This window comes from Aquimarina sp. 2-A2, assembly GCF_045505135.1.
GTDB classification, from domain to species: Bacteria; Bacteroidota; Bacteroidia; order Flavobacteriales; family Flavobacteriaceae; genus Aquimarina; species Aquimarina intermedia.
Map to the genome: position 1 here is coordinate 392,895 of NZ_JBJKFI010000003.1, position 98,742 is coordinate 491,636.

90 protein-coding genes (1 of these 90 cut by a window edge) are annotated in these 98,742 nt (G+C 35.0%); 31 read left to right on the top strand and 59 right to left on the bottom strand.

Translation table 11 applies throughout. The annotated features are described in order from the left end of the window. Positions 1 to 200, bottom strand: the 5' portion of a protein-coding gene (locus tag ACJRPK_RS10175; protein ID WP_407139799.1) for a hypothetical protein. 202 nt of this gene lie to the left of the window's left edge; only the first 200 of its 402 coding nucleotides appear in the window; its start codon is at positions 198 to 200; its stop codon lies off the left edge, out of view. A 348-nt stretch (positions 201 to 548) separates the two neighbouring features. Between ACJRPK_RS10175 and rpmB the strand changes: the two genes are divergently transcribed. From rpmB to ftsY, 4 genes are all read left to right on the top strand, one after another. Continuing rightward, positions 549 to 785, top strand: a complete 237-nt coding sequence (gene rpmB, locus ACJRPK_RS10180; RefSeq protein ID WP_148783550.1) for a 50S ribosomal protein L28 — start codon at positions 549 to 551, stop codon at positions 783 to 785. A 28-nt stretch (positions 786 to 813) separates the two neighbouring features. Beyond that, positions 814 to 996: a 50S ribosomal protein L33 gene (gene rpmG, locus ACJRPK_RS10185; RefSeq protein ID WP_027395522.1), complete on the top strand. Its 183-nt coding sequence runs from the start codon at positions 814 to 816 to the stop codon at positions 994 to 996. 7 nt (positions 997 to 1,003) lie between these two features. After that, a complete protein-coding gene (locus ACJRPK_RS10190; RefSeq protein ID WP_148783549.1) occupies positions 1,004 to 1,156 on the top strand; it encodes a DUF4295 domain-containing protein in 153 nt (50 codons plus the stop codon). A gap of 207 nt (positions 1,157 to 1,363) precedes the next feature. Continuing rightward, positions 1,364 to 2,317: a signal recognition particle-docking protein FtsY gene (gene ftsY / locus ACJRPK_RS10195; RefSeq protein ID WP_407139800.1), complete on the top strand. Its 954-nt coding sequence runs from the start codon at positions 1,364 to 1,366 to the stop codon at positions 2,315 to 2,317. 583 nt (positions 2,318 to 2,900) lie between these two features. On the opposite strand, the gene ACJRPK_RS10200 is transcribed toward ftsY, so the two are convergent. Continuing rightward, positions 2,901 to 4,037 carry a hypothetical protein gene (locus ACJRPK_RS10200; RefSeq protein ID WP_407139801.1) on the bottom strand — a complete coding sequence of 379 codons (1,137 nt, stop codon included), beginning with the start codon at positions 4,035 to 4,037 and terminating at the stop codon, positions 2,901 to 2,903. Positions 4,038 to 4,142: 105 nt separating this feature from the next. Between ACJRPK_RS10200 and ACJRPK_RS10205 the strand changes: the two genes are divergently transcribed. From ACJRPK_RS10205 to ACJRPK_RS10225, 5 genes are all read left to right on the top strand, one after another. Then, positions 4,143 to 4,685, top strand: a complete 543-nt coding sequence (locus ACJRPK_RS10205) for an RNA polymerase sigma factor (protein ID WP_407139802.1) — start codon at positions 4,143 to 4,145, stop codon at positions 4,683 to 4,685. 27 nt (positions 4,686 to 4,712) lie between these two features. Continuing rightward, positions 4,713 to 5,624 carry a FecR family protein gene (locus tag ACJRPK_RS10210; RefSeq protein WP_407139803.1) on the top strand — a complete coding sequence of 304 codons (912 nt, stop codon included), beginning with the start codon at positions 4,713 to 4,715 and terminating at the stop codon, positions 5,622 to 5,624. A 76-nt stretch (positions 5,625 to 5,700) separates the two neighbouring features. Then, entirely contained in the window at positions 5,701 to 8,124 is a 2,424-nt protein-coding gene (locus ACJRPK_RS10215; RefSeq protein WP_407139804.1) for a carboxypeptidase-like regulatory domain-containing protein, read from the top strand. A gap of 69 nt (positions 8,125 to 8,193) precedes the next feature. Next, positions 8,194 to 9,495: a 30S ribosomal protein S12 methylthiotransferase RimO gene (gene rimO, locus ACJRPK_RS10220; RefSeq protein WP_407139805.1), complete on the top strand. Its 1,302-nt coding sequence runs from the start codon at positions 8,194 to 8,196 to the stop codon at positions 9,493 to 9,495. Between the two features lie 356 nt (positions 9,496 to 9,851). Next, entirely contained in the window at positions 9,852 to 10,553 is a 702-nt protein-coding gene (locus ACJRPK_RS10225; protein ID WP_407139806.1) for a hypothetical protein, read from the top strand. Between the two features lie 20 nt (positions 10,554 to 10,573). Here the strand turns inward: ACJRPK_RS10225 and ACJRPK_RS10230 are convergent, their stop codons facing one another. The 11 genes from ACJRPK_RS10230 to ACJRPK_RS10280 all read right to left on the bottom strand — a co-directional run bounded on the left by ACJRPK_RS10230 (position 10,574) and on the right by ACJRPK_RS10280 (position 19,812). Beyond that, positions 10,574 to 11,041, bottom strand: coding sequence for a hypothetical protein (locus ACJRPK_RS10230; RefSeq protein ID WP_407139807.1), 468 nt, complete (start codon positions 11,039 to 11,041; stop codon positions 10,574 to 10,576). 483 nt (positions 11,042 to 11,524) lie between these two features. Continuing rightward, positions 11,525 to 12,238 (bottom strand): pirin family protein, encoded by a 714-nt coding sequence (locus ACJRPK_RS10235; protein ID WP_407139808.1) that lies wholly within the window; start codon positions 12,236 to 12,238, stop codon positions 11,525 to 11,527. A gap of 101 nt (positions 12,239 to 12,339) precedes the next feature. Beyond that, positions 12,340 to 12,750 (bottom strand): hypothetical protein, encoded by a 411-nt coding sequence (locus ACJRPK_RS10240; protein WP_407139809.1) that lies wholly within the window; start codon positions 12,748 to 12,750, stop codon positions 12,340 to 12,342. A gap of 790 nt (positions 12,751 to 13,540) precedes the next feature. Continuing rightward, a complete protein-coding gene (locus ACJRPK_RS10245) occupies positions 13,541 to 14,209 on the bottom strand; it encodes a VOC family protein (RefSeq protein ID WP_407139810.1) in 669 nt (222 codons plus the stop codon). 49 nt (positions 14,210 to 14,258) lie between these two features. Continuing rightward, the gene (locus tag ACJRPK_RS10250; protein WP_407139811.1) at positions 14,259 to 14,630 is read right to left on the bottom strand and encodes a VOC family protein; all 372 of its coding nucleotides are present in this window, start codon (positions 14,628 to 14,630) and stop codon (positions 14,259 to 14,261) included. A 118-nt stretch (positions 14,631 to 14,748) separates the two neighbouring features. Continuing rightward, positions 14,749 to 15,279, bottom strand: a complete 531-nt coding sequence (locus ACJRPK_RS10255) for a DUF3124 domain-containing protein (protein WP_407139812.1) — start codon at positions 15,277 to 15,279, stop codon at positions 14,749 to 14,751. A gap of 59 nt (positions 15,280 to 15,338) precedes the next feature. Then, positions 15,339 to 16,382: an L-dopachrome tautomerase-related protein gene (locus ACJRPK_RS10260; protein WP_407139813.1), complete on the bottom strand. Its 1,044-nt coding sequence runs from the start codon at positions 16,380 to 16,382 to the stop codon at positions 15,339 to 15,341. 9 nt (positions 16,383 to 16,391) lie between these two features. Further along, the gene (locus ACJRPK_RS10265; RefSeq protein ID WP_407139814.1) at positions 16,392 to 16,937 is read right to left on the bottom strand and encodes a GNAT family N-acetyltransferase; all 546 of its coding nucleotides are present in this window, start codon (positions 16,935 to 16,937) and stop codon (positions 16,392 to 16,394) included. 128 nt (positions 16,938 to 17,065) lie between these two features. Then, positions 17,066 to 18,259 (bottom strand): ATP-binding protein, encoded by a 1,194-nt coding sequence (locus ACJRPK_RS10270; RefSeq protein ID WP_407139815.1) that lies wholly within the window; start codon positions 18,257 to 18,259, stop codon positions 17,066 to 17,068. A gap of 99 nt (positions 18,260 to 18,358) precedes the next feature. Beyond that, on the bottom strand, positions 18,359 to 19,231 hold the full coding sequence (locus tag ACJRPK_RS10275) for a cation diffusion facilitator family transporter (protein WP_407139816.1): 873 nt from the start codon (positions 19,229 to 19,231) through the stop codon (positions 18,359 to 18,361). Continuing rightward, positions 19,228 to 19,812, bottom strand: coding sequence for a Crp/Fnr family transcriptional regulator (locus ACJRPK_RS10280; RefSeq protein WP_407139817.1), 585 nt, complete (start codon positions 19,810 to 19,812; stop codon positions 19,228 to 19,230). The genes ACJRPK_RS10275 and ACJRPK_RS10280 overlap by 4 nt, the downstream gene beginning before the upstream one ends. 85 nt (positions 19,813 to 19,897) lie before the next feature. On the opposite strand from ACJRPK_RS10280, the gene ACJRPK_RS10285 reads away from it, so the two are divergent. Then, positions 19,898 to 20,482, top strand: coding sequence for an HD family hydrolase (locus tag ACJRPK_RS10285; protein WP_407139818.1), 585 nt, complete (start codon positions 19,898 to 19,900; stop codon positions 20,480 to 20,482). 37 nt (positions 20,483 to 20,519) lie between these two features. Here ACJRPK_RS10285 and ACJRPK_RS10290 read toward each other — a convergent pair whose 3' ends face one another. The 4 genes from ACJRPK_RS10290 to ACJRPK_RS10305 form a co-directional block, all read right to left on the bottom strand. Continuing rightward, positions 20,520 to 21,608, bottom strand: a complete 1,089-nt coding sequence (locus tag ACJRPK_RS10290; RefSeq protein WP_407139819.1) for a serine hydrolase domain-containing protein — start codon at positions 21,606 to 21,608, stop codon at positions 20,520 to 20,522. Between the two features lie 50 nt (positions 21,609 to 21,658). Continuing rightward, entirely contained in the window at positions 21,659 to 22,471 is an 813-nt protein-coding gene (locus ACJRPK_RS10295; RefSeq protein ID WP_407139820.1) for a helix-turn-helix domain-containing protein, read from the bottom strand. Between the two features lie 223 nt (positions 22,472 to 22,694). Next, positions 22,695 to 24,860: a M3 family metallopeptidase gene (locus tag ACJRPK_RS10300; protein ID WP_407139821.1), complete on the bottom strand. Its 2,166-nt coding sequence runs from the start codon at positions 24,858 to 24,860 to the stop codon at positions 22,695 to 22,697. Positions 24,861 to 24,870: 10 nt separating this feature from the next. Continuing rightward, on the bottom strand, positions 24,871 to 27,354 hold the full coding sequence (locus tag ACJRPK_RS10305) for a M14 family metallopeptidase (RefSeq protein ID WP_407139822.1): 2,484 nt from the start codon (positions 27,352 to 27,354) through the stop codon (positions 24,871 to 24,873). Positions 27,355 to 27,549: 195 nt separating this feature from the next. Between ACJRPK_RS10305 and bshC the strand changes: the two genes are divergently transcribed. Continuing rightward, positions 27,550 to 29,148 carry a bacillithiol biosynthesis cysteine-adding enzyme BshC gene (bshC, locus tag ACJRPK_RS10310; protein WP_407139823.1) on the top strand — a complete coding sequence of 533 codons (1,599 nt, stop codon included), beginning with the start codon at positions 27,550 to 27,552 and terminating at the stop codon, positions 29,146 to 29,148. 14 nt (positions 29,149 to 29,162) lie between these two features. On the opposite strand, the gene ACJRPK_RS10315 is transcribed toward bshC, so the two are convergent. Beyond that, complete coding sequence (locus ACJRPK_RS10315) at positions 29,163 to 29,708, bottom strand: pyridoxamine 5'-phosphate oxidase family protein (RefSeq protein WP_407139824.1); 546 nt, start codon at positions 29,706 to 29,708, stop codon at positions 29,163 to 29,165. 63 nt (positions 29,709 to 29,771) lie between these two features. Further along, positions 29,772 to 30,545: a dienelactone hydrolase family protein gene (locus ACJRPK_RS10320; RefSeq protein WP_407139825.1), complete on the bottom strand. Its 774-nt coding sequence runs from the start codon at positions 30,543 to 30,545 to the stop codon at positions 29,772 to 29,774. Positions 30,546 to 30,677: 132 nt separating this feature from the next. On the opposite strand from ACJRPK_RS10320, the gene guaA reads away from it, so the two are divergent. From guaA to ACJRPK_RS10340, 4 genes are all read left to right on the top strand, one after another. Continuing rightward, a complete protein-coding gene (guaA, locus tag ACJRPK_RS10325) occupies positions 30,678 to 32,207 on the top strand; it encodes a glutamine-hydrolyzing GMP synthase (RefSeq protein WP_407139826.1) in 1,530 nt (509 codons plus the stop codon). 70 nt (positions 32,208 to 32,277) lie between these two features. Further along, positions 32,278 to 34,425: a LysM peptidoglycan-binding domain-containing protein gene (locus ACJRPK_RS10330; protein ID WP_407139827.1), complete on the top strand. Its 2,148-nt coding sequence runs from the start codon at positions 32,278 to 32,280 to the stop codon at positions 34,423 to 34,425. A gap of 347 nt (positions 34,426 to 34,772) precedes the next feature. Then, on the top strand, positions 34,773 to 35,306 hold the full coding sequence (locus tag ACJRPK_RS10335) for a hypothetical protein (RefSeq protein WP_407139828.1): 534 nt from the start codon (positions 34,773 to 34,775) through the stop codon (positions 35,304 to 35,306). 15 nt (positions 35,307 to 35,321) lie between these two features. Continuing rightward, complete coding sequence (locus tag ACJRPK_RS10340; RefSeq protein ID WP_148783657.1) at positions 35,322 to 35,546, top strand: DUF3820 family protein; 225 nt, start codon at positions 35,322 to 35,324, stop codon at positions 35,544 to 35,546. Positions 35,547 to 35,644: 98 nt separating this feature from the next. Here the strand turns inward: ACJRPK_RS10340 and lysA are convergent, their stop codons facing one another. Continuing rightward, positions 35,645 to 36,874, bottom strand: coding sequence for a diaminopimelate decarboxylase (lysA, locus tag ACJRPK_RS10345; protein ID WP_407139829.1), 1,230 nt, complete (start codon positions 36,872 to 36,874; stop codon positions 35,645 to 35,647). 164 nt (positions 36,875 to 37,038) lie between these two features. Here lysA and ACJRPK_RS10350 point away from each other — a divergent pair, with 164 nt between their 5' ends. Then, complete coding sequence (locus ACJRPK_RS10350) at positions 37,039 to 37,677, top strand: LON peptidase substrate-binding domain-containing protein (protein WP_407139830.1); 639 nt, start codon at positions 37,039 to 37,041, stop codon at positions 37,675 to 37,677. 181 nt (positions 37,678 to 37,858) lie between these two features. Further along, complete coding sequence (gene sucC / locus ACJRPK_RS10355; protein ID WP_148783660.1) at positions 37,859 to 39,052, top strand: ADP-forming succinate--CoA ligase subunit beta; 1,194 nt, start codon at positions 37,859 to 37,861, stop codon at positions 39,050 to 39,052. An 80-nt stretch (positions 39,053 to 39,132) separates the two neighbouring features. Here sucC and ACJRPK_RS10360 read toward each other — a convergent pair whose 3' ends face one another. Continuing rightward, a complete protein-coding gene (locus ACJRPK_RS10360; protein ID WP_148783661.1) occupies positions 39,133 to 39,411 on the bottom strand; it encodes a DUF1456 family protein in 279 nt (92 codons plus the stop codon). A gap of 88 nt (positions 39,412 to 39,499) precedes the next feature. Between ACJRPK_RS10360 and ACJRPK_RS10365 the strand changes: the two genes are divergently transcribed. Then, on the top strand, positions 39,500 to 39,901 hold the full coding sequence (locus tag ACJRPK_RS10365) for a TerB family tellurite resistance protein (RefSeq protein WP_407139831.1): 402 nt from the start codon (positions 39,500 to 39,502) through the stop codon (positions 39,899 to 39,901). A 14-nt stretch (positions 39,902 to 39,915) separates the two neighbouring features. Here ACJRPK_RS10365 and ACJRPK_RS10370 read toward each other — a convergent pair whose 3' ends face one another. Further along, positions 39,916 to 40,965 (bottom strand): PAS domain S-box protein, encoded by a 1,050-nt coding sequence (locus ACJRPK_RS10370; protein ID WP_407139832.1) that lies wholly within the window; start codon positions 40,963 to 40,965, stop codon positions 39,916 to 39,918. A 271-nt stretch (positions 40,966 to 41,236) separates the two neighbouring features. On the opposite strand from ACJRPK_RS10370, the gene ACJRPK_RS10375 reads away from it, so the two are divergent. Beyond that, complete coding sequence (locus tag ACJRPK_RS10375) at positions 41,237 to 41,674, top strand: Hsp20/alpha crystallin family protein (protein ID WP_407139833.1); 438 nt, start codon at positions 41,237 to 41,239, stop codon at positions 41,672 to 41,674. A gap of 64 nt (positions 41,675 to 41,738) precedes the next feature. Here the strand turns inward: ACJRPK_RS10375 and ACJRPK_RS10380 are convergent, their stop codons facing one another. The 6 genes from ACJRPK_RS10380 to ACJRPK_RS10405 form a co-directional block, all read right to left on the bottom strand. Then, on the bottom strand, positions 41,739 to 42,140 hold the full coding sequence (locus tag ACJRPK_RS10380) for a response regulator (protein WP_407139834.1): 402 nt from the start codon (positions 42,138 to 42,140) through the stop codon (positions 41,739 to 41,741). Positions 42,141 to 42,145: 5 nt separating this feature from the next. Further along, the gene (locus tag ACJRPK_RS10385; protein WP_407139835.1) at positions 42,146 to 43,594 is read right to left on the bottom strand and encodes a PAS domain S-box protein; all 1,449 of its coding nucleotides are present in this window, start codon (positions 43,592 to 43,594) and stop codon (positions 42,146 to 42,148) included. 212 nt (positions 43,595 to 43,806) lie between these two features. Beyond that, entirely contained in the window at positions 43,807 to 45,807 is a 2,001-nt protein-coding gene (uvrB, locus tag ACJRPK_RS10390) for an excinuclease ABC subunit UvrB (RefSeq protein WP_407139836.1), read from the bottom strand. 49 nt (positions 45,808 to 45,856) lie between these two features. After that, complete coding sequence (locus ACJRPK_RS10395) at positions 45,857 to 46,939, bottom strand: T9SS type B sorting domain-containing protein (protein WP_407139837.1); 1,083 nt, start codon at positions 46,937 to 46,939, stop codon at positions 45,857 to 45,859. 26 nt (positions 46,940 to 46,965) lie between these two features. Continuing rightward, positions 46,966 to 47,802 (bottom strand): ABC transporter permease, encoded by an 837-nt coding sequence (locus ACJRPK_RS10400; RefSeq protein WP_148783669.1) that lies wholly within the window; start codon positions 47,800 to 47,802, stop codon positions 46,966 to 46,968. 3 nt (positions 47,803 to 47,805) lie between these two features. Further along, positions 47,806 to 48,705 carry an ABC transporter ATP-binding protein gene (locus tag ACJRPK_RS10405; protein WP_407139838.1) on the bottom strand — a complete coding sequence of 300 codons (900 nt, stop codon included), beginning with the start codon at positions 48,703 to 48,705 and terminating at the stop codon, positions 47,806 to 47,808. Between the two features lie 169 nt (positions 48,706 to 48,874). Between ACJRPK_RS10405 and ACJRPK_RS10410 the strand changes: the two genes are divergently transcribed. Next, positions 48,875 to 49,942, top strand: a complete 1,068-nt coding sequence (locus ACJRPK_RS10410; protein WP_407139839.1) for a hypothetical protein — start codon at positions 48,875 to 48,877, stop codon at positions 49,940 to 49,942. A 73-nt stretch (positions 49,943 to 50,015) separates the two neighbouring features. On the opposite strand, the gene ACJRPK_RS10415 is transcribed toward ACJRPK_RS10410, so the two are convergent. The 7 genes from ACJRPK_RS10415 to ACJRPK_RS10445 all read right to left on the bottom strand — a co-directional run bounded on the left by ACJRPK_RS10415 (position 50,016) and on the right by ACJRPK_RS10445 (position 57,128). After that, positions 50,016 to 51,074, bottom strand: a complete 1,059-nt coding sequence (locus ACJRPK_RS10415; RefSeq protein ID WP_407139840.1) for a nucleoid-associated protein — start codon at positions 51,072 to 51,074, stop codon at positions 50,016 to 50,018. Between the two features lie 71 nt (positions 51,075 to 51,145). After that, entirely contained in the window at positions 51,146 to 51,664 is a 519-nt protein-coding gene (locus ACJRPK_RS10420; RefSeq protein ID WP_407139841.1) for an IS1096 element passenger TnpR family protein, read from the bottom strand. A 67-nt stretch (positions 51,665 to 51,731) separates the two neighbouring features. Further along, complete coding sequence (locus tag ACJRPK_RS10425) at positions 51,732 to 52,802, bottom strand: COX15/CtaA family protein (RefSeq protein ID WP_407139842.1); 1,071 nt, start codon at positions 52,800 to 52,802, stop codon at positions 51,732 to 51,734. Positions 52,803 to 52,854: 52 nt separating this feature from the next. Beyond that, positions 52,855 to 54,294 (bottom strand): CCA tRNA nucleotidyltransferase, encoded by a 1,440-nt coding sequence (locus ACJRPK_RS10430; RefSeq protein WP_407139843.1) that lies wholly within the window; start codon positions 54,292 to 54,294, stop codon positions 52,855 to 52,857. 8 nt (positions 54,295 to 54,302) lie between these two features. Further along, positions 54,303 to 54,872 (bottom strand): L-threonylcarbamoyladenylate synthase, encoded by a 570-nt coding sequence (locus tag ACJRPK_RS10435; protein ID WP_407139844.1) that lies wholly within the window; start codon positions 54,870 to 54,872, stop codon positions 54,303 to 54,305. A 146-nt stretch (positions 54,873 to 55,018) separates the two neighbouring features. Next, a complete protein-coding gene (locus ACJRPK_RS10440; protein WP_407139845.1) occupies positions 55,019 to 55,936 on the bottom strand; it encodes a hypothetical protein in 918 nt (305 codons plus the stop codon). A 202-nt stretch (positions 55,937 to 56,138) separates the two neighbouring features. Continuing rightward, complete coding sequence (locus ACJRPK_RS10445) at positions 56,139 to 57,128, bottom strand: glycosyltransferase (protein WP_407139846.1); 990 nt, start codon at positions 57,126 to 57,128, stop codon at positions 56,139 to 56,141. Between the two features lie 67 nt (positions 57,129 to 57,195). Here ACJRPK_RS10445 and ACJRPK_RS10450 point away from each other — a divergent pair, with 67 nt between their 5' ends. Beyond that, positions 57,196 to 58,311: a glycosyltransferase family 4 protein gene (locus ACJRPK_RS10450; protein WP_407139847.1), complete on the top strand. Its 1,116-nt coding sequence runs from the start codon at positions 57,196 to 57,198 to the stop codon at positions 58,309 to 58,311. A gap of 12 nt (positions 58,312 to 58,323) precedes the next feature. Here ACJRPK_RS10450 and ACJRPK_RS10455 read toward each other — a convergent pair whose 3' ends face one another. Continuing rightward, positions 58,324 to 59,121: a glycosyltransferase family 2 protein gene (locus tag ACJRPK_RS10455; protein ID WP_407139848.1), complete on the bottom strand. Its 798-nt coding sequence runs from the start codon at positions 59,119 to 59,121 to the stop codon at positions 58,324 to 58,326. 124 nt (positions 59,122 to 59,245) lie between these two features. Here ACJRPK_RS10455 and ACJRPK_RS10460 point away from each other — a divergent pair, with 124 nt between their 5' ends. Then, positions 59,246 to 60,016: a lipopolysaccharide kinase InaA family protein gene (locus tag ACJRPK_RS10460; protein ID WP_407139849.1), complete on the top strand. Its 771-nt coding sequence runs from the start codon at positions 59,246 to 59,248 to the stop codon at positions 60,014 to 60,016. Here ACJRPK_RS10460 and ACJRPK_RS10465 read toward each other — a convergent pair. The 4 genes from ACJRPK_RS10465 to ACJRPK_RS10480 form a co-directional block, all read right to left on the bottom strand. After that, positions 60,013 to 60,792 (bottom strand): glycosyltransferase family 2 protein, encoded by a 780-nt coding sequence (locus ACJRPK_RS10465; RefSeq protein WP_407139850.1) that lies wholly within the window; start codon positions 60,790 to 60,792, stop codon positions 60,013 to 60,015. The genes ACJRPK_RS10460 and ACJRPK_RS10465 overlap by 4 nt on opposite strands. 89 nt (positions 60,793 to 60,881) lie before the next feature. Continuing rightward, on the bottom strand, positions 60,882 to 61,952 hold the full coding sequence (locus tag ACJRPK_RS10470) for a glycosyltransferase family 9 protein (RefSeq protein ID WP_407139851.1): 1,071 nt from the start codon (positions 61,950 to 61,952) through the stop codon (positions 60,882 to 60,884). After that, positions 61,952 to 63,532 (bottom strand): LTA synthase family protein, encoded by a 1,581-nt coding sequence (locus ACJRPK_RS10475; RefSeq protein WP_407139852.1) that lies wholly within the window; start codon positions 63,530 to 63,532, stop codon positions 61,952 to 61,954. Before ACJRPK_RS10475 ends, ACJRPK_RS10470 begins: the two co-directional genes overlap by 1 nt. Positions 63,533 to 63,965: 433 nt before the next feature. Beyond that, the gene (locus ACJRPK_RS10480; RefSeq protein WP_407139853.1) at positions 63,966 to 64,781 is read right to left on the bottom strand and encodes a 2,3,4,5-tetrahydropyridine-2,6-dicarboxylate N-succinyltransferase; all 816 of its coding nucleotides are present in this window, start codon (positions 64,779 to 64,781) and stop codon (positions 63,966 to 63,968) included. 126 nt (positions 64,782 to 64,907) lie between these two features. On the opposite strand from ACJRPK_RS10480, the gene ruvX reads away from it, so the two are divergent. The 5 genes from ruvX (at position 64,908) to yidC (ending at position 70,301) form a co-directional block, all read left to right on the top strand. Continuing rightward, on the top strand, positions 64,908 to 65,318 hold the full coding sequence (gene ruvX / locus ACJRPK_RS10485) for a Holliday junction resolvase RuvX (protein ID WP_148783684.1): 411 nt from the start codon (positions 64,908 to 64,910) through the stop codon (positions 65,316 to 65,318). 35 nt (positions 65,319 to 65,353) lie between these two features. Continuing rightward, positions 65,354 to 65,944, top strand: a complete 591-nt coding sequence (gene def / locus ACJRPK_RS10490; protein ID WP_407139854.1) for a peptide deformylase — start codon at positions 65,354 to 65,356, stop codon at positions 65,942 to 65,944. 109 nt (positions 65,945 to 66,053) lie between these two features. Beyond that, positions 66,054 to 66,473, top strand: a complete 420-nt coding sequence (locus ACJRPK_RS10495) for a DUF5606 domain-containing protein (RefSeq protein ID WP_148783686.1) — start codon at positions 66,054 to 66,056, stop codon at positions 66,471 to 66,473. Between the two features lie 218 nt (positions 66,474 to 66,691). Further along, complete coding sequence (locus ACJRPK_RS10500; RefSeq protein ID WP_407139855.1) at positions 66,692 to 68,332, top strand: CTP synthase; 1,641 nt, start codon at positions 66,692 to 66,694, stop codon at positions 68,330 to 68,332. Positions 68,333 to 68,420: 88 nt separating this feature from the next. Next, a complete protein-coding gene (gene yidC, locus ACJRPK_RS10505; protein ID WP_407139856.1) occupies positions 68,421 to 70,301 on the top strand; it encodes a membrane protein insertase YidC in 1,881 nt (626 codons plus the stop codon). A 90-nt stretch (positions 70,302 to 70,391) separates the two neighbouring features. Here the strand turns inward: yidC and ACJRPK_RS10510 are convergent, their stop codons facing one another. Continuing rightward, positions 70,392 to 71,354 carry a fasciclin domain-containing protein gene (locus ACJRPK_RS10510; protein WP_407139857.1) on the bottom strand — a complete coding sequence of 321 codons (963 nt, stop codon included), beginning with the start codon at positions 71,352 to 71,354 and terminating at the stop codon, positions 70,392 to 70,394. Positions 71,355 to 71,587: 233 nt separating this feature from the next. Between ACJRPK_RS10510 and ACJRPK_RS10515 the strand changes: the two genes are divergently transcribed. The 4 genes from ACJRPK_RS10515 (at position 71,588) to mazG (ending at position 75,366) form a co-directional block, all read left to right on the top strand. Next, positions 71,588 to 72,268 carry a toxin-antitoxin system YwqK family antitoxin gene (locus ACJRPK_RS10515; RefSeq protein ID WP_407139858.1) on the top strand — a complete coding sequence of 227 codons (681 nt, stop codon included), beginning with the start codon at positions 71,588 to 71,590 and terminating at the stop codon, positions 72,266 to 72,268. Positions 72,269 to 72,364: 96 nt separating this feature from the next. Next, positions 72,365 to 73,552, top strand: coding sequence for a tRNA 2-thiouridine(34) synthase MnmA (mnmA, locus tag ACJRPK_RS10520; protein ID WP_407139859.1), 1,188 nt, complete (start codon positions 72,365 to 72,367; stop codon positions 73,550 to 73,552). Between the two features lie 88 nt (positions 73,553 to 73,640). Beyond that, the gene (locus tag ACJRPK_RS10525; protein ID WP_407139860.1) at positions 73,641 to 74,585 is read left to right on the top strand and encodes an NAD(P)H-dependent flavin oxidoreductase; all 945 of its coding nucleotides are present in this window, start codon (positions 73,641 to 73,643) and stop codon (positions 74,583 to 74,585) included. Between the two features lie 7 nt (positions 74,586 to 74,592). Next, a complete protein-coding gene (gene mazG, locus ACJRPK_RS10530; RefSeq protein WP_407139861.1) occupies positions 74,593 to 75,366 on the top strand; it encodes a nucleoside triphosphate pyrophosphohydrolase in 774 nt (257 codons plus the stop codon). Here mazG and ACJRPK_RS10535 read toward each other — a convergent pair whose 3' ends face one another. The 18 genes from ACJRPK_RS10535 to thrS all read right to left on the bottom strand — a co-directional run bounded on the left by ACJRPK_RS10535 (position 75,367) and on the right by thrS (position 98,580). Then, positions 75,367 to 75,993 carry a class I SAM-dependent methyltransferase gene (locus tag ACJRPK_RS10535; protein WP_407139862.1) on the bottom strand — a complete coding sequence of 209 codons (627 nt, stop codon included), beginning with the start codon at positions 75,991 to 75,993 and terminating at the stop codon, positions 75,367 to 75,369. Between the two features lie 62 nt (positions 75,994 to 76,055). Continuing rightward, the gene (locus tag ACJRPK_RS10540; RefSeq protein ID WP_407139863.1) at positions 76,056 to 78,047 is read right to left on the bottom strand and encodes a DUF349 domain-containing protein; all 1,992 of its coding nucleotides are present in this window, start codon (positions 78,045 to 78,047) and stop codon (positions 76,056 to 76,058) included. Positions 78,048 to 78,176: 129 nt separating this feature from the next. Next, positions 78,177 to 78,911, bottom strand: a complete 735-nt coding sequence (locus ACJRPK_RS10545; protein WP_407139864.1) for a shikimate dehydrogenase family protein — start codon at positions 78,909 to 78,911, stop codon at positions 78,177 to 78,179. Positions 78,912 to 78,915: 4 nt separating this feature from the next. Then, positions 78,916 to 79,938, bottom strand: a complete 1,023-nt coding sequence (locus ACJRPK_RS10550; protein ID WP_407139865.1) for a DUF368 domain-containing protein — start codon at positions 79,936 to 79,938, stop codon at positions 78,916 to 78,918. 3 nt (positions 79,939 to 79,941) lie between these two features. Further along, positions 79,942 to 80,907, bottom strand: a complete 966-nt coding sequence (locus ACJRPK_RS10555; RefSeq protein WP_407139866.1) for a DUF368 domain-containing protein — start codon at positions 80,905 to 80,907, stop codon at positions 79,942 to 79,944. A gap of 155 nt (positions 80,908 to 81,062) precedes the next feature. After that, positions 81,063 to 82,460: a tetratricopeptide repeat protein gene (locus ACJRPK_RS10560; protein ID WP_407139867.1), complete on the bottom strand. Its 1,398-nt coding sequence runs from the start codon at positions 82,458 to 82,460 to the stop codon at positions 81,063 to 81,065. A gap of 317 nt (positions 82,461 to 82,777) precedes the next feature. Further along, complete coding sequence (locus ACJRPK_RS10565) at positions 82,778 to 83,974, bottom strand: aspartate aminotransferase family protein (RefSeq protein WP_407139868.1); 1,197 nt, start codon at positions 83,972 to 83,974, stop codon at positions 82,778 to 82,780. Between the two features lie 50 nt (positions 83,975 to 84,024). Beyond that, positions 84,025 to 85,854 (bottom strand): OstA-like protein, encoded by a 1,830-nt coding sequence (locus ACJRPK_RS10570; RefSeq protein WP_407139869.1) that lies wholly within the window; start codon positions 85,852 to 85,854, stop codon positions 84,025 to 84,027. 130 nt (positions 85,855 to 85,984) lie between these two features. Further along, positions 85,985 to 87,256 (bottom strand): adenylosuccinate synthase, encoded by a 1,272-nt coding sequence (locus ACJRPK_RS10575; RefSeq protein ID WP_407139870.1) that lies wholly within the window; start codon positions 87,254 to 87,256, stop codon positions 85,985 to 85,987. Between the two features lie 8 nt (positions 87,257 to 87,264). Continuing rightward, positions 87,265 to 87,723, bottom strand: a complete 459-nt coding sequence (locus tag ACJRPK_RS10580) for a Fur family transcriptional regulator (RefSeq protein ID WP_148783703.1) — start codon at positions 87,721 to 87,723, stop codon at positions 87,265 to 87,267. A gap of 29 nt (positions 87,724 to 87,752) precedes the next feature. Then, positions 87,753 to 89,957: a RelA/SpoT family protein gene (locus ACJRPK_RS10585; RefSeq protein ID WP_407139871.1), complete on the bottom strand. Its 2,205-nt coding sequence runs from the start codon at positions 89,955 to 89,957 to the stop codon at positions 87,753 to 87,755. Positions 89,958 to 90,126: 169 nt separating this feature from the next. Next, entirely contained in the window at positions 90,127 to 91,365 is a 1,239-nt protein-coding gene (locus ACJRPK_RS10590; RefSeq protein ID WP_407139872.1) for a M48 family metallopeptidase, read from the bottom strand. 54 nt (positions 91,366 to 91,419) lie between these two features. After that, a complete protein-coding gene (locus ACJRPK_RS10595; RefSeq protein ID WP_407139873.1) occupies positions 91,420 to 92,223 on the bottom strand; it encodes a TrmH family RNA methyltransferase in 804 nt (267 codons plus the stop codon). A gap of 32 nt (positions 92,224 to 92,255) precedes the next feature. After that, entirely contained in the window at positions 92,256 to 95,054 is a 2,799-nt protein-coding gene (locus tag ACJRPK_RS10600) for an ATP-binding protein (RefSeq protein ID WP_407139874.1), read from the bottom strand. 274 nt (positions 95,055 to 95,328) lie between these two features. Further along, positions 95,329 to 95,673, bottom strand: coding sequence for a 50S ribosomal protein L20 (rplT, locus tag ACJRPK_RS10605; RefSeq protein WP_148783708.1), 345 nt, complete (start codon positions 95,671 to 95,673; stop codon positions 95,329 to 95,331). Positions 95,674 to 95,783: 110 nt separating this feature from the next. Beyond that, the gene (rpmI, locus tag ACJRPK_RS10610) at positions 95,784 to 95,981 is read right to left on the bottom strand and encodes a 50S ribosomal protein L35 (RefSeq protein WP_148783709.1); all 198 of its coding nucleotides are present in this window, start codon (positions 95,979 to 95,981) and stop codon (positions 95,784 to 95,786) included. Positions 95,982 to 96,044: 63 nt separating this feature from the next. Continuing rightward, positions 96,045 to 96,596, bottom strand: a complete 552-nt coding sequence (gene infC, locus ACJRPK_RS10615; protein ID WP_148783710.1) for a translation initiation factor IF-3 — start codon at positions 96,594 to 96,596, stop codon at positions 96,045 to 96,047. A gap of 37 nt (positions 96,597 to 96,633) precedes the next feature. Further along, positions 96,634 to 98,580: a threonine--tRNA ligase gene (gene thrS, locus ACJRPK_RS10620; protein ID WP_407139875.1), complete on the bottom strand. Its 1,947-nt coding sequence runs from the start codon at positions 98,578 to 98,580 to the stop codon at positions 96,634 to 96,636. Positions 98,581 to 98,742 lie beyond the last annotated feature (162 nt).

Genomic DNA, 98,742 nt, shown 5'->3' on the forward strand with positions numbered 1-98,742 from the left:
TTAATTCGATGAGCCAAATAGACAAAAGGAGTTTTCTTACCATAATAGCAATTACAAAGCTCAAATAATTTTTCTGCTTTAGCAAAATTAAAAACTACACCCTCGTTAATTTCTGAGACTACAAAATTCTTGTAGAAATAAAATGTCCCAACTTCCAAATTACAAGTGTGTATCAAGGTCTTATCAGCTGCGGTAATCATTATTTAAATGTGTTTTAATGGACTAGTATAGTAATTTACAATTTTAGAAACTGACATTCAAAGAATTTGCAATACTTTGTGTTTTTCAAGAAGAATTAGAAACCATTTGTTAATGTTATTTTGGAATTCTATCTTTGCAGTCGAATTAAATTATGGGAATTTGTTCAATAAGAAATGTACTTAAAACCTTGAGATATTAATCGTTATAAAGTTTGACGAATTTCATTTTGAGAGATAATTGAAAAATTTCGAAAAAATCTAAAAAAATAACAAAACTATAATTGGTGGTTACGTAATAAATTCGTTAATTTGCACCCTGTTTTGAAATAACACCAAAATTAAGAAAAGATGTCAAGAGTTTGCGAGCTTACAGGAAAAAAAGCGATGGTGGGGAATAACGTTTCTCACGCAATGAATAAAACAAAGCGTAAATTCAACGCGAATTTAATCAAAAAGCGCTTTTTTATACCAGAAGAAGATCGTTGGGTAACACTTAAGGTGTCTACAGCAGCATTAAAAAATATCAATAAAAAAGGAATCTCTGCAGTTCTTAAAGAAGCAAGAGCTAAAGGTTTTTTTAACTAAATAATTCCCTTTTTAAAAAGAAACTACCATGGCGAAGAAAGGTAATAGAGTCCAAGTAATTTTAGAATGTACAGAGCATAAAGCTTCTGGAAAACCAGGTACATCAAGATATATTACTACAAAGAACAAAAAGAACACACCTGATAGAATGGAGATTAAGAAATTTAATCCGATTCTTAAGAAAATGACTGTTCATAAAGAAATAAAATAAGTACAAAATGGCAAAGAAATCAGTAGCATCGTTACAGACAAAATCGAATCGATTAACAAAAGCCATCAAGATGGTGAAGTCTGAAAAATCAGGAGCTTATACTTTTGTAGAGTCTATTATGGCTCCGGAAGCTGTAAATGACTTTTTTAGCAAAAAGTAATTGCGAACAGAACGTATATAAGAAGCCATTTCAATTGTATTGAAATGGCTCTTTTATTTTTTATATCCGATAGGATAGTATAATTTTATAGTAACACTTTTAGTTTGTTTGTTTTTATAGATTGTTGGATACATCTAATAGTGATGATGGGTAATATGAGTATCGAACATTCGAGGTTTTATTTATTCTGATTGTTAATCTCTTGATATGAGTTTGTTTAAAAAAATTTTTTCGTCTGATAAAAAAGAAACGTTAGATAAAGGATTAGAGAAATCCAAAAGCAGTTTTTTTTCAAAATTAGGTAAAGCAGTCGCCGGGAAGTCAAAAGTCGATGATCAAGTACTTGACGATTTAGAAGAAGTACTCGTAACTAGCGATGTAGGCGTAAAGACGACCATTAAGATAATTGAGCGCATTGAGAATCGTGTGTCCAAGGATAAATACTTGGGAACAGACGAACTCAATCATATTCTAAGAGAAGAAATTGCAGCATTACTATCAGAAACTAATACCGGAGAAGCTACTGACTTTGTGCTTCCAAAAGATAAAAAACCTTATGTCTTGATGGTTGTTGGAGTAAATGGTGTGGGTAAAACCACAACTATTGGAAAGCTAGCGTATCAATTTAAAAAGAAAGGTTTTAAGGTTGTTCTTGGTGCTGCAGATACCTTTAGAGCTGCAGCGATAGATCAATTGCAAGTATGGGCAGATCGGGTAGATGTTCCTATTGTGAAGCAAGAAATGGGAAGTGATCCTGCTTCTGTAGCTTACGATACACTACAATCTGCAGTTTCACAAGATGCGGATATTATTATAATTGATACCGCCGGGAGACTTCATAATAAGATAAACTTAATGAATGAACTTACCAAGGTTAAGCGTGTTATGCAAAAGGTTATTCCCGATGCACCTCATGATGTACTTTTAGTGCTTGATGGTTCTACAGGGCAGAATGCATTTGAACAAGCTAAGCAATTTACAGCAGCTACAGAAGTTACTTCTCTCGCAGTTACCAAATTAGACGGTACGGCAAAAGGCGGAGTGGTGATAGGTATAAGTGATCAGTTCAAAGTGCCGGTTAAATATATCGGCGTTGGTGAGGGGATTGAAGATTTACAGGTTTTTAACAAGTATGAGTTTGTAGATTCATTCTTCAAATAATAAAACATAATACTTCATTTAAAAGGCAGGGTATTGCGCGTAATACCCTGCCTTTTTTATGTCTTTTAGTTTGATAACATTTCTACTTTTATGAAGATTATATGACATACAAAAGAAACCTAAGTACTGTGAAGTAAATCCGGAATTTAAAAAAAAAACAAAAGAACCTTCTATGAGAGAAGGTCCTTTACAAAATAAAACATGTAATTAAAAAATATAGCTATTATGCTATAAGCGAAAAGATTTTGATAATCAGCACATACTAAAATCTAATCTACCAAATTCACAATTTTCCCCATTGTGTACTTTGAATTTTGTTAAGCCCTAAAAATTAAATAAATGATAAAAAAACAATAAATGATAGCGAAAGCTCCACTTATCAATATTTTATGCTTTTGCATGTACAGAATATGTTTTAAAATTGATCATGCTATTGAATACAAATACAAATATTCAGTTTTTTACAATGATTAAAATGTAATCAATAAGGATACAATAAAAGTTAATAATGATACTATAAATAAAACGCTCAAGATATTAGTAAATACATTTTTCATAGGTCATTTGGGGTTAGGGGTTGGGGTTATTTTTTTATTCTAAAGTTAAGTTCATTTTTACTATTTTGATTATCTGTGTAATTTCTAAGCATAATCTTCTTTTCATCTAATTTTTTCAATATCCAGGTTTGGTTTAAATTAGAAAGTGGTTTGTCAGAACCAAAATTTAAACGAATTGCAAGTTCTCCTTTGGTTGTTTCAAAAACGAACCATTCTCCATTAAAAGTTCTTTTTGTAGACGATTTATCATCATCATCATCATCGTCGTCATCATCGTCATCATCGTCATCGTCGTCATCATCATCATCGTCGTCTTCTTCAGTAATTAAAACCGCACCATTTTCGTTGAAATTGAATGAGTAATCTTCAAAATCAGAAGTTTGATTTGACTCATCATCTTTGTATTTTGAAATTTCAAAGATTTCATTTATCATATATTCTTTTATCTCTTCAACACCTATAGCCATAGCGCTTTCACAAGTCATGGCAACATTATTTAGTACATCTTCAAGGCTTTCTAAGGTGTTGATTGTAAATACTTCTCCATTAGTCAGGGCAAGAGTGATAGGAAAACTAATACTTACTATTTCATTGTCGTTCAAACCTTCAACAAATTTAAAGAGCTGCTGGTCATTTGCTATTTTAAGAGTGCTTAAATTTTCTGTAGCTTTGTTATATATCTTTAAATTAAAAGGATACTCAAAATCTGTACAATTGATCACTTCGTCAGTGTCTGTGCAACTTTTTTTGTAATCCTGTAATGTTGCATCATTCGTTATGTCAACTACAGTAAAATCATTGAGAATAATCTGAATTGGAAATTGAAAAGAGATTTCATCTCGAATGTCATCATTAGTATCGTCTGTATAATATGCTTCGACCAATTCATAATCATCTTTTGTCGATATTAGAATTTGCTCATTTTCTAAGAGAACAGTAGTAGGTAATTGTATGCTGAAACAGTCACATTTATCTAGAATATTATCCACTGAACCATCGTTCATAGACGTTCTTAGAATTAAATTAGCAACATTAGAATTAAGTTTAAGGGTGTTGTCTTCTTGAGTATCCACAAATTCATCGAGCTCGGTTCTGCAAGAAGAAATAAGTAGAACACTTAAAAGTATGTAAGTAAGTGTAAAATTTATATTTTTAATTTTCATACCGGTCATGAATTTATTGGGGTCGTTTATTACTAAAACAACTAACTTACCAAAAGTCCTTTGGATTTCGTGTTTTTTTCTACTTTTACTGAAAATTTTTATTACATGCCAAATAAACTTTTTGAAAATGTTTGTGATGAGGCTGTCTTTTCAGAAATTTATAACAAGTACTCCAAGGATCTAAAAACCTACTTGTATTATAAATTTGGAGAGGCCCTTAACCCAAATGATAAAATGCAAGATGCATTCATTAAGTTGTTGGCGAATTGTAAAAAGATTACTCCGGATAAAGCGAAAGCTTTTTTGTATAAGGTTGCTAACAATATGATGCTAAATGAAATTAAGCATCAAAAAGTTGTTTTGCGCCATAAGACTGTATCAGCTAAAGGGTATACCGATGAGTCTCCGGAATTCATTATGGAGCAACAAGAGTTTTTGGAGAAATATCAGAACGCTTTGGAGCAATTACCTCATGATCATCGTGTAGCTTTTTTAATGAATAAAGTAGAGGGTAAAAGTCAGGCAGAAATTGCTGATACATTGGGGATTACAAAAAAGGCAGTAGAGAACAGAGTTTATATGGCATATAAAAAATTAAAAGAAAATGTGGAGGAGTTAAAATATTTAAAAGGGAAATCCAAGCGTTAGTTGTTATATAGATAGAAGCATTATATTATGAAGAAAGAAGACTTACTAAAAAAATGGCTGTCAGACGATTTAACGTCTTCTGAACGTAAGAAGTTTGAAGCTTCTGATGATTTTCTTATGCATAATATTATAGTTGATACCGCAAAGTTTTTTAAAAACGACCAAACAGTACCTGAACTTGATATGAGCAAAATGCAGGAGCAGTTATCAAAGGAAAACAACATCTCTTCAAACACAACAATTTGGCAATCCTCTTGGCTTAAAATAGCTGCAATGGTTGTTATATTATTAGGAGTTGGTTCATTTTTCTTCTTCTCAAACGATACTACAATCTATACCGATATAGGCGAAAATATGAGTATTGAACTACCGGATCATTCACAGGTAGTACTTAATTCTAAATCGACAGTTTCTTTTGATCAAAAAGGATGGAGCACGAATCGTGAGGTAGAGCTGAAAGGAGAAGCATATTTTGAAGTAGCCAAAGGAAAAGATTTTGAAGTGCTGACCAATGCCGGGACAGTAAGTGTTTTAGGTACAAAATTCAATGTCAAGAATAGAGAGAATTTCTTTGAGGTGCACTGCTTTGAAGGCTTAGTTAAGGTGAAATATAAGAATGGTTATACAGAGAATCTTTCGGCTGGTAATTCTCTTAGGATAATTAACGGGACTGTTACTTTTGAAACTACTCCGGATTCCTCCCCCCATTGGGTAAACAAAATCAGTAGTTTCAAGAGTGTCCCTTTTGAAGAGGTTATAAAAGAGTTCCAAAGGCAATATAAAGTGGAGCTGATACTACAAAATATTGACAAAAAAAGAGTTTTTACCGGAGGTTTTGTACATAAAGACCTTGAAGATGGGTTAAAATCTATAACTTTGCCATTAGATCTAACTTATAGCATTGACGATAAAAAGAGAATCATTATCGCAAAGAAGTAACGCTAAGCTATATGCTGTAGCTCTTTTTTTTGTGCTTTATTTTTTAAATGGTTTCTCAGTTTATGCTCAAGAAAAAATGCATATTAAGCTTGTTCTAGAGCAGTTAGAACAGACATATCAGGTAAAATTCACATATGCCGATGATGTTCTTGATCAAGTTTTTGTGGTACCGACAAATGAACTTTCTACAATTGATCAGTATCTGGAATTTTTAGAGGCACAAACACTAGTACGTTTTTCAAAAACAACTCCTCCATTTATAGCAATACAGCAGCGTAACGATCTCATAAAATTATGCGGTTTTATCAAGGATTACTCTGACGATGGTTTCTTGCAAGGTGCTACAATCCAAATACATAATCAAGCGACGATAACAAATCAAGATGGTTACTTCGAGCTATATCTAAAGCCGGAAAATCAAAAGACTCTGAAAATAGACTTTTTGGGATATGATACCTTAACCGTTGCTCCTGATATCAATGAAAATAGTGCATGTAGTACTTTTTATCTCAATCAGAAGGAAGAAATCTTAGAAGCAATTTTCCTGCAAAATTATTTAACCAAAGGGATCGAGAAGTCAGTGGATGGTAGTTTTGAAATAGATTTTTCTGATTTCGGGCTTGTACCCGGTCAAATAGAGTCTGATGTATTACAAACTATTCAAGCCTTACCGGGAATACAAAGTGTAGATGAGACAGTGTCCAATATTAATATTAGAGGAGGAACACATGATCAAAATTTAATAACTTGGGATGGTATTAAAATGTATCAATCAGGACATTTTTTTGGATTGATTTCTATTTTTAATCCCAATATTACAGATCATGCACAATTAATCAAAAACGGAACACATGCACGTCACGGTGACGGTATCTCTGGTTCTATCCTAATGAGGAGTCAAGAGAAAATAACCAAGGAGTTTAGGTTAAGTGCAGGATTAAATCTAATTAACGCCGATGTTTTTACTGATATCCCATTGGGGCAACGTTCATCTCTTCAGATTTCCGGCCGAAAATCTTTAAGCCAATTTATAGAAACAACACCCACCTATACAGAGTATTATCAAAGAATTGCGCAGGATACTGAACTAGAGAGTGATCAACAATCACGCACATCAGACGTTTCTTTTGATTTTTATGACACTAATTTGAGGTGGAATTATATTATAAGTGATAAGGATCGGTTACGAGCTAATTTCTTATTAATAGCCAATGAACTAATATTCACAGAAAATGCGACAACAATCTCTAGAAAAAGCAGCATAAATCAAAATAGTATTGCAGGAGGCGTTTGGTATCAAAGAAACTGGAACGATAATCTAACTACTGAGGTTCAGGTGTATGAAACAGATTATAGCTTACGATCGATTAATTCTAATTTATTACAAAGGTTTCGATTTTTGCAAAAAAATATAGTGTCAGAGACCGGAATTAAGATTTCAGGAGTTAAAACACTCTCTAAAAAGCTACAATTAACTAGTGGATACGATTTTATCGAAACAGGAATAACAAACCTTAATGACATCGATGATCCATTATATAGAGACAAAAAAAGAAGAGTGCTACGCAATCATGCTGTATATTCTCAGGTTGGATATACTTCCGGCAACGGAAAAACTTCAGCTAATTTAGGTGCTCGCTATACCTATATACCAAGATTATCTTTTCATCGAGTAGAACCGAGATTAAGTGTCAATCATAAATTGAATAAACAATTTACCTTAGAAGTTCTAGGAGAGTTTAAACATCAAAGTACCTCTCAAATCATCAATCTTCAGGATGATTTCTTAGGAATTGAAAAAAGAAGATGGATATTGTCAAACGAAACAGATGTACCGATCATAAGGAGTAGGCAGGTTTCGTTAGGTTTGCAGTATGATGATAAAGGTTGGTTAGTAAGTGGAGAGGGCTATAGTAAGAAAGTTACGGATATTACAGCCAGAAGTCAGAATTTTAAAAATCAATACAAAGGCTTTTTAGCCACGGGCGCCTACACAGTCAATGGCTTGGATTTTTTAATAAATAAACGGTTTAGAAAGTTAAGTAGCTGGATGAGTTATTCGTTAGCCAAAAATACCTATGATTTTGATAGTTTTGAAATAGGTGATTTTTCAAACAATATCGATATACGTCATACAGTAACCTTGGGTACTTCCTATAGTTTTAAAGCGCTTAAGGTTTCTGGTGGGATTAAATATAACTCCGGGCTTCCGACAACTATTATTAATTCAGATAATATCGATGAAAATAATAGCATCGATTTTTCTAGCCCTAATGCTGAGCGTCTAAAAAACTATTTGAGACTCGATTTATCTGCGACCTATGATGTTATGCTTGGTAAAAGAACCAAATTGCATACAGGAATCGCCCTGATCAACCTTTCGAATACCCAAAATGAAATTGACAGGTATTATGAGCTAAATTCGGATCAGCGGCCGATGCCAACGTCAAAATATGCACTGGGTTTTACTCCTAATGCTGTAGTACGTATCATATTTTAGAATAGTAAGCGTAATTCTCGGTAATCTTAAGTTATTCCTTGTATCTTTGCACACTTTTATTAGATAGTTATGAGGACGAAGACGTTAAAGAAGAATAAAATCAATGTTGTTACATTAGGATGTAGTAAGAATGTATATGACAGCGAAGTGTTAATGGGACAACTAAAGGCAAATGATAAGGATGTTGTTCATGAGGAAGAGGGAAATATTGTCGTCATTAATACTTGTGGTTTTATAGCAAACGCTAAGGAAGAATCTGTTAATACGATTTTGGAGTATGTACAGAAGAAGGAAGAAGGAGCGGTTGATAAAGTATTTGTAACAGGATGCCTTTCAGAGCGATATAAACCTGATCTCGAAGTGGAAATTCCTGATGTGGATCAATACTTTGGTACCACTGAACTCCCCGGCCTACTAAAAGCTCTGGGAGCCGATTATAAGCATGAATTAATTGGAGAACGCCTCACGACTACACCAAAAAATTATGCCTATCTCAAAATAGCTGAAGGATGTGACAGACCCTGTTCTTTTTGTGCAATACCAATCATGCGAGGTAAGCATAAATCAACTCCGATTGAATCACTTGTTACTGAAGCAGAAAAATTAGCAGCAAACGGTGTAAAAGAATTGATTCTAATCGCTCAAGACCTTACATATTATGGTTTGGATCTTTACAAAGAGAGAAAGTTAGCAGATCTTTTAAGAGGCTTAGTAGCCGTAGAAGGTATAGAATGGATACGACTTCATTATGCTTTTCCTACAGGTTTCCCAATGGAGGTATTAGAGGTGATGCGTAATGAGCCTAAAATTTGCAATTATATAGATATTCCTTTACAGCATATTGCAGATCCAATTCTAAAATCGATGCGTCGTGGTACGACAAAAGCTAAGACAACCAAGTTGCTTCAAGAGTTTAGAACAGCTGTACCGGAGATGGCTATACGAACAACGCTTATTGTAGGATATCCAGGAGAAACTCAGGAAGACTTTGTGACCTTAAGAGATTGGGTTAAAGAAATGCGATTTGAGCGTATGGGATGTTTTACCTATTCCCACGAAGAGAACACACATGCTTATAATCTCGAAGACGATGTCCCCGAAGATGTAAAAATGGACCGAGCTAACGAAATTATGGAGATACAATCTCAAATTTCATGGGAGTTAAATCAGCAGAAGATAGGAAAAGAATTTAAGGTGATTATTGATCGTAAAGAAGGAAATTATTTTATTGGTCGTACAGAATTTGATTCTCCGGATGTTGATAATGAAGTGCTTATAGATGCCTCAAAATTTTATTTAAAAACGGGAGATTTTGCAAGCGTTAAAGTTGTGGAAGCTGAGGATTTTGATTTATATGCTGATGTGATCTAACTTGATACCATACATATTGGAACTATCAAAAAAACCGACCTATTGTGTCGGTTTTTTTTAATTCTAGAACCTATTCTTTATATTTTAACAAAATTTTAAGTATTTGATGAAAGTTTCATTCGTTATAGGGTAAAGAGCGAATATTGATAGGGTTATGAGGTTCTTAAAGTACGGATTTACAATATTATATATGTGTTTTTAACGTAAATTTTAAAAATTAACATACATTTGTAATATACTAGTATTTTTTTTTGAATAATCTAAAACATTGTTTTTAGGTCTGATTAAGTCGAAAAATTTTTTGTAGTAGAATCATGAATATTCATTTTTAAAACCCAATTACCCTTACACACCTCATGAATTTTAGAATAGGCTTATTTTTATTGTTTTTTCTTATTACTAATCATATCATAGCTCAACTAGACGCCAATTCTGTAATGGGATTGCCTGCAGGAACTACCGCAGAGATTAATGCAATTACAACGGCACAAGAAGGTGCTATTGCGTACGATACAACTATAAAACGGATGCTTCAGTATAATAATGGTAGTTGGCAAGAAATTCTTACTGCTGGCAATGTCTATGTTGGCGCGCTGCAAATTTCATCTGCCGGAACGATAAATGTTACAGGAATTCCTTTTCAGCCTTCCTCGGTTACCTTTAGAGCGCATGCTAATGTGGAAACATTTAATTTGGATTCAGATAATCTAACAAATAATGACCGTGGAATCCGTAATTCTTATGGATCCATGGATGGATTTGCCAGGAATAACGGCGGCTCCATTTCCCAACAGGTAATCTATGTGGGTGGTAGCGGAAACTCAATCAATGATATTTCTCGATTTGCCTCAAATTCAAATGCTATAGGATTGCGTTACGGAGATCAAAATGGGGACTTACTTGGTAAAATTACGGGGACGGTTACAAGTTTTACGGCAAACGGTTTTCAGATAGCTGTAAACTATACCAACGGAGTCATTACCAACACCGCCAATAATGTGCGACCAACAGATATACATAATGAAGGCATTATTGTGCTATATACCGCTTATAGGTAAGGCATAGACAAAGCTTACTGTTAAAACTGTGTCTGGCGATACCTGCCGTCAAAAATCACAATCCAGGTTTTACCATTATCATTACTTTGTGTCCATCGTTGTCGCACCTCTCCATGATCCAATGGTTGCCAAGTGATTCGATTGAGTAACATACCTTCTGCCATAACCACTTGATTCATTAAGGACATTGTATTTTCTTTAAAACCACCATACAGGTGTAGCACCAATCCCGTGATATCAATATAATACTGTTCCCACCGTTCTCGTTTTGAATTATAGGTATTTAAACTGGTTCCTTGATAGCTTTTATCAAATGATGTGTATTCTTCTTTGATTCCCTTACCATTAAGAATAGAAGTGATCTTGCTTTTACCCACTAAGCTATCTGTTTGAAAAGTATACACATCCCAATCTCCAATCCAAAAGTCAAACTGGCGTTCTTTTTGTATACTTGTCTCTTGTGAAAAGGATGCGTTAATATATAACATAAAAACTAAGTATGCGGTGAACCGAAGCATAAGGAGGAGATTTAATACTAAGATACGTAAATTTTATGAGGACTGTTTAACCCATGAAATCAAAAAAGGAACTCTTTTTAAGAGCTCCTTTTAATTGTGTTATTTTTTTAATGGAATTTTGGCTAATTCATTATAAAAGAGAACACTATATTTTTTTATCACCTAATTCGAGCGCAAAAGTAGCTAAAATTAACCTTGTAAAAACATAGTTTATATATCTCTTTTGGTTTATGTTTTTAACGCCATATATGACACATTATTTTGTTTTTATATAAAAGAATTGCTTCTTAAGAATTTGAGTGGTTTAATCTTTGCATCCTTAGATCTTCATAAGTTTTTAGTGGATATGTTGCGAAAATAGAAATGCAAAAAATTGTCTATATTTTAAATAATTAACATTAATTTAATCTTTTGAGATACGCGTAGTTTCTGTTAAACCAAATTTTTTATCTCCTAAAAACTCATGGGTACTTCGATCAGTAATATTTTTGATTGTTTGACGGTTTCTATGGTAACCTGGTCCGTGTTCCATAGGCCAATGGCATCTCGGCGATGTAGCGCGCGATCATTGCACATAATATCGCCTTCTAAAATAAATAGATATACACCATTTTTTGAATCATGTAACCTATAGTCTTTTTCTAATCCGGGATCGAACTCTGCGATTGAAAACCAAGCATCTTGGTGAATCCAAACACCTTGATCATTTTTATTTGGTGATACAATTTGATACCAGTTATTTTTTAAAACCCCCTTTGGTAACGTAGATTGGTCGTAACGAGGTGTTACGCCGCGTTCTTTAGGAAGTATCCAGATCTGCAAAAATTGGACTTCGCTGTTTTTACTTTTGTTGTATTCACTATGGTACACGCCGCTACCGGCACTCATGACCTGAATATCACCTTCTTTTATAACAGTGGTGTTGTTCATACTATCCTTGTGCTCAAGATCACCAAATAACGGGATGGATATAATTTCCATGTCCTCATGTCGATGTTTTCCAAAACCCATACCGGCAGCAACGGTGTCATCATTCAAAACTCGTAATGCACCAAAATTCATGCGGGATGGATCGTGAAAATTAGCAAAACTAAAAGAATGAAATGATTGTAGCCAACCGTGGTTAGCAGTTCCTCTCGCGTCTGCCTTATGCACTACTGTGTCCATAAAATACTTTTTTCTCGAAGATACAGAATCTCTAAAAGTATTTTGTAAAGGAAAGATTAAAGTTCAGCCTTTTGCTCAATCAAAAAATAATGCAAATCCCCTTAACCTACTTTTCGCAAAACATGTTCGTTAGGATCAAGTTGTAATTGTTTGAAAAAATCCTGCAATACCAATTCTGAGTTGTGGTGAATAGAACTTTTATACAATGTGATTGTTTTTTCTGGAGAATCTATACGATAGCTGTCTTTAAACATCCTAACTTTCTGTATATCTTTTACATTAATCTGCTTAAAGAATCCTGTGTTTTTGGTGAAAACGCCATCTACAATACTAATATAACCTTTTGATTTCATCACCGCGTATACGATGATATAGATAACGCCCATAGCAACTAGGTATGATGAGAACAGGTTACTGGTATGTAGTACGAATCCAATGATGCCCAATAGTGTAAAAAAAACACCTGTTATAAGATTATTACGCAACAAGCGACTTTTATATAAAATTTTCATTGTATGTGTAATTTTAGCGTTGGTTATGAATGCTAAAGTAAGATATATTTTATAAATATCACTTTTACAACTTTTCACCAACAAAGATTACGCTTGTGGTAATAGTGAGATAGCATGGTTATTTATAAAATTTGAGATCTACTTTTCACTCGGTTTATAGTATGTCCACTATAAATTAATAAAACAATTAAAATACATTGAGCTATAATCGAAAATACCACCAGCATGAAGGAAACCTCGGTTAAGTAGTAAGTGCTGGTCATTCTCTCAAAAGAAAAATTGATTAAGGGAAGAATAAGTTTTAATATAAATAAGAGTGCTAAGAAAAATAAAAAATTGAATACTAAGAATAATCGATTGACCATATTGTTTGCAAAGTTATAGTAAAGCATCTTAAGCAAATACACTGTAAAAAAAATAAAAGAGCAGGATAAAGCGAAAACATAGAATGACGGTAGCATAAAATATGTATCATAAATATTTATATTTACAGTAGTATTCCATTGGAGTTGATCAAATCCTTTAACGCCATAAGAAAGTAATAACGTAATTATACTGATTGAGAATAGCCATAGTATTTCTTTCTTGAGCATGTTTGATTAGGTTTAAGAGGTTACAAGATAAAAAATTCAAATAAATAGTCAGTTTAGTGATGTCTGAAAATTAAACACGGTCGAATCATAGTTTTGATTAGAGACTTTGATCAGCTAAAAATGATTCAAGCCATGTAGATGTTTATTAAAGAGTAGTAAGGCAATAGATTTTTGTAACATATCAAGATATTTATTTCCTATATTGTTTGCAGCCTCATGTTTTTATATGCTAGGTTATACATTATTTCTTTTTCTTTGAAGCAAATTTCAAAATCTGAGGCATACGCTTTGTCACCTGTAGGGAACCAGTTTTTAGAGTCTTTATCGATGCAAATAAAAAGTCCGTGATCATCGCCTATAGCACAAAAATGGTCAAAATTACCATCAAAAATTTTTATTGCGCAAAGTTCGTTAAGAAAATTATGTTGAGTTTTAATGTGATTTGATGGTACTCCGATTTCAGAAATTTCTAGCAGTGATGCTGCACTAAATGTTTGCTGTGCATGATTGGATAGATTTTTTCTGGCGATCAGTTCAACAATGTTGTGATCCTTATCGTAAAAATACATTGCTTCGGCATTCCAGTTGCTAAAATCCTGTATTTTTTTTCCATCTTCGTCACTTAATATCTTCACTTTTGATTGTAGCCAATGCAATGCTTCGTTTGTTTTATTCGCTGGAATGTTGATAGCAAAATGATACGGAGTGCTTTTTTGAGCAAATTGAAAGATTAAATGAGAATTCCCGATGTTGAAAGTTACTGAAGTTGTAGATTTCTGTACGATCTCCACGCCGATAACTTTAGAATAAAATTCGGTTTGCTCTTTGAGTTGGCTAGTATATAATTTTAATGATTTGATTATCATAATAAGTAGCTACTTCTAATAAAATACAATATAAAACTTGCGGAGCTAATTATACGTGCTGATCTATCAGAATCGGATTCCCATCCGGATCGACAATAACGATACTACCCGGTCCTGTTGTGTCTTCATCAACATCCCTTTCTAATTTGATATCCTTAGCTTTTAAGTGCTTTTGAATTTTTCGAACATCGTCAAAGGCTTCTAATGCATTAGCATCTTCATCCCAACCAGGATTGAAGGTGAGAATATTATCTTCAAACATTCCTTGAAAGAGTCCGATTAATGAATTTCCGTTTTTCATGATGAGGTAATTATTGGCAGGGTCTCCGGCAAAAACAGTGAAACCCAACTTTTCATAAAAGGATTTTGAAACTGTAAGATCCTTTACGCTTAGACTAATAGAAAATGCTCCTAAATTCATACTATTGTAATTTTAGTGATTACTAATTCTGTAGTAGAAAGTTACGGATAATTGCGGTATCCAGGGAGTATAGAACCTTGAATTTTTTTAAAACTGGATACTTTTGAAACACCTCACTTTACTTAATCCTTCTGCCTTGGGTAGTAAAAGATAATCCTTGCTGGCCCGAAGTTGAAATCATAACACCTTCAAAAAGCGGATCGGTACTTTCTTTTTTGGTAGTCCATTCAAAAATAAAGTTAGCACCTGTACCTCCGGCTTTATCTATCTCATCAATTACAATCTCAACAGTCTCTAAAGGGGAAATAAATATAGAGGAAGTGACATAAGATCGTATGAGTTTACCATGTGTATCGTAGTATGTGGCTTTATTAATATACAGGGTGTCAGAGATACTTGTATTGCGTAAACTTATTGTCGCAGTCAGGTCATGCTTGCGATGTTGCGTAAGGCTATAAATTTGAGAATATACAGAAAGATAGGTGGTACCTGTTCGTAAAGAATCGTTTGGAAAACTAGTAACCAAACGATGTTGCCAATCTATAGGTGTTATATCACTCTCCTCATAATTATCATTACACGAAGATATAATAATTAGCAGCATAGATACCAGCAAGAAGATACTAACTAATGTTACTCTTTGTATCATATCTCTCAAAGGTAGGTATTAAAAATGTATGTATGAAATATACCTATTTGTACTGCCAATTATTTTTCAATTTGAATTTTATAAATACTAAACTCAAGAGATGCTATATCGCCTTGTGCTTCATGAATTCTGGAATTTGTATAGTATAGGTATCCGTCATAAATACTGAAGGTATCGGGCCAGTTGATCTGATCTCCTTGATGTAGTGTGTGCTGGGTACCTTCTTTGTCCAAGTAATTGATTTTGTGATGTTCTAGATCCCCATAATATAGCGTGCCATAACTATCCATAATCATACCATCGGGGGCTGAAGTTTTGGCTATCGTACGAACCGCGGCAATTGCTTCATCATTTGTACCATTACGTAAGATGTTTGTAGGGATTGCATACAATGTATAACCTGTTAGACTGTGATAATACAATAGGTTATTTTGTAGATCTAAAGCAATACCATCAGAGTGTACTGTATTTTCCCAGCGTTTATTATCAATGGTTAAGTGATCGGTTTCTGCAGTCGTCGAAACATGATCGTCCAACATACGTCTGCTTGTTCCGGTTTGTGTATCTAAAATAACCAAACCACCTTTACCAGAATCAGTCATATAAATTGTATGATTAGGAGCATCGACTCTTAAATCATTAATATATGAATTAGGATAGTAGGTCGTACTGTCCAGAGTAAAAATATTGGAAAGCGCATTAGTAGTTAAATCAAAAACGAAAAGTCTTGGGGCATCAACTACTCCTTTAAACAATGGATTACGGGTATCCAAAACATATAAAGAATTCTCGTGAGCGATCACGGATTGTACACCGATAAAAACAGAATCCTTTACCTCCTGACCGACCTCCCAACTGTTCCAGGTAGTATCAGGGTAGGGGGATGGTTCTCCATTTTTATTTAGAGTAACCACGGAGTTTGCTACACCTTTACGCCAACGTGGAAAATTAGCGAAAACACGGCCCATGGTGGATACTGTCACACCAGTTACTTGTTGCCCCGTAAATGTTGCTACGGGTTCTATAATAACTTTTTCTTCCTCTTTCTTGTTTTGACATCCCAATAAGAATATAGTTGTAAGGGCAAAAATGATGTTTTTCATAAAGCGTATTTATTTAAGGTGAAGTCTAAATCCATATACAGGAAGTTCTTCTTGTAAAAAATCAAGATCATTGGCTCGTATAAATCCCATACGTTCGTACATGGTCCAAGCCAATTGCATTGCCTTGGTCGAGTGAATGACTAAAGTGTTATGACCTTGTTTTTTTGCTTTGTCGATACACGCTTGTGTCAATAATTTTCCTAACCCATAACCTCTATGAGATGGGTGCACAGCTAACAACCGAAAACCTGCTGCATTTTTCTCATGTGTAGCGGTTCCACCAGATCCGTAATCAGCCATATTTTTAAAATATACAACAGCTCCGGCGATTTTATCGTCTTGAGATACAGCGGTTAGTAAGGTAACATTGGGCTTATGGGTGAGTTCACCGATATTACGAAGCATTGAATAGTATTGTGGTTGTTCGGTTACAGAGGGAAATCCTTCCAGTTGATCATACACCATAACCAGTAAATCCCCAATAGTATTATATTCGTTAGGGTTTGCTTCTCTTATTGTATAGGTATTGGTGGCTCTTAAGTCGGTAGTTATCATCAAACACTGTTATTTTTTTAGCTAGTTTCTAAAGGTAGCTATTAAATAGAAAGTAGTGAACAACAATAATATTTTCTTAACTTTTTATTCCTTTTAAAAGTAAAGCTATATACAACTCAATTCGTTCATTATTTTTTGAGAGGGATGGAGAAAGTAAAGCAGGTCTGCTCATTTGAAGATGTAGCTTTTAGCTTACCATTATGTGCCTTTGCAATTTCTGAGGCAATATACAGCCCTAAACCAAGGCCGGATTTATTGACATCCGTATTTTCAGAATAAAATGGTTTAAAGAGACTTTGCATAGCGCTATCCGAAATCTTCTTTCCGCCGTTTGCTACCATAATATGAAAAGACTTGTTTTCTAATTTGGTTTCAATTTTAATAGGGTGATCAGCCGAACCATGAGCGATAGCATTTCCTAATAGGTTTGAGAACAATTGTGCAACCCGATCAGCGTCACAAGAGATATTTTCAGGAATTTGCAACTTAATATCAAATGAACGCTCAGGCGCCATAGCCTTAATCTCTGCGATTACTTGTTCTATTGAGTTGTGTAAAACTTTGGGATCTGTAGTTAGGTTCAATTTGATTCCGTCACCCAGATGTCCCTTAGCAAAATCCAGTAAATTATCAATAAGCCCCTGCATACGATAGGAGGTAGCTTTGATAATATTGGCGTTTTTAATACTTGCTTTCGGAGTTGGATTCAATAAGATCATATCTGCGCACATACGTGTGGTCCCTACAGGATTGCGTAGATCATGACCTAAAATTGCAATAAAAGTTTCTCGTAGTTCTGCTATTTTACGTTCCTCTTCGAGTAGTTGGGTGGTGGTTTTTAGTTGTTCAATGGTTTGGAGGTGAAATGCGATCAGGTCCGTGTATAACTCAAACATACCACGTATTTTTGGATTGTCTAGCTTTGCAGGCTCGGGATCTATAGCACAAAGCGTCCCAAAGAATTCACCGGTTTTTCTAAAAATAGGAAAGGAAATATAACTTTGAAATCCATATTGTGACGGAGTATGATGGTTACAATAATTTGGATCTTCTGTAACGTGATCTATAACAACAGCCGTATGATGTTGTCGAATTTCATCACATATAGTAGTTCCTAATTCTAATTCATCTCCTGGTGCGAGTCCAAAATTTATGTCATCTCGGCTGCTACAAGTTATCCATTGTGTATCGGTAACACGAGCGATGGCTGCAAATCGCATATTAGTGGTTCGGCAAATAACATCTAGCATCTTAGAAACTATTGGGATATTTCCGATAGCTTCAATATCTGTCTGTATAGCAGGAGAAGCAGAATTTAACATTAGACTTGTGTGAATTAAGAAAACGTTAGTGGTAAATATACAGTATTTATAAAAAAAAGAAGAATAAAAAAATTGCTACAGTGATAATGGGTGATAAAGTTATGCAGTATACGGTTCAATATGAATAAGTACATGGCCTATTCCCGAAACCTTTTGCTTTAACCTGTCTTGTAGTTGATGAGCCAAGTCGTGGCCTTCGGTTACCGATATATTTCCGTCTACTCGCGCGTGCAGATCAATATGGTAATACATTCCTGCCTTCCGAATATAACATTTCTCGGTGCCTTTAATACCTTCAACTTCAAGAGAGATCTTTCTAATTTGAAGCATTAAATCATCATAGCGATGTTCGTCCATTATTTCGCCCAAAGCAGGTCTAAAAATCAGATAACTGTTATATAAAATAAACCCTGACGCAAATAAAGCCGCCCAATCATCGGCGGTTTCAAATCCTTTTCCTAAAAATAAAGCAATACTGATTCCTATAAATGCCGTAATTGAGGTAATAGCATCACTGCGATGGTGCCAGGCTTCTGCTTTTAAAACGGAACTATGAGTTTGCTTGCTTTTTTTGATAACAATACGATACGAGAGCTCTTTCCACATAATAATAGCTCCTAATACAAAAAGTGTCCATGGCTGTGGGAGTTTATGTGGCGTTTGGATGTTTTGAATACTCTCGTAGGCTATGACGGTAGCAGAAGTGACTAAGAATGCAACGACTATAAAGGTGATTAAAGGTTCAATTTTACCATGTCCATAGGGGTGATTTTTGTCAGCAGGTCGTTTGGCATAGGTTAAACCGAACAATACAAGCAGGGATGAAAAGACATCGGTTGTAGATTCGATGGCATCAGCAATTAAAGCGTATGAATTACCAAAGAAACCGGCAAGTCCTTTGATTACTGCTAGGACAAGGTTAGTGGCTAAGCTGTAATAGGTTGTTCTTATCGCCGTTCGGGTACGATTCATGAGTTACTTATGGTATAATTTGTATCAAGCATATTCAACGCGCGATTTAAACTCCGCATAGTAATACCTAGATAATTTGCGATATCTTTTTTCTGAAGTTTATCAAATAATAAGGGATATTCTTTTTTGAGTCTCAACACTTTGTCCTCGATACGATGTGATTGATTATAGGCATGCCGAATCGCTTTGTATTTTACTTTCATGGCCAAAGCCTGCATAACTAAAGAATTAAATTGACGATCGGTATCTAAGAGTAACTTGAAGAGGTTATTTTCAAATTTAAAAACTTCTGTTTCACTTACTGTGACTACCGAACAAAAATTTGTGGATTGGGTGAAAAACTCTATTTCTCCAAAAAGTTCACCGGCGCCAAAAAACTCCTGAATGAAATCAATGCCGGTATCCTCGGTCAAAAAGCATTTTGTCATACCTCTTTTAATAATATATACCGAATTGGATCTGGATTGTTGATCTATAATCACGGCTGATGGTTCGTGTCGCGTTTGCGTGATGGTACGCCACTTTTTTAGAAAAGTCGGTTTACTGATATACTCGAGAAGCGTCGCATTGGATCGAATCATATAACAAAGATAATGACCTGTCGGACAAATGTCCTATAGATATGCATTTCTTATATCTTTTTTTGTGGTCTAAAATTTATAAAAAATGTCCTATCAAAGACTTCATCAACAACTACACTTTATTTTTGAAATTGATAAACTGAAAACTATCGTACGACAATCCTCTTTATTCAAAAGTGATCGACGCGAAAACGATGCAGAGCACAGCTGGCATTTGGCTATGATGGCGTTGATTTTGACTGAACATGCGGATCACTCAGTAAATGTTACACGGGTTTTAAAAATGGTATTAATACATGATTTGGTAGAAATTGATGCCGGTGATATCTTTCTTTTTGATACACAGAAAGATCACAACAATACAGAAAAAGAAATGCTGGCGGCGCAACGTATTTTCAGTTTATTACCAGAAGATCAGGCTACCGAATTTATCAATCTATGGCTAGAATTTGAGCAAGGAAAAACCAACGATGCTCGATTTGCAAAAGCGATCGATAGGTTACACCCTGCGTTACAAAATCTAAGTAATAATGGTGGTACCTGGGCAAAGTTTGAAATTGATCTAGCTACGGTATTAGATAAGTTGCAGCCAATTAAAAAGAGTTCTGCCACATTATGGGAGTATGTTGATCAAGAGATTCACACCTTATCTCAACGAAAATGTATATAATGCTTGTAACTATTAAAAAAAGAAGATTAAATAGTGGCTATTTTATTCCTTTAATCGCGGGAACTATGTAGTCACTTAATAGCTTCTCAGTTTGATTATGAGATTCCATACCTCCATTAAAATAGCTGCTAGTCAAAACAACGACCAGTTCAAGATCAGGAAATACAGCAATTTTATTGCCTCCAGTGCCGGTCATGTAAAAAGCTTTTTCATCATTAAAGGAACTTATCCACCATAGGTACCCGTAGTCAAAACCATTTCCCATTGTTATTCTGGACTTAGGAGTAGTTGACTTCGTAATCCAGTCCGTCGAAATAATTTGATTTCCATTCCATTGACCATCTCTCAGGTATAATTTACCGATTTTAATAAGATCTCGACTTTTTAAGCCCAATCCACCACCGGTCATGGGTAAGCCTGTCGGAGTTATTTGCCAATGATAATCAGTGATATCTAGAGGTCTAAATAAATTTTCTTCAGCAAAAGTTTTTAAAGATCCAGTCACATTATTTATAATATCTCCTAAGGCAACTGTTCCCGCGGTACAATAACTAAAACTTCTTCCATAAGGTGAATTCTCTGGCCTAGGAACCCATTCAGGGAAGCCTCTCACAGGTAAATCCCAGAAAAATTGTACCCAATCTTCAATAAGATACATTCTTTCTTCATTTCCTCTGGACCATTGATTCCAATCATCACACTCTACAATCGAGCTCATCGTCAGCAGATCTTCAATTGTGATACTATCTTTAAGTGTATGAGGGTTTCTATAGTTTTGAATAGAACTATATTTTTTGGCGAAATCTTTTTCAGACGTTATTTTGTTTTGTTGGATCAGGCATCCTATCAACGTTCCCGTTATTGATTTTGTGGCTGATCGCGTGTTATGTTTTGTTTCTTTATTAGCATCATTATAATAATTTTCAAAAACTATTTTGTTATTATATGATATCACAACACTGGTAATTTTTTTAAATGTATTGTCTTTTATAAGACTATCCATTGTGATAAGTAGTGGAGCGTAATTATCTTTTACTTTTTTTTCTGCCTTTGAATATTGGGATGCTGTTTGTGCCGTTATAGTTGCAGATAAAAAGAGGAATAGGAGTGTGAAATGATAGTTCATATGTTATTTTTTGACAAAGTTGCCAGACCTTTGGATTTTAAAATAGGAAATTAGTAACCTGATTCAATTTTTTTAAGAAATTGTAGAGGAGTTGTATGATAATATTTTTTGAAGCATCCAATAAAGTGACTCTGATCATAGAAGCCACTTAAATAAGCAATTTCTGTCATCGAATGTTTTGAGGTAAGCATGAGAATTATAGCACGGTTTAATTTTAAAAGTCTGGTGTAATGTCCAAAAGACATTCCGAAATGTTTATGAAAAGCTCTGGATAAATATACAGGGTGAATTCCAAGTTCAGTACTTAAGCTATTAACTGTATGATCCATGGTTGTAGCGTCCAAAAGAATTTCTGTTAGCTTATCAATCCAAACAGGAGACGAGGTGATTGCCTTCTTCTCGCTACTTTTTAATTCTAGTATGTCGATTAGTAAAAGATCTATACTTGTTTTACTTAAGGTGTCATTAATTCTGGATTCTATTAAAATTGCACACATTTTTTGTATGATCTCGGGATTATGAATATGCAGGCTGCCTTGCAATGGCATTAAATCAATTTCATGATCTTTTAACCAGGCTTGTGATAGCTCGATATGAAAACCTTTTGTAAAGTCTTTTGATTTCTGGTTATAATGTGCGTCATCCCAATTATGAAACAAAAGATTACCGGCAACAAGATTATATGATTTCTTTTTATTAGCTTCAAATAGTTTTCCTTCTAACAAAAAAGTAAAATAAGGATTTTCATGATAATGCCAATCCACGTAAGAATGCGTATAGGTTGTTTCCGTTATGATATAAGTATCATAATTTAGCTTCCGATAATTCTCGCCATAATATTGCCCCTTTTTCAATGAAATCATAGAATAGATTTATTGGTCGTAATACCTAAAGTTAAGGTTTTTATTGATACTGTTCTCGAAAGTATTTGTCTCAGAGCAAACAAAAACGTTACGATTAAAAAAAGTCATTTAATTCTTAGTTAATTAAAATTTGATTTTCAATGGTGTTTACATAGTCAAGTAAAATAAAAAAACTCCCGAAAGATTTAACTTAGGGGAGTTGCAATGATTATTTAAAAATTAATTATTTCTTAGGTATCGGGAAACCTCGATCGCGCATTAAAGCTTCGATGTTAGCATCACGACCTCTAAATTTTCGATACGCCTCTGCCGGATCCATGGCATTACGGGGTGCGAATAAATAGTTTACCAATTTTGCAGCTACTTCTTTATCATAAAATCCATCTGGAGCCTCAGCAAAAGCCTCAGCAGCATCGGCAGTTAAAACATCTGCCCACATATAGCCGTAATAAGCAGTAGCATAGCCTTCACCTGAAAATACGTGACCAAAATGTGGTGTACGATGACGCATAACCAATTCTTTAGGCATCTTCATTGCGGCTAATGTTTCTCTTTCAAACGCATCCACATCAATGTTTTCAGGATCTGCCAGATGTAGTTTCATATCGATTAAAGCAGAGGCCAGATACTCTGTGGTACCGAATCCCTGATTAAAGGTTGAAGCGTTTTTAATTTTTTGAACCAATTCTTTTGGCATAGGCTCTCCGGTTTCTTGATGAACAAGGTAAGTGTTGATCACCTTATCAGTAGATAACCATCGTTCTAATAATTGTGATTGAAATTCTGTATAATCACGTACGCCGCTATTGAGTGTTGGATATTTTACATTGGATGCAAAAAAGTGTAGCGCATGACCAAATTCATGGAAAAAAGTGGTGGCGTCATCCCAGGATACAAGTAACGGTTCTCCCGGAGCAGGTTTCACAAAGTTTGAATTGTTGGATGCGAGTACCGTTTTTTCGCCTTCAAAACTGGTATAACTTCTATACGTAGTTGCCCAGGCTCCAGAACGTTTGCCTGGTCGGGCATAGGGGTCTAAATACCATAAACCGATTACTTTGCCGCTGGTTTTGTCAGTAACCTCCCAAACATTTACATCTTCGTGAAATACAGGTACTTTACCTTTCTCCAGAGGAGCAAAATTAAAGTTGAACAACTCGCCCGCTACAAAAAACATAGCCTCTGTTAATTTATCAAGTTGTAGGTATTGTTTTACTTCATCAGAGTCCAGATCATATTTCTTTTTTCTAACTTTCTCTGCATAGTAGCGGTAATCCCAAGGTTCGATAGTAATATTATCTTTACTTGAATTGGCAACAGTCTGCATGTCCTTAACCTCTTCTTTAACCCTTGCTATGGCAGCAGGCCAAACTGCATTCATTAATTCCATGGCGTTTTCCGGTGTTTTTGCCATACGATTTTGTAATCTCCACTGTGCATAGTTATCATAGCCAAGTAACCCAACACGTTCTTTACGAAGTTTTAGAATTTTTGCTATAATTTCATTATTATCATGATCATCCCCATTATCTCCTCTTGAGTAATAGGTTTTCCAAACTTTTTCACGTAAATCCCGTTCCGTAGAATACGTTAAAAAAGGATCCATAGAAGAACGGGTGTTGGTAATTGCATATTTACCTGTGTGGCCGCGGTCTTCAGCAGCTTTTGCATAGGCCTTTATCAATCCATCGGATAATCCGCCTAATTGATCTTTTTCTAATAAAGTAACATATCCTTCTTCATCAGCTAACACATTATTGGAAAATTCTGTATATAACTTTGATAGTTCTTTATTGATCGCTGCATAGCGTTTCTTTTTTTCTTCATCGAGTGCAGCACCTTCCATCGCAAAATTCTCATATACTAGTTGTACAACTCTTTGTTGGTCGGCGGGAAGTGAATCTTTTAAAGAGGCTTCGTATACAGTTTTAACACGTTCGAATAATTGCTCGTTTTGAGATACTTTTGAGCGAAATTCAGAGATTTTAGGAGCCAGATCTTGCTGAATCTCTCTAAATTCAGGCGAAGACATATTGCTACTCCATATTCCATAATACGTAAAAGCACGATCTAGTGTTTTACCCGATTTCTCCATAGCTTCGATAGTATTCTCAAAAGTCGGTGGGGCTGGATTAGAGGCGATTGCATCAATTTCCACGAGGCTTTGCTCCATCCCTTTTTCTATAGCCGCTTGTGCATCAGCTATGCGCATCTTGTCAAAGGCAGGGACACCGCCGTAAGGTCCGGTCCACTCTTGCAACAACACATTGGATGTTTCGTTTTTCGTTTCGGTTTCCACGTTTTCATTTTTTTCGGCACAACTGCTTATGGTCAATGCTACGATTAACCCGAAGGTTGCTTTTTTGGTTATTTTTTTTTTGATATTCATGATTGAAAAATTAGATTCTAAATTTATTTGAGTTGGTAAAAAATATAGCATTTACCAGAAATAGTTTACCATTTTCCCAAAAGGATCTAAACATAGGATTATCGACCATATAAATGATATTACCTTTACCTATACGTGCTTCTCCGATAACCAATGAGTTTTGTAAACCATCAAGAGCATCTTCTCCGGCAAAACCTGAGATTGCTTCTGGAGTATCTATATACGCTATATTGTACCCCTTTTGTAACAATTTGTATGAGTCAGCACCAAGTTTTAAACTGAAATAATGATCACCATAACCAAAGGCCATTGGATGGGAAGCATCAACCTTGGTTTTAAAAACTGTTCCTGTTACAAAGTTTTTAACACTTTCTCGTTCTCTTTGGTCATAAGCAATTAGATTTCCCAGAGAGTCTTTGTCTTTTTCATCCGGTTTATTTTTCTTCAGATCAAAACCTTCTTTATCAACAAAGGAAGCAACGGCATTACCAATAGCTATAACTTTACCACCAGCTGCAATCCAAGATTTTAACTTATCTAAAGCTTTTGTATTCAAATAGCTTGAATAATAACCGTTAGGAAGAATTAAAACATCATAGGTGCTCAAGTCGATATTTTTAAAATAGTCTGTATCTATTGATGTGATAGGAAACTTAAGCGTCTGTTCAAAGAAATGCCATAATTCACCATAACTAAGAGAGGAGGTATAGTCTCCTTTCAAAATAGCAATTTTTTGATTATTGATTAACTTTACTTCTGGAGAGCCAAAATCAACCCCTGTTTTTGCAAAACCTGAAGCTGCAGGATAAATTTTTCTACCATGCGTATTGGCTATTCGAACAAGGATGTCATCATAATTAGTAATCGTACGATTATCACTTTTACTAATGATCAAACTTCCCTTTTTAAAATTCTCGGTACTATTTGTAAAATCCTTTTCGCTAAATCGCACTTTAATGCCTTGCTTTAATAAATCGGCCATAAACGCAGCATCCTTAAGACTGTTCCATTTGGCGATATATCCGGCTCCATCAGGACTTGTAGTATTCGTTATTTGGCTTTTGTTTTGATCGGCATCTGGTGTGATAAGTGTTTTTGAAGCAATAGCGTCTAATCCATAAGCATATGGAATCCCCCAAGCCGTGATATCGTATGTTAAGGGGTCACTAACTTTAGTTTTTGGTTCAAATAACACAGTGACCATAGCCCCTTTTGGCTGGTTGGTGCTTACAATTAGCGCATTTGATGCTTTGAAATTAGTCATTTTAGTTGTCGTAAAATCAAATCCTTTGATAGATGAATCCGAGGTAAATCCATAGCGAATATCATGCATTTCTAAAAGTTCAATAAGCGAATTAATTTTGTCTTGATTACCTTGTAACACATAGCTTTTATAGGTGCTAGCTGAGGGAGTAAAAAAGTTTCTGAACTCCTCATTAAGTTTTGCTGCATTTTGAGAGGCGATCTCTATTGTTGATAAGCCTGTAGTTGTGTGATGCGTAGCTCTGTCCTTAAGGGTTAATACGTAACCCTCGTCCGTTTGGATTCCTAGACCGGCACGTCCGTGTCCGGCTTGCTCATAAGTCATACCAATAGCACCCATAAACGTCGGGTAGGTATCACCATAACTGGGATACAATAAATCAAAGCGTTCTCTGGTAAAATAAAGCCAGCCTTCCTTATCAAAGTAATTAGCGTGGTTCTTTCCTATTTGTGTCTGAAAATCGCGTTGCCACGGAGTGATAATTTCATGAAAAGGTTCTGCCGCTGGAGCAAAATAATAAGGTTCATTAATGCCTTGTTCATGAAAATCTACATGGATATGAGGCATCCATTGATTATATATCTTAAGTCGTTGTTGGGTTTCAACCTGTGTTGCCCATGCCCAGTCTCTGTTTAAATCAAATAAGTAATGATTAGGTCGTCCTCCCGGCCAAGGCTCATTATGTTCTGTAGCATTTTGATCAATATTATAGGGAGTTGCCTTGGTTTGATTATACCAATTTACATATCTGTCACGACCATCAGGATTGACACAAGGGTCCATGATAATAACTGTATTTTGCAGCCAATCTTTTTTTTCAGTGATTAAGGTGTACAATGTTTGCATGGCAGCTTCGGTACTCGAAGCCTCGTTCCCATGAACGTTATAGCTCAGCCAAACTATTGCAACCTCTGGAGCAGGAGAATCCTTAGCTACATCAATATTTTTTAGATTATTATGGCGAATGGATTCAATATTTTTTAAGTTTTCTTCGGAAGAAATAACAGCGTAAGTTAGAGGTCTTCGTTCATTGGTTTTACCATAAGTCGAGTATGTTACCATGTCTGAAGCATCTGCGACTGTCTCAAAATAGCGTACAACATCAGCATGTCGTGTAAATTGTTCACCAATTTGGTAGCCAAGAAACTTCTCTGGGGATGGAATGATAGTTTGTGCAGATGTTAAGCCTGCTGAGGTTATAAGAAGTAAGATGAAAAATGTTTGCTTCATTGATTTAAAAGATTAATTTCTTGATTAAAGCCCTAAATTTATGGATAATTTTTACACTTCATAGTATGTTTACGTGTTTGCTAGAGGAATTATACAGTGTATCACCCGTGAAGAGGGTCTTCTGATTTATGGTATTAACGTAAAATTAAGATTTGAGTTAACAATCTGATGTATCTTAGCATCAAAAAAATATGTATGCCTAGTGACTGTATTCCATTTAGTGATACGGGTTATTTTTCTTCCCTAATTCAGGATTATTTGGATCAAAAAAGTGAGTTGAAATCATTTTATAATCGGTATCCTGAAATCAATCAGTTTTCTGAGCAAATTGACGAGAAGCAACAAAGTTTTTCAAAATCTACAAGAGCGACCTTAGTTACAGCGTTGGAGAAACAGTACACAAGGACTCAAATATCAAAGGTTACAGAACACAACATCCAGCTTTTACTCAAGGACACAACTTTTACAGTTACCACAGGACATCAACTCAACCTTTTTACCGGACCCTTATATTTCTTATATAAAATTGTCTCGGCGATTAATTTGGCAAAACAATTAAAAGCAGCGTATCCACATCAGGATTTTATTCCGGTGTATTGGATGGCCACAGAAGATCATGATTTTGACGAAATTAATTTTTTCAATTTTAAAGGTAAAAAATTACGGTGGAATAAGCAGTCTGGGGGAGCCGTTGGGAAGTTAGACACAAAAGGGCTTGATAAGGTTTTGGAAATATTCTCAGCTGAGGTAGGACTGGGTGACAACGCAGAAAAATTAAAATCCTTGTTTGCTGAAGCGTATTTGGAACATAGTACCTTAACAGATGCTACACGTTATTTGGCTAATGCTTTATTCGGAGATTCGGGTCTAGTAATAGTTGATGGTGATGATAAAAGTTTAAAACAACTTTTTGTTCCGTTTGTTAAAGAGGAACTTCTCAATCAAATAAGTCACAAAACAATTCTGCCTTCGGCAAATGCATTGGAAGATTTAGGGTATCCTGTACAAGTAAACCCCAGAGAAATTAATCTTTTCTATCTGGATCAAGGATTAAGGGAACGTATCATCAAAAGGGAAGGGAGATATTTTGTCAATGATACAGCTATAGAATGGAGCGAGAGCGAAATTTTAGAAGAGCTAACTGAGTATCCTGAACGTTTTAGTCCGAATGTTATGATGCGTCCGTTATATCAGGAAGTAATTTTACCTAACCTATCTTATATCGGTGGAGGAGGAGAATTAGCCTATTGGTTGGAGTTGAAAGCTTATTTTAAGGCAGTAGATATTCCATTTCCAATACTTTTGTTAAGAAATTCCGTACTGCTAAAAAATCAAAAACAAGCGGATAAACAAGCTAAACTGAATATTTCAGATAAAGATTTGTTTTTGAAATCTCATGAATTAATTAATAAAAAAGTCCGACAGGTATCAAATATCGAAATTGACTTCACATCGCAACGAAATCATCTTAAGAATCAATTTTTGAATTTGTATGAATTAGCTGCGCAGACGGATGCTTCCTTCCTAAATGCTGTGAAAGCTCAGGAGGTGAAGCAATTAAAAGGTTTAGATACATTAGAAAGACGTTTACTAAAAGCACAGCGACTAAAATTAAAAGATCATGTAAAGCGTGTAACTAAGCTACAAAATGATCTTTTTCCGCAGCAAAGTTTACAAGAAAGAACCGCAAATTTTTCTGAATTTTATTTAGAATACGGAGAAGAACTTATTGACCTGCTTCTGCAAACGTTGGATCCTCTAAGTTTGAAATTTGATATCATTACTACAAAATAGTAGAATGTTTTCTATCAAGGGGTGATAAAGGTGCCCTTCCAGTTTTTATTACTTGACTGAAATTGAATACGAATATGATTTGGGCGTTTCAAACGTAAATATTCAATTTGTATTGGTGTAATTTTTAGAGCAGTAAAAAAATGTTTTCCTTCCAGATAATCGACATCATCAGGATTTGTTAGCGTATCTCCGGGAGCTTGTTGTGTAGTATAATCTTGTTTGGACCGATCGGGGATTTGTTTCCATATCCTATTAATCGTGTAAGGATCGGTTATCATTTGAGCAGACGCCACGACAGATAACTGTATCAAACGATTTTGATCAAGAAAAAGAAGACTTACTTTTTTATTTTTTTTAATATGATTTATTTTTTCAGAACGTTTATCCGTGTAGACGTAAAAATTCAAATCAGCATCGAGGTCGCGTAAAACCACGGTACGTAGATGCGGAATGTTTTGAGAGTCATTGGTAGCCAGGGTAAAGTACCGAAAAGGATGACCGTTCTGTTTTGTTGCCGTTTTTAAATCATTGTGTAGTGAGTGAAATATTAAATCTGTCATATTCTGAAGGCCTTTAATTAAGTCTAAAATAATTATAATTACATGATGGAACTATGAGATAAATCAATTCCATACCGATTCTTCCAGCCATTTTCCTGCTGATTTCAATTCTGTTACATAGTCACAAGCTTTTATATGAGTTTTATTTGGAGCTTTTTTTAACGTAAGATTGGAGCCTTCAAGTTTAGCTTTATGTATTCTCTTCTCTACTTTTTTAAATGAAAAAAAATGATCGTCCGTACCTTGAATCACATAGGTTGGTGTGGTAATGATTTGTTCGGATTTTCCGTCAGATCCCATAAGTATATAGGCAGAGAATGGTTGATTTAATTGTTGTGCGCGTTCCCAGCCTGCCATAGCGCCATTGCTGTAACCAATTAAAACAATTTTTTGCGGATCGATAGGCCAGTGCTTTTTGGCCAAGATGATAAAATCATCAATCCGTTTTTCTAAATATGACATACTCCAGGTTCTCCATGCTCCGGAAGGACTAAAAATAAAACCGTTCATGCTATTTAAAGCCGGAGCTACTAAACAATTGCTAAATTTTAAATAGTTCTTACTGGCAACTCCGCCATGTAATAATATAAATAACGGATATTGTTTATCAGGTTCCAGCAAAGGTGTTTTTAAATTAAATTTCCAGTCTGATCTACCATCATTGGTTTGTAGGACTCCGGTTGTATTAGTTGAGTCAATAGGTATGGAAAGAAAGGAGGTGGTATTTAAACTTTGTGGAATCACCCTGTTAAGAATATTCTTCTCACTTATACAGCTACCTAAAGTTAGCGTACACAAAGAAACAATAAGGAACTTTTTACTTTTTTTGAAAAGCATCTTTTTTATATAAAGGTAGTAAGCATAGCGGTTTTATAGGGCTATATAGGGTATGTTTATAAAAATATTAACGAACTGAAAAATTAAATCATTTAGGATTTCGAGGTTCTCAATTTAATTTTATTTTTGCCTATGCAAAACAACGTACTCATTTTAGATTTTGGATCACAGTATACTCAGTTAATCGCTAGACGAGTTAGAGAGTTAAATATCTATTGTGAAATCCACCCGTATCATAAGCTACCGGATAATGTTTCCGAGTTTAAAGCCGTAATTTTATCAGGATCTCCTTTCTCAGTACGAGCAGAAGATGCACCGCACCCTGAGTTGTCAAAAATAAGAGGTAAACTTCCTTTATTGGCAATTTGTTATGGAGCACAATATCTAGCCCATTTTCATGGAGGACAAGTAGCGCCATCGGCAACTAGAGAATATGGGAGAGCGAATCTTTCAATTCTGGCAAAAGATGATGTATTCTTTGAAGGTGTAAAAGATGGTTCACAAGTATGGATGAGTCATAGTGATACCATCAAGGATTTGCCCGAAAATGGAGTGCGTTTGGCATCAACTACCGATGTAGCAAATGCTGCTTATAAAATCGAAGGTGAACAGACTTATGCTATACAATTTCATCCAGAAGTTTACCACTCTACAGACGGAAAACAGTTTCTGGATAATTTTTTAATTAAAATTGCAGGTGTAACACCTGATTGGACACCTGATGCTTTTGTCGAAACTACGGTGGCAGAGTTAAAAGAAAAGATTGGAAACGAAAAAGTAGTGTTAGGTCTCAGCGGCGGAGTTGATTCTACGGTAGCGGCAATCTTACTTCATAAGGCAATAGGAAGTAATCTACATTGTATTTTTGTTAATAACGGACTACTCCGTAAAGATGAGTTCTCTTCAGTGCTTAAGCAATATGAAGGGATGGGTCTCAATGTAAAAGGAGTGGATGCTTCGGCACGCTTTTTGGATGCGTTAGCAGGAAAGAGTGATCCCGAAGAAAAAAGAAAGACGATCGGTAATTCGTTTATCGAAGTTTTTGATGATGAGTCACATCAAATTGAGGATGCAAAATGGTTAGGACAAGGGACAATTTATCCTGATGTAATAGAATCAGTATCTGTTAACGGACCCTCAGTTACCATTAAATCGCATCATAATGTCGGAGGGCTTCCTGATTTCATGAAACTGAAAGTAGTGGAACCGCTACGTATGTTATTTAAAGATGAAGTACGACGTGTTGGGGCTTCTATGGGGATTGATCCCTTGTTATTAGGGAGACACCCTTTCCCAGGACCAGGCTTGGCAATACGAATTCTGGGAGATATAACGCCAGAAAAAGTGCGTGTTTTACAGGAAGTAGATGCTATATTTATTAATGGTTTGAGAGCACATGGGCTGTATGATAAAGTCTGGCAAGCAGGTGCAATATTGTTACCTGTGAACACAGTGGGCGTTATGGGAGATGAACGGACTTATGAAAACTGTGTAGCTCTTAGAGCTGTAGAAAGTACGGATGGTATGACTGCAGATTGGGTTAATTTGCCATATGAATTTTTGCAAAAGACCTCAAATGAGATAATAAATAGAGTAAAAGGCGTTAATAGAGTAGTGTATGATATTAGCTCAAAACCACCTGCTACTATTGAATGGGAGTAAAAAGGCTAAATAGTATGATGTATGCTGGAGCTGGGGTAAGATTAAAAATGAATTAATACAACGTATGGGTATGAAAAAAATATTGTTTTTCTGTGCTTTTTTTTGCTTTATGTTTACGACATATGCACAGCAGTATAAAAGTCATAAAGTAGCTAAGGGGGAAAATGTTTTCAGGATTGCAAAGCGGTATAATACAACTTCTGAAGCTATTTACCGAATTAATCCTACTGCTAAGGATGGAATCAAAGAAGGTCAAATTCTGGCAATTCCTGTAACCAATGATCAAGAATTCAAAACTCATGTGGTTGGTGAAGGAGATACTGTATACAATATTGCAAAACGCTACGGTATCACTACTGCAGAGGTGTATATTTATAATCCCGAAGCGCGTAATGGTATTAATTTGGGTGAAATATTAAAAGTAGGTAAGCTAGCAAAAAAAGCAGCTACAGCAGTTGACGCTAAGGATCCCCAAGGAAAATTAGCTGTTTTGGATAGTTTAAAGGCTGTGCCGGAGCGTAAAATTGTGAGCTTCAAAACACATAAGGTTCAGCGTAAAGAAACTTTGTATGGTATTGCGAAAGCATATGATGTTACAGTTGACGAAATTAAAAAACATAACAAACGGTTATATTCCGAAGAAATAAGAAAACGTGATAAATTACGAATTCCTGTGTATGAGACAGGTGTGGCAATTTCTACCGCCAAAGATAGTATTAGTGCTAGAGTTTCAACCACTACTAATTATACTATACAACCAAAAGACACAAAATTCGGTATAGCACGCAAGCATGGAATAACTATCAGTGAATTAGAACGACTCAATCCTACTATGAATCCCGATTTTCCGATAGGGATGCAAATTGTAGTGCCTAGTACAGTGTTTGTTGGATATGAAGAGCTATTGGAATCTGGTTTTGAATTGTACGAAATCAAACCTAAAGAAACGATGTTTTCGCTGGTTCGAAGATTAGATATCTCTTCTGATTCTTTATTAGCAATTAATCCCTATATAAAGGAAGGATTAAAAGCAGGAATGGTTATTACTATTCCTAAGTCTAAGGTGAAGGACTCGCTTGCGTTTGATTTTGCAGAAGGAAAATCAATAAATTTGGAACGGAAGTTATATAATTTTACGCCTAAAAAAGTAGCCGTAATGTTGCCTTTTAGTCTTGACTCGCTCAATATGGAACAGCGTCAGGATACTGAAGACTTTTTAAGAGCAAAACGTGGAGCTAGGGTTGCCTTGGACTTTTATAGTGGTGTTTTGGTTGCTGTAGATTCTGCTAAGGAAAAAGGAATCACCATAGAACTTGATGTTTTTGATACAAAAATGAATAATAACCCTGTGCATCTCAAAAAGATTATTAGAGATAATAATTTCAATGAAATGAATGCGGTTATCGGACCTCTATATCAGGCCAATGTAGAGTTGGTAGCTCAAGAGTTAAAACAATACGATGTTCCTGTATTTTCTCCTATATCAAAAAAGGAATCCAAGCTGTATGGAAATTTTTTTCAGACACGTCCCTCAGACATAATGCTTCAGGAGAAGGTGATATCGTATGTGCAAAATGACTCAACGGAGAAGAATATTATTCTTGTGATTCAAGAAGGAAAACGTTTTGAAGCAGTTAAAGAAAAGTTGATAAAAGCCTTTCCACAAGCTAAAATTGCTAAAATTCAAGAAGGTAATTTTCTGCTACGACCAGATTTGGAAAAAGTTTTGGTTGAAGGGAAGCCTAACTGGGTGTTCTTAGAATCTGATGATATTGCGATGATTAGTAATGTAACCCCTCTACTTAATGCCAAAGCTGAGAGTCACGACGTTACTTTATTCACAACAGATAAAAATAATGCCTTTGAGAATGATAGTGTAAACAATATGCATTTATCAAACTTGCATTTGCATTTTCCTTCCATTGATAAAGAGTACGAGGATAGTTCAATTTCACGAATACCTTTTGTAGAGCGTTATAAGAAGAAGTATGGGGTTGCACCTAATAAGTATGCAGTACGCGGATATGATATTACCTACGATATTTTGATGCGATTAGGAACTGCCGATAATGTATATCAGGCTGCTACCTATGAAGGGACTACAGAGTATATTGAAAATAAGTTCAATTATGCTAAAAAAGTTTCTGGCGGATATTATAATAAAGCTTTATACTTGATTCGATTTGATGAAAATTTAAAATTAACTGCGGTTGATTAGAATGTAAAAGTTGAAGCATATATTTTTATATAGTTATTCAAAAAAATTATTTTAATAACTGAAATAAAAGTTACATTTTTGTGGTTCAACGATTTAATACGTAAGCGAACTAAATTTTAATCGGATTTAATTGTGATTTGAATAAATTTTGTTATTATGGTATGAAAATTGGTTTTGTTGAATTAAATTTAATTATTGTCATTTAATGAGTAAATTGTTGGAATATAGACAATAGTTTTTTACTAATTTAGATGTAAATTATCACAGTAACACGCAATACTTTGCCCCGTATTGTCCGATTGTTATTGATGGTATTGAATGATAATGAAGGGCATAATTTTATAATTATGAGTAAATTTTTTACTATACTTTTATCCTTATTTTTTTTTAATGATGGTTATGTTGAAAGATTTTCTTATACCGAAAAAAGCATTTTAGACTGGTCAGATTTTCGCGGAGACCCAAGACTTGATAATGATTTTGATGCGAGTGTAAATACAGGTATCACCTATCAATGGTCGTATAGTAAGGACAAAGAAGCGATAGAGCTTAAGTATGATGTTGACAGTTTTTGCTATCCCTTACTTTCCTGGGTAAAAAAAGGACAAATGACTGATTACCTATTAGCACATGAGCAACTTCATTTTGATATTTCTGAATTGCATGCACGAATTATGCGAAAACGTCTCAAAGAATATAAGCCAGGTAAGAATATTCGGCGTGACTTAAACAAGATGTATAAACTTGTTGAGCGTATGCGAACAAACATGCAGGAGCAATATGATATTGAAACCGATCACTCTCGCAATAAAGAGAGTCAGAAAAAATGGGAAGAGAAAGTGAATCGCTTGATTCAATACTATGATGGTTTTGCTAAATAAAAGTGCGTTTAAAGAATGAATACTGATGCGCAAAAAGCTTTTTTAGTAAAGTTGTCAACTGCCAAAATGCCTTTTGGCAAATTCAAGGATTATTATCTGATCGACTTACCTGAATACTACATCGTTTGGTACCATAATAAGGGGTTTCCTCAAGGAACTTTAGGGAAACAACTACAAACTATTTATGAATTAAAATTAAATGGTTTGGAGTATCTAGTAAGAAATATTAGAAAAATGTGAGTAATAGTTTCCGGTTTTCTGCTCGGAGATTTTTTAGTAAAAAAAAACTGTAACCACCTATTGAGCAGTTACAGTTTTTATTAATAGCGCTTTCTATTTTAATTTGCGGGAACTGCTTCAGAATTGATTTCTATTTCCACCTGATTATGCAATAGGTCTTCAAAATTTTCTCTTTTACGAATTAAATGCGCGCTACCTTCATGCCATAAAACTTCTGCCGGTCTATATCTAGAGTTATAGTTACTTGCCATAGAGAAACAATAGGCACCTGCATTTTTAAACGCCAAAATATCACCTTCTTTTATTTCAGAGATTCTTCGGTTAGTAGCAAATGTATCAGTCTCACAAATGTAGCCAACCACAGAGTAAAAGCGTTCTTTTCCCTCTGGATTGTTAATATTTATAATTTCGTGGTGTGAGTTATATAACATTGGTCTGATAAGGTGGTTAAAACCACTGTCAACACCGGCAAACACCGTAGAAGTTGTCTGTTTTACCACATTAACCTTTGTTAGGAAATTACCTGCTTCACTGACTAAAAACTTACCGGGTTCGAATCCTAGGGTTAAGTCTTTACCATATTCTTTGCAAAACGAATTAAAACGTTTTGTAAGCTTCTCGCCTAACTCTTCAATATTAGTTTCTATATCATTAGGCTTATAAGGTACTTTGAAACCACTACCAAAATCAATAAATTCAAGGTTCTTAAAATGTTTTGCAGTATCAAATAATATTTCGCTTGCATATAAGAATACTTCAATATCCAGAATATCACTTCCTGTATGCATATGAACTCCGTTAATATTCATTTCTGTATTCTCAACTATCCTCAAAACGTGGGGAATTTGATGTACTGAAATTCCAAATTTACTATCAATGTGACCAACAGATATGTTACTATTACCCCCGGCCATGACGTGTGGATTAATTCGGATACAAACAGGAACGTTTGGATATTTTGTACCGAATTGTTCTAATATTGAAAGATTATCAATATTTATTTGTACACCCATTTTTGAAACCCGTTCGATCTCTTCAAGCGATACACCATTAGGAGTATAGATGATGTTTTCCGGAGCGAAGCCTGCATGCAATCCCAATCGAACTTCTTGAACAGAAACTGTATCCAGACCTGCTCCCAAAGACTTCATTATCTTAAGAATCGAAACATTAGAAAGAGCCTTTACCGCATAATTGAATTTTACCTGTTTAACCTTCTTGAAGGCGCTTGATAATCTGTGGTACTGTGTAGAAATTTTTTCGGAATCATATACATAAACCGGACTCCCAAATTGTGCTGCGATTTCTAATAAATCTGAATTCTTCATTACATGATATTTTAAGGATACGAAAGTACTATTTTATATTAAAAAAAATTATTTTTTAAGTCTCAAATACATCATATTTCTATAAGGACATAAGGCCTTTTAATTTTATTTTAACGCTCGTTTATATACTTTAAGGACCGAGAATTAGTACTTTTAAAATAAAAATGAGATTACCTTTGTTTCCATTACCTCTTGTTGTTTTTCCCGGTGAACGCATACCACTTCATATTTTTGAACCAAGATATAAAGCGCTTATTCAGGATGTGCACAAGGATAAACTTACCTTTGGGATACCGGCATTTATTGATAAGGTTAGGGCTTACGGCACCGAGGTGGAACTAGAGTTGATTAAAACGACCTATGATGATGGTAAAATAGATATAGTCTGTATAGGACAACGTGTTTTTAAAATTGAAAAATTTTACAAAAAACTAACCGACAAAATGTACGCAGGCGGAGAGGTTAGTTTTCAGCAGGATAACGACAATACGACTCAGGACCTTCAGGAAGAAGTTCTTCAAAGTATTGCGAATCTATATTTTGAACTGACTATTGATAAGCCCCCGGTATTTAATTATCCCCTTGTCAGCTATCAAGTAGCGCATAAAGTCGGCTTATCTATTGAACAGGAATATCAATTATTAACGATCCGTAGTGAGATGGACCGTTTGCGGTATATTTTAAAGCATTTAAAGGTTACTATTCCTGTCATCAGAGAGATGAATAGAACGAAAGCTGTCATTCAGATGAATGGGCATTTTAAAAATTTTGATCCACTGGATTTTGAAGATTTCGAAATGTAAACTAGCTATGAATTGATTGGGATCTCGTAATGTATACTTTCAAATTGCGCGTTTTGGTTAGCTTTAAAACCTTTAAGCCTACGTCAGGTGTACTAGATCAGTTTTTTACTGTAAAAGATTGGCACAGTTACCTCACTTTTCATATTTTTGGACTCCTATTATAAAGGCAAAAAATAAAACTATGAATTTACACGAGTATCAGGGTAAACAAATATTAAGCAGCTTTGGTGTACGCATTCAGCGTGGTATAGTTGCACATAATGCAAAAGAAGCAGTTGATGCAGCAAAACAGCTAACAGAAGAAACCGGTACAGGATGGCACGTAATTAAGGCTCAAGTACATGCAGGTGGACGTGGTAAAGGTGGTGGTGTGAAACTAGCCAAAAACTTAAAAGAGGTAGAAGAGATTGCAGGACAGATTATTGGAATGAATCTGGTTACACCACAAACTTCGGCTGAAGGAAAAAAAGTACATCAGGTATTAGTTGCAGAAGATGTGTATTATCCTGGGGATAGTGAGCCTGATGAGTACTACATGTCAGTACTACTTAATAGAACTTCCGGACGTAATATGATCATGTATTCTACCGAAGGAGGTATGGATATAGAAACAGTTGCAGAAGAAACACCACATTTGATTTTTACTGAAGAAATCGATCCGACTGTTGGTTTATTGCCTTTTCAAGCGCGTCGTATAGCCTTCAATTTAGGGTTAAGCGGTACGGCTTTTAAAGAAATGACAAAATTTGTTGCCAATCTTTATAAAGCGTATGTAGAATCTGACTCTTCACTTTTTGAAATCAACCCGGTGTTGAAAACCAGTGATAGTAAAATTATGGCAGTAGATGCCAAAGTTACGTTGGATGAGAACGCACTTTACAGACATAAGGATTATGTTGAAATGCGTGATATACGTGAAGAGAATCCAATTGAAGTAGAGGCTAAAGAAGTTGGTCTTAATTATGTTGACCTTGACGGAAATGTCGGATGTATGGTGAATGGAGCAGGACTGGCAATGGCAACCATGGATTTAATTAAGCAGGCAGGTGGAGAACCGGCTAACTTCCTTGATGTTGGTGGTACAGCAGATGCTAAACGTGTGGAGGAAGCATTTAGATTGATCTTAAAAGATGAGAATGTAAAAGCTATTTTGATTAATATCTTTGGAGGTATTGTAAGATGTGACCGTGTTGCTCAGGGGGTTGTTGATGCCTATAAGAACATGGGGGATGCAATCAAAGTGCCTATCATTGTACGATTACAAGGAACAAACGCTGATATAGCTAAAGAATTAATTGATAATAGTGGGTTAGATGTGCAAAGTGCAGTAGAGTTTCAAGAAGCTGCTGACAAAGTACAAGCTGTTATTGGATAATTAGTGTATATTTCAACCGTATAAAAAAATCGTCTGGATTCTAGAATCCAGACGATTTTTTTATAAAATAATAGTATGTTTTACAATGTATTGGTTTTTTTAGATGGCTTTGTAGGGGTGTTGGCACCCTTTTCAGGCATAGGACCTCTTAAGTGTATAATAAGACCGTTTAAAAAATTGCGTAATATCTGATCTCCACACTCCATATACTTGGGATGATTCTCATTTCTGAAAAAAGCACCCAACTCACTTTTTGTCACTTTAAAATCTACCAAAGTGCAAATTTTTACTATATCATCGTCCCTCAGCTTATGAGCAACTCTTAATTTTTTAAAAATGTCGTTATTTGTTAATCCCATGTCACAAAGATAACTATTTTTAAACTTTAAAAAAGAGAATCACTTTGAGTAAGCAAGGGTGGGTCAAATTAAAATCAGAATAAAAAATATGTATAAAAAGGAGGAAAAACTAAGTTTGTTATCAGAAATGATACACTTTGCAAAAGTGGATGGAGAATTGAAACCTATTGAATATGATTTTATTTTGGCTGTAGCTTCTCAACTTGGTATTACCAAAGATGAAGTTGATCAAGTTTCATCTCAAAAAGTAGATAGCAAAGTGCTAACTCCGGAGTCTCAAAGAATACTGCAGTTTCATCGCCTAACCCTTCTTATGAATGTGGATAATACGGCTAGCAAAGAGGAGATTTATCGTATAAAACAAATCGGCTTTAAAATGGGCTTGCGCATGGAAGCCATGGATGCTGTCCTGAAAGAGATGCATAAGTACCCGAATAAGGTAATCCCTCCTCAAGAATTAATGGCTATTTTCACTAGATTTTATAACTAAAAATCGCCGACTGATTAAATATCTATTGTAAATGTTGTGCCTTTAAGTTCTTTGCTTTCGACAGTTATGGCGCCCCCCAAAGCATTTATTTGAGATTTTGTAATAAACAGCCCAAATCCTTTTGAGTCCGGGTGGTCATGAAAAGTGTTTTTAAGACCAAAGATTTTATGACCATAGCGTTCTAAATCAATGCCGAGACCATTATCGGTAAAATGCAGTTTAGTTTTAGCTCCCGTGCGTTCGGACGTTATAGTAATAACAGGATTAATGTCTGGCTTACGGTAACGAATAGCATTTGAAACCAAATTGTAAAAAATATTTTCCAGATAGGTTCTGCTGTATTTTATAGTTGGTACTTGAGTAAAATCAGCAATAATATGAGCATTATTATCAGTGATCATTTGATTGAGATGTCTCTTTGTACTTTCAAGTGTTTGACTTAGATCAACATGTTGTTTTTTAATATTTACTTTTCTGTTTATCTGAACAGTCCTAACTAATTGACGTAAGGTTTCATTAAGTGTTAATGAAGAATTTTCTAGTAAATCGATGTATTCTAACTGTGACGGAGCAGGATTATTTTGTTTTAAAAAATCAGAAAGCATCATGATATTGGATACTGGTGATCTTAGATTATGTGAAATGATATAGGCAAAATCCTCTAGCTGACGGTTACGCTTACTTAACTCTCTAACCAAAGTCTCTAATTCATTCTTGTCCTCTTTAAATTCAGTAATGTCTCGGGCAATTGCAAATAAATCGCCAGTTTTCTGAAAGAATGTAGCGCTCCATTCCAGCCAAATATAGGAACCATCGGCTTTGCGATATCTGTTTTCAAACAGGGTAGAGGGTTTTCCCTCTTTTAACTTGGTGACTTCATTAGCAGTTTTTTGTAGGTCGTCCTGATGTATAAAATTTGAAAAAGGTTGAGAAGTCAATGTTTCAACTGTATATCCGAGTTTTTTCGACCATTGTTTGTTAACTTTTTTAAAAAAGCCATTGACGTTTGCAATGCATAACAAATCCTGACTAATCTCAAATAAGGCTTTATATTCTTCTTCCATTTGGGGCGTGGGAATGGTTTTTCGTTAGCTCATAAAGCTACTAAAAATATTAACATAAGTTTAATAAAATATAGGCAATATATAAAGTTGTACGGAATGAGTTAATGGTTTATTTGATTTTGTTAATCCTAAAAATGCTGAATAGTACAAATATTGACATAAAGTCAGTATTAAAATATATAAATATGCCATTATGTCTTAATTTCTATTATGGAACTCAATTTGCTTAACACATATCAAAGTTTAAAATTAATTATTAAAAATATACGTTATGAGTTTAGTAAAGAGAACAGACAGAATGCCTTTGTTATTAGAAGATTTCTTTAACACTGATTGGCTAGGAGGAACAACGAATCAAAGTCGAATAGGTTTTAATGTTCCGGCGGTAAATGTAATCGAAAATGATGATGAATTTGTGGTGCAGCTTGCGGCTCCCGGTTTGAAAAAAGAAAATTTTAATATTGAATTGGATAATGATAAACTAACTATTTCTTCAAAAGCTGAAACCGAAAATGAAGAAAATGAGGGAAGTCCTAAGTTTACAAGAAGAGAATTTATGTATAGTGACTTTAAAAGATCCTTTAATTTACCGGATACGATCAATACGGGGGAAATTGCAGCAACTTATGAAGATGGTATTTTGCGAGCGGTACTCCCAAAAAGAGAAGAAGCAAAAGTGCAACCTAAGCGTTTAATTGAAATTAAGTAATTAATCGCACTATGTAATCACATTCATTACAATGTACGCCCTTGTTTATAAGGGCGTATTTTTTTTAAAAGGTTTCCAATAATTCTTTTAGTTGCTGTTCATTTATTGGTTTTATTAAATAATCAGAGATGCGCTCGTATTCTTTGGCGCGTTCTATATCATCAGGATTGTCGGAAGATGATAATATATAGATTTTAATATCCTTTTTAAGATCGGGAGCAATAGAATTAAATTCGTCCATAAATTGCCATCCATCCATGATAGGCATATTAAGGTCTAATAAAATAAGATCCGGTAGTCTGACTACGCCATTGCTAACAGATTTGATAAAATTGATTGCTTCTTCTCCGTTTGAAAAGATGAGTAGACGTTCTTGCTGATGCAACTGCTGCACAAGCTTTTTTATAATAAACTGATGAATAATATCATCATCTACAAGGCATAGTGATAAATTTTTTCCTTTCATGTTAGTTAAGAAGCTATTTTAATGATAAATTTTGTGCCTTTATTTGGCTCGCTAAGTACAGATATTTCTCCGTTCAAAGCTTCAACTTGTGATTTCGTAATGTACAGCCCAAAGCCTCTTGCTTCTGGATGGTTGTGAAACGTTTTTCTAAAACCGAAAATCTTTGATTGGTGCCGATTTAAATCAATTCCTATACCATTATCTTCAAAAGTCAATTCTACTGAACTTTCGTTCTTCTTAGATTTAATTTGTATAATCGGCGAACGATCTGGAGACCTGTATTTAATAGCATTTGAAATTAGATTTTGAAAAATACTATGCAAATACCCTTCAGAATATTCTATATCATCAACATCGTTAAAATCTGTAAAAACCTCTGCTTTATTTGAGAGTACTGAGCCTTGCAATTGTTTTAGTACGTTGTTGCATACTTCTTTCAATGATATTCGCTCTGTGGAGGCATCGGTGGTTTTATTTATCTGAACAACATGAAGTAAATCCTCAAGTGTATTATTAAGCGCCTCAGTCGAGTCGTGAATTAAATTTGCAAATTTGTATTGCTCTTTATCGAGATTACTATCAATAAGAAATTTGGCCAAAATAAAAATGTTTGCAACAGGAGACCTTAGATTATGCGAAGCTATATAAGCAAAATCTTGTAGCTGACTATTTTTGGCCGACAATTCTGTTATTGAGGCTGTTAACGCTTTTTTCTGATCGATTGATTCTGTTTGATCTCTTGCAATAGCAAATATTAAACCTGTTGCATCTACAGAGGTAGCATTCCATTCTAGATGTAAAGCATCACCATCTTTAGTTAGATACCTATTATGAAAATGCATAGCTGTTACTCCGTTGAGCTGCTCTTGTACCATGTGTGCTGTTTTAGATCGATCGTCGGGATGTATGAAATCTACAAAAGGAGTAGAAAGCACTTCATTTTCTGTAAACCCAAATTTTTCAATCCATTGCGGATTAACCTTTTTAAAGTACCCATCCGTATGGGCAATAACAATTAAATCCTGACTTAAGTTAAATAAATCTTGAAATTGCTGGTTCTTTAGTTTTAAAACTTTTTCAGCTTCCTGGAGTTTAAGCTCCTGTTCTTTTAATTCAGTTTGGTTCCTTGCTATTGCAAAAATATCTCCGGTTTCATCTACAATTGTAGCGTTCCATTCCAGATAAATTATATCGCCGTTTTTAGTCAAATATCGATTTTCGAATTTTGACACAGTAAGACCTTCTTTTTGTTTTTGAGCAACTTCATCGGTTTTTAAACGATCCTCTGGATGCACAAAATTAATGAAAGGTCTACCGAGCATCTCTTTTTCGGTATAGCCCAAGGTAGTCATCCACCGAGGATTCAATTTTTTGAAATAGCCATCAATATTTGCAATTACAATTAAATCCTGACTAACTTCAAATAGGGTTTTGTAGGGTAATTTTTCTGTCATAAGCAACACATAAATTATATTTATACGTGTATATAGGTTAAGTATAAAAATGGGAAAATATTACCTACCGCTAGGCGTAATAGAATATACAGCTGATAATAGGGGGCAACATATAGCTGGCTATTAACTTTTTTCTCGTGCTAAAAATACAAAATTATCAAGCTAGAGTAATGCGCAAAAAGCTCCATATAATTACGGTCATACCATATGAATTAAATACTTTCTATTTTCTCTTTCATCATTTTGATTTCATCCCGTAATCTGGCAGCAGTCATAAAGTCCAGTTCTTTGGCAGCCTTTTCCATTTCTTTGCGTACGTTTCGAATTCTTGTCTCTAGTTGCTCTTTACTATAATACGCAGTCTCTTCTTCGGCTGCTTGAAGTGTTGGTGCGTTTTCAAACTTATAGGGTTCCACCTTTTTACCGGCCAGCGCACTGTCAATATTCTTTTTAATGGCAGTTGGTGTCAAACCATGTTCGGTGTTATATTGTATCTGTTTAGCTCTTCTGTACTGAGTTTGATCAATTGTTTTCTGCATACTTTCTGTAATTTTGTCTGCATACATAATGGCTTTCCCATTGACGTGCCGGGCAGCACGACCAACAGTTTGTGTTAGAGATCTATTATTTCTCAAAAACCCTTCTTTGTCTGCATCTAGTATAGCTACTAGTGAAACTTCAGGCAAATCCAGCCCTTCTCTAAGTAAATTAACCCCAATCAATACATCAAATATTCCTTTTCTTAAGTCCTGCATAATTTCGACGCGCTCAAGAGTATCCACATCACTGTGGATGTAACGACATCGAATGTTGATTCGAGTAAGGTATTTGGTCAGCTCTTCAGCCATTCGCTTTGTCAAGGTTGTGACCAAGATACGCTCGTCCTTTTCAATGCGCTTATGCATTTCTTCGATCAAGTCATCTATTTGATTAAGACTGGGTCGTACCTCAATAATAGGATCTAGGAGTCCTGTAGGACGTATAACTTGTTCTACATAGGTGCCTTCACTCTTTTGTAGTTCATAGTCTGCCGGAGTAGCACTAATATAAATTATTTGATTCTGCAAAGCTTCAAACTCTTCGAACTTTAAAGGTCGATTGTCCATCGCTGCCGGTAATCTAAATCCGTATTCAACTAAATTCTCTTTTCGGGAGCGATCTCCTCCATACATCGCGTGTACTTGCGGAATGGTAACATGACTCTCATCAACAAGCATCAGGTAATCATCAGGAAAATAATCCAACAGGCAGAAAGGTCGTGTTCCGGGTAGTCTTCCATCCAGGTATCTTGAATAGTTTTCTATACCTGAACAATAACCAAGTTCACGTATCATTTCCAGGTCAAAATTAGTACGTTCTTCTAAACGTTTTGCTTCCAAGGGTTTTCCTATTTCTTTAAAGTATTCTACCTGTTTACCCAAATCTAGACTAATTTGCTTAATAGCACCGTTTAGAACATCAGGGGAGGTAACAAACATATTAGCGGGATAAATATTGAGGCGGTCATATTTTTCTAGAATTTCATTAGTCTGCGCATCAAAGGCTTCAATTTCTTCGATTTCATCTCCAAAAAAGTGTATTCTAAAAGGATCATCAGCATATCCTGGGAAAACATCTACAGTATCACCTTTTATTCTAAAGGTACCGTTTTTAAATTCTGCTTCAGTTCGGGAATATAAGCTTTGTACCAATCTATGAAGTAAGGCCGTTCTTGATACAAATTGCCCTTTTTGAATGGATATCACATTTTTCTGAAATTCTACCGGATTTCCGATCCCGTAAATACAAGATACAGACGCTACGACTAATACATCCCGTCTTCCTGATAATAGGGAGGAGGTGGTACTCAATCTAAGTTTTTCAATTTCCTCATTAATCGATAAATCCTTTTCTATAAAAGTTCCTGAAGTCGGTATGTAGGCTTCGGGTTGGTAGTAATCGTAGTACGAAACAAAATATTCCACCGCATTATTAGGAAAAAATTGTTTAAATTCTGAAAACAATTGTGCAGCCAAGGTTTTATTATGGGCCAGTACTAAAGTTGGTTTTTGTACAGTCTCAATTACATTAGCAGCAGTAAACGTTTTTCCTGAACCGGTAACTCCTAATAAGGTTTGATGCCTTTCACCTGCCAATAAGCCATCAGATAGTTGTTTTATTGCAGAAGGTTGGTCTCCGGTGGGTTCAAAATCTGATGCTATCTGAAATTTCATAAATGTTCTTTCTTTTTTGATACTAAGATAAGTAAAGCACAAGATACGGCTAGCGCAATAATGTGAAACTTCCTTTAATTTTTTTGTTACTAAATTCTATAAGGTACCAATATTGACTCTTTGGCAACGGGTTCCCATTATAGGTTCCGTCCCAACCACGGCCATCAATGACAACCTGTTTTATCAGTTTTCCGTATTTGTCAAAAATGTATATCAATGCATTTTTCATATCGTCAGCACCTAGTCCATCTACTTGCCAGCTATCATTAATGCCATCTCCATTAGGTGTAAAAAATTCCGGTATATCTATGATTAAAATTTCTTTAGTCCGTATTGGTAAACAACCATTGCTATCTTTTATATAGACAGTATGTGCGCCGGTTGATAATTTGGAAAAAACGTTGCTTTCCTGATAAGAACTTAAAATGCCGCCAGTTTCGATAGCAAATTCATAGACTCCTGCCCCCTCTACCGTTATTCTCACATTGCGAGTATCGATATCAACTTGAATTGTTTTGGCCGGACCCGAAGATACGACTTCAATTTCCCGATAGGCTGAACATCCTGTTGCTTTGTTTGTAACTAATACCGAGTATAGTCCCGGTGTTGTGACATGTATCTCTGAGGCTGTCGATTCTGTGGACCATAAAAAGTCATAATCGGAGTTGTTTATAACTGTATTAAATCCTGCATCTAATAGAAGCGTACCAATATTATCACAAAGAATCTCTATACTCTCACTGACAATGTCGGGAGGATAATTTACGTATAGCGCAATAGTATGATAATGAATCTCATGTGTGGTACGATTAGTAATACGTGCATATAGTTGTTCATTTCCCTGAGCTCCTTCAATGGTATTCTGATATGTTAGAATAGGCTGCTGGTTATTGATTGCATCCTCTTGTGTTCTATAATAGTTGATTGTAAAATTTCTACTATCTTCTTTAGGTACTAACAGCGTATCAGCTTTTGTGAGATCAAAGGTGGTGTAGCCGTCTGAATCACATTGTTCAAGGCGAATTTCATGCGTAGCATACTGATTTTCGTATAGATAACATGCGTCAGTCGTTACTGAAAAGGACACTAAAAAATCCGAGAAAATAATTGTAAATATGAGTGTTTTCAACATGTGTTAAGCCCTAACACTCAAAGATATTACAAATCTCTTTTCTTCAATATTAGGTAGGAGAGATTAACAAAAACTATAGACCAAATTAACACAATTAATATCTGAGACATATGAATGTCATAATCTTTTTGAAATCCAGCCCCTAATTGATCTGCTGCCGATTGTATGAAATTTAATCTGCTAAAAGGTTCCCGAATGAGGTTAGACATCGCCTCCAAAGGAAAAAATTGTACAATCTGCTCTGCGATATTGCTATCTCTAAAAATTTTGAACTTCAGCACAGCATAGCTAATATTTTCAATAATCCACCAGATAAATAAAAATCCAAGCGCGAATGCAGATCGTTTGACCAAAATTCCAAGAAACATACAAAAACTGAAAAAAGCTAAGAGTTTTACAAAATAGGCGGGAATATATATGAGGTCTCTGATGAGTATTGAAAACTCCGTATAATCCGAGAATGTTAAGCCAAGAATGAGGGATACAATGAAGACAAAAATGGTTGAAATTATTGCAAAAACTACCACCGTTAAAAACTTGGATGCTATGAATTCTTTTTTACTTAAGCCATCTATCAAATTTTGTTTTAAGGTCCGATGACTATATTCATTGGCCATCATGGAGACTATTATTATAGCCAAAAATAATTTTGCCCAAGAAGCAACATAGGTATTAAAATGCCAGATATAGGGGAAATTGAATATACCCTGATCAGCAATTCTAAAATGAATGGCTCCAAAGTCGAACTCAATGGATGCAATTAAAGCGATAAAAGTAATAAGCACAAAATATGTAATGGTAATAACTTTTGCAGCTTTGTTATACCGTAGTTTTTGAAATTCAATATGTAATAATCGTAGCATAGCTTAAGTAGTGGCGTTTGTTAATTGTAAAAACTGATCTTCCAGACTTTCCTTACGTTGTACGAGATGGGTAAGAATGATTCCATCAGCGAATAATTCCTGATTAAGTTGTTCAGAAGACATGGTTACTTTGAGTGTGGCAATTAGTTTGTCATTTTCCTCTTTTATCGCACTGAAAATGCCTTTTTTGACTAGCCACGATTTTAACATCTCGTGGTTGCTGCTTTTCAGTTCGAAATACCCAAAACTAACGTGTAGTTCATCTACCGGACCGGAATACAACTTCTTACCCTTGCGAATTATCACTACATGAGAACATACTTTTTCAACTTCATCTAACAGATGTGATGCTAGTAAAATTGTGGTTCCTCTAGCGGCTATACTTTTGATAATTTCTCGTATTTGATGAATACCTTGAGGATCTAACCCATTGGTTGGCTCATCGAGAATAAGAATTTCGGGATCATTCAACAGCGCTGAAGCTATAGCAAGTCGCTGTTTCATACCTAGTGAAAATGTATTGAATTTACTATCACGACGATCTAAAAGCCCAACAACCTTTAATTTTTCATCTATTTTACTTTTGTCAACTTCTTTTATGGAGCAAACCAGTGCCAGATTTTGAGCAGCAGTCATATAAGGATAAAAATTAGGGCGTTCTATAATGGCGCCAACTTTTTTTAATGCTTCATGGGTCGTAGCATTACCATCAAACCATGTAAAGGATCCTGAAGTTGGATTAACTACGTTCAATACAATTCCCAAAGTGGTAGATTTACCACTACCGTTGGGGCCTAAAATTCCATATACATTTCCTTTTTTTATGGTGAAGGACAAATCACTTACTGCAGTAATAGGACCAAATTTTTTGGTTAGGTTATGTATGGTGAGAATGGTTTCCAATAGATAAAATTTTGGTGGTTGTTTTAATTAGACGATTTACTTGGAATTTTGTTACATATTCCACTTAAATGAAATGCGCTGTAGCGTGTTTTGAGTATAATCTTGAGCTGCTCATTGTAGCTTTGTTAGAATAACTATATCTTGTACAATAAAACCGTGAACTAAGGATATGGAAGAAAAATTGATGTCAAACAAAAAGCCGACGTATCCAATCAGTGATCGACTGGAGGCTTATTTGAAGGATTGTAATCGTAAAATCAAAATTCCGGTATTTTATGATGACTTGTTGCGGTTTTCTGGTTCGATCGTGGTTTACGATGCACATGATGAAGATACATTATGGGTGCGGGTATATTATGAAGAACATGAGCGCACAGAAATGGAGTTAAGTCTAAAAAAGGTGTACACCATTTTACATTCAGATGGTAATGAGGATGCTATCGAGTTTTTGAATATTGATGCTATTGATTACTGTACGTTTGGAAATTCTAAGCCTTTTCGTATCAAAATTAGAAATATACTAAATGATAACTATACATATATCTACGTAAAAAAAGCCGATGCTTCTCGAATTTACGGTTTAGAATTAGAGCATATGTTTTCGCCAAATCGTATTAACTTTTTGGTGTATAAAAATACTTTGATCGAAGAGCATATTGCCGGTATACCTGGGGACGTTTTTATCAAAGATTTTTTGCCGGATCTTAGTGAACGTGCGAAGTCGCAAATAGCTAAAGAGTTTGTCAAATTCAATGAACGTTGTCAAATGCGTTTACTTGGAGATATGCGATCCTACAACTACGTCATTATACCAACACACGACTTTGACCATGTAGAATATAAAATCCGTGCTATTGATTTTGATCAACAGTGTTATGAGGGGAAGCTAAAAGTCTATCAACCTCAATTTTTTAAAGAGAATCTGGCTATGGTCGAGTTGGTGATGCAAAAACTTCAGAGTAGCTCTATTGAACAGTATAAAAAGGAGGAGCGATCTATTCTTGCTAAAAGATTACTAAACTCTAAGTCAAGATCAAATATCTTAATTGATTGCATGTGTAAAGATGAAATTAGTACTCAAGAAAATATCAGAGAGTTACGGGAGTTTCTTTATAATTTCACCTTAGACCTTAAATTTAGACGTTGTGACACTATGGGGGATATCTTAAAAGTTGCCTTAGATTTTGTAAGACGTAATTATGAAAACGTTAATATGAAGCGTCTGTTAGAGGGGTAGGGTGGATACGCTCAATATATAAACCTAATTGAGGAAGGTGATTCATATTATATAAATCACCTTCTTTTTTTATCTAATCCTTTTGTTCCTTATTGAAGTATACCAAATAATAATACATCTGTTTCTCCTCATCCCAGCCTTTTTCAACAAATTTTTCAGCAGATTCTGGGTTGATAAAATCCATTTTGATTTGAATATTAGTATCCAGATTAATTACATTCTTCATTTTCTTTCTTGCTGCAGTAACTGCGGTGTTTGCAATAGGAAAATTGGTAAGATCTTCTATCTGATATTTAGGTGCTTTTTCTGTTTTATAATGTTTGAATTCCGGAATTAAATCAGGATTGTCAATCACCTCATTTAAGAAAGCTGTCTCCTCAAAATTATCATTTTTTGCAAAATGATTAACTGCACGGTTCATGAACATTACTTGTTCCTTTTTATCTTCGGCAGGGAGCACTACATCTTTGGAGAAGTCCTCACAGAATTTCATGTATTTCTTTGTGAAAAAATTATTGTCGGCAAATGCTGTCACACCTAAAAAATGTTCTAACCAGTATTTGGTGTCATAGCGGTTGGAGTCAACAGATAATACTTTATATCCTTCTTCCTTTTTAAAATTGAAGATCAAGCAACCTTTATCAAGTTTATTGAGATTCACACCTTGCTGAAGTAATAATTCAAGGTGACTCCCTTTTTCTTCAAATTGAAGAAAATCATGTTTAAGCTCAGATTTGAAAATTCCGATAGCAGACACCTTTTCATTATCGATCGTTACATTCTCTAAATACGTTACGTACACCTCACCACTTTTAATATGAGGATGTTGTGATTGTTCATATAATAATGATGCAATTCTTTTGGATTTTTCATGAGCAGTAGAAGGAGTCTCAAAAATTTCGGTGACAATTTTATACAGTGGGTTAAATTCTACATCCACTTCATTAGCAAACTGAAAATAATTTTCTTCCTTGTCTCTAAAAGGTTTAAAGAAATATTCTTTAAGCAATGCTGTTAATTCATCATTCAGACCATAAGGTGCATCCGATAAAAAGATATTTTCATTTCTACTTTTGTTACCGATACGGTGAACAGAAAGTGATTCTATTTGCGTACTGTATAAGTTGATCATACTATCATTAAGTTAGGGTACTGCTAAGTTATAAAACTGAAAAAAATGAATTTTATGCGGGAAGCTTAGTATTAATTCCAATTTTCATTGAAATCCATCTCGTCATAATCATCAAGGTCAACAAAACCTTCATCATCATCATAGGCATCATAGTCATCTTCAGGATCTGCTTTGAATTCTTTGTCCGGCGCTTGATCAGGTAGTTGGCCATGTACAAACATAACGTTAGGATACTCACGGCCGTTTTCAAACTCAGCTACTTCGGCCAGTTCTACCATAAACGTCCACATGCTCAAAAAGTCGTAGATGTATAAAAGTCGGGGAGAAGATTCATAGACCACATCCTCTAATCTGGTTTCGGCCATTAGTCGTACGGGATTATTACCATCACTCATATCAAATAATGAGATTTCTTCACCTTGAGACCATTGCTCATCACTTGTATAAAACGAAGCCATCTCAGTTCCATCAAAGCTAAACGATTGCGTAATAACGTTGTGGAACTCCTCTAGGGTAGCTGTTTTTTCAATTTCGATGTCTCTAAACACATCCTCTTCGGTGTCCAGAATTATTCTAAAGCGATAAATCATTTAAGCTGTTTTTTGAAGTAACAAAGATACAAACTAGTTTTTAGACTAGAGAGAAGTTTTGAGTCCATTAAGAGGATGTTTGCAGCTTTTTTTGTCCAATAAAAATCTCCAGAAAAATATAAAATTGGATTCCGAAAAGTAACGAAGATAAAACCAAATGCAGAGGTTGAGATAAGAAAGGGAAATCAAAGTAATACATTAAAATTCCTGTAAATACTTCCAGTCCTATTACAACAAGCACCCAATTCAATTTTTGTAATCCAAGTTTTTTGATTCTATTCTGGAGAAGTAGCCAAACATTCAAAATAACTATAAGAATAGAAAAAGAACGGTGTACATAAAACATGACTGTCGGCGGATTAAGCCACTCAGCTTTTGCGTATTCTCCCAGACGATCTATTTGTTCGTCAACATATTGACGTACCTGAGTACCTAGTATTACCTGAATCAGCGTAAGAAATAACGAAAAAAGAAAAAGTAATTTGAACGTTTTAGAGATCTTCAGCTTTTTAAAGGAACTTTTGGTTTGGAATAAAAGAAAAAGTAAGACGGCAAGAATTAAAAATGCCATCACCATATGAATTGTTATTTTAAAAGGTAACAAGTTAGAATCTACTACAGTTTTTCCTAACCAGGATTGAAATAGCATAAAAAGGATCGTGATGGTTGCCAAAGCGGGAATCCATAAATTTTCTTTCCGGTAACGAAAAGAAAGGAAAAACATAAGTAAAATAGGTATTCCTGAAAGAACCGTGACAAGTCTGTTAATGTATTCGATCCAGGTGTGCCATACATTAAACTTGGCATAATCATGTTTAGTATAAGGTTGCCAGTTTGTAGGTTTATAGACATTACCGGAAGTGAAATCTTTATCAGCAATTCTTAATACATCGTTTTGTATAACAATCACACCTTTATTATACGCATGATTAGCTTTCCATTGAATTTGCTCTGCATCGGTGGGTGGAATGTAGTATCCAAAACATTTAGGCCAATCTGGACATCCCATTCCGGATCCTGTCATACGTACTACAGCTCCGGCTATTATTATTAGATAAATCAGAATGACAGACACGATTACCAGAGATCTGAATGTACGTTTACCACGAGTGGTACTATTCTTTTTACTATTTGGCATACCCTTATATTTTATGATCGATTCTATACAAGTACCTTTTAAGATGCAAGCGCTATTGTTTTTTGAGGTCCGATGGCTTTAAGCCAAGTTTTTCACCAGCTCTAAGCATAAACTCATACGCAGCTTCATATTCATTTGGAATTTCACCTTCGAGAATTGCTTCCTTTATTTTTTCTTTCAAAACCCCAATTTCTCTGGAAGGCTTAAGATTAAAAGTTTCCATAATTTCTTCACCAGAAATCGGCGGTTGAAAATTACGTACATGATCTCGCTCTTCTACCTCGATCATTTTTTGACGTACCACTTTAAAATTATTATGATATTTTTTGAAGCGTTTAGGGTTTTTGGTCGTAATGTCTGCTTCGCAAAGGGTCATCAAATCATCAATATATTCTCCTGCATCAAAAATCAGACGACGTACCGCAGAATCGGTAACATCACTAGCAATGACTATTGGACGAGAGCTCATTAATACCATTTTTTGGACAAATTTCATCTTGTCGTTCAGAGGCATTTTGAGTCTTTTAAAAAGTTTATAGACCATTTTTGAACCTACAAACTCATGTCCGTGAAATGTCCAGCCAGCTTTTTTTGTAAATCGTTTTGTGGGAGCCTTACCAATATCATGTAAGAGAGCAGCCCACCGTAACCAGAGGTTATCTGTATTTTCTGAAATATTATCAACAACCTCCAGGGTGTGATAAAAATTATCCTTATGACGCTGTCCTTCTACTTCGTCAATACCCTTTAGAGCCATAAGCTCCGGTAATATATAATCTAATAAGCCTGTTTGTTCAAGGAGCAAAAAACCTATTGAAGGCTTGGGGCTAAGCATAATTTTATGAAGCTCATCCACAATCCGTTCACGTGTTATAATTTCAATACGGTCTTTATTACTTTTGATAGCTTTAAGAGATGCTTCTTCAATCGTAAAGTTCAATTGACAAGCAAAACGTATTGCCCGCATCATACGCAGAGGATCATCAGAATAGGTAATTGTTGGATCGAGCGGCGTACGAATCAGTTTAGATTTTAGGTCTGCAAGTCCGTCAAAGGGATCTAGTAAAGCACCATAGTTTTTGCTGCTTAGGCTTAATGCCAGTGCATTGATTGTAAAGTCTCTGCGGTTTTGATCATCTTCAAGACTCCCATCTTCTACGACAGGATTTCGACTATCTGCCTGATAAGACTCCTTACGAGCTCCTACAAATTCTACTTCAATATCCTGTGCACGAAGCATAGCCGTGCCATACGTTTTGAAAATTTGAACTTTGGGAGAATTTGGTAAATTTTTGGAAACTTCTTTTGCTAAGGCGATACCGCTACCAATGGCTACAATGTCAATATCCTTAACATCTCCCCGTTTTAAAAAAAAATCTCTTACAAATCCGCCAATCACATAGCTATCTAAAGAAAGGTTTTGGGCGGCTTTTGAAACGGTTTCAAAAATGGGATGCGACAAGGCATCCGTATAGTGTTTAATTTGCGACATGAATCAATTTACTTCCTGATAATTTTTACCGTACTATCCCCGCCAATCTTAATAATAGCAGATGGTTTGGTATTTTTATTCTGAAGTGGCAAATTTACGATATAGTCTACGCCTTCCAAAATCTCTTTTGATATTTCTTCAAAACGCATGGGGGTAGCTTTTCCGCTAATATTTGCAGATGTCGATACTATAGGACGCTTAAATTTTTTAATTAATTTTCCACAAAAAGGATCTCTAACGACACGTATTCCCAAGGAATTATCATCACTAATCAAATTTTCAGCAACTCTTAACGGTCTGTCATAGATGATCGTAGTTGCCTTTTTTGCATATTTTAAAATATCATAGGCAACTTCTGGAACTTCTTCAACATATTGTTGTAACATCTTGAAGTCGCTTACTAAACAAATAAGTGCTTTACTCTCAATTCTGTTTTTAAGCGCAAATACTTTATCAACAGCCTCTGCATTGGTGGCGTCACATCCAATTCCCCAAACGGTGTCTGTAGGGTAGAGGATTAAACCTCCTTTTTTGAGCACAGTTAAGGCTTGTGCTGTTTCTTCTCGTTGCTTATCCATTAGTTTAATTTAGAAAGGCAAAAATACAAAAGAAGCCTCGGTTAGGAGGCTTCACTATAAAAGATTTTAATTTATAATTTAACAGTAGTTAGTAATATAAATTTATTTATTTCTCTTCGAGAACTATAGCAACTACTAGCTAAAAATTACCAAGAAACATAATGAGTCCATCTATTCGCTTCGCTCTCTCCAGTCATTTTTTGTTTAATTGTACCTTTCAAATCAACAATCCAATAAGGGTGATATGAAGGCCCTATGTCATAAGTCCATCTAAGTAGAAAAATTTGATGTGATGAGCAATGATTATTATAAACTAAATTATAAGTTGAAGGATTTCCACTCTGATCCGGTTGAGGTGGATTTGGTAAACGTGATCTATCAGTAACGTTGATTGATATTTCTCGTCTCTCTCCAGATAATCTCCAAGAACCACTTCTGTGATTGTATTCTAAATATAATCTTAGATATAGGCTATAATTGTATTGAGCACCTGTTACCAAATATTCAGCAAGCACTTGATGAAGATACCTGAAATATCTTGGAGCAGAGCCATGATTAGTTCCATTCCTGCAATCAATATAATTCTGTTGATAAAACAACCAATACTTATATAAAGTTCTGTTGTTCGTATTTAAATTTGTAGCTTTTTCATCTATTAAATTATCCGCTGGAATTGAGACTGTAGAAACCCTCCCAACATTTTCAAACTCCTGAACATTGTTATTATTTTTAGTTTTTTTAAAAATACCATTTTCCAGTTCTATGATTTCACCATTTATTTTAAACTGATTGTTTGCGTTAAGAATGGCTTGTAATGCCGGGGAATATTGGCTTGTGTCTTTTTCTATTCTATAAAAAGAAATTGCCTCTAACTCTTCTAAATCATTTATTTTTGAATATTTAGAATAGGTTTTGTGAAATTCATCCCAACTGTCGAAAGAATTAATTTCATTTTTCTCTGGTTGAGAGATTTCGTTTTCTACGAAAAAAGTGTCCGGATCTTTCTCACAAGATAGATTTAGAATTCCGAAAATTCCGATCAAATAAAAAAATTTTTTCATCATATTTAGGTTTTAAGATTACAATTAAATTTACAAAAAATAAGCCTAATTTATATAAGCGTAAACTTTCCAAATTTTACTGTGATACCAGAAATAAAAGGCTTAGTTAGTACTAAGATGAAAGTTAATTTTATTAGTATCTATTAACTTTTGAAGAATGAATCTTGAAACTCTTAAATTGATTCTTAATTTTTTAAAATCATAGTCAATTAAAAATAGCAATCTTGTTATTTTCTATATCATATTGAGGTACTTTCTGGTTTAAAGTATCCCCTGACAATATTTTTTTATATAATATGACGTAAGACTCAGCCATCCTATTTGAATTGAAGTACTTCGTAGCATATTCATGACATAGCTTTGGATTGTAATCAAATTCCTGTATTGCTTTAACGATTTCTGAGGAACAGTCTCCGATAAAACCTACTTCAGGAGTTATTAGCTCGGGTAAAGAACCATTTTTAGTTCCAAAGACTGCGCAGCCAGCGTATAAACTTTCTATTATTGCCAGTCCAAAAGGTTCATGCCAACTAACAGGGAATAACAACGCTTTAGAGTTTTTCATAATATCCATCTTGACATTATTATCTACCATGCCTCTAAAAATAATCTTTGGATTGAGTACATAACCGAATCCTCTTTTCAAATTCCGGAAGGTCCATCGTTTTCCTCCCATGATGTGAAGTTTATTATTCGATTCGAGTGCTATTTTGGCGGCACCAAAAACATTTTTCACTTTCCATGCTGCTTTACCTAAAAAGTGAAAGTAGGTTCTTTCTGTATCAAGATTGGGTGCTGGGTAATCACTCCAATCAAGTCCATTATGAACATACATGGAAGATTGGTAACGTTCGGCTTGGTTTTTTGATATGAAAACAGTGTTTATATCTATCAATTCTTCTTTAGAAGGATTTCCATGCATTGTAATCAAATAAGGTTTAGAGGTTATAGGTTGTTTGAGTCTAAAATTTAAATGAACTATATCAATATATTTTGGTATTTGACTTTCAATATTTATTTCATCCTTTAAGACAAGAATCTCAGCAAAATCGCAGGTTGAACCTTCTTTTACTAAATAGAAAACTTCGTGACCTAACAAGGTTAGTTCCTTTCCAAGCCCCCATATGACACGTTCGGTTCCCCCATAATTGATTGTAGGGATAATGCCTGATTTGTCCACGATTAATATTTTCATTTTTACCTTTGTTTAACATTAATTAAAAATCTAAATTACTATATATTTGTCTAAAATTAATTGACTAGTGAAAGTTTTACATATTTCATATGCCTCAACTTGGGGTGGGGGAGAACAACAAATGGTTAATCTTCTTGAGGGTGTCACCGGTTTAGGAGTAGAAAATCTATTAATTTGTATTAATAATTCAGCTTTAGAGAACTATTCATTAGCTAATAATATCAACTTCATTGGAATCGATAGAAAAAAAGGTTTTAATATTCGCTATCTAAAAGGAATAAATTCAATAATTAGAAACTATTCACCAGATATTTTACATATACATACGGGTAGTTTTTTAAAAGATTTCTTGATTATCAGTAAATTACAGGGGGTGAAGTGTAAGGTAGTGTTCACTATGAATGGTATGATTAGAAAAAAGAATTTATTGAGTAAAATAAAATATAATAATACCGAAATTGACAGGTATTACTGTATTTCTAAGTCTGTGGAGGATAATTTTAAAAAAAATGTTCTCTATCAAAAAAACCATAATAAGACTGGTGTCGTCTATGACGGTATTAATTTAGAAAAGGGGAGTGATGCAAAAAGTCCGAATATAGATTTAAGAAAACAACTGTCCTTAAAATCAGATATTCGAATCGTCGGTAATATTGCTAACCACACTGATGCAAAGGATTTATTGAGTTTTTTTAGTACTGCAAATTATTTGATCAACATCGAGAAAAATAAAAACTTAGTTTTTGTTCAAATTGGCAGAGAAAGTAAGAGAACCCGAGACTATAAAAACTTTATAGATGCAAATGGCCTTTCGGATCGGGTACATATATTGGGGTTCATGGAAAACGCAAGAGAATATTTAGAGTTTTTTGATTGTTTTTTAATGACTTCTAATAGAGAAGGGCTGTCCATGTCGATTTTAGAATCTTTCCTATATAAAACACCAGTAGTGTCTACAAGAGCAGGAGGTGTTCCTGAGGTTGTAATTCATGAAGAGACAGGTTTGTTGGCAGATATTGGAGATCATGAATCTCTTGGTAAGCAGGTTAAAAGAATATTTCTTGAAAAAGGTCTTAAAGAAAAATTAACTTTACAAGCGCATAAAAAGCTCTTAAGTAATTTTACTAAGGAAACTTTAGCTAAAAGCACATTTGATTTTTATAAAAAATTAATGTATACATAGTTACTCAAGAATTTATAGATATTTATCAATACCATCAATAGTTCGTATTACTTTGTTTGCAATGGTCTGCTGCTCAATTAAGTCATTATTTTTCAACCTGTTTTTACTTTGCTCTAGATGATAAAGATGATAAGCAAGTCCTGCGAATTTTAACCGTTTGCCTTTAATACCATTATTATGCATCCGCTCAATTAATTCACTATCTTCTCTTCCCCAACCTTTGAACGCTTCGTTGTAACCATTAACTTTTATAAAGTCTTCTTTCCAGAAAGATACATTGCAGCCTCTAAACTTTGACGATCTCTGGTCTACGGGTTTAAAAAATTTTGTTAGAAATGGAAAGTGGATAGTTCTTCCTCGCTTCTTAATACCTTTAGAAAAATAATTAAAAGTTATTTGTTTATTATGATATATTTTGTGCAGATGACTCTTTTTAAGAGTTACCCTACTTCCAAATAAATAATAGTTGGCTTCGGCAAATTTTAGATGATCCTTTATAAAATGTTTGTGCATTATAATATCTCCGTCAACTTCAACTATATATTCATATGAAGCCTGAGCTATTGCCTTATTCATGATCATAGCTTTTTGATTGCCATTATCTTCTTGCCATATGTGCTTTATTGGTATGGGAAATGTTTTTTGAAAATTATTAATGAGCACTTCAGTCTGATTCGTTGAACCATCATCAGCAATAATAACTTCGTCAGGTAAAACGGATTGTCTCAAAACGCTTTGTAAAACTAAGTCCAATGCTTCTGGCCAGTTATATGTTGAAATAATTAGTGAACATTTCGGGGAATATTTCATAGTAATGTTTTTATAACTAACAATTCTAATGCACTTATGGTCGTTGACAATAGATGTGCAATAGAGGGTTTAAAATTATGATAAAAATTGAAATTAAGTATCTTTGCTCCCAATATATTAATATATGGGAAAGGAATTAGTAGTTGATAAAAATTACAGCGCTCAAAGAACTGAAATAAGTACTTCTATTGAAGAGTTTACTATGTACTCTGAAACCTTAGGTGATGCTGAGCGGAATGTCATTAAAGTAGTGCCTTTTGAAAGAGAGAAGATTACTATTAAATCATTTAAGATTCCTAATGTAATTAATCAGATTGCTTATCGATTTTTTAGAAAATCAAAAGCAGAGAGATCTTATGCGTATGCTAAACAATTACTTGAATTAGGTATAGGTACGCCGAAACCAATAGCTTATCAAATAGAATTTACACCTCTTTTATTTAAAAAAAGTTACTATCTAAGTGAATTGGTGGTATGTGACTTGACATACAGGGAGCTAACGACCGATTTTAGTATTCCTGATTATGAAAATATCCTTCGAGCATTCACTCGATTTACGTATAAGCTTCATCAAAAGGGAGTTAATTTTCTTGATCATTCACCCGGTAATACTCTAATAGTTCGAAAAGAAGATGGTTATGAGTTTTATCTGGTAGACCTCAATAGAATGAAATTTGGTAAGATGGATTTTGAAACTCGTATTAAAAACTTTGCAAAACTCACGATTCACCGATCCATGATCGAGATTATGAGCAATGAATACGCTAAATGTACTGGTGAGAACGAGCAAGATATCCTGAATCTAATGTGGAAAAATACTGAAGATTTTCAACATAAGTTCTACCGGAAAAAACGACTAAAAAAGAGGCTTCTATTTTGGCAAAAAAGGGATTAGTTATCTAGTTTACCGTTGTTTTTATGAAGCTCTCTTAGTTTCAAATATTTTAGAAAAGTAAGATTAGCGGTTTGAGAGCAAATTACAAAACCGTTAATGCCGTCCAAAAAGCCTAACCTTAGAATATATGACTTGAAAAACGCCCATGAAGGATTGAAGAATAATTTTCTAAGTGATGATTTTTTTCCCAGTTTATAATACGAGTAAGCAGAAATAGTAGAGAACTTTTCAATTTGTTGATTAAACGCGCTATAGGTTGGATAGTTCCAATGCAGGATATCTCCCTTTAGCTTAGCGCTATTTTTTGGATTGTAGAGTTTGTAAGAATCATGGGGATTAATACCCTTCCATTCTCCTTTACCTTTTACAAAAGCCCTCAATTTTCTATCGGGATACCAATCAGAGTGATTAATCCATTGTCCACAAAAATTATTATAGCGATTCATGTAGTACCCGTCATGAACCCAATTTGACTTTAATGCAATTATCGTTTCTTGCAGTTCTTCAGAGAGCGCTTCATCACCATCCAAGGAGATGATATGATCGTAAGACGCTTGAGAGATGACAAAATTCTTTTGTTCTTTGTATCCTAGAAATTGTTGTTTAATAAATTTAACATCATATTGCTTACAAATTTCCTCAGTTCTATCGGTTGAAAAAGAGTCTACAACTACAATTTCATCTACAACTCCTTGTAGTGATTTGAGGCAGGTCTCAATCTTACGTTCTTCATTATATGTTATAATAACTCCTGAGAGTTTTACAGTGTTTTGCATAATTTTATTAGGTTGTAATGAGCAAATAAAAATTAATTGAAGCCTTCAACTTTTGAATAGACCAAAATTTAAAGCTTACTACATTATGTTTATTTTTGATTCGAAAATTGAGTTAGGTACAGATTCAGTTTTTCGATAATCAGATCTGGGGTAAATTCTTTGTATAATTCTAAAGACTCTTTTTTCATCTTTTTTGGGGATGTTGAGCCGTATAGCTCCGGTTTCACATCGATCAAGTGAATCGAGTCATGTATTTTTCCGTCTTCAAACATATTCCAGTCTTTTTTGATAATCCAAGGTGAAAATATTGTAAAAGTTGGTTTGTTAAGTGCTTTTGCAATATTAACAGCTCCACCTTCATTTCCAATTAATGCAGTGCATTGTGATACAATAGCCATAAACTCCCGAAGACTTTTTCCAAAGACGTCAAAATGAATTTTACGTTGCGTCTCAGGTTGAGTTAAATTATAAATACTTCTTGCAGCTTCTTTTTGTGAGGGAATATAATTGAATACTATTGAGCCATTTGTAGTTTTTACAATCTCATCAAGCAGCGTTGCCATATAAGAAAAGGGTAATGTTTTGATATCTTCACTACCAAGAACGCTAATCATAAACAAAGGTTCATTAGATGAAATCTTATGGATTACCAACAAACGTTTGGCTGCTTCTTTTTCATCAGTAGTGAGATAGATCTTTGGACGTTTAATATTCTGAACCAATTCAGATTCCGAATAAACAAGCCGTAATCTGTTTTCTATTGCAGTACTAGCATTAGTTATAGGGTTTGCTACACGGGGTATTGTTTTTGTGTAAATCCAATGTGTATACTTTTTATAAAAAGAAACTTTCTCTTTACCGTTTGAGAATAATGAGATTAAATTGCTTTCTAACTTCCCGTAGGCGTCAACCACAAGATCGAATTTTTCATTTCTAATTTTTATTAAAAATTTAATGAATGCAAATTTACTATCTCTGTTTTCCTTTTTGAATTCAATGATTCTATCAAAAGAAGGATTCTCCTTGAGTACGGGAATGGTACTGGTATTAACCAGGTAAACGACTTCTGATGCGGGATATTTCTCTTTTAAAGACTCGCAGATAATAGTACTCGTTAAAACGTCTCCTATCATTTTTTGCTGAATAACTAAAATTTTCATCAATCTGGTATAAGTTGATCGTTTACCACTCGGCTATTAAAAGATTGAATATAAGCTTTGGCTTCCGTTTCAAAGTGGAGTCGTTCTTGCACTCGAACTTCTGCTAAATCATGTTCTTGATTCCTGTCTTTTTTCCAATTATAATACCCTAAAGTTTTATTTCCGTCAAAGATGAGATAATAATCGTTTTTAACAAAGTGATATGCATTATTTTGATAACATGCAATCATACGATTGTCATCAGATAATTTATTTCCAAAAGTTAAAATTTCTCCTTGGTAATTAAGGTACTCTAAAATAGACGGAAGAATATCGATCTGCTGAAAGTTTTTTTCACTAATACCTCTTAATTGATCATTTGAGGGGTCAAAAAATAGAATGGGGATTGATAATTTGCCTAAACTCGTATTGTAAAAATCTTTTCCTCCAGATGACGTATGATCCGCAGATAATACAAAGAGTGTATTATCATACCATTTTTGCGTTTTAGCAAATTCAAAAAACTTTTGTAAAGCGTAATCAGAATAGCCTATGGTTTCATGGATTTTTGTTGTCCCTTTTGGAAATTTATTTTTATACTTCTCCGGTATTATATATGGATTATGCGAAGAGATTGTAAATAGGGTAGTAAAGAACGGGGATTTAAAATTTGTTAATTCCTCTCCGAAATACTGCATGAACTCTTCATCAAAAATGCCCCATCTTCCATCCTCTCCACCTTCGTAGGGATACTCGTTTTTCCCATAATAGGCATCAAAACCACTTATTTTTGCGTATTGATCAAAATTCTGACTTCCATTAAATGCTCCGTGAAAAAAGGAGGTTTTATACCCCTGTTCCTTTAAAATTTTTGGAAGACCTTTGATTTTATTAAAGGCGTAGGTTGATTGAATGAAATTGTTATCCATTAGACTAGGGATACTAGAGAGGATAGAGGGTACAGCGTCAATAGATAGTCTTCCGTTTGCAAAACCGTTTTTAAAGAACAACGATTGCGTGATCAAGGAGTCAAGAAAAGGTGTGTAACTGTTATCCTCCCCTTTAGTGCCAACATTCTCATTACCAAAACTTTCTAAAATTAAAACAACTACGTTTTTCTTGTTGAAGGGAGTGGTGCTGGAGAACTTTTTAACAGGATTAAAATGTTTTGATAACTCTTCTGGCGTAAAGTAAGTTGGAACGGCTAAATCTTCTTTTTTAGATAATGTTTTTATAATGGAGAACGGAGTATTAAGCACCAAGGCGCTTGTTTGTGGACTACCATAATGAATTGCATCAACTCTTTTTAAAGGTTTGCGTTGTGTTCCTCCTCGTCCAATTAGAATACTTAACCCAAGAATAGCTATAAAGCTTAGCGTGCTTACCGTTATATTCTTCAAGGAATATTCGACTTGCTCATTTGTGTCCTTTACATTTGGTATAGATTTCCAAAAGAGAAAGAGTACTGCTGCTAAAAGAAATATGATATACCAAAATTCTGTCATAAATGATAAGACTAAGCCAGGTATTTCATTCTCCATACCCTTTGCTGTTATCATACTGTAGGAGCTTCTTTTTCCCGTAAATTTATAATATTCCATGTCTACAAAGTTTGTAGTAATGAAAATAGCATTTATTATAAAATAGAAACCTTTAAGTATTTTTTGATATAAACTGTAGTTTTTGAAATTCCCGGGAACAGTGTGTGCTAGAATTATGATTAAATTAGTGTACGCTATTGTAGAAAAGTCAAAGCGTAAGCCACCAATGAACTCAAAAATAGTAATAGTAGGAAATGAGGACGCATTGAGTATAAAAAATAAAACTCTACAAATTTGATATAAGGCCGCGACAAGCAAGAGCCTTCTGCCAAGTAGTTTGACATGGATAAAGTAAGGGATCACAAGATTTGGGTTTCAATGTTACCGCAATATTACTGAAATTTTAAGTTAAAGTAAACTTTTTGCAATAAAATAAACCGCAACAACCTTTTATAGAACGAGTTGTAGCGGTTTATGGCATTTTTATTGAAACTTAGACAGCTACGTTATATTCACGTAAAGCATCGTTAAGCGATGTTTTTTTATCGGTGCTTTCTTTTCTTTTTCCGATAATTAAAGCGCAGGGTACATTATATTCACCTGCAGGAAACTTTTTTGTGTAACTTCCTGGGATCACAACGGATCCGGCAGGAACTAATCCTTTTGATTCAACCGGGGTGTCACCGGTAACATCTATAATTTTGGTAGAGGCTGTAAGTACCACATTCGCTCCCAATACAGCTTCTTTTTCCACGCGCACACCTTCAACTACGATGCAACGAGACCCTATAAAAGCATTGTCTTCTATGATAACAGGAGCTGCTTGCAATGGTTCTAGCACTCCGCCGATACCGACACCACCACTCAAATGTACGTTTTTACCGATTTGAGCACAACTTCCTACTGTAGCCCAGGTATCTACCATGGTACCTTCATCTACGTAGGCACCAATATTAACGTAGCTGGGCATCAAAATAGTGCCGGAGGAGATATAGGCACCATGACGAGCAACTGCATTGGGAACAACACGAATTCCTTTCGCTTCGTAGCCACTTTTTAAAGGAATTTTATCATGATATTCAAAAATACCCGCTTCCAGAGTTTCCATTTTTTGTATAGGGAAATAGAGCACTACAGCTTTTTTGATCCATTCATTTACCTGCCAACCTGAGCTTGTGGGTTCTGCAACACGCAGTTTACCAGCGTCCAATAAGTCTACAACCTCACGTATAGCATCTTGTATTTGAGTTTCTTTCAAAAGATCTCGATTAGACCATGCATTTTCAATTATCTCTTTGAGTTTATTCATTTGGTGTGATTTTTTCAACAAAGATAATAGCTTAATGTTAAATTACAGAATACTACTCGCTTTTTAGGGATTCATTTAAAATTAGGGTCTTTTTATAATAAATCTTACTTTTGCAGAAAAGTAACGATGGCACGAATTTTGGCAATTGACTATGGAAGTAAGCGGTGCGGTATTGCTGTCACCGATGAGTCAAAAATTATAGCCTCAGGTCTTACGACGGTCAATACTAAAGAACTTTTAATGTGGCTTAAGGAGTATGTTGCTAAAGAAGCGGTAGAATTGTTTGTTGTAGGGGAGCCAAAACGACTCCATGGAGAGGCTTCCCAAACCGAAGCACTAATACAGCCATTTCTTGAGAGTCTTCAAAAAAGTATTCCAGACATTCCAATAAAGCGGATTGATGAACGTTTTACATCAAAGATGGCTTTTGATACCATGATAGCCAGCGGAATTTCAAAAAAGAAACGAAGAGATAAAGCGCTGGTCGATCAAATTAGTGCTACAATAATCTTACAGGATTATTTGTATAACCTATAAGAAAATAAAGAAATTAATTAGTTAGAATATTTTTTATGATTTTACCCATTGTTGCCTATGGCGATCCTGTTTTAAAAAAGAAAGCAAAAGCAATTGAGGCAGATTATCCCAACTTGAGCGAATTGATCGAAAATATGTTTGAGACTATGTATAATGCGCATGGTGTGGGTCTTGCTGCTCCACAAATCGGATTATCAATTCGATTATTTCTTGTGGATGCTTCTCCTTTCGCAGAGGATGAGGATCTTACTGAAGAAGAACAGCAAAGTCTTAAGGATTTTAAGAAAGTGTTTATCAACCCTGTTATTACTGATGAATCGGGAGAAGAATGGGCGTTCAATGAGGGATGCTTGAGTATACCTGATGTGAGAGAAGATGTTTTTAGAAAAGAAAGAATCACTATCGAATATTTAGACGAGAATTTAAATGCGCATACCCAAACGTTTGATGGATTAGCTGCCCGTGTGATACAACACGAATATGATCATATTGAAGGAGTTTTATTTACCGATAAATTGTCTAGTTTAAAAAAGCGTTTAATAAAAGGTAAACTGGCTAACATTTCTAAGGGAAAAATAAAAATGGACTACCGTATGCGTTTTCCACTAATGAAAAAAGGAAGGTAGCTTGCTTTATAGAAGAAGCAAGTATGAATATTTAAGATAAATTTAGCGGGTATATCCTTTGACTTTTTAAAAAGAACAGTGGATATTTGCCAGCATTGAAAAAAAATATATGAGTTTAGAGAAAATATTAGCAATTTCGGGTAAACCGGGGTTATACGAATTAAAAGCACAAACACGTACCGGGTTTGTAGCAGAATCACTGGCAGATGGAAAACGACTTACTGTCAACATGAGAAATAACGTTAGTGTACTGAGTGAGATCGCTATTTATACAACTACCGAAGAAGTACCTTTAAAAGATATTTTTAAGAATATTCAGGAAAAGGAAAATGGTGGTCAGGCGATCAATCATAAAGAATCAAAAGCTAAACTGGAGTCTTATTTTGGCGAAGTTTTGCCTAACTATGATGAGGAGAGAGTGTATCCTAGTGATATTAAAAAAGTAATTCAATGGTATAATATCCTTCAAAATAAAGGAATAACTGATTTCTCAGTTGATCAAGAGGTTAAATCGGAAGAAGAAGAATAAGCTTTTCTGATACTTATCTTATAAATCTCATCCAAAAAGGGTGAGATTTTTTTTGTTTCAGGTTTTAGAGCTGTTTTATCTAACATATTTTAGTTTCTTCTTTTGATAGTATAATCCTGGCTTTCTAAAAAGAATGCTAATTTTTCAAGCTCCAGTTTCGTCAGTTCTTTGTACTTTTGCGCAAAATTTTACTACAATCTGATTAATTTTAAAAGTATATGGCTAATACCAAATATGTTTTTGTAACAGGAGGAGTTTCTTCTTCATTAGGTAAAGGTATCATTGCAGCTTCTCTAGCAAAACTTTTGCAAGCAAGAGGTTATCGCGTTACCATTCAAAAATTAGACCCATATATAAATGTTGATCCTGGAACGCTAAATCCCTATGAACATGGAGAATGTTATGTCACTGATGATGGTGCAGAAACTGATTTGGATTTAGGACATTACGAGCGTTTTCTTAACACAGCCACCTCACAGGCGAATAATGTGACCACCGGTAGGATATATCAAAGCGTTATTGAGAAGGAGAGAAGGGGAGAGTTTTTGGGAAAAACTGTTCAAGTAGTACCTCATATTACTAATGAAATCAAAGAGCGTATACAGATCTTAGGTAAGAGCGGAGATTATGATATTGTGATTACAGAGATCGGAGGTACGGTAGGTGATATTGAATCGTTACCTTATATAGAATCTGTACGCCAGTTAAAATGGGAATTAGGAGATAATAATGCATTGGTTATTCACTTAACCTTAATTCCTTATCTATCAGCCGCCGGAGAATTAAAAACCAAACCAACGCAACATAGTGTTAAAACACTGATGGAAAGCGGTATTAAGGCGGATATTCTGGTGTGTAGAACTGAGCATGAGCTATCGGAAGATTTGCGTAAAAAACTTGCCTTGTTTTGCAATGTTAAACAAGAAGCAGTTATTCAATCTATCGATGCATCCACAATTTACGATGTTCCTAATTTGATGTTAGAAGAAGGTTTGGATACCGTTGTGCTAAATCGACTGGTACTTCGCGATGATGACGAGCCTAATTTAGAGAAATGGAATGATTTTTTACTACGTCATAAAAATCCAAAACATGAAGTAACTATCGGTTTAATTGGAAAATATGTGGAGCTTCAGGATTCATATAAATCGATATTAGAAGCTTTTATTCATGCAGGAGCTGAGAATGAAGTTCGTGTAAATATTGAGAGTATTCATTCAGAATATATTGATGATAAGACTATAAAAAATAAAATAGCTCACCTCGATGGAGTTCTGGTGGCACCGGGATTTGGCGAACGAGGAATTGAAGGCAAAATAAAAGCAGTACAGTATGCTCGTGAACATAAAATTCCTTTTTTTGGGATTTGTTTGGGAATGCAAATGGCGGTAATTGAGTATTCGCGTAATGTTTTAGGACTAAAAGATGCGTGTTCTATCGAAGTTGATGAAAAAGCAGTGTCTCCGGTGATTAGTTTGATGGAAGAGCAAAAGAGCATAACGGACATGGGAGGAACCATGCGTTTAGGTGCGTGGGATTGTGAGCTTGTAGAGGGGAGCAAAGTCTTTGAGGCTTATGGTAAAACCCTGATATCGGAGCGTCACAGACACCGTTATGAGTATAATAATGCCTACAAAGAACAACTGGAAAAAGCAGGACTTAAAACTACTGGTACAAACCCTAAGACCGGATTGGTGGAAATCGTTGAGGTCGAGGATCATCCATGGTTCGTGGGAGTGCAATATCATCCTGAATACAAGAGTACCGTAGCTAATCCGCATCCGCTTTTTGTTGCCTTTACTAAAGCAGCTATGATATTTTCAAAAAACAAAGTAAGCGCCAAAGTGACACAATCATAGCTATTGGCTGGAAAGTTGATAGTTGAGAATATATATTTTAATTTTAAGAATGTTTACATAAACATTGCATTCTTTTACACTTATTTAAATGGAAGAAAAGAAGTTTGACTTTAATTCAATTATTGGATTTGTATTAATCGGAGTTATTCTGGTCTGGTTACTTTATCAAAATCAACCTACTCAAGAGGAGTTAGAAGCAGAAAAAGCTAAGCAAGAACAAATTGATGCTCAAAATGTTCAAGATAAACCGGCGGAAGCTGAATTCGTACAAAAGAATGAAGCTTTAATAGCCAACCCACAGGATTCTACAGCTATAGAAGAAGCAAAAACCCAATTGGGAGCATTTGCATATTCTGCAGGCTTGCCATCTGCGCAAGAAGCGGTAACTACTATCGAAAATGAGGTGTTGCGCCTAAAAATTGATAATAGAGGGGGGTATATTTCTGAAGCTCTACTTAAAAATTTCAAAACATACGATTCTGTTCCGGTATACTTAATTAAAGACGGCAAAAATGCTTCGTTAAATCTAAATTTTGGTACCACGGATAATCGGATTTTAAATACTTCAGATTTATTTTTTGAGCCTACGGTAAGTAAGAATGGCGAGAATACTGTTTTGACCATGCGATTAAAGGTATCGGATGCAAAATTCCTCGAATACCGTTATGAGCTCAAGCCTAATGAATATATGATTGATTTTTCAATTAGATCTCAAGGATTACAGGGTATTATTAATAGCAGTCAACCAATTTCGTTAGATTGGAAGTTACAAGGAATTCGTCATGCAAAAAGTGCGTCTTATGAAAATCGCTATACACAATTGCATTATGAATATGAGGGTGATAAATACGATTATTTGGGACAAGGTGAATTTACGGATGACGAGGAAGAAGCGGTGAGTTGGATCGCATATAAGCAACATTTCTTTTCCTCCGTTCTTTTGACCAATACTCCTTTTACCAAAGCTAAATTTACTTCTAAGAATGTAGCTGAAATTAAGGACTTGGATGATAAGGATGTACAGGTAACAAAAGAGTTTTCGTCTACAATGCCTTTAGAGCTACAATCAGGAGAACTTAATTATGCCATGAATTGGTATTATGGTCCTACGGATTATAAAATCTTAAGTGATTATAATAAAAACCTTGATGAGATTGTTCCTTTAGGATGGGGAATATTTGGGTGGATCAACAGGTATTTGTTTATACCATTCTTCGCTTTTTTAAGTAGCTTCTTACCATCGTATGGTGTTGCGATTATCGTGATGACTATCATAGTTCGTATCGTTTTGTCTCCTGTAACATATAAATCTTACGTGTCACAGGCTAAAATGAAGGTGCTTAAACCGGAGATTAATGAAATCAATGAGAAGCATAAGGACAATGCTATGAAAAGGCAACAGGAGACCATGGCTTTGTATAGTAAAGCGGGCGCTAGTCCTATGAGTGGTTGTCTGCCTGCTCTAATGCAGATTCCAGTTTTTTATGCGCTCTTCAACTTTTTCCCAAGCGCGTTTCAACTGCGTCAAAAAAGTTTCCTCTGGGCTGATGACCTTTCCAGTTATGATACCATTGCAGAGCTTCCTTTTTATATTCCTTTTTATGGAGATCACATCAGCTTGTTTCCAATATTGGCTTCGATAGCGATTTTTATTTATATGATGATGACCACCGGTCAAAATATGCAAACCCAACCGGGGATGCCTAACATGAAATTCATTATGTATTTATCACCGTTGATGATGTTATTTTTCTTTAATAATTATGCAAGTGGTTTATCCTTATATTATTTTGTTTCCAACTTGATTACTATCGGAATTATGTTAGTGATCAAAAATGTGATTATTGATGATGAAAAAATTCATGCTAGAATTCAAGAGAATAAAAAGAAACCGAAAAAACAAAGTAAGTTTCAGCAGAAGATGAAAGAGATGATGGAACAAGCAGAACAACAAAAAAAGAAGAAATAAGTAATAAGTATTTCAAATAGTAAACCCCATATTATCTTGATAATATGGGGTTTTTCATTATAAGTTTTAGTTTGTGTACTCTAAAAAATATTACATTGGTAATAGCACTTGATCAATAGCGTGAATCACTCCATTAGTACTTTGTACGTCAGTGATAATAATAGCACTGGCTTCGGCATTACCTTCTCCCTTAACGGTTACGGCCGTAGCATCAATATCCAAATTCCCACCAAGAGATACTACTGTAGACGTTGTTAGTTCACTGGAAGTAACATTGTTCTTCTCAATAACATGCAATAATAATACATCTGTTAATGCACTACCTGTTGGTACAGCTGACAATTTTGCAAACGCGTCATTTGTTGGAGCGAATACAGTAAATGGAGCTTCTGGCGTTCCTGTGCCGTTTTCTACCTGTAAAGCACCTACTAAATTAGCATCAGTCAAGGCAGTTACAAGCGTAGAAAATCTAGCATCAGCAACAGCGAATGTGGTTACTTTAGGAAGTTCAATAACAGCATCAACCTTATGAATTATTCCATTAGTCGCTTCGATATCAGCAGTGGTTACTTTTCCGCCACCATTACTTTTCCCTCCATTAAAAACTACATCTCCCGTAGCATTGTAATAAATACTGATATTCTCTCCATTAGGACCAGCAGTAGAGGCTGTTTCGGCATATCCTGTACCTTCAGCTTTTAAAGCAGCAGCTGTAAATTCCCCTGGTATCACATGGTTTAATAAAACCTGCTTTAATGTTTCTACAGGTACATCATTTATGCTGGCATAATTGTTAGCTTCTAAAAAAGTAGTAAAGGCAGCATCGGTCGGTGCGAGTACTGTAAAGGGTCCGGATCCATTCAGTGTTGCTACTAATTCTGCTTTTCCTAATGCAGCAACTAGAGAGGATAATTCACTATCAGCAGTAGCGGTCAAAACTAAGTTTGTCTCAAGCTCTACAAAGTCACCATCGTCATCATCACTACATGACGAAACTCCTAAAACAAGCGCTGCAATAATTGCAAATTTTCCAATGTTCGAAATAATTTTCATGATTTTAAGTTTTAAATTTGTTCACCCTAAAGAACGGTATATTTTGTTTAATGTTTTATAAATAAAAGTTAAACAAAAGTTAAGCGTTTAAATTTTAACAATCCTTAAAGGTTTGTTTACAAGGGTTTAAGAAATGTCTAAAGAAACAGCAGAGACATGATTATAAATTTAAAAAATTAGTAATTTGCTGCTGGCATATTTTTTGAAATACAGATAGGTAAAGTTTTTAATGTATGAAATACTATTTTATAATTTCTTTTTTGTGGATGACTTCAGCTACAAGTATCGCTCAAAGTTATAATCTTTACGATGCAGATGGTAAACGACATGGGAAATGGCAAAAAACGTATGAGAATTCAAAGCAATTACGTTATGAGGGAAATTTTGAGCATGGAAAAGAAATAGGGGAATTTAAATTCTACAAGCCCGGTAGCGGAAACAAGCCCACAGCTATTAAGGTATTTTCAAAGAAAACGGATACCGTACATATCAGTTATTTTTCGCAAAAAGGAAGGCTTATGAGTAAGGGGACACTATTAAACAAAAAAAGAGTGGGAAGATGGGAATACTATCACAATAATTCTGATAAGCTCATGATGACCGAATTTTATAAAAATGATAAGGTAGATGGAGAACAACTCACTTATTTTCCCAATGGTCAGCTTACAGAGCGCGTGACTTATGTAAACGGAAAGAGAGAAGGCCGCCGTTTCATTTATTCTGAACAAGGTGCGCTCATAAAAGAATTCACGTATGAAAACGATCAATTGCATGGGCTTACTAAGTATTATGATCCCGAAGGTATTTTACTTATAGAAGGAAGTTACAAACATGATCGTAAGGATGGCATCTGGAATTATTATAAAGATGGTAAATTAACTGAGCAAAAAACATTTCCTTTACGTGCAAAATAATATAAGATCTTAATATATCAACATAGATAAAACCTTCTGGCAATGCTTAGGCATTGCTTTTTTAATTATTATTTTTGCAGATTGAATGTAGAAAAGATGAAAAGAGTTATTGTAGGTTTATCAGGCGGTGTGGATTCAAGCGTAACAGCCTATCTTTTGAAAGAGCAAGGGTATGAGGTTATTGGATTGTTTATGAAGAATTGGCATGATGATTCTGTAACCATATCAGATGAGTGCCCTTGGTTAGATGATAGTAATGATGCTTTGTTGGTAGCAGAAAAACTTGGAATTCCGTTTCAAACTGTTGACTTAAGTGAACAATATAAAGAACGTATAGTGGACTATATGTTCCATGAGTACGAGAAAGGCAGAACACCTAATCCCGATGTTTTATGTAATAGGGAAATTAAGTTTGACGTTTTTATGAAAATTGCCATGTCTCTGGGTGCAGACTATGTCGCAACAGGGCATTACTGTCGTAAGGATACAATAGTAGTGGATGATATTCCGGTTCACCGTTTGCTGGCAGGAAAAGACCCTAATAAAGATCAGTCCTATTTTTTATGTCAACTATCGCAGGAGCAGCTGTCAAAAACGCTTTTTCCTATTGGAGAATTATTGAAATCAGAAGTTCGTGAAATTGCTAAAAATCAAGATCTTATAACAGCTGATAAGAAGGATTCACAAGGTTTATGTTTTATCGGTAAGGTTCGTTTACCAGAATTTTTACAACAAAAATTACAGCCGAAAGAAGGAAATATAGTCGAAATAGCTTCAGATGATCAAGTTTTTGTAAAGTCTGAATCAAATACAATATCCGATAAGACTCAACTGGAAATTTTAGCAGAAAAATTTAGCTACCATCCCGATCAGGGGAAAATAGTAGGGAAACATCAGGGAGCCCATTATTATACAAAAGGACAGCGTAAAGGACTGGCAGTAGGAGGCACCCCAGAACCATTATTTGTAATAGAAACTGACGTAACCACTAATACCATTTATACCGGTCAGGGTAAAAACCATCCCGGATTATATCGATTTGCTTTAATCGTAACTAATGATGAAGTACATTGGGTGCGTAAGGATCTAACACTACAAGAAGGTGAAACCATGCAAGTAATGGCTCGAATCAGGTACCGTCAACCGCTAGAAAAAGCTACATTATACCAAACTTCATCAGGTTTATATGTAGTATTTGAAAATGCTCAAAGTGCCATTAGCGAAGGACAATTTGTAGCATGGTATCGGGACGATGAATTAATAGGTTCCGGTGTAATTTCTTAATGTCAAATAACGAACTACTTTTTCAAAATTAGCGTTCAAGATAATTTATGCTGATATTTGAGTCTTTTGAATAAAACAATTAAAGTCTATGCAAACGATAAGAGAACTCTTTCATATTAAGTATCCAATAGTACAAGGCGGAATGATCTGGGCCAGTGGTTGGCGATTAGCCAGTGCGGTTAGTAATGCCGGTGGATTAGGATTAATAGGAGCAGGTTCTATGTATCCTGATGTGCTTAGAGAACATATTCAAAAATGTAAACAGGCTACAAAGAATCCTTTTGGGGTTAACGTTCCTATGCTATATCCAAATTTGGAAGAAATACTCCAGATTATAATAGACGAAGGAGTTAAGATTGTTTTTACATCCGCAGGGAATCCAAAAACCTATACGCAATTTTTAAAAGAAAAGGGGATAACGCTGGTTCACGTCGTAAGTAGCTTAAAATTTGCGCTAAAAGCACAAGACGCAGGAGTGGATGCTGTAGTGGCTGAAGGATTTGAAGCAGGTGGACATAATGGACGTGATGAAACTACTACCTTAGCACTTATACCAATGGTAAAAGAAAAAATAAGTGTTCCCTTAATTTCTGCCGGAGGTATAGCCACAGGGGCAGCAATGTTTGCTGTTATGGCTTTGGGAGCTAATGGGGTTCAAGTAGGAAGTCGTTTTGTTGCCAGTGAAGAAGCATCTTCTCATCCTATATTTAAACAACGTGTGGTCGAAGCCAAAGAAGGTGATACCCAACTTACGTTGAAAGAATTAGCACCTGTTAGATTATTAAAAAATAAATTCTATGAAGACGTGCATGCATTATATAGCAAGGGGACTACGATAGAAGAGCTTCAAACATTACTTGGACGAGCAAGAGCCAAAAAAGGCATGTTTGAAGGGGATATGGAAGAAGGAGAATTAGAAATTGGTCAGGTTTCGGGTTTAATTCATGATATTAAACCTGCAGCAGTGATTGTGGAGCAAATGATTAGTGAGTTCAAAGCTGCACAACAAATAATGCAAAACGTTCAGTTATAATAAGTATATGAATTCAAGATCCGAACAACTCAAGTCCATTGATAAGCTGTTAACCGTCATGGATGAACTGCGTGAGCAATGTCCTTGGGATAAGAAGCAAACCTTGCAAAGTTTACGACATCTTACTATCGAGGAGACCTACGAATTAGGAGATGCCATACTGGATAATGATCTGGAGGAAGTCAAGAATGAATTAGGTGATCTGTTACTCCATATAATTTTTTATGCTAAAATAGGAAGTGAAACTAATGCTTTTGATATTGCAGATGTTGCAAATAGCATTCGTAAAAAGCTAATTCATCGACATCCTCATATCTATGGAGATGTCCAGGTCGCAAATGAAGAAGACGTCAAGCGTAATTGGGAAAACCTAAAGTTGAAAGAAGGAAAAAAGAGCGTTCTTGAAGGGGTGCCAAAGTCCTTACCGGCGTTAGTTAAAGCCGGTCGTATACAAGATAAAGTGGCAGGAGTTGGATTTGACTGGGAAGAGCCCCAACAGGTTTTTGAAAAAGTAAAAGAAGAGCTCAATGAACTTCAACAAGAGGTTTCAGAGAATAATGTTGACAAGATGGAAGCTGAGTTTGGGGATGTTTTGTTCTCTATGATTAATTATGCTAGATTTTTGAAAATCAACCCCGAAGATGCACTGGAGCGTACTAATAAAAAATTTATCAAACGCTTTCAATACCTTGAGCAGAAAGCAAAACAACTCAATAAATCTCTGGATGAGATGACATTGGCAGAGATGGATGTTTTTTGGGAAGAAGCTAAGAAACTATAGTTATTTCTCAAAAACAACAAATTCTTTTTCTATACATACACTTGAAAAGTTATAAGCTTGCTTAATATAATTTATCGTGTCTTTACTGTAAAAAAAGACGTGAGTGCTATCATTTTTATACCACCAGTTTTTAAAATCTATAGAGGGAAGAAAGAGATTAGTTTTACAATACAATTTCCCTTTAGGTTTTAAAAGTGTATGCAACAAAGAAAATTCTTGTTTAGGGCTATAGAAATGCTCAATAACTTCGCAGCAAAATATAAAATCATAAGTCTGTTCAAAAACACTATAGTCCTGAGCAAAAAAAGGATCATATTTTTCTATATGATATCCGGATGTTAGAAGTAGCTCAGCTATCACCGGGCCTGTACCGCATCCAAAATCGAGTCCTATATCATTTTCAGAATGTTTTTTTTTAATTGCATCTACCAATGGCATTACAAATTTTTGATAACCTGTATCGTTAATATCGTTCTTATGTAATGTATAACGGTCCTCTTCTTTTTCGGGTGATAACCGTTGTTGTGTGTCTAACTGAACACCATCACACATCGTGCAACGATAATAGTCACGGGAGGAGATAACGCAAAAATGTACTGTTTGACCGTCACAGAGTGTGCATTGCATGCATATCGGGATTGGGTTATAAAAAACGCCCAATTACAGAAAGTAGTTGGGCGGTTAGCAGTTTATAACTGTTTGATTTTTTTTAATTTTGATTTCCAGACCTCTAATGTTTCACGATGTTTTGTAATATTCTTTTTAACATCGATAACCATAGGATTGTCATCCTCGGTATGCTTAAAGAACTGTAAATTATTTTCAAGTTGTCTGATTTCGCCGCGAACGTCATCAATCTTTTTGCGAATGAAGCTTTGTTCTTGTGCAAGACCGCGATCATCATTTTGACTAGCAAGCGCATTCAGTTTGTTCTCATATTTGATGAGTTCTGTCTCCTTTTTAGTCAAATTAAGTTGCTCAAAATGTCCATCCAACACTTTATTATAGTCAGCTTCAATTTGTTTCTTATTGTATGGAACTCTTCCCAAAGATTTCCACTCTTCAATATGTTGCTTTATGGTTTTGAGATCATCAGCTGCGGTTCCTGATAATTTTAGCTCTTTGAGGTTTTCTAGCTTAGCTTTCTTAGCCTCGTAGTTGTCTTCTTCTTCTTTATTTGCTTCTTTGCGTTGTGCATTTATTCTGTCAAAGTAAAAATTACAGGCATTTTTAAAACGTTTCCAGATACGGTCACTATCTTTTCTAGGCACATGACCTATTTTTTTCCAGTCCGTCTGAATCTTTTTCATAAGAGGAGTTGTAGCCTGAAAGTCCTCACTATCTTTATTGTCCTCGGCAATTTTGATCAATTCCATTTTCTTTTTGAGATTATCGAATTGATCTTTTTTGAGATTTTTATAGAACGCATTTTTATCTCTATTAAACGCTCTGACTGCTGACTTAAATGCATCCCATGTCGCTTCATTAACATTAGCAGGAACTTTACCTGCTTTAAAAAATGCGTCCCGTAATGCTTCGATTTCTTTGATTTTTGTTTGCCATCCCGAATGGTTGGAAGGAGTGTCGCTTGCTACTTGTTGTATTTTTTCAATAATACCGTGTTTCACTTCAAGATTCTTCTCATAGACTTTATCGATTTCCTTGAAATAGCGTTGTCTGTTTTCGTGAATTTGCTTGGTAAGCTCACTAAACTTTTCCCAAATAGGTTCGCGATATTGTTTTTCTACCGGACCCAAATCTTCTTTCCACATTTTATGGAGGAGTTGTAACTCTCTAAACGAACGATTAATATCAGTTTCCTGTGCAAGTTCTGTAGCTCTTTCAATAATTTTCAATTTTTGCTCCAGATTGTGTTTAAAATCTAAGTCACGAAATTCACGGTTGAGATGTAAAAAATCATAAAAGTTCTCAGTGTGGTGATGATAGGTGTTCCAGATGGTGTTATATTTATCTCTGGGTATTGGTCCCGCATTACGCCATTTTTCCTGAATTTCTTTAAAGTGATTGTAAGTGGTATTTATATTCTCATCAACATTAATAAGACCTTTTAATTCTTCAATAATTTCAAGACGTTTATTGAGATTGGATTGTAGATCCTTTTTAAGATTCTGATAATAAGCATTTCTCTTTTCCTTATAGTCAAAATAAACCGAGTTGAATTCTTTCTTTAGTGGAGTAGAGTAATAGAAGTCTATAAGGTCACCTCCTTCAGCTAAAAATTCGTCTTTTTTATGATCTGATTCTTCATTGAATTTCGCATCAAATTCTGCTTTGATTTCATCCACATGCTCTTTGATGGCTTGTATTTTTTCAGTTTTAACCAATGATTTGAGTTCGTTGATTAATTCTTCCTTACTCATGGCGTGATAATCCTTCTTTTCAATAGAATGTCGCTCGAGAGTTGTCTCGTCCTCACTATCTTCTGCTACGGCATCATCCATCTCATTTTGTATATTCGCATCATCTTTTTGCTCCAGTGCTTGAGATGATTCTGGTTGGGAAGTTGTCTGTTCGTCAGAAGTTGTTTGACTATCTGATACAGTGATATCATCGTCATTCGATGAAGACGCGGGTGTTGCATCAGTAGTGGCAACGATCTCTTTGGTTGTCTTCTCTTCTTTAGTTCCATCTGTCTTAGACAGGTTGTCGTGTGTCGGCATTGTATATTTTTTTATGTATCAGTGCGTAAAGCATCACTAAGATACTAACATCTACTAAAAACTCAAAGGATTTATGGGCATTTGAGTAATTACGCTAATAATTTAGAATTGAAATTGAAGGGTATTCGTTTATGAATTCCAGATTTCCCAAGACTTTTCTGCCTGAAGTATAAGCATTTTTTTTCCGTTAATTACCGTCGCTCCTTTCTGTATTCCATGTTTCAAAAAAGTGGTTCGTTCGGGATTGTAGATTAAATCATACAGAATATGATTAGCTGTCAAATGTGAATAGGACAAGTGTGGTGCAGCTTGTATATTTGGGAATGTCCCAAGTGGTGTGGTATTGATAAGAAGTTTATGTCTTTGGAGTGTCTCCTCATTAATATCATCATAGGATAGTTGATTTTTCACAGGATTTCGGGACACCACAGTATACGAAATGGAGAGTGTGTCTAAGGCGTACTTAACAGCTTTTGAAGCCCCACCGGTCCCCAAAATTAAAGCATTCATGGTAATTCCGAGAGGAAGGTGCGGAGTTAAAGAATTTAAAAATCCGTAATGATCACTGTTGTATCCTCTGGTTTTCCCTTCTTTGGTTATTTTAACCACATTAACTGCCCCTATGGCTTTGGCTATAGGATCAATTTGGTCTAAATACGGTATAATTGCTTCTTTATAGGGTATGGTTACATTAAATCCGCTGATATTCTTAATTGTGAGAAGTTGAGGAACGTGATCAATGTTGGGAATATCAAAATTATCATATTCAAATGGAAGTTTTTCCAGATTAAATTTTTCTGAAAAATATTTTCTGGAAAATGAATACCCAATATTTTTACCAATAAGGCCAAAGATTTTTGCCATAATATTAACGATGTTGTAGTGTCTTTTTGCCGTACCATTCTAGCCATAAAATCAATCCGATCCCTAAAAATATAAAGACCAAACCAATATATGTTTCTACAGAATACAGATCCGGAAGATAGCGATCATAATTATCTAAAATAGGATTACCATTTCCATCTGTGAGAATTTTACCCAAATCGTCACGTTTGAAGACTTTATTCTTCCATGGCCATACAACTCCCAACGATCCGGTTATAAATCCAATTATTACGGCAAAAGTAGCGTTTTTATAATGCTTGAGAACGTAGCCTAACCCATGGGAGAGCGTTACCAGACCTGTTATAGACCCCAAACTAAAAACAACAAGTACTTTTAGAAGGCGAATACGTGCGGTATCATATAGAAACGAAAAATCCCATTGTACGATGTTGGCAATAGTATCATAAAGGGCGTTTACAGAGTCCACAAGTAATAGGACATAATTACCGAGCAATATCAAAATAAAGGATCCGGACAGGCCAGGCAGCGTCATCCCGGAAACGCCAATTATACCGCAAAAGAATACGAACCAAAGATTGTCATTTTCACGTGCAGGTTCCAATAAACTAATGGCTATCCCTGCCATAATTCCAACTAGAATCAGAAATATGTTACGACGACTCCATTCATTAAAATCCTTGAGTATATAGTAGATCGAGCCTATGATCATTCCAAAAAATGAAGACCACACAAAGAGTTCGTAATGAACGATAAGGTAATCGAGAATTTTTGAAACACTAAAATAACTGATTAGCATTCCTAAGACCAACAATCCTAAAAAGCGACCATTGATATACCTCCAGAAACTTTTAAATCTAAAATTGACGAATAGTTTAAACGCTTTGAAATTTACTTTTTGTAAGGAGTAAATAAATTCTTCATAAAATCCTGCCACAAAAGCAACCACGCCTCCGGATACTCCCGGAACCTTGTTAGCGGCACCCATGGCTAATCCTTTGATGACCAAAAAAAACTTATCGCTAAAAGTTCGTGTACTTTGTTGCATTCGCTACACCTGTTTGTTATTAGCAACTTTTTCTAGTCCTAGGATTAACAAAAAACCAATAAGCATAAAACCAATAACCCATACAATATGGGCTTCCCCATTAAATTGCAGCGGACTAATACTTTTTTCGACAAGAGGTACCGATAGACCTTCAGAATTTTGACGCCAAGAAATAACCTTTTTCCACGGCCATAATTTATTAAGTGAGCCAATCATAAAGCCTGTTAGAATAGCTAATGTGATATTTTTATGATGAGTGAACATCCAGTTGAGCATTTTTGAAAATATTTTAAGCCCCGCTATAGCACCTATCGCAATGATCCCTAATCGTGAAAACGCACTCCACAACAATTCTCCATCCAACGAGGTGAGTCCCTTTCTTAATTCATTTAAAATGTCTATAAAAGTTTGATAGGCTCCTAGAATCAATAAGATAAAGGCACCCGAAACCCCAGGGAGTATCATTGCTATGATAGCAATAAAACCACAAAAGAGTAAATACCAGTTATTATCAGGTGAAGCCATAGGCTCTGCCAATGTGATTAGGTAAGAACCAACAGCAGCCACAATTAGGCTGGCAATGGTAACTATTTGCCATCTTGAGATTTGTTTACCTATATAGAAAATACTCGCTAGGACCAATCCAAAAAAGAAAGCCCATAAAAAAAGAGGTTCATGTACCATCAACCATTTTATAACCTTGGCCAACGATAGAATGCTTATTGCAATTCCAATAAACAAAGCAGTAAGAAAGGAAAGGTTGTAATGTTTCCAAGAACTGGATAAGCCTTCTTGTTTCCATAACTTGAAGAAGCCGTAATCAAGGTTACTGATGGTGCCGATCAATTCTTCATAGATACCGGAAATAAATGCAATGGTACCTCCTGAAACCCCGGGAACTACATCTGCTGCACCCATTGCAATTCCTTTTAATGAAATAACTACATAGTCCTTGAGACTTCTACGCATTCTTGTTTGTTTTTAAGGTAAATCCAAACAAATGTATGTATTTTTTGATGGAAATCTAGAGCTGAATGGTACTAAATTGGAAAGTTTAAAGAAATAAAAGAGGTAGTCTCAAGACGTTGTCTTCAGACCACCTTTGCAATAGTATTTTTAGTAATTTAGATATGCTCGTATTCTGCGATAATCCTTTTGACTAAAGGGAGTTGATATATTTTATCATATAATTCTTCCAGAACAATATGATATTCATAATCAAGATCCAGACCTTCCCGTAAATGTTTTTCACCACTTTCAAAATCCTGATTTTCAAAAAACAAACCTGCAATTCGATAATGAACTTCGGCATTTTCAGGATAAAATTCGATAGCCTGTTTTAAATTTTGAACAGCAGCTTCAGATTCGCCAAGGAAACGTAAAATATCAGAACGATTTAACCAGGTTTCTAATTCATAATTTCCTAGTTCCAGTGCTTTTCTAAAACCATTTTCTGCTTCTTCAAAAAAACCAAGTCTGTTATTAATCTTGGCGTACCGTTTCCAGTATAATACGTTTTCACTATCGATATGAATAGCCTTATTGATATAATATAAAGCTTTCTGATAATTTTTCTTACGCGTATAAAAATCGGTAATAGCAATCCATCCTTTATCCAATAAGGGATCTTCATGTACAGTTTGAGAAAAATGCTGAATGGCTAACTCGTCATTACCCAATTTTTCAAAGCATGTACCAATGCGAAGTAAGGCAAAGGAAGTGGGGTCATCAAGTTCTAAAGTAATTCTGTAATTCTCTATAGCTTCGTTATAGCGTTTTAGCTTCTCTAGTACCTTTCCTTTTTCAAGGTAAGCACCGATAAAGTATTCATCACTTATGATAGCAAATTCGAATGCAGCCAATGCTTTCTCAAATTCTTTTAGATCATAATATTGCTTACCAACCTGATGCCAGGCAACTTCACAATATGGATTTTTATCTAAAAAGTTATTTAAAAACTCAATAGCTTCAGTGTGTTGATCCAAGAAGTCAAAACAATAAATAATGTTGTACAGAGCAGAATAATCTTCGTCGTCATTATTTAAGCACTGCATGAAATTTAATTTCGCATTCTCAAAATCGTCTAAGAATAAATACTCCATACCCAGGAGGGAATAGATATCCGCAGTCTCATCAGTAAACTCAAGTGCCTTAAGCAGCAATGAGATTGCTTTTTTATGCTTATTCTGTTTTGATAAAATATTTGCTTTCTGAATATAAATTTCTTCATTTTCAGGTTCAATGGCATGTAATTGTGCTAAGAGTATGTCAGCTTTATCTAAGCGGTCCTCAAACACCAACACTTCAACCTGTAATAATTTTAGATTTACCGATGATGGATGTTGTGCGAGCCCAAGAGAAATCGCTTTTTTAGCCTTAGCAATTTTACCGTTTTCAAGGTAATGATGAATGATAGATTCAAATTCATCTGAGTCAAAAAACTTGAGATCGTTGGATCTCAACATTGATTCGTATCGCGTTATAGAGAAATTATCTTCTTCTTCTTCGTGGTTAAATTTCATACACATATAATATTGTGCCTGATTTAGGATGATCGCGATATAATATAGTATTTTCTAAGTATATCATCTTGTGTGATATATGAAGATACGCTTTTTTATTTCGCTCTCAAAAATAAATTTAAGCATTACTAATTTCTACCCAAATAAATGTACAAATGTATTTGTCTCTATGAAGCGTAAAAATTAATTGTTTTTAACAAACTAATTAACAAAAGCTATACCATAAATAACTGTAAAAGTTTACCAAAAAAGCAGCTGCAAAGATACATTTAATTAAGTTGAATAAATTGAACTTGGTAAGTAGTATTTTTTAATATTTAAAGGCTTTCCGTTTCGCTATAAATTAAATCCATAACGCGCAAAATTTGTTTACAACCTATTTCAATTTCTTCGTTGGAGATAGTGAGCGGGGGGGTTACGCGAATAGCGGCTGGTTCAAAAAGTAACCAGAACAAAAGTAGCCCCTCATCTTTGCATTTCAGTATAACCTGGTTTGCAATTTCTGCGGTAGGGGTTAGGATGGCCAACATCAACCCAATACCTCTAATTTCTTTAATTAAGGGGTGTTTTAAGAGGGAACGAAATAATTTTTCCTTTTCCAAAGTAGCTGACATTAAGTCACTCTCTGTAATTTCTTTTAGGGTGGCTAAGGCTGCTGCAGCAATCACCGGATTTCCGCCAAATGTAGTAATATGACCTAATTTTGGACGATCCTGCAGCGTGCTCATATGCTCATTAGAAGCTGTAAAGGCTCCTATAGGAAGACCACCTCCCATACCTTTACCCATTACCAGAATGTCTGGAATTATACCATAATGTTCAAAACCAAATAATTTACCGGTTCTGCCAAACCCGGGTTGAATTTCATCTAAAATTAGCAAAGCTCCCACTGCTTCACAACGTTTTTTTACTTTTTTAAGGTACTCATGATGTGGTACAATAAAACCGGCGCCTCCTTGTATAGTTTCCAGGATAACACCAGCTGTGCGCTCCGTAATGCGGTTGATGTCATCATAATTGTTAAAACTAATTAAAGAAACGTCGGGAAGTAAGGGTCTAAACGCTTGCTTGCGTTCTTCAAATCCCATGACGCTCATAGAACCCATAGTATTGCCGTGATATGCGTTTTTTGCTGCAATAAGTTCGCTTCTACCGGTTACTCGTTTGGCTAGTTTTAGTGCACCTTCTATCGCTTCGGTTCCGGAATTGGTCAAATATGTTTTTTCTAACGGATGCGGTAGGTTAGCTGCGAGTAATTTGGCTAATTGAACCGGGGTTTCTTGTATAAATTCACCATACACCATCACATGCAGGTAGCGATCTAATTGCTCTTTAATTGCATCAACTACTTTAGGATGCCTGTGTCCTAAACTGCAAGCAGAAACACCGGCAATAAAGTCCAAGTAAGACTTGTCATCTGTCGTATAGATATAACTCCCTTCTGCATGAGAAATCTCCAAAGCGAGTGGGTGGGGAGTGGTTTGAGCTTGATATGTAAAAAAGTCTTTTTTCACAGGCAGTTTTTTCTAACTTAAAATAAATTGAGAAAGCAGATTAGAGCCAATTAATTGTCTTTTTTCTTGCGCAATCCTTTTTTAGTAACCTTTAAAGTATCAGACAACGTCTTCTTTTCCAATATAGGAGAAACCAATGTGTCTTTTGTATTTATACTGTTTAGCACCTTATCGGAAATTGTATCATTGAGTTGCTCATTCGTATCTTTTAGCTCGGCATCTTCCAAGGTCTGTTTCATCATCCTGGAGTTCTCTGATTTATTTTCTTCTAACCGTTGTATAGTTTTTTCATCAAAGAATGCGTCATCCTCTTCGGGTAATGGAATTCCTTTTATTTTTATAAGCTTTGGAGGATTTTCTCCTCTAAAAAGATCTTGTTTACTAGTTATTTGTTCTTCGCCTCTCCAATTCAAACCGGATAATTGTCGCGCATTTTCAGGTAAATCAATTTCGCGATACAACGTTCCATCAACATTCTGAAAGTAAAATACATCTTCAATATCCTGATTGGCGAACATTAACCGTATGGAGCTGGACAATACTTTATTTATTCCGATAAGTTTAAGAGCACCCTCACTTTCTCTTTGGAAAAAAATGGTTTCGGTGTTTTTATCAATATCCACTTGGTACAATTCATTGTCTTTGAAAAGACCATAAAGAATTTGCCCTTTTACCTGATTGTATCCTGCCTTTAAAGTATCTTCTTGTGCTAAAAAAGAGTTCGGAAAAACCACTAAAGAATCTAACTTCTCAGTTTTAGTATTTGATATAAGTGTAATTGTGTCACCTGTCATTTGGTTTTTTTGAGACCAAATAATAGGGTTTCCTAACATTTTAGTATAACCGGTTGTTTGATCCACATTGATAGAATCGCTTTTGCCACTCATGTTTTTTTTGTAAATACGAACATCATAAAACCCGGTCATAATTCTTTTTTCGGGTTTACCGGTAACCATGAGCGTGTCACTGTGGATATATATTGAATCTTTTTCTTGCAAGGTAGCAGCCAAAGCACGTTTTGTTATGAATACAGAATCCCGAGCTTTAAAGACCTCTGCATAATGTCCGGTGATTACACTGTTGTTTGCAGTGTCCAGTACTTTAATGTTATTAGTAGCCGATGCAAACTGTTTAGGACTATCATAGAATATACTATCCCCAAATACGGTACGATTGTCATAATCTATTTTTGCGTTTTTAATGGCATACCCGATTTTTGCTTTAGTATCGTAAAATCCTCGTTCACAATAAAGCTTACTTTCTTTTCCAAGCACGGTTGAAGGACCGTATAAATAAACATTTCCAGTTTCAGTATAATAATCTAAGCGATCAGAATCAATAGTGTTTTCCGGATTAACGACCTTAACATTTGTGTTAAACGAAAATTGTTTCCTATCCATAAAATAACGACCAATACGACTGGTTAGTGTGTTTGATGAATCCTTTACGGTACCGCCACTGCGATAGTAGGCTTGTTGACGTATTCGATCAAAGAATAAGGTGTCTGTGGTTAACGTATTGCTTGGGGTCTCCATAAATACATTGTCTCTTGCATAAGCGAACTTTGTATTTCCATTATATTCAGCGTATTTACTGGTTACCTCTATGGTGTCTCCTTGCTTCATTATAACATTACCAATAGCTTTGACGAATTTTTCATCTCCATAGTGAATGGCTTGATCACACCAGATTTCTACTCCTTCGTGCTTCATATACACCTGATTATCTATTTTTAATAAAATAGTGGCTCCGGGATACTGCGTTTCATTCTTTATAGTACGATCCGATTGGATGTTAATCTTTTTGCCTTCTTTTTCCTGTCCGATTACATGAGTGGAACAAAACAGGAATAGAATTAAGTATAAATAGGTAGTTTTCAAATAGTCTAAATTAAAATACAAAATAACGAAATTTACTATTAAAGATGAGATTCTTTACATAAAAGAATCCTCAAGTACACACTAGAACTTGAGGATTACTTATTTGTTGCATTATGTAAAACTTAATATACTATCTATAAATTGTTTGTTTTCTGTCAGGTCCAACAGATACTACGCTTATAGGAGTTTCTAATTCTTTCTCTAAGAATTCAATATACGCAATCAATTCTTTGGGAAACTGATCTTTGCTTGTCATTTTAGTCAAATCTGCAGCCCATCCAGGAACTTCGGTATAAACCGGAGTAATATTTTCTGGCTCGATGTTATAAGGCAAGTGCGTGATGGTCTTACCTTTATATTGATATGCTGTACAGATCTTTAGTGATTTGAAACCACTAAGTACATCCCCTTTCATCATCATAAGCTGCGTAACACCATTCACCTGAACGGCATACTTAAGTGCTACAAGATCTAACCAGCCACATCGACGTGGTCTTCCTGTAGTTGCACCAAATTCATTACCAACACGAGCCATCGTCTCTCCATCTTCGTCAAAAAGTTCTGTTGGAAAAGGTCCGCTCCCTACACGGGTAGTATATGCTTTGAAAATACCAAAAACATCTTTAATTTTATTTGGTGCGATACCTAGTCCGGTACACGCACCTGCAGCAGTTGTATTGGATGAGGTTACAAATGGATATGTTCCAAAATCAATATCTAGTAAAGATCCTTGCGCACCTTCGGCCAAAATTGTTTTTCCTTCACGTTGTGCTGCGTGCAGATATTCTTCACTATCAATAAAAGTCAAGGATTTTAAGACTTCTAATGCTGCAAAAAATTCCTGCTCTAATTCTTCTAGGTCGTATTCTATTTTTGAATCGTAAAAATCGATCATAGCTTCATGCTTATCGGCAAGATTTCTATATCGATCTTTAAAATCTTCAAGTTCTAAGTCACCTACACGAATCCCATTACGACCGGTTTTGTCCATATAAGTTGGTCCTATGCCCTTAAGAGTCGAACCAATTTTAGCTTTTCCTTTTGAAGCCTCTGAAGCAGCATCTAGGATACGATGTGTTGGTAAAATAAGGTGTGCTTTTCTGGAAATAAGAAGTTTTGCCTTGTAATCAATCGAAAATTTATCAAGATTTTCTAACTCTTTACGAAAAATCACAGGATCGATAACAACACCGTTACCTACAAGATTAATTGCTTTATCGTGAAAAATTCCGCTTGGGATTGTATGCAAGACATGTTTTATACCATCAAATTCCAAGGTATGACCTGCGTTAGGCCCTCCTTGAAATCTCGCTATAATATCATAATCTTTTGTAAGAACATCTACAATTTTTCCTTTACCTTCATCTCCCCATTGAAGACCCAGTAATAAATTTACCGCCATTCGTTTTTTTAATTAGTTGGTTTCTTTTTAGTTCCGTAGAAATACAAGGAATGATTTGTAATATCTACATCAAAAATTTCTTCGATTGTTTTCTTTATAGATTGGATACGAGGATCGCAAAATTCTAGTACTTCGCCACTGTCGGTAAGTATAAGATGATCGTGTTGCCGGTCAAAATAAGATTTTTCGTACTGCGCTTGATTTTGACCAAATTGATGCTTGCGCACTAATTTGCAGTCCAATAACAATTCAATGGTATTGTACAAAGTGGCACGACTCACACGATAGTTTTTATTTTTCATTTTGATGTATAGTGATTCTATATCAAAATGCTCTTCACTCTCGTAAATCTCCTGAAGTATAGCGTAGCGTTCTGGTGTTTTACGGTGCCCTTTTTCTTCTAAAAAACTCGTAAACACGTTTTTGACAATATTCTGATCGCTTGCTGTAGTTGTTTTAGTGCTCATACGCTTAAAACGCAAAGTTACATTATTTTTTATTCTCTTACTACTTTATCAATACCACTTATTTTGGAAAGGTTTTTTATAACAGATTTCAAAATGTCTTTATTTTTAACACCTACCGTAATTTTACCCGTAAAGACACCGTCATTTGTATCAAAATGCATATTGTAAATGGCTAAATGCATATTATTTGAAATAATTTGTGTCACATTATTTACCACTCCAATGTTATCTATTCCATTTAATTTGATAACAGCTTTAAATTCTTCCTGAGTTGAGTCTATCCATTTTGCGGACATAATACGGTAAGAATAATTACTCTGTAATTGCAACGCATTTGGGCAGTTTTTCTTATGAACTTTGATACCTTCATTTACCGTAATAAAACCAAAAACATCATCACCGGGAATAGGATTACAGCAATTTGCTAATTTATATTCTAACTTTTCGGCATCCTTACCAAAAACTATAAGATCATACTTTTGTGTGATCTCATCCTTGTTGACATCACTGGGTGTGTTTCTTCGAATTTTATTCTTGATAAAATTCATAAACATATTACTCCGAGTAGTGGCAAAGTCTTTGATCTTTTGATTGTCGATGGTTCCAATGCCCACGCGATAGAAAAGATCTAAACTTGTTTTGAGTTTAAAGTATAAAACCAATTCATTTATAACCTTCTCGTTCAGTGTGATTTTCTGCGAACGTAATTTACGTTTCAGTATCGCTTTTCCGTCTTCGGCAATTTGTTTTTTCTCATCTCTTAAGGCTGATTTTATCTTGGAGCGAGCACGCGCAGTGGTTGCATAGTCTAACCAGCTGGATGAGGGTTTTGCATTATTAGATTTTATGATCTCTACTTGATCACCACTGCTTAATTCATGACTTAATGGAACTAGTTTGCCGTTCACACGAGCACCTCGGGTTTTTAATCCAATTTCTGTATGTACACTAAACCCAAAATCTAAAGCAGTTGCCCCTTTTGGAAGCGACTTTAAATCTCCTTCGGGGGTAAATACAAAAATCTCTTTTGCATACAAGTTAAGTTTGAATTCCTCTACAAAATCAACAGCATTAGTTTCAGAATTTTCAAGTGCTTCCTGTAAGCGATTCAGCCAGCCATCCAGACCTTGATCCTGTTGTTCTTCATTGTTTTTATACTTGTAGTGAGCAGCATACCCTTTTTCGGCTATCTCATGCATACGCGCACTTCGAATCTGAACTTCTACCCATTTGCTATCAGGTCCTATTACTGTAATATGAAGCGCCTCATAACCCGTTGATTTAGGTTGAGAAATCCAATCTCTTAGCCTAATAGGATTTGGGCGATAGAAATCGGTAACCACCGTATAAATTTTCCAAGCAATAAACTTTTCATTTTCAAAATCTGATTTGTATACGATGCGAATCGCAAATTTATCATAGACTTCGTCAAACGTAACATTTTGCTTGATCATCTTACGACGAATGGAGAAGATTGATTTTGGGCGTCCCTTTATTTCATAAGTAAGTCCTTCTCGATCTAACCCTTCGCTTATTTTATCAGAAAACCTTTTGATATAGGCATCTTGTTCTTCTTTACTATCTTTTATTTTTTCAAGAATATCCTTGTAAACCTCAGGTTCTGTATATTTTAAGCCTAAATCTTCAAGCTCTGTCTTGATGTTGTACAGACCTATCCTATGGGCTAAAGGAGCGTAAATATATAAGGTTTCGGATGCTATTTTAACCTGTTTGTCAGACCGCATGGCATCCATTGTTTGCATATTGTGAAGGCGATCAGCAATCTTTATAATAATTACTCGCACATCATCATTAAGCGTAAGCAGCATTTTCCTGAAATTCTCTGCCTGAAGCGAAATATCTCTATCGTGTTTCAAAGAAGATATCTTGGTTAATCCATCCACGATTCTTGCTACGGTTTCACCAAACATTTGCTCTATGTCAACCAGTGTATACTCTGTGTCTTCTACAACATCATGTAGCAAGGCTGCTGCGATAGAGGTAGCATCCAATCCTATCTCACTAGCGACAATTTTGGCAACGGCGATAGGATGAAAGATGTAAGCCTCTCCACTTTTACGACGTTGATCTTTATGAGCATCTACAGCTACATCAAAAGCCTGTCTAATAAGTAGTTTATCATCTTTGCTAAGATCTCGGTAACTAATGCGCAGCAGCTCTTTGTACTGCTTCGCAATTTTTTTATTTTCTTCTTCTATAGCGGCTTCCGTCATACCTCAAGATTTCTAATAGAGCCCATTTAAGTAATTTGTGTGATTTTCCTTACAAAAAATACCAGGAGATGATGTGTCACAATCAATATTCCCCTCAATTTTTATCTCAAAAACAGATACAGTTAAAAGTACAACTATCCCCGGTAACTACCAAGTATGATACTCCTCATTATTCTCTTAAATTCTTAATTCTTTGCAAAAGAGTTGGGTGTGAGTAATGTACAAAAACCGTTGCTGGATGTGGGGTGAGATTACTGAGATTGTTTTTTGAAAGTTTTTTTAGACTTGCAATAAGAAAATTTTTATTATAGGTTTTTTTTGCAAAATTATCGGCTTGATATTCAAATGTTCTCGATACGATATTCATTAATATTCCGGTAATTTCTGAAATGGGACTAAATAATATTCCAAATGCAATTAATCCGATATGGAACGACGGAATGCTTATTCCAAATGCCTGTGCCAATATTGGGTTATTAATAAATAATGATAATAGCCAAAAGGTGAACCCCGTTAATAGTACTGATAAAATTAAATTGATAATTATATGCCCTTTTTTATAATGCCCTACTTCGTGTGCTAAAACTGCAACAACTTCTTCAGTCGTTAAATCATCTATCAGCGTATCGTACAGCGTAATCCTTTTTTCGGTTCCTAAGCCAGAAAAATATGCGTTTGCCTTGGTACTTCTTTTGGAACCATCAATTACATAAATGTCTTTGAGTTTAAATCCAACGCTATTGGCGTATTTTTCTAATGAATTCCTAAGGAGTCCGTCTTCAAGTGGTGTCTGATTGTTAAATAATGGAACAAAAAGTTTTGCATAGAACATATTCATCAGTATGGTAAAAAAGGCTATAAGTAACCAGGCATAGATCCAAAAGTTATCTTGTGTCAATTGATAGAACCATATAATAAGACTTAACAAACTTCCGCCGACAATAATTAACAAAAGCAAACTTTTAAATTTGTCTAGCAAAAAAGTTTTTTTAGTTGTGGTATTAAATTCAAATTTTTCTTCAATCACAAAAGTTCTGTAATAATCAAAAGGAAATGATAAAAGTTCGCTTGATAGGAGAAGGATGCCAATAAAAAGAAGTCCTTGAACAATGGAATTATCAGAAATACTACGTACTAAACTATCTAAATAAGCAAATCCATTCAAGTGAAGAAATGTAAGTAACAATAGAAGTGATAAAGTGGATGAAATTATTTTGAAACGATAATTGGCGCGTTTATAATCTATAGATTTTTGATGCTCCTCTTCTTTGTAAACATCATCGAGTTCAGAAGGAACAGGGTTATCATATTGTCTTGCATTTAAATAATCTAATAGGGTATCAATTATAAAAACAACAAGAATTATAAGAAGTATAAGATAATAGAATGTCGTGGGTGATAATGGCATAATGTAGGTGTATGGGTTTAAGAATAGGGACGGGAGAATATAGTAAATTTAGATTTAAAAACCACGTTGTCTTTTGGCTTCAAAAATTAATATCCCGGCAGCGACAGAAACATTCATCGAATCGATAACTCCACTCATTGGAATTACAATGTTTTGAGTTGTAGCAGCTAACCATTCATCAGTAAGCCCGGTGGCTTCAGTTCCCATTACTATGGCTGTGGGTTTTGTATAATCTTGATTATGGTAAGGTGCCGAGGCTTGTAGTGCCGCTCCATAGATATTGATATTGTTATTTTTCAAATATGATAGTATTTCTTGATTGGTGCCCGTAGCAATTTGAGTCGTAAAAATACAACCAACACTTGAGCGTATGATGTTGGGATTATAAATATCTGATTTTGGATTAGCAATAAAAACCCCATCAACTTGAGCTGCATCTGCAGTTCGCAGAATAGCCCCAATATTACCTGGTTTTTCTGGAGCCTCGGCAACAAGGAAAAGCGGATTTTTTTTTGAAACCAAAAAATTTGAAATGTGGAGATCTTTACTTTGCGCTACAGCTAAAATTCCTTCGGTAGTATCGCGGTACGCTAATTTTTGAAAGACTTCTTTCGTAATCTCAATAAGCTCTATTGGAGCTGTATGATTCTTGGTAAGACTTTGTATCTCTTCGATAGTGATAATGTCGGTATAATAAAAAATTTGTTTGAGTAGATATCCTCCTTCTATGGCCAAATTAATTTCTCGTTGTCCTTCTATCAAAAAGGATTTTTCTTTTTTCCTCGCACGAGATTTTTCCTTTAGTAACAGTAATGATTTGATCGTGCTGTTTTGCAAGCTTTGAATATATTTATGCATGACAACAAATATACTAAGAGAATCTCAATTAATTATTCTTCTTCCATGGTAGGTTTTAGGTAGAAAAGATATGCTTCAATTTCTTCTAAAATCAAGGGGTAAGTAGCATCAATCTTTCTTTGTAAAAATCTAATTTTCTCTATACTCCCCTCAATATTAATATCAATACTATTTTCGATTTCCTGAAGATAGCTGGCTTCTTTTTCTATTCCAAACAGCTTAAAACTTGATTTAATTTTGTGCGAATAAACTTTAATAAGTTTGTGGTCTTCGCTGCCTATACTAGATTTTAAGGTCATATAATCCTTTGGAGTTTCCTTCAAAAATATTTGAATAATATCATGTATTGTTTGATAATCACCATTAAAAGTTCGCTCTAAAGCTTCAAAATTAGAATACTTTTGTACGGTTACAGGTGAAAGCTTTTGAATCTTTTGACGTCGGTCAAGTAGAATTTTGTTTTTGTAATTCTGCTTATTAGGTTTTAAACTATACAAAATTTCTTTTAAAGCCTTTTCACTAATAGGCTTAGTTAGGTAAAAATCCATTCCTGCAGCAATCGCTCTTTTCTCGGCTTCAGGAAAAACATCGGCAGAGCATGCTATAATTGGAATTTTATTAAAATTCGTGTTTGATGATTTTCGAATAGCTCGTGTAGTTTCAGGACCATCCATGATTGGCATGTGCATGTCCATAAGAATTAAATCATAACGTTGCGCCTGTAGCTTTTCAATTGCAATTTTACCATTATCAACGATATCGGTGGTAATTTTCCAGTTGGCAAAAAGTTGTCGCATAAAAAATTGATTCATCTTGTTGTCTTCGACAATGAGAATCCTCATATCATCCAGATTTAGATTAGGCAGTGTAACATGTACTGCGTTCTTTTCATCTACTAATTTAAGTTCACTTTTCTTGTACTTAATCGTAAATTCAAATTCTGAACCTTCTCCTAAAGCACTTTTGGCTTTCAAATCCCCTTTCTGAAGTTCAATTAATCTTTTAGAAATTGTCAGACCAAGACCAGTTCCTTCAATTTTGTTACTGTCAGGATTATAGGCTTGATAAAAACTTTTGAATATATTTTGGAGTTTATCTTTTCTTATGCCAATACCTGTGTCTAATACTTTAAAACGTAAAACTATAGATTTGTCTGATTCTGTGAGGCATCGTACCTCGATGGTAACAGTACCTTCCTTAGTGAATTTAATTGCATTACCGAGCAAATTGGTTAATATCTGACTCAATCGGTGTTGATCACCAATTATAAATTTTGGAACTGTAGGGTGTATATTGAGTAAGAATTGCAATCCTTTCTCTTCAGCTTTGATTCTAAAACCACGAGAAATTTTATGAATTAGATCGTGAATATTAAAATTGGTTTTATGAATTGTAAGTTTGCCAGCTTCGATTTTGGAAAAATCTAAGATATCATTGACAAGAACCAAGAGGTTCTCAGCAGAAAATTGAATTCCGTCAAGATTTTTTCTATCAACTTTAGGAGTTTTAAAGTCACTTTGCTGTAATATTTTAGTCAATCCCAGGATTACATTTAGAGGCGTTCTTATCTCGTGACTCATATTAGAAAGAAACATAGATTTTGCAGACGCCGATTTTTCTGCGGCTATTTTTGCCTCTCTTATTTCTGTTTCAACCTTTTTTTTCTGGGTAATATCTCTAAAAAAGGCATTAAAAATATGTCCGTTTTTAGTTTTTATAGCTATAAGAGTAAGCTCAACATGTACAGGAACTCCGTTTTTTCTATGTACTATAGTTTCAACTCGTTTGTTAATGAGTTGGTCATAGCCCTTGTTTTTATAATTTTGAAAGCTGTTTTTTAATTCTTTTCTTAGTTTATGAGGAACAAATAGATAAATGCTTTTACCCAGAGTTTCTTGTTTTTTTAAACCAAGTATGTGTTCTGCCATCTTGTTCCAAGTTAGAACTGTGGCATCACTGTCCAGTAAAATGATTCCATCCATTGCAGTTTCGAGAACTGTAGATTTGAGATGCTCACTATCCTTTAACTGTTCTTCAACTTTCTTCTTAGAAACAATTTCTTTGCTTAGTTGATCATTTATACTTTCAAGACTGTATAATTGTTGATGCAACATTCTTAACATTTCCTGTTTGCTGGGAAAATGTATGAGATCTTCGGACAGAATTTCCTCTGGTATCACGTTTAGAATTGTGGTGAAAGTAGGGGATAGGTGATAGTACTGAAAGAATTTTTTATAAACCTGAAGGTATATAGTTAATGTTGTAGTAAGACCAACAAATTGCTTTAACGCGTCAAATATTTCATTGGACGCAGACAGTAGTTGTTTACGTATACTGATAAAATTTTGAATGGTCTCTTTATAATCAGAATTGAGATGAATGTAGAGTTGATCAAAGTTAAGCATTTCTTCTCTGGTTAGAAGTTCGCTCATTTTATCCAGAATATCTAACAAGAAAACTCTGCACAGCTCATACTCTTGCTGTTTGGAGGGTAAGAATAATATTGAAATATGATGTTGTCTAGTTAATACCGGATATCGATCGACGACCTGAGAACGCAGGGTGGTAATGAAACCAGCAGGATCAGTGTGATGTTTTTGATAAAATTTTTCAAAGGACAGATAAAGTTCAGGAAAGTTTGAAAGTTTATGTTCCATTTCTAAACGTCCAAAAGCTCTCACTTTATTTTTCAGATTTGATGATAGTGGGTTTAATGAATTAGATAGTCTTGTTAAGTAATTGATCAACGCCGTAACTTCTTTCTCCAACGATGATTTCGGAGCAGAAGGTTGTCTTTTTTTAAGGATATTTTTAATCCACGTAGGCGTCATCCATTGGTTGATTGAAAGGGTTAAGAGATAAAAGAGTTACATGTTATACTTTAAACAATTTGATAATTGAAACTCGATTAAAAAAGCATACTTTAATTACGTGCTTTCCATACTTTTAATAAAAGTAGTAAAATAACTCACATAGCATAATTTTTTATAGACAAAATACATAATTTATCGACAAACAACACAAATAATTAACATTTAGGCAAAAAAAATCCGCCTTTATGGCGGATTTCTTATAAGTGAGAGTATTATTATTAATATAAAAAAATTACTTTACTTTATTTACAATCGCTTTAAAAGCTTCAGGATTGTTCATAGCTAAGTCTGCTAGAACCTTACGGTTAAGCTCAATTCCATTAGCTTTAACTTTTCCCATAAATTGTGAATAAGACATACCATACAAACGAGCACCCGCATTGATACGAGTGATCCATAATGCACGGAAAGTTCTTTTCTTATTTCTACGGTCTCTATACGAATATTGCATCGCTTTGTCAACCGCATTTTTTGCTACTGTCCAAACGTTCTTACGACGTCCAAAATAACCTTTTGCTTGCTTAAGAACTCTTTTTCTTCTAGCTCTCTTTGCAACTGAATTTACTGATCTTGGCATAATTTAATGTTTTAGTAGTTGGCGGATCCTATGATCACTTTGAGTATACTGTTGTACGAGTATACGCCTAACTCCTGGGTTTATAATAATTCAACCGAATTAAAGAATTCTTACTTTAAGCGTAATTGTTCTTTAATATTATTCTCATCACTCTTGTGCACCAATGTTGTGTGCGTTAAAGCAAGTTTACGCTTTTTAGACTTTTTCGTTAGAATATGACTTTTAAAAGCATGCTTTCTTTTGATTTTACCAGTACCGGTAAGCTTAAATCGCTTTTTGGCGCTGGATTTCGTTTTCATCTTAGGCATTGTATCCTGGTTTTTATAATAATCTCACTTATTATTGTTACTTATTCTTTGAAAGAATAAGATCTATTTTGTTTTTTTTGGTGCGATAAACATAATCATACGTTTACCTTCCAATTTTGGCATCTGTTCAACTTTACCATATTCTTCTAGCTCCTGAGCTAACTTTAATAGCAAGATCTGTCCTTTATCTTTAAAGATGATAGAACGACCTTTAAAGAAAACATATGCTTTCAATTTGGCACCTTCACTAAGAAATTTTATCGCATGCTTTTTCTTGAACTCATAATCGTGCTCATCAGTATTAGGACCAAACCTAATTTCCTTAATGACTACCTTGGTAGTTTTAGCTTTGATGGCTTTATCTCGTTTTTTCTGCTCGTACAAGAATTTTTTATAATCCATGATTTTACAAACAGGAGGCTCCGCCTTAGGCGAAATCTCTACGAGGTCTAATTCTTGTTCTTCAGCAAGCGCAAGTGCTTTTTTGATAGGGTAAACACCTACTTCGACATTCTCACCAACTAGACGCACTTCTTCGACACGAATTTTGTGGTTAATTCTGTGAGCGTCTTCTTTATTGACCCTTAGTGGTTTTTGGGATCTTCTTCTTCGTATTGCTATGACTTTAAGATTTTAGTTAAACTTATTTTACTTATACGTTAAACGGTTTGAGCGTTTTTTTTATTTCTTCAGATATCATTTCAGAAAATTCAGTTACTGTTAATGCTCCTAAATCTTCACCTCCATGTTTTCTTACAGAAATAGTGCCATTCTCTTCTTCTTGCTCTCCTACAATAATAATATAAGGAGTTTTGTTCATTTCTGCTTCTCTGATCTTTTTACCGATCGTTTCATTTCTGTGATCTGTAAGGGCGCGAATTTCGGCATTTTCTAACAAATTTAAAACTTTTTCGGCGTATTTTTCATATTTCTCACTGATAGAGAGTATAATAGCTTGCTCAGGCATCAACCAAAGAGGGAAATTACCTGCAGTATGCTCTAAAAGTATAGCAATAAAACGTTCCATACTACCAAAAGGAGCACGATGAATCATTACCGGACGATGCATTTCATTGTCACTACCTTTATAAGTAAGGTCAAAACGCTCAGGTAAATTGTAGTCTACCTGTATTGTTCCCAATTGCCAGCTTCTTCCTAAAGCATCCTTCACCATAAAGTCCAGTTTAGGTCCATAAAAGGCTGCTTCGCCTGTTTCAACGACATAGTCAAGACCTTTATCCTTGGCTGCATTGATAATTGCGTTTTCTGCTTTCTCCCAGTTGTCAACGTCACCTATGTATTTATCCGGATTATCCAGATCTCTTACAGATACTTGTGCGGTAAAGTTTTCGAATCCTAACGATCCAAAGACATAAAGCACCAGGTCTATTACTTTTTTAAACTCCTCGTCAAGTTGATCCGGTGTACAAAATATATGAGCATCATCCTGAGTAAAACCTCTAACTCGTGTGAGACCGTGTAGTTCTCCACTTTGTTCATAACGATACACCGTTCCAAATTCGGCATAACGTTTGGGAAGATCTCTATAGGACCATGGGCCGCTATTGTAGATCTCACAATGGTGTGGGCAATTCATGGGTTTTAACAAAAACTCTTCTCCCTCTGCAGGTGTAGCAATTGGTTGAAAGCTGTCTTCACCATATTTTTCATAGTGCCCGGAGGTTACATATAGTTCTTTTTGACCAATATGTGGCGTCACCACCATTTCGTATCCGGCCTTTTTTTGTGCCTTCTTTAAAAATTGCTCTAAGCGCTCTCGTAGTGCAGCACCTTTAGGAAGCCACAATGGAAGTCCTTGACCAACTTTTTGAGAAAAAGTAAAGAACTGTAGCTCTTTACCAAGTTTTCTATGATCCCTCTTTTTGGCTTCTTCGAGTAATTCCAGATATTCTTTTAATTCTTTCTGTTTAGGAAAAGATGTGCCATAAACTCTGGTAAGTTGAGGATTGTTCTCATTACCTCGCCAATACGCTCCGGCAACACTCATTATCTTTACAGCCTTAATAAGACCTGTATTTGGGATATGTCCACCACGACACAGATCTGTAAAGGTGTCATGATCACAAAAAGTAATTGTCCCATCTTCAAGATTTTCAATCAGCTCTACCTTATATTCATTACCCTCTGTACGATATTTGTCCAATGCTTCATCTTTGGATACAGATCGCATGATGAAATCATGTTTACCACGAGCGATCTCCAACATCTTTTTTTCAATAGCCGGGAAATCTTTTTCAGAAATGGTTTCATCACCCAAATCCACATCATAATAAAACCCGTCTTCAATTGCAGGACCTATAGAAAGTTTTACACCCGGATAAAGCTCTTCAAGTGCTTGTGCCAGAACGTGAGAAGTGGAATGGCGAAAAGCCGTTTTGCCTTCAGCATCTTTCCAGGTATATAAAACCAAATTGCCGTCGGTGGTAAGTTCGGTGGATGTTTCAATAGTGGTGTTGTTGAATTTGGCAGAAATAACGTTTCTGGCAAAACCTTCACTAATGTCTTTAGCAACCTCCATAGCAGTGATTCCGCTATCAAATGCTCTAACCGAGCCGTCTGGCAATGTAATATCTATCATGTAAATTTTATTAAAGCCACAAAGATAGCACGATAATAAAACTCATACAATAATATATAGGACAATAATAAGTATAAAGGTGTATTTCTTTTTATAGATTATTATTGATGGCCCCAATTCGGGCTATTTGTTACAATTCCTCGCTTTGGGCTGCGGGATTTC

Bases quoted from the DNA above. Each gene is read 5' to 3' on its own strand.
- rpmI (WP_148783709.1), bottom strand. From the start codon at position 95,981: ATGCCTAAGATGAAAACGAAATCCAGCGCCAAAAAGCGATTTAAGCTT.
- ACJRPK_RS10400 (WP_148783669.1), bottom strand. From the start codon at position 47,802: ATGCTACGATTATTACATATTGAATTTCAAAAACTACGGTATAACAAA.
- ACJRPK_RS10480 (WP_407139853.1), bottom strand. From the start codon at position 64,781: ATGAATAAACTCAAAGAGATAATTGAAAATGCATGGTCTAATCGAGAT.
- ACJRPK_RS10190 (WP_148783549.1), top strand. From the start codon at position 1,004: ATGGCAAAGAAATCAGTAGCATCGTTACAGACAAAATCGAATCGATTA.
- ACJRPK_RS10495 (WP_148783686.1), top strand. From the start codon at position 66,054: ATGAGTTTAGAGAAAATATTAGCAATTTCGGGTAAACCGGGGTTATAC.
- ACJRPK_RS10460 (WP_407139849.1), top strand. From the start codon at position 59,246: ATGGGAAAGGAATTAGTAGTTGATAAAAATTACAGCGCTCAAAGAACT.
- ACJRPK_RS10295 (WP_407139820.1), bottom strand. From the start codon at position 22,471: ATGATTTCATTGAAAAAGGGGCAATATTATGGCGAGAATTATCGGAAG.
- ACJRPK_RS10455 (WP_407139848.1), bottom strand. From the start codon at position 59,121: ATGAAATATTCCCCGAAATGTTCACTAATTATTTCAACATATAACTGG.
- mnmA (WP_407139859.1), top strand. From the start codon at position 72,365: ATGAAAAGAGTTATTGTAGGTTTATCAGGCGGTGTGGATTCAAGCGTA.
- ACJRPK_RS10585 (WP_407139871.1), bottom strand. From the start codon at position 89,957: ATGACGGAAGCCGCTATAGAAGAAGAAAATAAAAAAATTGCGAAGCAG.
- ruvX (WP_148783684.1), top strand. From the start codon at position 64,908: ATGGCACGAATTTTGGCAATTGACTATGGAAGTAAGCGGTGCGGTATT.
- ACJRPK_RS10240 (WP_407139809.1), bottom strand. From the start codon at position 12,750: ATGAAAATTTTATATAAAAGTCGCTTGTTGCGTAATAATCTTATAACA.
- ACJRPK_RS10205 (WP_407139802.1), top strand. From the start codon at position 4,143: ATGCCAAATAAACTTTTTGAAAATGTTTGTGATGAGGCTGTCTTTTCA.
- mazG (WP_407139861.1), top strand. From the start codon at position 74,593: ATGAATTCAAGATCCGAACAACTCAAGTCCATTGATAAGCTGTTAACC.
- ACJRPK_RS10335 (WP_407139828.1), top strand. From the start codon at position 34,773: ATGAGTAAATTTTTTACTATACTTTTATCCTTATTTTTTTTTAATGAT.
- ACJRPK_RS10420 (WP_407139841.1), bottom strand. From the start codon at position 51,664: ATGATTTATCGCTTTAGAATAATTCTGGACACCGAAGAGGATGTGTTT.
- ACJRPK_RS10540 (WP_407139863.1), bottom strand. From the start codon at position 78,047: ATGCCGACACACGACAACCTGTCTAAGACAGATGGAACTAAAGAAGAG.
- ACJRPK_RS10445 (WP_407139846.1), bottom strand. From the start codon at position 57,128: ATGAAAATATTAATCGTGGACAAATCAGGCATTATCCCTACAATCAAT.
- ACJRPK_RS10415 (WP_407139840.1), bottom strand. From the start codon at position 51,074: ATGATCAACTTATACAGTACGCAAATAGAATCACTTTCTGTTCACCGT.
- ACJRPK_RS10370 (WP_407139832.1), bottom strand. From the start codon at position 40,965: ATGGAAGAAGAATATAAAGCCTTATTTGAGATTAGTCAGGATTTGTTA.
- ACJRPK_RS10245 (WP_407139810.1), bottom strand. From the start codon at position 14,209: ATGATAATCAAATCATTAAAATTATATACTAGCCAACTCAAAGAGCAA.
- ACJRPK_RS10385 (WP_407139835.1), bottom strand. From the start codon at position 43,594: ATGACAGAAAAATTACCCTACAAAACCCTATTTGAAGTTAGTCAGGAT.
- ACJRPK_RS10270 (WP_407139815.1), bottom strand. From the start codon at position 18,259: ATGTTAAATTCTGCTTCTCCTGCTATACAGACAGATATTGAAGCTATC.
- ACJRPK_RS10315 (WP_407139824.1), bottom strand. From the start codon at position 29,708: ATGACAGATTTAATATTTCACTCACTACACAATGATTTAAAAACGGCA.
- ACJRPK_RS10275 (WP_407139816.1), bottom strand. From the start codon at position 19,231: ATGAATCGTACCCGAACGGCGATAAGAACAACCTATTACAGCTTAGCC.
- yidC (WP_407139856.1), top strand. From the start codon at position 68,421: ATGGAAGAAAAGAAGTTTGACTTTAATTCAATTATTGGATTTGTATTA.
- ACJRPK_RS10545 (WP_407139864.1), bottom strand. From the start codon at position 78,911: ATGGCAAAAATCTTTGGCCTTATTGGTAAAAATATTGGGTATTCATTT.
- ACJRPK_RS10580 (WP_148783703.1), bottom strand. From the start codon at position 87,723: ATGAGCACTAAAACAACTACAGCAAGCGATCAGAATATTGTCAAAAAC.
- sucC (WP_148783660.1), top strand. From the start codon at position 37,859: ATGAATTTACACGAGTATCAGGGTAAACAAATATTAAGCAGCTTTGGT.
- ACJRPK_RS10575 (WP_407139870.1), bottom strand. From the start codon at position 87,256: ATGGCGGTAAATTTATTACTGGGTCTTCAATGGGGAGATGAAGGTAAA.
- ACJRPK_RS10475 (WP_407139852.1), bottom strand. From the start codon at position 63,532: ATGGAATATTATAAATTTACGGGAAAAAGAAGCTCCTACAGTATGATA.
- ACJRPK_RS10365 (WP_407139831.1), top strand. From the start codon at position 39,500: ATGTATAAAAAGGAGGAAAAACTAAGTTTGTTATCAGAAATGATACAC.
- ACJRPK_RS10300 (WP_407139821.1), bottom strand. From the start codon at position 24,860: ATGAATATCAAAAAAAAAATAACCAAAAAAGCAACCTTCGGGTTAATC.
- ACJRPK_RS10260 (WP_407139813.1), bottom strand. From the start codon at position 16,382: ATGAAAAACATCATTTTTGCCCTTACAACTATATTCTTATTGGGATGT.
- ACJRPK_RS10600 (WP_407139874.1), bottom strand. From the start codon at position 95,054: ATGACGCCTACGTGGATTAAAAATATCCTTAAAAAAAGACAACCTTCT.
- ACJRPK_RS10290 (WP_407139819.1), bottom strand. From the start codon at position 21,608: ATGAACTATCATTTCACACTCCTATTCCTCTTTTTATCTGCAACTATA.
- ACJRPK_RS10550 (WP_407139865.1), bottom strand. From the start codon at position 79,938: ATGCAACAAAGTACACGAACTTTTAGCGATAAGTTTTTTTTGGTCATC.
- ACJRPK_RS10230 (WP_407139807.1), bottom strand. From the start codon at position 11,041: ATGTTATATATTAACGCATCCTTTTCACAAGAGACAAGTATACAAAAA.
- ACJRPK_RS10500 (WP_407139855.1), top strand. From the start codon at position 66,692: ATGGCTAATACCAAATATGTTTTTGTAACAGGAGGAGTTTCTTCTTCA.
- ACJRPK_RS10510 (WP_407139857.1), bottom strand. From the start codon at position 71,354: ATGAAAATTATTTCGAACATTGGAAAATTTGCAATTATTGCAGCGCTT.
- ACJRPK_RS10200 (WP_407139801.1), bottom strand. From the start codon at position 4,037: ATGAAAATTAAAAATATAAATTTTACACTTACTTACATACTTTTAAGT.
- rimO (WP_407139805.1), top strand. From the start codon at position 8,194: ATGAGGACGAAGACGTTAAAGAAGAATAAAATCAATGTTGTTACATTA.
- ACJRPK_RS10435 (WP_407139844.1), bottom strand. From the start codon at position 54,872: ATGGATAAGCAACGAGAAGAAACAGCACAAGCCTTAACTGTGCTCAAA.
- ACJRPK_RS10470 (WP_407139851.1), bottom strand. From the start codon at position 61,952: ATGAAAATTTTAGTTATTCAGCAAAAAATGATAGGAGACGTTTTAACG.
- ACJRPK_RS10235 (WP_407139808.1), bottom strand. From the start codon at position 12,238: ATGGACACAGTAGTGCATAAGGCAGACGCGAGAGGAACTGCTAACCAC.
- ACJRPK_RS10440 (WP_407139845.1), bottom strand. From the start codon at position 55,936: ATGATGAAAAAATTTTTTTATTTGATCGGAATTTTCGGAATTCTAAAT.
- ACJRPK_RS10360 (WP_148783661.1), bottom strand. From the start codon at position 39,411: ATGGGATTAACAAATAACGACATTTTTAAAAAATTAAGAGTTGCTCAT.
- ACJRPK_RS10560 (WP_407139867.1), bottom strand. From the start codon at position 82,460: ATGAAATTTAACCACGAAGAAGAAGAAGATAATTTCTCTATAACGCGA.
- ACJRPK_RS10425 (WP_407139842.1), bottom strand. From the start codon at position 52,802: ATGCCAAATAGTAAAAAGAATAGTACCACTCGTGGTAAACGTACATTC.
- bshC (WP_407139823.1), top strand. From the start codon at position 27,550: ATGCCTAGTGACTGTATTCCATTTAGTGATACGGGTTATTTTTCTTCC.
- ACJRPK_RS10535 (WP_407139862.1), bottom strand. From the start codon at position 75,993: ATGCAATGCACACTCTGTGACGGTCAAACAGTACATTTTTGCGTTATC.
- def (WP_407139854.1), top strand. From the start codon at position 65,354: ATGATTTTACCCATTGTTGCCTATGGCGATCCTGTTTTAAAAAAGAAA.
- uvrB (WP_407139836.1), bottom strand. From the start codon at position 45,807: ATGAAATTTCAGATAGCATCAGATTTTGAACCCACCGGAGACCAACCT.
- ACJRPK_RS10225 (WP_407139806.1), top strand. From the start codon at position 9,852: ATGAATTTTAGAATAGGCTTATTTTTATTGTTTTTTCTTATTACTAAT.
- ACJRPK_RS10320 (WP_407139825.1), bottom strand. From the start codon at position 30,545: ATGCTTTTCAAAAAAAGTAAAAAGTTCCTTATTGTTTCTTTGTGTACG.
- ACJRPK_RS10330 (WP_407139827.1), top strand. From the start codon at position 32,278: ATGAAAAAAATATTGTTTTTCTGTGCTTTTTTTTGCTTTATGTTTACG.
- thrS (WP_407139875.1), bottom strand. From the start codon at position 98,580: ATGATAGATATTACATTGCCAGACGGCTCGGTTAGAGCATTTGATAGC.
- lysA (WP_407139829.1), bottom strand. From the start codon at position 36,874: ATGAAGAATTCAGATTTATTAGAAATCGCAGCACAATTTGGGAGTCCG.
- ACJRPK_RS10430 (WP_407139843.1), bottom strand. From the start codon at position 54,294: ATGTCGCAAATTAAACACTATACGGATGCCTTGTCGCATCCCATTTTT.
- ACJRPK_RS10280 (WP_407139817.1), bottom strand. From the start codon at position 19,812: ATGATTCGATCCAATGCGACGCTTCTCGAGTATATCAGTAAACCGACT.
- ACJRPK_RS10265 (WP_407139814.1), bottom strand. From the start codon at position 16,937: ATGATAACTACCGACTTAAGAGCCACCAATACCTATACAATAAGAGAA.
- ftsY (WP_407139800.1), top strand. From the start codon at position 1,364: ATGAGTTTGTTTAAAAAAATTTTTTCGTCTGATAAAAAAGAAACGTTA.
- ACJRPK_RS10210 (WP_407139803.1), top strand. From the start codon at position 4,713: ATGAAGAAAGAAGACTTACTAAAAAAATGGCTGTCAGACGATTTAACG.
- ACJRPK_RS10285 (WP_407139818.1), top strand. From the start codon at position 19,898: ATGTCCTATCAAAGACTTCATCAACAACTACACTTTATTTTTGAAATT.
- guaA (WP_407139826.1), top strand. From the start codon at position 30,678: ATGCAAAACAACGTACTCATTTTAGATTTTGGATCACAGTATACTCAG.
- ACJRPK_RS10215 (WP_407139804.1), top strand. From the start codon at position 5,701: ATGCATATTAAGCTTGTTCTAGAGCAGTTAGAACAGACATATCAGGTA.
- ACJRPK_RS10255 (WP_407139812.1), bottom strand. From the start codon at position 15,279: ATGATACAAAGAGTAACATTAGTTAGTATCTTCTTGCTGGTATCTATG.
- ACJRPK_RS10525 (WP_407139860.1), top strand. From the start codon at position 73,641: ATGCAAACGATAAGAGAACTCTTTCATATTAAGTATCCAATAGTACAA.
- ACJRPK_RS10340 (WP_148783657.1), top strand. From the start codon at position 35,322: ATGAATACTGATGCGCAAAAAGCTTTTTTAGTAAAGTTGTCAACTGCC.
- ACJRPK_RS10305 (WP_407139822.1), bottom strand. From the start codon at position 27,354: ATGAAGCAAACATTTTTCATCTTACTTCTTATAACCTCAGCAGGCTTA.
- ACJRPK_RS10380 (WP_407139834.1), bottom strand. From the start codon at position 42,140: ATGAAAGGAAAAAATTTATCACTATGCCTTGTAGATGATGATATTATT.
- ACJRPK_RS10590 (WP_407139872.1), bottom strand. From the start codon at position 91,365: ATGCCATTATCACCCACGACATTCTATTATCTTATACTTCTTATAATT.
- ACJRPK_RS10465 (WP_407139850.1), bottom strand. From the start codon at position 60,792: ATGCAAAACACTGTAAAACTCTCAGGAGTTATTATAACATATAATGAA.
- ACJRPK_RS10375 (WP_407139833.1), top strand. From the start codon at position 41,237: ATGAGTTTAGTAAAGAGAACAGACAGAATGCCTTTGTTATTAGAAGAT.
- ACJRPK_RS10555 (WP_407139866.1), bottom strand. From the start codon at position 80,907: ATGCGTAGAAGTCTCAAGGACTATGTAGTTATTTCATTAAAAGGAATT.
- ACJRPK_RS10595 (WP_407139873.1), bottom strand. From the start codon at position 92,223: ATGCATAAATATATTCAAAGCTTGCAAAACAGCACGATCAAATCATTA.
- ACJRPK_RS10250 (WP_407139811.1), bottom strand. From the start codon at position 14,630: ATGAATTTAGGAGCATTTTCTATTAGTCTAAGCGTAAAGGATCTTACA.
- rplT (WP_148783708.1), bottom strand. From the start codon at position 95,673: ATGCCAAGATCAGTAAATTCAGTTGCAAAGAGAGCTAGAAGAAAAAGA.
- ACJRPK_RS10395 (WP_407139837.1), bottom strand. From the start codon at position 46,939: ATGTTGAAAACACTCATATTTACAATTATTTTCTCGGATTTTTTAGTG.
- rpmG (WP_027395522.1), top strand. From the start codon at position 814: ATGGCGAAGAAAGGTAATAGAGTCCAAGTAATTTTAGAATGTACAGAG.
- ACJRPK_RS10350 (WP_407139830.1), top strand. From the start codon at position 37,039: ATGAGATTACCTTTGTTTCCATTACCTCTTGTTGTTTTTCCCGGTGAA.
- ACJRPK_RS10410 (WP_407139839.1), top strand. From the start codon at position 48,875: ATGGAAGAAAAATTGATGTCAAACAAAAAGCCGACGTATCCAATCAGT.
- ACJRPK_RS10515 (WP_407139858.1), top strand. From the start codon at position 71,588: ATGAAATACTATTTTATAATTTCTTTTTTGTGGATGACTTCAGCTACA.
- rpmB (WP_148783550.1), top strand. From the start codon at position 549: ATGTCAAGAGTTTGCGAGCTTACAGGAAAAAAAGCGATGGTGGGGAAT.